Origin of the sequence: Nocardioides epinepheli, from assembly GCF_037936805.1 — a bacterium.
GTDB lineage: Bacteria > Actinomycetota > Actinomycetes > Propionibacteriales > Nocardioidaceae > Nocardioides.
The window spans coordinates 1-81,005 of sequence record NZ_JBBMMC010000019.1; the positions used below are offsets into that span (position 1 = coordinate 1).

Annotated in this window: 81 protein-coding genes and 2 tRNA genes; 33 read left to right on the forward strand and 50 right to left on the reverse strand. The window is 71.2% G+C overall.

Features of this window, described 5'->3' with window-relative positions; all coding sequences use genetic code 11:
• Positions 1-362 precede the first annotated feature (362 nt).
• The gene (locus tag WMR31_RS20070; protein ID WP_340540674.1) at positions 363-1,406 is read right to left on the reverse strand and encodes an alpha-hydroxy-acid oxidizing protein; all 1,044 of its coding nucleotides are present in this window, start codon (positions 1,404-1,406) and stop codon (positions 363-365) included.
• A 9-nt stretch (positions 1,407-1,415) separates the two neighbouring features.
• Entirely contained in the window at positions 1,416-2,687 is a 1,272-nt protein-coding gene (tyrS, locus tag WMR31_RS20075; protein WP_340540675.1) for a tyrosine--tRNA ligase, read from the reverse strand.
• A gap of 149 nt (positions 2,688-2,836) precedes the next feature.
• Here tyrS and WMR31_RS20080 point away from each other — a divergent pair, with 149 nt between their 5' ends.
• Both WMR31_RS20080 and WMR31_RS20085 read left to right on the forward strand, forming a co-directional pair.
• Positions 2,837-4,324 carry a serine/threonine-protein kinase gene (locus WMR31_RS20080; RefSeq protein ID WP_340540676.1) on the forward strand — a complete coding sequence of 496 codons (1,488 nt, stop codon included), beginning with the start codon at positions 2,837-2,839 and terminating at the stop codon, positions 4,322-4,324.
• Positions 4,325-4,631: 307 nt separating this feature from the next.
• The gene (locus tag WMR31_RS20085; protein ID WP_340540677.1) at positions 4,632-5,513 is read left to right on the forward strand and encodes a M28 family metallopeptidase; all 882 of its coding nucleotides are present in this window, start codon (positions 4,632-4,634) and stop codon (positions 5,511-5,513) included.
• Between the two features lie 165 nt (positions 5,514-5,678).
• Here the strand turns inward: WMR31_RS20085 and WMR31_RS20090 are convergent.
• From WMR31_RS20090 to WMR31_RS20100, 3 genes are all read right to left on the reverse strand, one after another.
• Positions 5,679-5,752, reverse strand: a tRNA-Ile gene (locus WMR31_RS20090).
• Between the two features lie 20 nt (positions 5,753-5,772).
• Positions 5,773-6,948: a tyrosine-type recombinase/integrase gene (locus WMR31_RS20095; protein WP_340540678.1), complete on the reverse strand. Its 1,176-nt coding sequence runs from the start codon at positions 6,946-6,948 to the stop codon at positions 5,773-5,775.
• Positions 6,949-6,979: 31 nt separating this feature from the next.
• Complete coding sequence (locus WMR31_RS20100) at positions 6,980-7,645, reverse strand: helix-turn-helix domain-containing protein (RefSeq protein ID WP_340540679.1); 666 nt, start codon at positions 7,643-7,645, stop codon at positions 6,980-6,982.
• A gap of 147 nt (positions 7,646-7,792) precedes the next feature.
• Here WMR31_RS20100 and WMR31_RS20105 point away from each other — a divergent pair, with 147 nt between their 5' ends.
• From WMR31_RS20105 to WMR31_RS20125, 5 genes are all read left to right on the forward strand, one after another.
• A complete protein-coding gene (locus WMR31_RS20105; protein ID WP_340540680.1) occupies positions 7,793-7,999 on the forward strand; it encodes a helix-turn-helix transcriptional regulator in 207 nt (68 codons plus the stop codon).
• A 152-nt stretch (positions 8,000-8,151) separates the two neighbouring features.
• Positions 8,152-8,985, forward strand: coding sequence for a hypothetical protein (locus WMR31_RS20110; RefSeq protein ID WP_340540681.1), 834 nt, complete (start codon positions 8,152-8,154; stop codon positions 8,983-8,985).
• Between the two features lie 157 nt (positions 8,986-9,142).
• The gene (locus WMR31_RS20115; protein ID WP_340540682.1) at positions 9,143-9,355 is read left to right on the forward strand and encodes a hypothetical protein; all 213 of its coding nucleotides are present in this window, start codon (positions 9,143-9,145) and stop codon (positions 9,353-9,355) included.
• On the forward strand, positions 9,352-10,506 hold the full coding sequence (locus tag WMR31_RS20120) for a hypothetical protein (protein WP_340540683.1): 1,155 nt from the start codon (positions 9,352-9,354) through the stop codon (positions 10,504-10,506). The genes WMR31_RS20115 and WMR31_RS20120 overlap by 4 nt, the downstream gene beginning before the upstream one ends.
• A 450-nt stretch (positions 10,507-10,956) precedes the next feature.
• Positions 10,957-11,274 carry a hypothetical protein gene (locus tag WMR31_RS20125; protein WP_340540684.1) on the forward strand — a complete coding sequence of 106 codons (318 nt, stop codon included), beginning with the start codon at positions 10,957-10,959 and terminating at the stop codon, positions 11,272-11,274.
• A 241-nt stretch (positions 11,275-11,515) separates the two neighbouring features.
• Here the strand turns inward: WMR31_RS20125 and WMR31_RS20130 are convergent, their stop codons facing one another.
• A complete protein-coding gene (locus tag WMR31_RS20130) occupies positions 11,516-13,045 on the reverse strand; it encodes an LCP family protein (RefSeq protein ID WP_340540685.1) in 1,530 nt (509 codons plus the stop codon).
• A gap of 126 nt (positions 13,046-13,171) precedes the next feature.
• On the opposite strand from WMR31_RS20130, the gene WMR31_RS20135 reads away from it, so the two are divergent.
• Positions 13,172-13,924, forward strand: a complete 753-nt coding sequence (locus WMR31_RS20135) for a PIG-L deacetylase family protein (protein ID WP_340540686.1) — start codon at positions 13,172-13,174, stop codon at positions 13,922-13,924.
• A gap of 4 nt (positions 13,925-13,928) precedes the next feature.
• On the opposite strand, the gene nhaA is transcribed toward WMR31_RS20135, so the two are convergent.
• From nhaA to WMR31_RS20180, 9 genes are all read right to left on the reverse strand, one after another.
• Positions 13,929-15,191, reverse strand: a complete 1,263-nt coding sequence (nhaA, locus tag WMR31_RS20140; protein ID WP_340540687.1) for a Na+/H+ antiporter NhaA — start codon at positions 15,189-15,191, stop codon at positions 13,929-13,931.
• Positions 15,192-15,401: 210 nt separating this feature from the next.
• Positions 15,402-16,352: an endonuclease/exonuclease/phosphatase family protein gene (locus WMR31_RS20145; RefSeq protein ID WP_340540688.1), complete on the reverse strand. Its 951-nt coding sequence runs from the start codon at positions 16,350-16,352 to the stop codon at positions 15,402-15,404.
• Between the two features lie 128 nt (positions 16,353-16,480).
• Positions 16,481-16,553, reverse strand: a tRNA-Asn gene (locus WMR31_RS20150).
• 75 nt (positions 16,554-16,628) lie between these two features.
• Positions 16,629-17,111 carry a hypothetical protein gene (locus WMR31_RS20155; protein ID WP_340540689.1) on the reverse strand — a complete coding sequence of 161 codons (483 nt, stop codon included), beginning with the start codon at positions 17,109-17,111 and terminating at the stop codon, positions 16,629-16,631.
• The gene (gene dnaG / locus WMR31_RS20160; protein WP_340540690.1) at positions 17,108-19,006 is read right to left on the reverse strand and encodes a DNA primase; all 1,899 of its coding nucleotides are present in this window, start codon (positions 19,004-19,006) and stop codon (positions 17,108-17,110) included. Before dnaG ends, WMR31_RS20155 begins: the two co-directional genes overlap by 4 nt.
• A gap of 71 nt (positions 19,007-19,077) precedes the next feature.
• The gene (locus WMR31_RS20165) at positions 19,078-20,319 is read right to left on the reverse strand and encodes a hypothetical protein (RefSeq protein ID WP_340540691.1); all 1,242 of its coding nucleotides are present in this window, start codon (positions 20,317-20,319) and stop codon (positions 19,078-19,080) included.
• A gap of 110 nt (positions 20,320-20,429) precedes the next feature.
• Positions 20,430-21,365, reverse strand: coding sequence for a 2-hydroxyacid dehydrogenase (locus tag WMR31_RS20170; RefSeq protein WP_340540692.1), 936 nt, complete (start codon positions 21,363-21,365; stop codon positions 20,430-20,432).
• A complete protein-coding gene (locus WMR31_RS20175; RefSeq protein WP_340540693.1) occupies positions 21,362-22,612 on the reverse strand; it encodes a deoxyguanosinetriphosphate triphosphohydrolase in 1,251 nt (416 codons plus the stop codon). Before WMR31_RS20175 ends, WMR31_RS20170 begins: the two co-directional genes overlap by 4 nt.
• Before the next feature lie 318 nt (positions 22,613-22,930).
• Positions 22,931-24,226, reverse strand: a complete 1,296-nt coding sequence (locus WMR31_RS20180; protein WP_340540694.1) for an ankyrin repeat domain-containing protein — start codon at positions 24,224-24,226, stop codon at positions 22,931-22,933.
• 100 nt (positions 24,227-24,326) lie between these two features.
• On the opposite strand from WMR31_RS20180, the gene WMR31_RS20185 reads away from it, so the two are divergent.
• Together WMR31_RS20185 and WMR31_RS20190 are read left to right on the forward strand one after the other, a co-directional pair.
• A complete protein-coding gene (locus tag WMR31_RS20185; protein WP_340540695.1) occupies positions 24,327-24,785 on the forward strand; it encodes a protein-tyrosine phosphatase family protein in 459 nt (152 codons plus the stop codon).
• A 169-nt stretch (positions 24,786-24,954) separates the two neighbouring features.
• The gene (locus WMR31_RS20190; RefSeq protein ID WP_340540696.1) at positions 24,955-25,212 is read left to right on the forward strand and encodes a type II toxin-antitoxin system VapC family toxin; all 258 of its coding nucleotides are present in this window, start codon (positions 24,955-24,957) and stop codon (positions 25,210-25,212) included.
• Between the two features lie 5 nt (positions 25,213-25,217).
• Here the strand turns inward: WMR31_RS20190 and WMR31_RS20195 are convergent, their stop codons facing one another.
• From WMR31_RS20195 to WMR31_RS20215, 5 genes are all read right to left on the reverse strand, one after another.
• The gene (locus tag WMR31_RS20195; RefSeq protein ID WP_340540697.1) at positions 25,218-26,180 is read right to left on the reverse strand and encodes a VldE C-terminal domain-containing protein; all 963 of its coding nucleotides are present in this window, start codon (positions 26,178-26,180) and stop codon (positions 25,218-25,220) included.
• Positions 26,181-26,374: 194 nt separating this feature from the next.
• Positions 26,375-27,445: a tRNA dihydrouridine synthase DusB gene (gene dusB / locus WMR31_RS20200; RefSeq protein WP_445321659.1), complete on the reverse strand. Its 1,071-nt coding sequence runs from the start codon at positions 27,443-27,445 to the stop codon at positions 26,375-26,377.
• A gap of 236 nt (positions 27,446-27,681) precedes the next feature.
• Positions 27,682-28,254 (reverse strand): protein-L-isoaspartate O-methyltransferase family protein, encoded by a 573-nt coding sequence (locus WMR31_RS20205; protein ID WP_340540699.1) that lies wholly within the window; start codon positions 28,252-28,254, stop codon positions 27,682-27,684.
• Positions 28,255-28,293: 39 nt separating this feature from the next.
• Positions 28,294-29,694, reverse strand: a complete 1,401-nt coding sequence (locus WMR31_RS20210) for a glycine--tRNA ligase (protein ID WP_340540700.1) — start codon at positions 29,692-29,694, stop codon at positions 28,294-28,296.
• A gap of 52 nt (positions 29,695-29,746) precedes the next feature.
• Positions 29,747-30,067, reverse strand: a complete 321-nt coding sequence (locus tag WMR31_RS20215) for an antibiotic biosynthesis monooxygenase family protein (protein WP_340540701.1) — start codon at positions 30,065-30,067, stop codon at positions 29,747-29,749.
• Between the two features lie 157 nt (positions 30,068-30,224).
• On the opposite strand from WMR31_RS20215, the gene WMR31_RS20220 reads away from it, so the two are divergent.
• Positions 30,225-30,626 carry an MmcQ/YjbR family DNA-binding protein gene (locus WMR31_RS20220; RefSeq protein ID WP_340540702.1) on the forward strand — a complete coding sequence of 134 codons (402 nt, stop codon included), beginning with the start codon at positions 30,225-30,227 and terminating at the stop codon, positions 30,624-30,626.
• On the opposite strand, the gene WMR31_RS20225 is transcribed toward WMR31_RS20220, so the two are convergent.
• A complete protein-coding gene (locus WMR31_RS20225; RefSeq protein WP_340540703.1) occupies positions 30,580-30,939 on the reverse strand; it encodes a DUF3054 domain-containing protein in 360 nt (119 codons plus the stop codon). The genes WMR31_RS20220 and WMR31_RS20225 overlap by 47 nt on opposite strands.
• 74 nt (positions 30,940-31,013) lie before the next feature.
• Between WMR31_RS20225 and WMR31_RS20230 the strand changes: the two genes are divergently transcribed.
• Complete coding sequence (locus WMR31_RS20230; RefSeq protein WP_340540704.1) at positions 31,014-32,492, forward strand: amidase; 1,479 nt, start codon at positions 31,014-31,016, stop codon at positions 32,490-32,492.
• 214 nt (positions 32,493-32,706) lie between these two features.
• Here the strand turns inward: WMR31_RS20230 and WMR31_RS20235 are convergent, their stop codons facing one another.
• Both WMR31_RS20235 and WMR31_RS20240 read right to left on the reverse strand, forming a co-directional pair.
• Entirely contained in the window at positions 32,707-33,414 is a 708-nt protein-coding gene (locus WMR31_RS20235) for an SDR family oxidoreductase (protein WP_340540705.1), read from the reverse strand.
• A 15-nt stretch (positions 33,415-33,429) separates the two neighbouring features.
• Positions 33,430-34,398 (reverse strand): zinc-binding dehydrogenase, encoded by a 969-nt coding sequence (locus WMR31_RS20240; RefSeq protein ID WP_340540706.1) that lies wholly within the window; start codon positions 34,396-34,398, stop codon positions 33,430-33,432.
• Between the two features lie 90 nt (positions 34,399-34,488).
• Here WMR31_RS20240 and zwf point away from each other — a divergent pair, with 90 nt between their 5' ends.
• Positions 34,489-35,940 (forward strand): glucose-6-phosphate dehydrogenase, encoded by a 1,452-nt coding sequence (gene zwf / locus WMR31_RS20245; RefSeq protein ID WP_340540707.1) that lies wholly within the window; start codon positions 34,489-34,491, stop codon positions 35,938-35,940.
• A gap of 114 nt (positions 35,941-36,054) precedes the next feature.
• Here the strand turns inward: zwf and WMR31_RS20250 are convergent, their stop codons facing one another.
• Both WMR31_RS20250 and WMR31_RS20255 read right to left on the reverse strand, forming a co-directional pair.
• Positions 36,055-37,257: an NAD(P)-dependent malic enzyme gene (locus WMR31_RS20250; RefSeq protein ID WP_445321657.1), complete on the reverse strand. Its 1,203-nt coding sequence runs from the start codon at positions 37,255-37,257 to the stop codon at positions 36,055-36,057.
• A gap of 58 nt (positions 37,258-37,315) precedes the next feature.
• Entirely contained in the window at positions 37,316-37,645 is a 330-nt protein-coding gene (locus WMR31_RS20255) for a S24/S26 family peptidase (RefSeq protein WP_340540708.1), read from the reverse strand.
• Between the two features lie 60 nt (positions 37,646-37,705).
• Between WMR31_RS20255 and sodN the strand changes: the two genes are divergently transcribed.
• From sodN to WMR31_RS20270, 3 genes are all read left to right on the forward strand, one after another.
• Positions 37,706-38,119 (forward strand): superoxide dismutase, Ni, encoded by a 414-nt coding sequence (gene sodN, locus WMR31_RS20260; RefSeq protein ID WP_445321658.1) that lies wholly within the window; start codon positions 37,706-37,708, stop codon positions 38,117-38,119.
• A 78-nt stretch (positions 38,120-38,197) separates the two neighbouring features.
• Positions 38,198-38,590: an ATP-binding protein gene (locus WMR31_RS20265; RefSeq protein ID WP_340540709.1), complete on the forward strand. Its 393-nt coding sequence runs from the start codon at positions 38,198-38,200 to the stop codon at positions 38,588-38,590.
• Position 38,591: 1 nt separating this feature from the next.
• Entirely contained in the window at positions 38,592-39,449 is an 858-nt protein-coding gene (locus WMR31_RS20270) for an RNA polymerase sigma factor SigF (RefSeq protein ID WP_340540710.1), read from the forward strand.
• A gap of 18 nt (positions 39,450-39,467) precedes the next feature.
• Here WMR31_RS20270 and WMR31_RS20275 read toward each other — a convergent pair whose 3' ends face one another.
• Positions 39,468-39,878: a hypothetical protein gene (locus tag WMR31_RS20275; RefSeq protein WP_340540711.1), complete on the reverse strand. Its 411-nt coding sequence runs from the start codon at positions 39,876-39,878 to the stop codon at positions 39,468-39,470.
• Between the two features lie 280 nt (positions 39,879-40,158).
• Here WMR31_RS20275 and WMR31_RS20280 point away from each other — a divergent pair, with 280 nt between their 5' ends.
• Complete coding sequence (locus WMR31_RS20280) at positions 40,159-40,410, forward strand: WhiB family transcriptional regulator (protein ID WP_027863177.1); 252 nt, start codon at positions 40,159-40,161, stop codon at positions 40,408-40,410.
• Between the two features lies 1 nt (position 40,411).
• Here the strand turns inward: WMR31_RS20280 and WMR31_RS20285 are convergent, their stop codons facing one another.
• A complete protein-coding gene (locus WMR31_RS20285; protein WP_340540712.1) occupies positions 40,412-41,890 on the reverse strand; it encodes a histidine kinase N-terminal domain-containing protein in 1,479 nt (492 codons plus the stop codon).
• A 101-nt stretch (positions 41,891-41,991) separates the two neighbouring features.
• On the opposite strand from WMR31_RS20285, the gene WMR31_RS20290 reads away from it, so the two are divergent.
• From WMR31_RS20290 to WMR31_RS22165, 4 genes are all read left to right on the forward strand, one after another.
• Positions 41,992-42,840 (forward strand): DUF2785 domain-containing protein, encoded by an 849-nt coding sequence (locus tag WMR31_RS20290; protein ID WP_340540713.1) that lies wholly within the window; start codon positions 41,992-41,994, stop codon positions 42,838-42,840.
• 29 nt (positions 42,841-42,869) lie between these two features.
• Positions 42,870-44,534: an acetolactate synthase gene (locus WMR31_RS20295; RefSeq protein ID WP_340540714.1), complete on the forward strand. Its 1,665-nt coding sequence runs from the start codon at positions 42,870-42,872 to the stop codon at positions 44,532-44,534.
• Between the two features lie 6 nt (positions 44,535-44,540).
• Positions 44,541-44,912: a thioesterase family protein gene (locus WMR31_RS20300; RefSeq protein ID WP_340540715.1), complete on the forward strand. Its 372-nt coding sequence runs from the start codon at positions 44,541-44,543 to the stop codon at positions 44,910-44,912.
• A gap of 172 nt (positions 44,913-45,084) precedes the next feature.
• Positions 45,085-45,159 carry a 50S ribosomal protein bL37 gene (locus WMR31_RS22165; RefSeq protein WP_370249596.1) on the forward strand — a complete coding sequence of 25 codons (75 nt, stop codon included), beginning with the start codon at positions 45,085-45,087 and terminating at the stop codon, positions 45,157-45,159.
• Between the two features lie 113 nt (positions 45,160-45,272).
• Here WMR31_RS22165 and rsrA read toward each other — a convergent pair whose 3' ends face one another.
• From rsrA to WMR31_RS20325, 4 genes are all read right to left on the reverse strand, one after another.
• Positions 45,273-45,542 carry a mycothiol system anti-sigma-R factor gene (gene rsrA / locus WMR31_RS20310; protein WP_340540717.1) on the reverse strand — a complete coding sequence of 90 codons (270 nt, stop codon included), beginning with the start codon at positions 45,540-45,542 and terminating at the stop codon, positions 45,273-45,275.
• Positions 45,542-46,180 carry a sigma-70 family RNA polymerase sigma factor gene (locus WMR31_RS20315; RefSeq protein ID WP_340540718.1) on the reverse strand — a complete coding sequence of 213 codons (639 nt, stop codon included), beginning with the start codon at positions 46,178-46,180 and terminating at the stop codon, positions 45,542-45,544. The genes rsrA and WMR31_RS20315 overlap by 1 nt, the downstream gene beginning before the upstream one ends.
• A 134-nt stretch (positions 46,181-46,314) precedes the next feature.
• A complete protein-coding gene (locus WMR31_RS20320; RefSeq protein ID WP_340540719.1) occupies positions 46,315-46,953 on the reverse strand; it encodes an alpha/beta hydrolase family protein in 639 nt (212 codons plus the stop codon).
• The gene (locus WMR31_RS20325; RefSeq protein ID WP_340540720.1) at positions 46,950-47,702 is read right to left on the reverse strand and encodes an SOS response-associated peptidase; all 753 of its coding nucleotides are present in this window, start codon (positions 47,700-47,702) and stop codon (positions 46,950-46,952) included. The genes WMR31_RS20320 and WMR31_RS20325 overlap by 4 nt, the downstream gene beginning before the upstream one ends.
• A 175-nt stretch (positions 47,703-47,877) precedes the next feature.
• On the opposite strand from WMR31_RS20325, the gene WMR31_RS20330 reads away from it, so the two are divergent.
• From WMR31_RS20330 to rsgA, 3 genes are all read left to right on the forward strand, one after another.
• Positions 47,878-48,402, forward strand: a complete 525-nt coding sequence (locus WMR31_RS20330) for a DoxX family protein (RefSeq protein ID WP_340540721.1) — start codon at positions 47,878-47,880, stop codon at positions 48,400-48,402.
• Between the two features lie 63 nt (positions 48,403-48,465).
• Positions 48,466-49,689, forward strand: a complete 1,224-nt coding sequence (gene aroA, locus WMR31_RS20335) for a 3-phosphoshikimate 1-carboxyvinyltransferase (RefSeq protein ID WP_340540722.1) — start codon at positions 48,466-48,468, stop codon at positions 49,687-49,689.
• A gap of 10 nt (positions 49,690-49,699) precedes the next feature.
• The gene (rsgA, locus tag WMR31_RS20340) at positions 49,700-50,713 is read left to right on the forward strand and encodes a ribosome small subunit-dependent GTPase A (RefSeq protein WP_340540723.1); all 1,014 of its coding nucleotides are present in this window, start codon (positions 49,700-49,702) and stop codon (positions 50,711-50,713) included.
• 76 nt (positions 50,714-50,789) lie between these two features.
• Here the strand turns inward: rsgA and WMR31_RS20345 are convergent, their stop codons facing one another.
• A complete protein-coding gene (locus tag WMR31_RS20345; protein ID WP_340540724.1) occupies positions 50,790-51,248 on the reverse strand; it encodes a DUF2231 domain-containing protein in 459 nt (152 codons plus the stop codon).
• 95 nt (positions 51,249-51,343) lie between these two features.
• Here WMR31_RS20345 and hisN point away from each other — a divergent pair, with 95 nt between their 5' ends.
• From hisN to WMR31_RS20360, 3 genes are all read left to right on the forward strand, one after another.
• Complete coding sequence (gene hisN, locus WMR31_RS20350; RefSeq protein ID WP_340540725.1) at positions 51,344-52,237, forward strand: histidinol-phosphatase; 894 nt, start codon at positions 51,344-51,346, stop codon at positions 52,235-52,237.
• Positions 52,238-52,275: 38 nt separating this feature from the next.
• Positions 52,276-52,707, forward strand: a complete 432-nt coding sequence (locus tag WMR31_RS20355) for a CBS domain-containing protein (RefSeq protein WP_340540726.1) — start codon at positions 52,276-52,278, stop codon at positions 52,705-52,707.
• A 355-nt stretch (positions 52,708-53,062) separates the two neighbouring features.
• A complete protein-coding gene (locus tag WMR31_RS20360) occupies positions 53,063-53,431 on the forward strand; it encodes an FKBP-type peptidyl-prolyl cis-trans isomerase (RefSeq protein WP_340540727.1) in 369 nt (122 codons plus the stop codon).
• A 30-nt stretch (positions 53,432-53,461) separates the two neighbouring features.
• On the opposite strand, the gene WMR31_RS20365 is transcribed toward WMR31_RS20360, so the two are convergent.
• Together WMR31_RS20365 and WMR31_RS20370 are read right to left on the reverse strand one after the other, a co-directional pair.
• Complete coding sequence (locus WMR31_RS20365) at positions 53,462-53,707, reverse strand: RNA-binding S4 domain-containing protein (protein WP_340540728.1); 246 nt, start codon at positions 53,705-53,707, stop codon at positions 53,462-53,464.
• A 4-nt stretch (positions 53,708-53,711) separates the two neighbouring features.
• Positions 53,712-55,004, reverse strand: coding sequence for a DUF445 domain-containing protein (locus WMR31_RS20370; protein ID WP_340540729.1), 1,293 nt, complete (start codon positions 55,002-55,004; stop codon positions 53,712-53,714).
• A 50-nt stretch (positions 55,005-55,054) separates the two neighbouring features.
• Here WMR31_RS20370 and WMR31_RS20375 point away from each other — a divergent pair, with 50 nt between their 5' ends.
• Both WMR31_RS20375 and WMR31_RS20380 read left to right on the forward strand, forming a co-directional pair.
• The gene (locus WMR31_RS20375) at positions 55,055-55,459 is read left to right on the forward strand and encodes an FAD synthase family protein (protein ID WP_340540730.1); all 405 of its coding nucleotides are present in this window, start codon (positions 55,055-55,057) and stop codon (positions 55,457-55,459) included.
• A 72-nt stretch (positions 55,460-55,531) separates the two neighbouring features.
• A complete protein-coding gene (locus tag WMR31_RS20380) occupies positions 55,532-57,076 on the forward strand; it encodes an MXAN_6640 family putative metalloprotease (protein WP_340540731.1) in 1,545 nt (514 codons plus the stop codon).
• Positions 57,077-57,182: 106 nt separating this feature from the next.
• Here the strand turns inward: WMR31_RS20380 and WMR31_RS20385 are convergent, their stop codons facing one another.
• Positions 57,183-59,012, reverse strand: a complete 1,830-nt coding sequence (locus tag WMR31_RS20385) for a flavin-containing monooxygenase (RefSeq protein ID WP_340540732.1) — start codon at positions 59,010-59,012, stop codon at positions 57,183-57,185.
• Positions 59,013-59,155: 143 nt separating this feature from the next.
• Here WMR31_RS20385 and WMR31_RS20390 point away from each other — a divergent pair, with 143 nt between their 5' ends.
• Positions 59,156-60,337, forward strand: a complete 1,182-nt coding sequence (locus WMR31_RS20390; RefSeq protein WP_340540733.1) for a sigma-54-dependent transcriptional regulator family protein — start codon at positions 59,156-59,158, stop codon at positions 60,335-60,337.
• 18 nt (positions 60,338-60,355) lie between these two features.
• Here the strand turns inward: WMR31_RS20390 and WMR31_RS20395 are convergent, their stop codons facing one another.
• The 5 genes from WMR31_RS20395 to WMR31_RS20415 form a co-directional block, all read right to left on the reverse strand.
• Positions 60,356-61,036 carry a nucleoside/nucleotide kinase family protein gene (locus tag WMR31_RS20395; protein ID WP_340540734.1) on the reverse strand — a complete coding sequence of 227 codons (681 nt, stop codon included), beginning with the start codon at positions 61,034-61,036 and terminating at the stop codon, positions 60,356-60,358.
• 1 nt (position 61,037) lies between these two features.
• A complete protein-coding gene (locus tag WMR31_RS20400) occupies positions 61,038-61,919 on the reverse strand; it encodes a sugar phosphate isomerase/epimerase family protein (RefSeq protein WP_340540735.1) in 882 nt (293 codons plus the stop codon).
• A gap of 90 nt (positions 61,920-62,009) precedes the next feature.
• Entirely contained in the window at positions 62,010-62,777 is a 768-nt protein-coding gene (locus WMR31_RS20405) for an ATP-binding cassette domain-containing protein (protein WP_340540736.1), read from the reverse strand.
• Positions 62,774-63,772: an ABC transporter permease gene (locus WMR31_RS20410; RefSeq protein WP_340540737.1), complete on the reverse strand. Its 999-nt coding sequence runs from the start codon at positions 63,770-63,772 to the stop codon at positions 62,774-62,776. The genes WMR31_RS20405 and WMR31_RS20410 overlap by 4 nt, the downstream gene beginning before the upstream one ends.
• A 37-nt stretch (positions 63,773-63,809) precedes the next feature.
• A complete protein-coding gene (locus tag WMR31_RS20415) occupies positions 63,810-64,835 on the reverse strand; it encodes a substrate-binding domain-containing protein (protein ID WP_340540738.1) in 1,026 nt (341 codons plus the stop codon).
• 134 nt (positions 64,836-64,969) lie between these two features.
• Here WMR31_RS20415 and WMR31_RS20420 point away from each other — a divergent pair, with 134 nt between their 5' ends.
• Positions 64,970-66,172, forward strand: coding sequence for an ROK family transcriptional regulator (locus tag WMR31_RS20420; RefSeq protein ID WP_340540739.1), 1,203 nt, complete (start codon positions 64,970-64,972; stop codon positions 66,170-66,172).
• Between the two features lie 20 nt (positions 66,173-66,192).
• Here the strand turns inward: WMR31_RS20420 and WMR31_RS20425 are convergent, their stop codons facing one another.
• Complete coding sequence (locus WMR31_RS20425; protein WP_340540740.1) at positions 66,193-66,981, reverse strand: DUF3152 domain-containing protein; 789 nt, start codon at positions 66,979-66,981, stop codon at positions 66,193-66,195.
• Positions 66,982-67,167: 186 nt separating this feature from the next.
• Here WMR31_RS20425 and WMR31_RS20430 point away from each other — a divergent pair, with 186 nt between their 5' ends.
• Positions 67,168-67,839, forward strand: a complete 672-nt coding sequence (locus WMR31_RS20430) for a TetR/AcrR family transcriptional regulator (RefSeq protein WP_340540741.1) — start codon at positions 67,168-67,170, stop codon at positions 67,837-67,839.
• Between the two features lie 18 nt (positions 67,840-67,857).
• Here the strand turns inward: WMR31_RS20430 and WMR31_RS20435 are convergent, their stop codons facing one another.
• Positions 67,858-68,382 carry an LppU/SCO3897 family protein gene (locus WMR31_RS20435; RefSeq protein ID WP_340540742.1) on the reverse strand — a complete coding sequence of 175 codons (525 nt, stop codon included), beginning with the start codon at positions 68,380-68,382 and terminating at the stop codon, positions 67,858-67,860.
• Between the two features lie 143 nt (positions 68,383-68,525).
• On the opposite strand from WMR31_RS20435, the gene WMR31_RS20440 reads away from it, so the two are divergent.
• The gene (locus tag WMR31_RS20440; protein ID WP_340540743.1) at positions 68,526-69,701 is read left to right on the forward strand and encodes an NAD(P)/FAD-dependent oxidoreductase; all 1,176 of its coding nucleotides are present in this window, start codon (positions 68,526-68,528) and stop codon (positions 69,699-69,701) included.
• A gap of 33 nt (positions 69,702-69,734) precedes the next feature.
• Here the strand turns inward: WMR31_RS20440 and WMR31_RS20445 are convergent, their stop codons facing one another.
• From WMR31_RS20445 to WMR31_RS20480, 8 genes are all read right to left on the reverse strand, one after another.
• Positions 69,735-70,691, reverse strand: coding sequence for a DUF5996 family protein (locus WMR31_RS20445; protein ID WP_340540744.1), 957 nt, complete (start codon positions 70,689-70,691; stop codon positions 69,735-69,737).
• Positions 70,692-70,970: 279 nt separating this feature from the next.
• On the reverse strand, positions 70,971-73,481 hold the full coding sequence (locus tag WMR31_RS20450) for a polynucleotide kinase-phosphatase (protein WP_340540745.1): 2,511 nt from the start codon (positions 73,479-73,481) through the stop codon (positions 70,971-70,973).
• Entirely contained in the window at positions 73,474-74,886 is a 1,413-nt protein-coding gene (locus WMR31_RS20455) for a 3' terminal RNA ribose 2'-O-methyltransferase Hen1 (protein ID WP_340540746.1), read from the reverse strand. Before WMR31_RS20455 ends, WMR31_RS20450 begins: the two co-directional genes overlap by 8 nt.
• Before the next feature lie 50 nt (positions 74,887-74,936).
• Positions 74,937-75,818: an ABC transporter substrate-binding protein gene (locus WMR31_RS20460; RefSeq protein ID WP_340540747.1), complete on the reverse strand. Its 882-nt coding sequence runs from the start codon at positions 75,816-75,818 to the stop codon at positions 74,937-74,939.
• Positions 75,819-75,884: 66 nt separating this feature from the next.
• Entirely contained in the window at positions 75,885-76,466 is a 582-nt protein-coding gene (locus WMR31_RS20465) for a hypothetical protein (protein WP_340540748.1), read from the reverse strand.
• A 170-nt stretch (positions 76,467-76,636) separates the two neighbouring features.
• A complete protein-coding gene (locus tag WMR31_RS20470; RefSeq protein ID WP_340540749.1) occupies positions 76,637-78,184 on the reverse strand; it encodes a hypothetical protein in 1,548 nt (515 codons plus the stop codon).
• A 723-nt stretch (positions 78,185-78,907) separates the two neighbouring features.
• Positions 78,908-79,198 (reverse strand): hypothetical protein, encoded by a 291-nt coding sequence (locus WMR31_RS20475; protein WP_340540750.1) that lies wholly within the window; start codon positions 79,196-79,198, stop codon positions 78,908-78,910.
• Between the two features lie 125 nt (positions 79,199-79,323).
• The gene (locus WMR31_RS20480) at positions 79,324-80,460 is read right to left on the reverse strand and encodes a hypothetical protein (protein ID WP_340540751.1); all 1,137 of its coding nucleotides are present in this window, start codon (positions 80,458-80,460) and stop codon (positions 79,324-79,326) included.
• Between the last annotated feature and the right edge of the window lie 545 nt (positions 80,461-81,005).

Here is an 81,005-nt window from a genome sequence, read left to right on the forward strand (position 1 = left end):
AAACCTCACGAAAAGATCAGGGCATACAAACTAATCCGTCGACTATGACACACTGTTGAGTTCTCAAACATCAGACGCACACCGTCCGCGCCCTGCTGGGTCTGGCTCGGTGGCCGATGCACCACGCGTTCTCGTGCCCCAGGATCGTGGGAGCCGGATCGTGCTGGCTCCGATCACCTGGCGGTGAGAGTGGTGGTCACCCCGGGGCCGGTGGCCCGACCTTCCGGCCTTGCCTCCCGCCGCTCCCTGGCGACTCGGAGAACATTAGAGGACTTCGGGCTCCGGCACAAATCGAAACGGCGTGACGCCCGACACATTTGCTTGCGCTCGACGTTTCCGCAGGTCAGAGGCGGTTTGATCGATCAAGATCGGTCGAGTCCGCGGGTTGCGGCGACGCTCACGGCGCCGGCCAGGCGCATCGACTCGACCGTCTGGGCGACCAGCTCGGCGAGCAGCCGGCTCACCCCGGACTCGCCCTCGTGGAGTGCGTAGAGCGCGGGTCTCCCCACGAAGGCGGCGTCCGCCCCGAGGGCGAGCGCGGTGAGGACGTCGAGGCCGCCGCGCACTCCCCCGTCGACGTAGACCTCGGCACGTCCCTGCACGGCCTGGACCACGCCCGGGAGCGCGGCCGCCGTGCTGGGGGCGCGATCGAACTGTCGGCCACCGTGGTTCGACACCCACACCGCGGCCGCCCCTGCCTCGGTCGCACGCGCCGCGTCCTCGGGGCGCAGGACACCCTTGACGACGACCGGGAGCCCGGTGACCGAGCGCAACCAGTCGATGTCCCGGGGCCCCAGGTCCAGGGCCTTCTCCGACCCGGGGGCGTCCTCGTAGCCCGTATCGAAGTTCACCCGGAGCAGGGCCGGATCGACGACGTCCCAGACGACGTCCCCCTGCTCGGTACGGGGGTACTTCGTGCCGACCACCGGGGTGTCGACGGTCAGGACGACGGCCGCCGCGCCGGCCGCGACCGCACGACGAAGCATCGGCTCGGCCAAGGAGCGCTCGGTCGGCAGGTAGGCCTGCACCCACCACCACACGCCGGTCGCACCGATGTCGGCGAACGGCGTCCCGGCGTTGCTCGAGACGACCAGGACGCCGTCGGCGGCCGCGACCGCCCGGGCCATCGCCCGCTCGCCCTCGGGGTGCACGGCACGCTGCAGGGTCGTGGGCGCCACCCCGATCGGCGCGGGGTGGCGCCTGCCGAGCAGCGTCACCGCGGGATCCACCTCGCGCACGTCGACGAGGGTCCGCGGGTAGAGCGCCACCTCGCGCCACGCGGTCAGGCTCCGGTCCAGGGTCACCTCGTCGCGGGCGCCTTGGCGCAGATAGTCGAACACCGCCGACGGCAGGGCGGCGCGAGCTCGTTCCTCGAGTCCGGCGACCCACTGCGCGTCGGTGGTCATCCCTACCGCTCAGCCGACCTCGACGCCGGCGAACCTCTTCTTGCCGCGCCTCAGCACCAGCCACGATCCACCCAGGAGGTCGGCTTCGCCGATCGGGGCCTCGACGTCGTCGACGCGGGCGTTGTTGAGGTAGGCCCCGCCCTCGGCCACGGTGCGCCGCGCCTCGCTGCGGCTGGAGACCAGCCCGGTCGCGACCAGCAGATCGCCGATGCTCGGCCAGCCCTCGCCGCGCTCGATCCGCGTCGTCCCGGCCTCGCGCAGCGCCGCGGCGAGGGTCGCCGGGCTCAACGCCGCGAGGTCGCCCCCGCCGAACAGCGCCCCGGCGGCCGCCTTGGCCTGCTCGGTCTCCTCCTGGCCGTGCACGAGGGTCGTGACGACGTCGGCGAGGGTCTTCTGCGCCTCACGGAGGAACGGCTTCTCGGCATGCCGTGCCTCCAGAGCCTCGATCTCCTCACGGGAGAGGAAGGTGAACACGCGCAGCAGCTCGCCGATCTTCTCGTCCTCGACGTTGAGCCAGAACTGGTGGAAGGCGTAGGGCGAGAGCATCTCGGGGTCGAGCCAGAGTGCTCCGCCTTCGGTCTTCCCGTACTTGGTGCCGTCGGCCTTGGTGAGCAGCGGGGTGGCGAAGGCGTGCACCTGACCGCCGTCCGCGCGGCGGATGAGCTCGGCGCCGGCGGTGAGGTTGCCCCACTGGTCGGAGCCGCCGAACTGCAAGGTGACGCCGTGGTCGCGGAAGAGGTTCAGGTAGTCCCAGGACTGGAGGAGTACGTAGGAGAACTCGGTGTAACTGATGCCCGACTCGAGGCGACGGCGCACGGTGTCGCGGGCGAGCATCCGGTTGACGGGGAAGTGCTTGCCCACGTCGCGCAGGAAGTCGATGGTGGAGAGCCCACCGGTCCAGTCGAGGTTGTTGACCATGGTGGCGGCGTTGGTGCCCTCGAACGACAAGAACGGTTCGATCTGGCCGCGCACGCGGTCGACCCAGTCGCGCACCGTCTCGGAGGAGTTGAGCGTCCTCTCACCGGAGTCGCGGGGATCGCCGATCATGCCGGTGGCGCCGCCGACGAGCGCGTACGGCGTGTGGCCGGCCTGCTGGAGTCGCCGCGCGGTCAGTACCTGGACGAGGTGGCCCATGTGGAGGCTCGCCGCCGTCGGGTCGAAGCCCACATAGAACCGCACGCTGCCCTCGCCGAGCGCCGCGCGCAGCGAGTCGCGGTCGGTGGAGTGGGCGATGAGTCCGCGCCACTCGAGGTCATCGAAGAGGGTGGGGTCGACGGGCACGACGGGCCTTTCACGATCGGGGCGTGGCGGTGTGACACACGGGCGGTGCCAAGACAAGCCTGCAGCATGGCGGCGATCACCCGACAGGAGGGAGCCTGCCAGGTCTCACCACCGGTCACAGTAGATTTCCTCGCCAGGAGGCTCCCTAGGTGATCGATGACAGGTACACGCTCGAGCGCGAGATCGGGCGTGGCGGTATGGGTGCGGTGTGGCTCGCCCGTGACGAGCTGCTCGGCCGGACGGTCGCGGTCAAGCGCGTCGGGGTGATGCCCGGCGGGTCGAGCCCCGACCTGGTGCGCGCCGAGCGCGAGGCGCGGATCGCCGCCAGCCTCAACCACCCGCACATCGTGGGGGTCTACGACCTCGTGCAGGACGGCGACCAGCAGTACCTGGTCATGGAGTACGTCGAGGGCAGCACGCTGGCCGAGCTGATCCGCTCCCAGGGCCGACTCGCGCCACGCGACGCGGCGCGGATCCTCGCCCAGGCGGCGACGGCCCTCGCCGCGGCGCACGGGAGCCTGATCGTGCACCGCGACGTGAAGCCGTCCAACATCCTGGTCGGCAACGACGGACAGGTGAAGCTCACCGACTTCGGGATCGCCCGGATGCAGGCCGATGCGGCCCTCACCCAGACCGGTCTGGTCACCGGATCGCCGGCCTATCTGGCACCGGAGGTCGCCTCCGGACGCCCCGCCACACCGGCCAGCGACGTGTGGTCGCTGGGCGCCTCGCTGTACCACGCGCTGGCCGGGGCGCCGCCGTACGACGTCGGCGACAACGTCCTCGGGACCCTCTACCAGATCGTCAACGAGCCGCCGCCGCGCCTGGCCGATCCGGGAGAGCTGGAGCCGGTGCTGCTGGCCACCATGGCGCACGACCCCGAGCATCGCTGGGCGATGGACGACGTCGCACGGGTCCTCGAGATGGTCGCGCAGTCCGAGCCGGTCCAGGCCACGGCACTCCCGGCAGCCACGACCGTCCTCTCCCCCGGTGACGCCGGACCACCCGACGAGCCCACCGACGAGGGTCTGCTCCCGTTCGCCGATCCCGAACCGGAGCCCGAACCCTCCGAGTCCCCGGCGCCACCGGCGAGCGCCGTCGCATCCGACGAGCCGACCACCCGCTACCGGCCCACCCGACGTCGCGCCGTGCTCCCGATCCTGATCGGGCTGCTCGTGCTCGCCCTGCTCGGCGTGATCCTCGCGCTGGCGCTCAGCGACGACCCGCAGGACGCCTCCCCTCCGCCGGGCGTGGAGACGACCTCGGAGACGCCGACGCCGCCGCCCAGCTCCGAGCCGAGCACCCCGACGTCCTCCGCGCCGGCGGAGCCTACGGAGAAGCAGATCAAGGACTTCGTCCGCAACTACATCCCGACCGCCGTCAGCAACCCCGAGGCGGGTTTCCAGCTGCTGACGCCCGCCTACCAGGCGGCCAGCAACGGCATCGACGGCTACGCCGGCTTCTGGGGCAACGTGGTCAACGCCAAGATCCTCTCCCTCGACGCCGATGCGGACGCCCTCACCGCCACCTACACCTACCGCCGCAACATGCGGGGCTCGGGGCCGGTCACCGAGACCGTCACCCTCCAGCTCGTCCAGACCGACGCCGGCGACCTGCTCATCGACGACGCCTCCTGAGAGCGGACCACCTCGACGGCTGCTCTCGGTTTCGCGCTGACCCGTCAGCCATAGCGGACGGGTCAGCGTCGTGGGGCGGTTGGCTCACCGTGCCGATCCGGACATAGTGACCTGCATGTCGCCGCGCCGCCTCGCCACGTCCGTCGCGATCGCATGCCTGGGGCTCGCCACGGCGTGTTCGGCCTCGACCGACAGGGACGCCGAGGGGACGAACCGTACGGGCGCATCGTCGGCGGGAGGTCCATCATCGAGCGCGTCGCAGCCGCCTGCCGACGTCCGATCGCTGGAGGAACGAGCGGCGCCGCTGGTGGCTGCGGTGCGACCCGACCGAGCCTTCGCCGACATCACGACCCTGGCTGCCTCGCCGAGGCACCCGCAGGAGAACCCTGAAGCGGTCCGCGAGGCGGCGGCCTACATCAGCTCTGAGCTGGACGAGGCGGGCCTGGAGGCGCACGAGATCCCGGTGACGAGCGAGGGGATCACACTGCCGGTGGTGTGGGCCGAGATCGCCGGAGAGAGCTGTGCCGACAAGGTGTTCGTCCTGACCGGCCACTACGACACGGTGGCCGGGTCGCCCGGCGCGGACGACGACGCCAGCGGTGTCGCGGCGATGCTCGAGACGGCGCGGGTGCTGGCGCGGGCCGAGCCGGATGCGTCGATCGTGGTGGCCGGTCTGCCGTTCGAGGAGCAGGGGCCGCCGTATCCGGCCTCCCGGGCGCTCGGCGAGGCGCTGCAGGGCGACGAGCGGACGATCGTGGGGATGGTGAGCGCCGAGATGCTCGGGTATGCGGCGCCGGAGGGTCAGGGAGACGACCCCGGCGACACCTTGCTGCTGCTTGGGTACGAGGGAGCAGAGGGCCTGGTCGAGACCTTCCGAGCCGCAGCGGCCACCTGGACGTCTACGTCGGAGGACTGGGGTGGCGTGGAGGCCGGCACCTACCCGCCGGAGACGAGCTTCATCTCGCGATCGGATCACCTTGCCTTCTACGAGCTGGGAGTGCCCGCGGCGTTCGCGACCGACGGGGCCGACTACCGAACCCCGCACTACCACCAGGCATCCGACACCCCGGACAACATCGTGAGGCCGTTCTTCGAGGGAGCGGTCACCACGATCGTGAGTGGCACCTTCGCGATGTCGTCACTCGACGCCGACGGGGACGGGACGGCTGATGCATGCGGTGGCGTCTAGGGCGTCTAGTGGCGCTTGGAGGCGCTTGGCCGAGCTCCGGTGGCGCGGCCGCCAGGGCTGAGTGCAGATCGCGTCGATCGGGTGGACTCGATCGGTCCTACCCGCACCACAGATGGTCGTGACGCCGCGTGAACCCGGTGACGCTCGGCGACGCGCGCCGTGCCGTAGGGCGGGTGGGGCTCGAACCCACGACCCAAGGATTATGAGTCCTCTGCTCTAACCGACTGAGCTACCGCCCCGTGAGTCGTGTTTCCGCAGGTCAGGAGCCACTTCCGACGCTCGCGAGCGGGACACTTCTCAGGGGCTCGACCCTACCGTGCCGCATCTGTGCCGCACGAGCCGCGACCGCGATCTCCCCGAGCCGGTCGACGTAGGTGTGCGCGTCGCCCGGATACAGGTGGCCGTAGCGGTCGAGCGTGATCGCCACCGACGCGTGGCCGAGCATCGACGAGAGCACCTTCGGCGGAGTGCCGTGCTTGATATGGAGCGACGCGCACGTGTGCCGTAGGTCGTGCGGGCGGAGCATGTCGCCGCGGGCCTGTGTCGCGAGCCCGGACCCACGCACGGCCGGGTCAAACACGCGGCCACGCCAGTTCCCGAGCCGCAGCGGGCCGCCCGCGGCCGCGGCGAACAGCCGATCGTCAGGGCCCTTTCCGTCCATGAGAGGCGCGAGCTCGTCGACGAGCCACGACGGGACAGGCACGGTCCGGACCGAGCCCTCTGTCTTCGGCGGACCCTCGACGAGCCGGCCGCCGAGCTCGGACAGGGTCGCGGTGACGCGGAGCTCGCGCCGGAGCATGTCGAGCGAGCGGACGCGGAGCGCGGCGAGCTCACCGAACCGGAGCCCGCACCACGCGAGCGTGAGGACGGTCAGCCTGTGGTCGCCCGCGGCGTCGGAGAGCGCCCACACCTGCCGCTCGTCGAGAGCCCGGATCTCGTCGCGCGTCGACCGGCTCGGCAGGCTCGGGAGCTCGACGCCGCGGGCCGGGTTGCTCGGGATGCGTCGAGCCTTCACCGCGAGCTCGAGCACCTGCGAGAACACGACCCACGCCTGCCGGGTGCGGGAGGCCGAGAGCCCGGACGAGTGGAGGCCAGTGACCCACGCCGCGACGTCCTCGTGACGCACCCCGGCGAGCGAGACACTTCCCCACGTCGGCAGGACGTGCGTGCGGAGGAGCGCGTCGTATGTCGCCCGGGTCGACTCGCGGAGCTTCACCTTCCCGCGGAGCCACTCCGCGGCGTAATCCTCGACCGTCGTCCGGCCGAGAGTCGGGTCGGTCCAGTCGCCACGGTCGACGCGCGCGACCTGCGCGCGGCCCCACCGATCGGCGTCAACCTTCCGGTCGAAGATCCTCGTTCGCTCGCGACGATCCGGACCCCGGTAGCGCGCACGCCACCGACCGTCCGAAATCTTCGCGACGTTGTACGTCGCCACGTTGTGTCCTCCTCTTGTCGTGCCGTCGCGGTCAGTCGCGACGGTCGTCTGATGTGTCCGCGCCGAGCGCGGCCGTGAGCCGCGCGACCTGCGCGGCCAACTCCTGGACCTGGCGCTCGAGCGGCCGGTCCCGGTCTCGCTCAACTCGTCGCTCGGTCTTACGTCGCTCCCGTCGCTCGGCAGGCGACGAGAGCGTGACGCCGATCTGCTCGAGGACGTCGAACAGCGCCGCGCGTCCCCTGATCTCGCGTAGCCGCTCACTCACGGCCGCGTATCCGCCGCTCGCGTCGACGACCCGTTCGGACTCGCGCCGGTCGTCGTCGACCGCCTCGTGACCCAGCCGCATCCGCGACCACGCCTCGAACCGCGATCCGGCCGGGTCGTCCGTCTCGTCGGCCGCGTCGTCCCACCACGGCTCGAGCTGTTCGCAGAACGTCCAGAGCGTGCCCGCCGCGACGCTCGTCGTCGGCGTGATCGGCGTCGGGGTGTCGTCGCGGGTCGGTGGAAGGAGGAGCCGGAGCGGGCTGACGTCGAGCGCGAGCGCCAGAGCGAGGAGCTCGTCGACCGAGACGCCTCGTCGGCCGGTCTCGATCCGGGCGACCGCAGACGTGTCGAGCTCGAGCCCTACACGCTCGCGTAGACGCTCGGACAGTCGAGCTTGTGACCCCGCGCCGGAGAGACGTCGCAGGTCAGCCACGTTGCGCCCGACTCGTGCAGACGTGAGCGCCGGACCGTGATCGCGTTTTAGTGTCATGCAAGCATTGTCCAATGTGATTCAAGACCTGTCTAGTTGGTTCGGCACGAGCACCGCTGACCGAGCACCGCTCTACAGGAGGGCACCGACATGGCAGACCGAGAGTTCCTGAGCACCGAGGACGTGGCCGAACTCCTCGGCATCCCCGCGGCGACGGTTCGCTACTGGCGGCACACCGGGCAGGGGCCGCGCGGCTTCCGCGTCGGCCGTGCCGTCCGTTACCGCCGGACCGACGTCGACCGGTGGATCGAGGAGCGCGAGCGCGAGGAGCGGCTGAACGCCTCGAGCGCGACGTGATGCGGCACGAGTGCGGCACGATGACGCCGCCGCTCGGGTGCCGCCGAGCCGGCCGGGTCGCTGACCTGCACCGATGCCGCTCGACGCTCGCGCCCGCGACGACCTGACCGCAGGACGACCGATCCCCTGACCTCGACCGACAGGACTCCACCGTGACGAACGATGCGCTACGCGTCGACGGCGACCGACCCGCCGTCGCCCGAGTCGCCGCGCTGCCCGCGAGCTGGACGACCGAGGCTGACCGGCTCGTGCTGCTCGCCCTCGCTTGCGACTCGTACGACGGCGAGACGTCCGCGCCTGGTGCGGACAACCTCGCGGCGTGGACGGGCCTGCACCGCGGCACCGTGTACGACGTCGTCCGTCGCCTCGGGCTACCGACGGCCGTACGGCCGGCGCTCGTCGCGATCGACGACACGCGCCGCGGCGGACGCCGCACGCGCTACCGGCTGACGCTGCCCGCCCCACTACCGTCCGGTGAAGCCGACGGTCGCCAACCGTCCGGTGAGGCCGACGGTTCGGTCGCGCGAACCGTCGGGCAACCGTCCGGCAACCGTCCGGCGAGCCCGACGGTCGAGACCCCTGAACCGTCGGGGAACCGTCCGGTGAGACCTGACACTCCCTCTCCCTCAAGCATCCCTATCCCTCCGCCGCCTGCGTCGACGGGAGTCTCGAGCTCGCTCGTCAGTTGGCTGGCGGGGAAGGAGGGGTGGACGGAGGAGACTGCGCGCGCCGTCGTCGGGCTGGCCGAGGTTGACCCGACTACCACGGCGAGCGCGAGCGCGCGTCTCCGCTCGTCGCCCGACTATCGCCGCTCGCTCGTCCGCAGGCTCGACGACGAGGCACGAGCCCGCCGCGCGGACGCTCGCCGCTGCGCGCACGGCCGCGTCGACGGAACGACGATCCGCGGCACAGGACACAACGCCTCGCGGGTATGTCCGGCATGTGAGGCCGAGTCGCCGGCCGAGGATGCGGAGACCGCGTCGTGACCCGCCGTTACCCCGTCGACAGCTCGGACGCGGCCGAGCTCCGCGAGCGCGCAACCGACGAGCAACCGACCCTGCACGCCGGGTGCGTTGACGGGTGGCTCGGAGAGGACGACGCCGGCCGCCCGATCCCACGCGGCCGAGACGCCCGGGACCGACCATGACGACCACCACCGGGAGCCCCGCACGCCGCGGGAACGCCGGACGCTGCGAGACCGAGCGGCTCCGCGTTATGCAGCACGTACTCGGCGTGAAGCTCGCCCTTGAGCTCGGAGACCGCGACGCCGGCCTCGAGTGCCTTGACGACCTCCTCGAAGCCCTCGCGGCCGCCGAGGACCGCCTGACCTCACTCCCCGAACGGAGACACCCGTGAGCGCACCCCTGTCCCCACGCACCGAGGCGATCCTCGACGCCGCGTACCGGCTCGGCGTCGCCAACGCCGCGGCCGTCGTCGAGCGGCTCGACCTCGACCCTCCCGACCCGCGGTGGACGACCCTCGCCCCGGGCGACCGGGCGAGCACCGTCCGGCGCTACCTCGGGCGGCTCGTCGACGCCGGCGAGCTCCGCCGGCTCGAAGACGGGACGTACCTCCCCGTTTGGACGACGCCGACAACAGTCGCGGCCGCAGACGACACCGCGAGACACAACGGATCCGAGCACGTCGACGACGACCTCGACGACCTCGACGACCTCGACGACAACAACGACGACAACGACGCACCCACGCACCGGACCAGGCACACCGAGGAGACACCAGCCATGACAGAGACCACCGACGCCGAGACCACCAAGCCACGCACGGCCCGCGCCCTGCTCGACGAGTGCCCACACGGCCCGTGGCCGGCCGACGCGTACGACCGCATGGACGTCGTCGTCCGGCTCGACGCCCGCCGCGTCGAGCTGACCAGCGACCGAGACGACGCGCTCGCCCTCGCGGCGACCGCCGAGGCGGCCGAGGCCGAGGCGATCGTCGACGGCGACGACGCGGCCGCGCACGCCGCGGAGGCAACCCGGCACCGCGACCACGCCGCGACTCTCGCTCGAGCCCTCGCGAGCCTCGACACCCGACGACGCTCGGCCGCGCTGCTCGTCCTCGACGCGCAGGAGGAGGAGCTTGTCGGGCGTGCACACGCTGCCCGCCGTGCCGTCCCGGAGCACATCGCGGGCGTTCAGCACCGGCTCGCGGAGCTCGCGGCGTACGACGGCGACCACTGGCGCGAGGCGACCCTCACCGCACCGCGTCTCGGACAGCTCGGACGGACCCGGTCCCTCGAGCGCGCCGCGGAGAGCGCCGCGGACCTCGTCGCGGCCGTGCGTGCCGTGCTCGACGACATGCCGCTCGGCTTCCCCGGCGCGGCCGGCATGGTGAACCGCGGACGGCTCGCCACCCTGACCGGCGTCGACGGTGTCCCGCCGCTCGTCGACGTCGAAGTCCTTCGCGGCGAGGACGCGCTCTCGATCGAGGGACACGGTCCCCTCATAAACGAGCTGTCCGCGGAGCTCGCAGAGACCCCGATCCGCTGACGTCGCCCGACCGGCGTTTGTCGTGATCCGCCGGTCGGGCACCAGACGGATCGGACGCCGCGGATCGGACGCCGCGGATGGAAGCCCGCGGCGAGAGAGGTCCCCGGCGCGTGCGTGCGGCACGTGCCGGGGACCTCGACACGTCTCGACCGGGGAACGTCACGCGGTTCTGTCTCGCCGCGCCGAACCGCCGATCTCCGGTCGCCGAGTGGTCGTTGTGGTCGACGACCCGACGGAGTGACACGCGTCCACCAGTCCCGGACGGATACGTTCCCACCTATGCAGACCGCCGCTCTCGTCGTGTCCGTCGTCGCGCTGTGCGTGGCTCTGACCTCTGTCGTGTTCACCGCTCGGGCGTCGCAGGCGGCGCGACGAAACGCGGCCGTAGCCGCCGCGAACAGACACGACGCGCTCGCCCCGAGGCTGACGCTCGAAGGTCGACAGGACCCGATGACCGGACCGACCGTCGACGTTCGGCTCGACTCCGACGACCTCGACTCACTCGTCGTCGAGCTGGCCGCCCGGAGCGACGAGAGCGGGCCGGCCGAGCGCGGCGTCGTCGGTCTCAACTACCACGGGCAGCACGGCAGGATCGAGCTCGGCCCGATCCGCTACGGCGAGACTCGGTGCCTCCCCGTCTCGCGAACCGGCCCGGTCGACGGGCACCCCGTGCGCGTCCGCGGCACGGCGCGCCGCGGCGAGGACGAGTGGCCCTTGTTCCTCGAGACCTCGATCCCTCGCGACCCTCGACGGTTCACCGTCCGGTGAGTCGATCTCGTGCCGCATCCGTGCCGCACGAGACTCGCAAACTGCCGTTTCTAATCAACAACGATCAACGAGACAGAACGCCCGCTGACCTGACGCATCTGCGCAGGTCAGCGGTCGTTTTTGCTGGTCGGAACGGGGATCGGACCGACGTCCCGATTGACCGCTTGAGGGATTATGAGTCCTCTGCTCTAACCGACTGAGCTACCGCCCCGAAACCAACGCACCGCAGCCTAGACGACGGTCACTCCGCTGCGGAGGCCTCGTCGACCGGGTTGTAGGCGCAGACGTCGACCGGGTTCTCCGCGCGGCGGACCTTGGGTGCGCCGGCGGGACGCGGCGGCGGGTTGAGGGCGTTGGCAACCGTCTCGCGCATGGCGTCGTAGTCGGGGTCGGAGGAGGAGAAGGTGTCGGAGGTGCGGAAGACGACCGAGCGGATCTTGCCCTCCTTCACCTTCAGCAGCAGCTCGACGAAGTCGGGGGCGATCCGGCGCGGGATGTCGGTGTAGACGATCTCCTTGCCGGCCTTCACCAGATCGATGTAGCGGGTGAGGAGGGTCATCGGGTCGGCGGCCTCGATGATCGCGTCGATCGTGCAGCGCTGGCGGTCCATCCGCGCGTAGTCGTCCGAGCCGTAGCGGCCGCGTGCGAACCACAGGGCGTGGAAGCCGTCGAGGTGCTGGTCCGGGCCGGGCTCGAGGTAGCCGGTCGGCGGGATGTTCAGGTCGGTGTTGCCGTTGATCGCGACCTTCTCGTTGATGTTGACCGTGATGCCGCCGAGCGCGTCGACGATGGTCTGGAAACCCTTGAGGTTGACCAGCAGGTAGTAGTCGACGGGGATGCCGAGGCTTCCTTCGACCGCCAGCTTGACGGCGTCCGCTCCCTCGTTGTCGCTCTCGCCGAGGATGCCGGGGTGCGCCTCGGGCACCTGGCTGTAGATGGCGTTGAGCATGTCGAAGCCGGGGTCGCCCAGCCCGGTCTGGTAGCCGTCGGGGTAGACGTCGTGCAGCGGCGAGTCCTCGGGGAACTGGGCGTACATCATGTTGCGCGGCAGGCTGAACATCACCGTGCGGCCGGTCTTGGTCTCGATGCTCACCAAGATGACGGTGTCGGTGCGGACGCCGGTGCGGTCCTCGCCGCCGTCGCCGCCGAGCAGCAGCACGTTGACGTACTCGTGGCCCGCCCAGGGGTCGTCCTCGGTGACGCCCTCAGGCGTGGTCTGGCTCTTGACGTTGTCGGGCAGCACGTCCTCCACGCCGTCGGCCGTCACCAGCGCGTACTGGACGGCGCGCACGACCGGCGCCGCACCGACGATGAGCAGCGCCACCACGACGACGTGGCCGATGATCGTGTGCGAGCGCGGCCGCTCGGTGGGGCGCACCGATCGATAGGACGTGTAGACGATCACCGCCCACACCGCGAGCACCAGGCCGAGCAGCACCGCGGCGACCCGGACCAGCGTCGGGTCGAAGGCGAGGTCGAGGGCCGGCCGGGTCCCCCGGCCGAAGTACCAGACGAGCGTGCCGATGGCCACCAGCCAACCCAGCAGGATCAAGGCTCCGATGCCGCGGCGTCCGGAGTACAGGAACCCGGACCCGGGGATGAACGCGCCCATCGTCGTGAGCCCCATCGTCCCCGGGAGACTCTCCGCACGCCGGCGGATCCGGAGGACGCGGGCACCTCCCTGACGGCGCCGCACGGGTCGCCGGGACGAGCGCGGAGCGCGGCGGCTGCCGCCGCGCGGCCGTTGCGGCTCGAGCACCTCGTCAGACATCGCATCCTCGTGCAAGGGGGCAGGGTTCGGTGCCGGACGGCCCGGGCGGCCAAAATAGCACCGCGACCTGAAGGGTCCACGATTCTCGCGCGCTCGGGTCGCCACACCGTCGGGCATGCTGGGGCCATGGAACCCGAACCGCTCGAACGACTCGATGAGAACTGGGACCGCGCGCTGTGCGTGGTCGCCCACCCTGACGACATGGAGTTCGGCGCCGCCGCCGCGGTGGCCCGCTGGACCGCTCAGGGCAAGACCGTCGCCTACTGCATGGTCACCAGCGGCGAGGCCGGCATCGACGGCCTGGCGCCGGACGAGTGCCGCGTCGTGCGCGAGGCCGAGCAGGTCGACTCCGCGCGCATCGTCGGCGTCGAGGAGGTCGACTTCCTTGGCCTGCCCGACGGCGTCCTCGAATACGGCGTGCCACTGCGTGCGGCGATCGCGGGCGCCGTGCGCCGATTCCGTCCGGAGATCGTCATCACCGGCAACTTCCACGAGACCTGGGGCGGACGCAACCTCAACCAGGCCGACCACATCGCGGTCGGCAAGGCCGTCCTCGACGCCGTCCGCGACGCCGGCAACCGCTGGATCTTCCCCGACCAGCTCGGCGATCCCGCCACCGGCGACCTCGAGCCGTGGGGCGGCGTGCGGGAGGTGTGGGTCTTCGGCTCGCCGCGGGCGGCCCACGCCGTCGACACCACCGACACCTTCGACGCAGGCGTCGCCTCGCTCGAGGCACACAAGGCCTACATCGACGGTCTCGGCTGGGAGCACTTCGACTCCCGCGAGTTCCTCGAGGGGATGGCCCGCCAGACCGGACAGCGCCTCGGCGTCACCTTCGCCGCGCCGTTCGAGGTGTTCCCGATGGGCTGGGGCGAGTAGCCGGTCAGTCGGTACGAGCGCGGCCGGGTCGCAGCGCCCGGCTGCGCAACCCGAGCACCAGCGCGCCGAGCACCGAGGCGACGAGGGATCCGACCAGCACGCCGATCTTCACGTCGTCGTCGAGGGCGCTGCCGGTGCCGAACGCGAGGTCTCCCACCAGCAGCGACACGGTGAACCCGATGCCGCCCAGGATGGCGACACCGAGCAGGTCGGGCCACTTCAGGCCCTTGTCGAACCCGATGCCGGGGATCCGGGTGAGAAGGAACGTCGTGCCCGCGATCCCTACCGTCTTGCCGACCACGAGCGCCACCGCGATCCCGATGGTGACCGGGCGGGTCAGGGAGTCCGCGAAGCCGGAGAGACCACCGACGGTCACCCCCGCGGCGAAGAACGCGAAGATCGGCACCGCGACGCACGACGACCACGGCTCCAGCAGATGGACCAGGCGAGCCGCGGGACCCGACGCGGCCGCCTCGCGGCGTCCGCTCGCGGCGGCCGGGCGTGCCTTGGTCTTGACGTCGAAGACCGGGACCACCAGGCCCAGGAGCACTCCCGCGATCGTCGCGTGGACGCCGGAGGCGTGCATGAGCGCCCAGGTGGCCAGCGCGATCGGGACCAGCAGCCACCACACCGGACGCCGGCGCACCACGACGGCGAACACCGCGACGCCGAGGGCGGCGAGGCCGAGCAGCAGCAGGTCGACGCCGTCGGAGTAGCCCACCGCGATGATCGTGATCGCGATGAGGTCGTCGACCACCGCGAGCGTGAGCAGGAACGTGCGCAGCGCAGCGGGCAGCCGGCGCGAGACGAGCGCCAGGACGGCGACGGCGAAGGCGATGTCGGTAGCCGCCGGCACCGCCCAGCCGCGCAGCTCCTCGCCGCCCCCGCCTGCCGCGGACACCACGGCCAGGTAGATGACCACTGGCACGACGACGCCGCCGACGGCCGCCACGACGGGCACGATCGCGCGCCGTGGGTCGCTCAGCGACCCCGCCACGAACTCCTGTTTGAGCTCGAGCCCGACGACGAAGAAGAAGAGCGCCAGCAGGCCGTCGGCCGTCCACTGGCCCACGCTCAGGTGCAGATGGAGGCTGTGCGGCCCGAAGGCGGCGTCCCGCAGGCCGACGTAGGCGTCGGCGGCGCCGGTGTTGGCCCACACGAGCGCGAGCAGGGTGGCCAGCCCGAGCAGGATGCCGCCGGAGGGCTCGCGACGAGCCCAGGAGCCGATACGGGAGAGGGTTGAGGGAGCAGAGGACGATGCAGACATGGGTCGGTGATCCGTAGGTCGATCGGAGGTGTCGCGCCCGGTTCGGTCGCGACGCGGACGGTCAGCGACCGGTGCCGGGGAACCCGGACTGCCACGCTCCCCACGCCGAGATGTAGCCATTGGTACCGAGCGCACTAGACGGCGTCTGATCGGTCCAAGGCACCCATTGATTCTATCGCGGAACGGTGCCCGGCGCCGACTCCCCGCGAGCTATGCGGCGGGCGCCACCGTGGTCACCAGACCACGGTGGTCGGTCCCACCGACCTCGAACGTGGAGTGGTCCACGACCGCCACCTCGTCGGTCACCAGCACGTGGTCGATCGCGACCACCGGCAGCGGCAGGTCGCGGTCGACGGGCCAGGTAGGCGCCCAACCGGCGTTGGTCAGTTCCGCGGCGTCGCGGTAGCCGTCGTCGAGGAGACGCCGGACCGGCTCGTGGTCGACGGTGGCATTGAGGTCGCCGGCGATGAGGGTGACGCCGTGCTCACGGGCCGCGACGCGCAACGCCTCGTGGTCGGTGTGCCAACCGTCGATGTCGCGCGGGGTGCGCGGATGCGCGGCGATCATCGTCTGCCCCTGGGTGCGAAGCACGTAGGTGCCGAACGGCATCTCGACCCGCTCGATCGTCTCGACCGGGTCGGTGCTGAACACGACCGTGCCGCCCGCGCCGTCCGCGGCCGCACCGCCGAACATCGGAAGGCGGTCGCTGATGCCGGCGGCGGTGAGCGCCTCCACGAACGCCGGCGTCGCCTCGCTGACGACCAGGATCCCGGCCTCCTCGTCCCGGACCCGTTCGGCCACGGCCACGGCGTCAGCGCGCCCGAACCTGGCGTTGATCACGACCACCGTGATCGCCTCGGCCTCGGGATCGGCCCGAGGCGCACCACCGACCCACTGCGGGGCGAGCCAGGTCAGGTGCAGCGCGAGCAGACCGACCAGGACGGCCGCCACGGCGATCGTGGTGCGGTCGGACCGCTTCGGCCACCACAGGATCGCCAGCGCCACCGCGCCGACCACGAGCAGCGGCACCGCCCACGGCACGAACGACGTCAGCTGCACCCACAGGGCCGCGCTCGGTGTGGCGAGGCGAAGCGCGGCGAGGACCGCTGACGGGATGAGGATCGCCACGACCACCACCGCCAGTGCGACTCGACGCACCATGGTTCGGCTCCCTCCGTGGATGGCGACCCAGCGTCGCGTTCACCCCGGTCAAGGTGCCTGGTCAGACCAAACGAGGCGGAAAAGGCGAGGTCCCGGCGCCGTCTCCGACGCCGGGACCTCCTACCCAGCTCCCCCGGTTGGACTCGAACCAACAACCCTCCGGTTAACAGCCGAATGCTCTGCCAGTTGAGCTACAGGGGATCGTGCGCGCATACGTTAGCAAGGCGACGCCCAGTCGCGGAATCGGGATGCCTACGGCGACCGCGGAGCGCGGGTTCAGTCGAGTCCGACGTCGATGCGGGCGGCCTCGAGTGCCTCGGCGGCGGCGAGCCGGACGGCGGGGTCATCGGGGTCGACGCCCTCGTCGTACTCATAGATCCAGTGCAGATCTCCCCCGCCGCCCGGTGCGCGGCGGGCGATCACGCGCAGGCCCCGGCGGCCCGTGAGCGGCACGTGGCGTTGCAGGACGACCGAGGCCGTGACCCGCTCGCGGATCAGCTCCAGGAGGCGTCCTGGCTGCTCGACGACGTAGGAGTGCTCGGGGCGGGTGTGCCCCCAGGAGCCGACCTCGCTGACCCGGAGGGTGGAGCTGTCGCTGTCCCACCCGGCGGCCTCCACCTGCTCCCAAGGCACCCGCTGCGGCCCGTAGAAGGCGTCCCGGGTGCCGCCGATGGCACGGCCGTCCTCGTCGACCGCCCAGGCCAGGAGTCTCTCCCCCTTGGCGACGTCGAGCCTGGGACGACGTTCGCGGGCTCTCACACGACACCTCCGACGATCCGGTCGCGCAGGTTGCGACGGTACTGCTCCAGGGCGGCGAGCTCGCCGAACATCTGACGGTAGGCGTCGACCTGCTCGGGGTTGGTGCGCTGCATCCGTCCCTTGACCGCCGCGATCCGGCGCAGCGCGGTGAGCTCGAGCAGCCGGACGACGTAGAGGGTGACGTAGGCGGCGTCGGGCTCCTTCATCAGCGGCTCGACGGCGAGCGCGCTGATCACCGAGGAGACGGCCGGGTCGGTGGCGGCGTCACGGAGCTTGGGGATCCAGCCCGGATCCGCCGTGCCCGCGGCGGTGCCGCCCGCGGCCGCGACCAGCTCCCACACGCCGCGATAGGTGGGGTGGGTGAAGTCGTTGGGCCCGATGTCGGCGGTGGTGCGGCCGATCGCCAACGGGTGCTGGAGCACCAGCTTGAGAGTCTCGCGCTCCACCTCGAAGCGGGGGTCGCGCAGGTCCGGGACGGCCGGACGGCGTGGGGCCTGCTCGGGAGGGGCCGGTGCTGCCCCGCCACGGTCGTGCCCCCGCGAGCCCTGCCCGCCGGGACCGCGCCGAGCGGCCCGCTGCACCTCGGCCAGCACGACGTTGGTGTCGATCTCCGCGCCGATCATCTTGCTGATCTCCTGCGCGAACGCCGTCACCTTCGACTGGTCGCGCACCGAGGCCACCAGCCGGGCGCTCTCACGCATCGCGTCGACGCGGCCGTCGGCGCGGTCGAGGTCGTACTTGCCGATGATGTTGCCGAGCACGAACCGGTACAGGGGCTGGCGCCGCGCCACGAGATCGCGGACGGCGGCGTCGCCGTCGCGGACTCGCAGGTCACAGGGGTCGAGGCCCTCGGGCTGGACGGCCACGTAGGTCTGGGAGACGAACCGCTGGTCGCCGTCGAACGCCTTCAACGCGGCGTTCTGGCCGGCGGCGTCGCCGTCGAAGGTGAAGATGACCTCGCCGCGGAACTCGTCGTGGTCGAGCATGAAGCGGCGCAGGACGCGGGCGTGGTCGTCGCCGAAGGCGGTGCCGCAGCTGGCGACGGCGGTGGTGATCCCGGCCAGGTGGCAGGCCATCACGTCGGTGTAGCCCTCCACGACGACGGCCTGGGAGGCCTTGCCGATCGAGGTCCGCGCCAGGTCGATGCCGTAGAGCACCTGGCTCTTCTTGTACAGCGTCGTCTCGGGGGTGTTGAGGTACTTCGCCTCGATCTTGTCGTCCTCGAAGATCCGGCGGGCACCGAAGCCGATGGTGGCCCCGCTGGGGTCGCGGATCGGCCACAGCAGCCGCCCCCGGAAGCGGTCGTAGGCCGAGCGGCCGATCGCGACGGCGCCGGCAGCCACCGCCTCGTCCTGGCTGAAGCCGCGCCCGCGCAGGTGCCTCCACAGCGCCTCGCCCTCGCGCGGTGCGAAACCGAGCCCGAACTGCTCGGCGGCCGCCTGGTCGAAGCCGCGCTCCTGGAGAAAGGTGCGGGCGGCCTGGGCGTCAGGACCGCTCAGCTGCTCGGCGTAGAACTCCTGCGCGACCCGGTTGGCCTCGACGAGCCGCTGCCGGGGCGGTCCCTTGGGGCGCTGGTCGAACGCGTCGCCGTCCTCGCGACGCAGCTGGATGCCGACCTTGTCGGCGAGCCGCTCGATGGCCTCGGTGAACGACAGGCCGTCGATGTCCATCAAGAACGTGAGGACGTCGCCGCCCTTCTGGCAGCCGAAGCAGTGGAAGAAGCCGCGCGCCGGATTGACGTTGAACGACGGCGACTTCTCGTCGTGGAAGGGGCACAGCCCCTTCAGCGATCCGCCGCCGGCGTTCCGCAGGGTGACGTAGTCGCCGATCACCTCGTCGATGCGGACCTTCTCCCGCACCGCCGCGATGTCTTCCTCACGGATCCGGCCGGCCACCCCACGATCCTACGGGCCGACGATCGGACCGGGCGGGTGAGCATCCACCCGCCCGGTCCGATCGAGGTTCGCTATCGCTTGCGGACGCCGTCGACCGCGCCGCTGAGGGAGCAGTAGTTCGGTCCGGAGTAGCGCATCGTCCCGTTGACGACCTTGGAGCCCTTGAACTGCATCCGGAGGTAGACCGTGTAGAGCTCGCCCTTCTCGACGTCATCGACGATGCCATTGCGCGGCACCTTGGTGGTCTTGAACGAGTACCACCCCGAGGTCGGGTAGCGGCTGTCGAGGATGCCGCAGTAGCCACTCAGGTAGGCACGGAAGCCGCGCACCTTGCCGGACCGGTCGATCTGGAAGGTCGTGGAGGTCTTCTTCCCCTCGTACTTGCCCGGCTTGGGCCGCGGCGGCGGGTCGATGCGCACGACCCGCACGGTGGTGGTGGTCCGCGATCCGGCCGTGGTGGCGACGAGCTTGATCTTGGTGCGCTTCGGGACCTTGTTCTTGGCCTTCAAGGTGATCGGCACGCTCACGGTGCTGGAGTAGGTGCTCTCGGCGAGGAGCGGATAGCTCACCTTGGTGGTGCGCACCTTGAGCCCCTTGCCCTTGCCGGAGATCGTGACGTGCTCGGCGTCGGAGAGCCCGATGTTGCGGATCGGCACGTCGATGCGCGTGGTCGCCTTGTGGACCAGTCGCTGCGTGCGCACCTTCCCGAACTGCAGGCGCGGCGGGGCGTAGGTGGGCTTGAGCGCACCGATCAGGACGTCGTAGATCGCCGAGCCGTCCGCGTTGGACAGGTAGACGAAGGCGCAGTCGTAGGCATAGCCGGCCTCGTAACTGGACGCGGAGAAGTTGACCTGCGTGCCCGAGCGGGTGAAGCCGTTGCCCGCAGCGAGCGTCGTGGTCGTATAGCTCTTGTAGCCGTAGCAGGTGTTGTCGTCGAAGTAGCCGTACTCCGCGGTCATCCACCCGTCGGTGCTCGACGTCGGGACGGCGCCGAGCACGAACGACGCGGTGAACCGTTCGGCCAGCACCTCGTCGACCGCACTCGCCCGCACCAGACGGCGGGCCGGGGTCGTCGTGGTCGGCATCCCGGTGGGGCGGCTGGTCAGCGCGCCACTGGTGCGCACGGTGGTCTGGCCGCGCTGCGCGGGCTCGCGGTGCTGCGGCGCATCGGGCCGGCTCTTCGCAGGCACGAAGTCGAGTCCGCCCGGCTCCGCGACCGCCGGCGGGCTCATCGCCGCGAGTCCTGCCACCAGCACCATGGTCGCCAGCGCGGCCACCGATCGCGGCCATCTGATGGCCGATGCCTTGCCCATTCTCATCCCCCAGTCTGGAGTTCCGGTCGTCTGCACGTGGGGGTAGACGGGCACCGGCCCGGTCGGGTTCCCCCCGGCTCCCGACGAGCGGGACGGTACTACGCGAGGGCTCAGCGTGGATCCAGGCTGTAGCCGTTCGCGGCCATCACGTGTTCGAGCGGCTCGCCGGCGGCGTACCTGCGCAACTGCTCGCCCACCACGCGGTAGGCGCGCGGCCACATCGCCGCGCTGAGGCCGCCCACGTGCGGGGTGATGAGGACCCCCGGCGCCTCCCACAGCGGACTGTCCGAGGGCAGCGGCTCGGGATCGACGACGTCGAGCGCCGCCCGGACCCTCCGGGCCTGAAGTGCGGCGACCAGGTCGTCGGTGACGACGACCGGCCCTCGGGCGACGTTGACCAACAGGGCTCCCTCGCGCATCCGGTCGAGGAAGGCGGCGTCGACCAGACCGCGGGTCTCCTCGGTGAGCGGCACGATCAGGATCACCACATCGGCCTCGGGCAGCAGGTCCGGCAGCTCGGCGAAGGAGTGGACGCCGTCACGCGCGGTCCGCGCGACCCGGGTGATCGTGGTCTCGAACGGCTGGAGTCGCGCCTCGATCGCTCGTCCGATCGCGCCGTGGCCGATCAGGAGCACTCGCGAGTCGGCCAGCGAGCGGTGCCACTGCCCGGCCCAGGCATGGCGCTGCTGGGCTCGGACGAAGTCGGGGATGTCGCGCTGGGCGGCGAGGACCAGCGCGAGGGTGAGCTCGGCGGTGGAGGTGTCGTGGATGCCGGCCCCGCGGCACAGCGTCACGCCGTCGGGCACCTGGCCTGCGAAGTTGTCGACGCCTGCGGTGAGGGTCTGGATCACCTCGAGCGAGGCCATCCGCGGGAGGACGGCGGTGAGCTCGGGGCCGACGCGGTAGGGCGGCACGTAGAACGCGACGTCGGCCACGGAGTCCGGCACGTCGCCGTCGACCGGGTCGACGACCTCGTAGCGCAGGCCGGCGGGCACCTCGCCGAGCTCGGAGGGATCGAACGGCAGCCAGACGAGTGGATCGCTCACGGCGTCGAGGCTACGGCTCCGTCGACGAGCCGGGCGTGCCGGGCGACCGCGCTGGCGTCGGTGAGCGAGGCGACCTGGTCGATGACCACGCGGAGCCGGGCGGCGTCGTCAGCGGCGGCGTGCCAGTCGTCGGCGAAGGGCCGGTCCAGCGCGTCGGGGCCGCGGTCGATAAGCGCCTCCACCAGCTCGGCCAGCAGCTCGCGCTGGCGGCCGAGGAGGGCGACCCGGTCGGCGGCCTGCATCACGTAGTGCGCCGCGATGCCCTTGAGGACGGCGATCTCGAGCGCGGTCTGCTCGGGGATGACCAGGTCGGCCCGGAACCGCACGAACGGCCCGGGGGCGGCCGCGAAGGTCGCCTGCTGGACCGCGCCACAGAACCGGCCGATCACGTCGCTGGTGAGGTTCTTCAGCGCCGCCAGGTGACGCCGGCTGCCGTCGTACGGCGTCGAGGGCCAGATGTCGATGCGGGCGAGGTCGTCGAGGACCTCCGCCACGGTCTCGTCAGCGACGTCGGGGAGGTACCACGCGCGGGTCGCCTCCGCGACGGCGGCGCGGTCGAGCCTGGTCAGGTCGAGGCGTCCGGCGACGACTCCGTCCTCGACGTCGTGGACGGAGTAGGCGACGTCGTCGGCCAGGTCCATCACCTGCGCCTCCAGGCACCGGCGCTGCCCGGGCTGCGTGGCGCGCATCCAGTCGAAGACCGGCCGGTCGTCGGCGTACACCCCGAACTTGCCGGGAAAGGGGCCCTCGCCGATGCCCCAGGGGTACTTGGTGCAGGCGTCGAGCGTCGCGCGGGTGAGGTTCAGCCCGACCGAGCGGTCGCCGTCGAAGGTCTTGGCCTCCAGGCGGGTGAGCAGCCGCAGCGTCTGGGCATTGCCCTCGAAGCCGCCGCACTCCGCGCTGATCGCGGCCAGGGCCCGCTCGCCGTTGTGCCCGAACGGCGGATGGCCCAGGTCGTGGGCGAGCGCGGCGGTCTCGGCGATGTCGGGCTGGCTGCCCAGCGCCCGCGACAGGTCCCGCGCCACCTGGGCGACCTCGAGGGAGTGGGTGAGCCGGTTGCGCACGAAGTCGTCGGACTGCGGACCCACCACCTGCGTCTTGGCGGCCAGCCGCCGCGAGGACGCCGCGTGCACGACCCGGGCGCGGTCACGCTCGAACGGGGTGCGGATCGGGGCGTCCACCCGCTTCGGCGGCTCCTCCACGAGCCGCTCGCGTGCGGCGTCGTCGTAGAGGTCGCTGGCATCCATCGGGCGTGAGCCTAGTGGCGGACCGCGACGGCAGGCGTGCGAGGCCCTTCGGGGGTTGAACGACCGGGACGGGCAAGACGACCCCCGGAGGTTGAGCAAGCGGGACGAGCGAGGAACGAGCGAGCCCCGCGCCGACGAAACCTCGCAACCGACCTCGGGAACCCTGGCAGCGACGGTTGCCGGGGTTTCGTCGTCGCTCGCTTGCGCTCGCTTGCTCAACCTCCGGCCTCAGGAACGCTGGGCGCACGAGGGGCCGGGTTCGATCAATCAACGAGCGCTCGCTTGCGGCGCTTGCTCAACCTCCGGCGGCGGGGCGGCTCAACCCCGCAGCAGCCGGACGATCTCGGTGTAGCCGCGTTGCTCGGCGTGCTGGAGGGCGGTGACGCCGTCGCGGTCGGCGATGTCTCGGTCGACGCCGGCGTCGAGGAGGAGCCGCGCGATCTCCTGGTGGTCTCGTCCCCCGTCGCCGAGGATCACCGCCTCGAGCAACGCGGTCCAGCCGAGATCGTTGACGTGATCGAGGTCGACGTCGGTGCGAACGACACGTCGAATGTAGTCGGCGTGCCCCCGCTCGGCGGCCGGGATCGGCGACAGGCCGCCGAACCGGTTGCGGATCGTGAGGTCGGGGTTCGCGGGCAGGAGCGCCTCGAGCATCGCGACGCTGCCGGTGACTCCGGTGACCAGCCAGGGGGTGTCGTGGCGGTCGTCGAGCGCGTCGGGGTCGGCTCCCATGGCGACCAGCACCTGGGCGGCCGCGACCCGGTCGAAGGTGGCGGCCAACAGCAGCGCGGTGCGCTCGTTGCTGTCGCGGGCCTCGATGTCGGCACCCGCGCGGAGAGCGAGCGCCACCGCGTCGGCGTCGCCGTCCTCGGCGGCGCGCAGCAGGGCGCGATCGGGATCGCTGGGACGCTCTGCGGTGGTCACGGTCTCCATGATGTCGGCCAGCCGGGAGTACCCGCGTTCGCGGGCCATCTCCGACGGCGTCAGCCCGGCCGAGGGCGAGCGACGGTCGAGCTCGACGCCGCCGGCGACCAGCACCCGCACCGTCGTTGCGTACGCAGGGGTGTCCTCGCCGAGCCAGATCGCCTCGTGGATGGCCTGGTAGCCGATCCGGTTGACGTGGTCACGGTCGATACCCGCCCCGAGGAGCTCACCGACCACGAGGCCGTGACCGCGCTCGGCGGCCCGGATCAGCCCGGTGCCGTTCCAGCTGTCCTTGTCGTCGATCCGCGCGCCGTGGCGCAGGGTGAGGCGCAGCAGGTCGAGGTAGCCCTCACTGGTGGCGATCAGGTAGGCCGACTGCTCGGTGTCGTCCTTGGCGTTGACGTCGGCGCCCTGGCGGATCAGCCGCCGCGCGCGCGGCACGTCGTCGGCCCAGGCCGCGGCGCGCAGCCGCCGGTCGAGGGTCGCCTGCTCGGCGGCCGACGGCGGCCGCGCCGATGGCCGCTCGGTGCCGGCCGGCCCCGGCTGCGGCGTCGGGGTTCCCGTGCCCGCAGCGGATGAGTCGGCGGGGGTGCTCGGCGTCGGGCGTTCGTTCGAGCCGCCGCCGCAGGCGCTCGCGATCATCGCGATGGCGACCGCGAGGGCAGCCAGAGCTCGGGGGCGGGCGGACATGCGCGGATCCCTCGTTCGTGGACGGACGGACTGATCGGCTAACCCGCCACGACCCCACAGGATTCCGAGAGGACCATCACCCCCCTGGAAGACTCAGCCGATGAGGATCTCGAGCTGGGCCGACGAGCCGGGCGTGGTCGTGCTCCCCGACGGCCGGCGGGTGCGCGGCACCGGCGTGCGCCGTCCACGAGCCCAGGTTGGAGCGCCGGACTTCGCCGTGTACCTGCTGGCCCGCGCACCGGCACCGACGCCGTGGCCGAGTCGATGGGTGGCGTGGCGCGACTTCGGGCTGCCCCGCTGCACCGCCGACGCCGTGGCTGCGTTGCGCGAGGCGTTCGAACGCGCGGCGACCGAACGGGTCGAGATCGCCTGCGCTGGCGGCGTCGGCCGCACCGGCACCGCCCTCGCCCTCCTCGCCACGATGGGCGGCGCACGGGACCGTCTCGCCCCGGACGACGCCGTCGCGTGGGTGCGCGAGCATTACCACCGCCGGGCGGTCGAGACCCGTCGGCAACGCAGCTGGCTCCGGTCGGTCGCGGCGAGCATCGGTCCCACATGACGGCATGTGCCGCACCTGCGACCCAGCCTGGAAGCGTGACCATGATCCAGATCTCGCAACGTGCCCGAGGACGTTCTCCGACGCCTCAAGGCGCGCGCCGCGTTGGAAGGCGTGTCGCTGTCGGATCTCGCACTCACCGAACTGCGCCGGTCCTTGGAGCGATCCCGAGGTGTCCGTGCACGCGCCGTCGCTTCTCGGCGTCGAGGTCACCGCCGCTCTACGAGGCCTCGCGCTGGGTGGCCACGCCACGCCGGAGCGGGCCGAGCTGGCGTTGCGGGATCTGGACGCCGCGGCGATCGCGCGGCACGATCCGACACCGCTCCTCCCCCGAGTCTGGGAGCTGCGCGCCGACCTGACGCCGTACGACGCGGCCTATGTCGCCCTCGCCGATCCGCCGGATCACGCACGTGCGCGACCCCGGGCCTGAAGAGGTCAGTACGTCGTGACGTGCACGTGGTCGTAGTGGTTGGCCGTGACCGAGCCCCGGTCCTCCATGCCGCGCCAGCCCTCGCCGGAGCGCTCTACCGACCAGATGTGCTGGGCGTAGATGACGTAGCTGACGCCGAGCTCGGCGTAGTACTTGCGCACGAAGTCGGCCACGGCCTGACCCTCGGCGCCGGAGACCATGATGTCGACCGCGATGCCCTGCGCGTGCTCGCCGTCGCCGCGGAAGGTGCCGTAGACGGTGATGTCGGGGAACTCGGCGCACACGGCCTCGTGGACCTTGACGATGTTGGGGCTCACGCCCGGAGACACCGAGGTGCCGTTGGTGCACTCCCCGCCGAGGGTGAACGGCTCGTCCTCGGTGAGGTACCCGGCGGTCACCCAGCGCGTCTCGTCCTTCTCCCAGACGATCTCGACGCGGTCGAGCATCTCGCGGCCGGTGACGACGACCTGCTCGCCGGCGTCGACCTCGCCGGTGTTGTCGGCGTCCTCACCGGGGGTCGTCCACAGGTTCAGCGACTCGGTGGTCCACAGCTCGGTGTCGGCCTTGGCGATCGCCCGGGTCACCGCGGCGGGCGCGAGCATCTCGCGGATCTGGCGCTCCTCGGCGCTGAGCTTCGGGGCCTTGTCCTTCTTCGTCTTCTTCTTCGCAGCGGGCTCGACCGTGGTGGTCGCGTCGTCGCCCGCGCGGCGGGTGCCGCCTCGCGAGAGGCTGTCACGGGTGCCGACGGCCTCGCCGGCAGCGGTGGCCGCGGTGTCTCCGACGACGGGAGTGGGCGCCGCCATGACCGGCGCCACCGGTACGTCGGCTCCGAGCACGCCGATGGAGACGGCGCCGGCTGTGGCGATCACGGCGAGCGGTGCGGCGAGGAGGCCGGCACGGGGGCGGGGAAGTCGCGCTCCGAAGAGTCGGCGGGCATTGGTGTCCCGCTTGTGGCGATGTTGAGCCACAGCGCTGATCCTTTGCGGTCGAGGTCAGGTCACGGTCGTGCAAGTCGGGGAAGGTGCCCTGCCACGACGTTGTGGCCCACAGCGCGGTGGTTCGAGCGGCACGAAGACACGAGTGAAGCACACCCGCGGTCGATCGGGTCAATCTCAACCAAATCTGTGGACGGTGTCGATCGTCACGACGGGTCCGGCTCAAGTCACCCGCCGGTGGTCTCCCCGGCGTCCTCGCGCAGCACGCAGCCGGTGCCGTCGGTGTCGTCGAGCCAGCCCTCGGGGAGCACGACCCGCTCCCTCGGCGAGCCCTGCCGGCCACGTGGGGCACCGAGCTCGGAGACCGGGAACGGCTCGGCGGCGTTCAGCTGCGAGAGCAGCGCGTCGAGGGAGGCAAGGGAGTCGACCAGGCCGAGCGACTGGCGCATCGGGCCACCGGCGGCGAACCCCTTGAGGTACCACGTGACGTGCTTGCGGAACTCCTTGCAGCCGCGCTCCTCCCCCATGTGCTCGCACAGCAGCTCGGCGTGGCGCCGCATCATCACCACCACCTCGCCGAGGGTCGGCAGGGTCTTCACGTCGTCACCGGCGAACGCCGCGGCGAGATCGCGGAACAGCCACGGCCGGCCCAGGCAGCCGCGCCCGACGACGACGCCCGCGACGCCGGTCTCCTCGACCATCCGCAGCGCGTCGGCGGCCTCCCAGATGTCCCCGTTGCCCAGCACCGGGATGTCGGCATGCTCGACGAGCGCGGCGATCGCGTCCCAGTCGGCGGCTCCGCTGTAGGCCTGGGAGACCGTGCGCCCGTGCAGGGCGATCGCCGCGCAGCCGGACTCGCCGGCGATCCGGCCGGCGTCGAGATAGGTGAGGTGGTCGGCGTCGAGGCCCTTGCGGGTCTTCATCGTCACCGGGACGCCGTAGGGCTCGGCCGCCGCGACGGCGTGCTGGAGGATCTGGCCGAGCAGGTTGCGCTTCCAGGGGAGCGCCCCGCCGCCGCCCTTGCGGGTGACCTTCGGCACCGGGCAGCCGAAGTTCAGGTCGACGTGGGCGACGCCGTACTCGCCGCACAGGATCTCGGTGGCCTTGCCGACGTAGACCGGGTCGGTGCCGTAGAGCTGCACCGACCGGGTGGTCTCGAGGTCGTCGAAGACCAGCATCCGCTTGGTCGTCTCATCACCCTCGACCAGGCCGCGGGAGGTGATCATCTCGCACACGTACAGGCCGGCGCCCTGCTCGGCGCACAGGCGGCGGTAGGCGGCGTTGGTGATGCCGGCCATCGGGGCCAGGACCACCGGCGTCTGGACCGTCAGCGAGCCGAGGCGCAGTGGCGAATACGGAGCGGTGGTCACATCTCCATGATGCGGCACCCAGGGCGTGTCTCCCTATTGCTGGTGGAGGCCGGCGTCGTCTGGGTCGTGCGAAGACGGTGCCGCAGGTGCGTCGGCATACCGGGCGTATTCAGAGCAGCTGCGGTGTCCGTCAGCGTGCGGTCTGGGCGGCGTCCGGCGCCGCCCTAGCGCAGGGGGACGAAACGGTAGGTCCCGTGCCGGGTGATGCGCGGGCCGGGGAGAGAGGCGCGCAGAAGGGTCGAGCGGACCGGAACGACCAGGACTCCGGTGGGGGTCAGCTGCTCGAGGAGGGTGTCAGGCAGCGCGGTGGCAGCGGCCGAGACCAGGATCCGGTCGTAGGCGACGACGTCGCCGCCGTCGGCCGGGTCCGGCTGCGCCGGCCGTCCGAGGGTGTCGGAGGCGGGCTCGATGCGGGCCCACGGCCGGTGCGTGCGGGCGAGGCTGTCGCGACCGAAGCGCACGAGGTCGGGCTCGAGCTCCAGCCCCAGGACCCGGCCGGTCGGGCCGACCAGCCAGGCGAGCAGCGCGGTGGTCCACCCCGACCCGGATCCGACGTCGAGGACCGACTGTCCGGGCTGCACGTCGAGCAGGCCCAGCATGGCCGCCACGGTGCGCGGCTGGGAGTTCGTCGCTCCGTGGCCGATCGGGATCGGACCGTCGTGGTCGGCCCGGTCCCGCTCCCCCGGCGGGAGGAACCACTCCCGCGGGGTCGCCTCGAACGCCGCGTCGACGGACATGGCCCCATCCTGCCTCGCCAGCGAGGTGGGACGGGAGGGTCAGCAGCCGAGGAGGCGCTCGGCGAAGTAGGGCGTGATCTGGTCGAGGGAGACCCGCTCCTGGGCCATCGAGTCCCGCTCGCGGACGGTGACGGCGTGGTCGTCGAGGGTCTCGAAGTCGACCGTGACGCAGTACGGCGTGCCGATCTCGTCCTGGCGCCGGTAGCGCTTGCCGATCGCGCCGGCGTCGTCGAAGTCGACGTTCCAGCCCTGCCGCAGCTCGGCGGCCAGGTCGCGGGCCTTGGGTGAGAGGTCGGCGTTGCGGCTGAGCGGGAGGACGGCGACCTTGACCGGCGCGAGCCGGGGGTCGAGCCGCAGCACGGTGCGCTTGTCGACCCCGCCCTTGGTGTTGGGCGCCTCGTCCTCGGTGTAGGCGTCGACGAGGAAGGTCATCAGGCTGCGGGACAGTCCGGCCGCCGGCTCGATGACGTAGGGCACGTAGCGCTCGTTGTTGGCCTGGTCGAAGTAGCTGAGGTCCTTGCCGGAGGCCTCGCTGTGGGTCTTGAGGTCGAAGTCGGTGCGATTGGCGATGCCCTCGAGCTCGCCCCACTCGGAGCCGGCGAAGTTGAACCGGTACTCGATGTCGACGGTGCGCTTGGAGTAGTGGCTCAGCTTCTCCTGGGCGTGCTCGTAGTGCCGCAGGTTCTCCTTGGCGACGCCGAGGTCGACGTACCAGCGGGTGCGCTCGTCGATCCAGTACTGGTGCCACTCCTCGTCCTCGCCGGGCTTGACGAAGAACTCCATCTCCATCTGCTCGAACTCGCGGGTGCGGAAGATGAAGTTGCCCGGCGTGATCTCGTTGCGGAAGCTCTTGCCCACCTGGGCGATGCCGAAGGGCGGCTTGGAGCGGGTGCTGGTGACCACGTTGGCGAAGTTCAAGAAGATGCCCTGCGCGGTCTCGGGGCGCAGGTAGTGCAGGCCCGACTCGTCGTCGACGACACCGAGGTAGGTCTTGAGCAGCCCGGAGAACGCGCGCGGCTCGGTCCAGGCGCCGCGGGTGCCACAGTGCGGGCAGGCGAGCGTGGCGAGGTCGATGTCGTCGGGGTTGACGTCGCCGCCCTGCTTCTCGGCCGCGGCCTCCTGCAGGTGGTCGGCACGGAACCGCCGGTGGCAGCTCTGGCACTCGGTGAGCGGGTCGGCGAAGGTCGCGACGTGGCCGCTGGCCTCCCAGGTCTGGCGCGGCAGGATGACGCTGGAGTCGAGCCCCACGACGTCGTCGCGCATCTGCACCATGGACTTCCACCACTGGCGCTTGATGTTCTCCTTCAGCTCCGCGCCGAGCGGGCCGTAGTCCCACGCCGAGCGGGTGCCTCCGTAGATCTCACCGCTGGGGAAGACGAAGCCTCGGCGCTTGGCGAGCGAGACGACCTGGTCGACGGCGGACGGCGGCGGCTTGGCCACGGGGTTCTCCTGGATGGCTGGGGTTCGGTCGACTGGCTGTCGATCGTTCCAATCAGCCTAACGAGCGCGTCTGCTGGATATTCAGGTCGGTCCCCGGGCCCGCCACCTCGTAGGCGCTCGGCTCCTCGATCGCGCGACCGAGCGTCGCCACGGCGTGCAGCTTGACGTCGTAGGAGGACAGCGCCCGCCGGTAGGCGCCGACGTGCTCCCAGGTGGTGGTGAGCACCCACAGCTCGGGGTCGTCGACGTTGCGGCCCAGGGTGCCGGTGAGGAAGCCGGGGCGTGCGGCGAGAGCGTCGTGGGCGCGTTGGAGGTCCTCGCGGAACGCCGGCCCGTCGGCCTCGGGCACGCGGAACCGGTTCACGACGATCACGGTCTTGACCCTACGAGGCGACCTCGGAGGTTGAGCAAGCCGGACGGGCGAGGAACGAGCTCGTCCAGCGCCGACGAAACCTCCTCACCGATCTCCGGGGCCGGCGCCGGGACGTCGTCAGGGCGGAATGTCGGTGGCTGCCCGTAGCGTGCGATCCATGGTCTCCGGCCGCCCCGAACCCGATCTCGTTCTCGTCGAGCGGGTGGGCCGGATCGCGACCGCGCTGCCGGATGCCTACGAGGAGGAGGCGTGGACCGGCGTGCGCTGGCGGGTCCGCAAGCACACCTTCGCCCACGTGCTGATGCTCAGCCCGGAGACCACCAGCACCCGCTCCGGGCACGAGCACCTTCCCGGGCTGATCTTCCGCTCCACCGGCGAGGAGCTCCTCGCGCTCAGCCACGCCGGGCCGCCGTTCTTCACGCTGTCGTGGGGCGACGACGTCGTCGCGCTGCTGCTCGACGACTCCACCGACTGGGAGGAGGTGGCCGAGCTGGTCACCGAGAGCTACCGGATCAGGGCGCCGCGGATGCTCGTGCGCCGTCTCGACGGGTCGTCGTGATGCTCACGAGTCGCCAGCCGAGCAGGAACAACGCCAGGGTGAGGGTGGCCACGATCACGAACGGCGTCGCGGTGCCGGCGTCGGTGAGGTGGCGCAGCACCATGCCGACCACGAGGGTGCCGAGCCAGACGACCGCACCGCTGCCGAGCGAGCGAGGACGCGCCTCGCGCCAGACCAGCAGCGTCCACGCGAGGGCGAGCCCCACGAGGAACGGCCACGCGGTCTCGAGCACGCCGCCGAGGGTGACGCCCTCCTCGTGACTGAACCGCCCGATCGTGGCGAACACGATCACCAGCACCGCGTCCACCGTCATCGCCACGAGCATCCCAAGCCATCGCACCCGCACAAGTCTGCCCGGAGCCCTGGCGGACGCCCTAGGGTGCCGCCATGGAGCACGAGGAGTACGCCCGGTACGACGCCGTCGGGCTCGCCGAGCTCGTCGGTTCCGGCGAGGTGTCGCCGGGCGAGCTGCTGAACACGGCGCGGGCGCGGGCCGCCGAGGTCAACGGGCGGATCAACGCGATCGTCGCCGACGTCGAGCCTCCACAGGCCAGGGCCGGCGGCGGCGCGTTCGCCGGGGTCCCGTTCCTGATCAAGGACCTCGGCCAGGACCTCGCCGGCTACCCGACGACCGGTGGCTCCCGGGCGCTGGCGAGGGTTCCTGCACCCGAGAACGCCACCGTGGTCCAGCGCTGGCTCGATGCTGGCCTGTCGATCTTCGGCAAGACCAACACCCCGGAGTTCGGCGCCAAGGGCATCACCGAGTCGCACCTGCTCGGTCCGGCCCGCAATCCGTGGGACACCGACCGGACGCCGGGAGGTTCCTCGGGCGGCTCCGCCGCTGCCGTGGCGGCCGGGATCGTGCCGTGCGCGGGCGCCAGTGACGGCGGCGGATCGATCCGGATCCCCGCCTCGGCCTGTGGCCTGTTCGGCCTGAAGGTCTCCCGCGGCCTGATCCCCTCCGGACCGGCAAGCGGCGAGCCGCTGGGCGGCACGGCCACCCACGGGGTGGTCTCGCGCACCGTCCGCGACACCGCAGCGATGCTCGACGTGCTGTGCGGCCCCGATCCGACCTCGCCGTACCTGCCCGCGATGCCCGCCCAGAGCTTCGCGAGTGCGGTCGGACGCGAGCCGGGCCGGCTGCGGATCGCGGTCTGCACCGCCAGCTCGATCAACCCCACCCCCGATTCCGAGGCGCTCGCGGCGGCGGCGTCGGCGGCCGAGCTGCTCAGCGACCTCGGCCACGACGTCGTCCAGCTCGACACCCAGCCCTACGACGACGCAGCCCTGGCGAGGGACTTCCTCACCAGCTGGTTCGCCTACTGCGCCTACTCCGTGGATGAGGCCAAGCGCATCAGCGGCAGCGGCGACGAGGGCTTCGAGCCCGACACCCTCCTCATGGCGGCGCTGGGCCGCGCGACCAGGCCCGTCGACCTGATCCGCTCCATCGAGAACCGCCACCAGCACGTGCGACGCCTGGCCGAGTTCCACGAGCACCACGACCTGCTGCTCACGCCCACGACCGCCACCGCTCCCCCGCGCATCGGCGCCTTCGACGTCGCGCCCCGACTGCTCCAGGCCCAGAAGGCGCTGCTCAAGGCGAGGTCGGCCGGCCTGCTGCGCTTCACCCCGATCGTGGAACAGATGATCTCCGACAACCTCGGCTGGGTGCCCTACACCCAGCTCGCCAATCTCACCGGTCGCCCGGCGATGACCGTGCCGCTGCACTGGACACCCGACGGGCTGCCCCTCGGCGTCCAGTTCGTCGGCCGGCTCGGCGCCGACTCCGACCTCCTCACCCTGGCCGCCCAGCTCGAGGCGGCACGCCCCTGGGCCGATCGACGTCCCACCGCGCTCGGAGGCTGAGCAGGCCGGACGCTCCGAATCGATCCGATCCGTCCCGCACGCCGCCCCCTCGCCGGCCTGTGGACAAGCTCCCCGCCCGGGATACTTTGAGGCGTAATCAACCTCCGGGGCCCTCCAAAAGGTTGATAACGCCTCAAAGTATCCCGGACGTATCCACAGGCGCCCGGTCGCGAGCGGCTCGGGCCGGCCGGTCCCCGGGCGCGGTCGCGGTCGCTCAGGTGCCGGGACGGGGCACCAGCGGGCGCACGACCACCTCGGGGATCGTGGCGGACGCCGGGAGGTCGAGCACGTGCAGGATCGTGTCGACGACCGTGTCGGCCGTCAGCCAGTGCGAGGGGTCGTAGACCCGGCCCTCCTGCTCGTGCACCTTCTCCTGCATCGCGGTGGCGGTGCGGCTCGGGAACACCGTGGTCACGCGGACCCCGTGCTCGAGCTCCTCGGCCCGTAGCGAGTCGGCCAGGGCGCGCAGTCCGAACTTCGAGGCCGCGTAGGCGGCCCAGTCGGCGCTCGCGTTGAGGCCGGCCGAGGAGTTCACGAACAGCACGAGGCCCCGGGCGCGGCGGACGGCCGGCAGCACCATCCGGGTGAGGATCGCGGGCGAGACCAGGTTGACGTCGATCTGCTCGCGGAGCTCGGCTGTCGCGATGGAGGCCACCGGAGCGAGATCGACGACGCCGGCGACGTGCTGGACCGAGTCGAGCCGGTCGACGTCGGCGAGCGCCGGCTCGACCGTGCGCTCCAGCGAGGCCGGATCGGCGAGGTCGGCCACGACGACGCGGGCACCGGGGAACGAGTCGGCCAGCGACTCGGCCCGCTCCCGGTTGCGGGCGGTGAGGACGAGCTGGTCGCCGCGCTCGTGCAGGCGACGGGCCAGCGCTGCGCCGATCCCGGCGCCCGCTCCGGTGACGAGGTGGGTGGCCATCGGTGGACCCGCGGCTCAGACGGTGAAGACGATCTTGCCGAAAACGTCGCCCGCGGCCATGGCGGCGAAGCCGTCGCGCGCCTCGGCGAGCGGGAGCTCGCGGTCGATGAGGGGGCGAGCGCCGGTGGCGTCGAGCAGGCTCACCAGGGAGGCGAGCTCGTCGCGGGTGCCCATCGTCGACCCGACCACGCTGAGCTGGAGGAAGAAGATCCGGGTGAGCTCGGCGTCGTCGAGGTCGGGCCCGGAGGTGGTGCCGCTGGTGACGATCGTCCCGCCGGGTCGCAGCGAGCGGATCGAGTGGGACCAGGTGGCCTTGCCGACGGTCTCCATGACGGCGTCGACCTTCACCGGCAGGCGGACACCGGACTCGAAGGCCTCGTGCGCGCCGATCTCGACCGCCCGGGCCCGCTTGGTCTCATCCCGGCTGGTCGCGAACACGCGCAGCCCCGCCGCGCGCGCCAGGATGATGCACGCGGTGGCCACTCCGCCGCCGGCGCCCTGCACGAGCACGGTGTCTCCGGCCTTCAGGCCGCCGCGGGTGAACAGCATCCGGTAGGCGGTCAGCCATGCGGTGGGCAGGCAGGCGGCCTCGGTGAACGACAGCGACGCCGGCTTCGGCACCAGGTTGCGCCGCGGCACCGCCACGCGCTCCGCCATCGTGCCCTGGTAGCGCTCGGAGAGCAGCGAGCGGCGCGGGTCGAGGGTCTGGTCGCCGATCCAGGACGGGTCGCTGATCACGGCGTGGACGACGACCTCGTTGCCGTCCTCGTCGAGGCCGGCGGCGTCGCAGCCGAGGATCATCGGCAGCTGGTCCTGCTTGAGGCCGACGCCGCGCAGCGACCAGACGTCGTGGTGGTTGAGGGAGGCGGCCTTCACCTCCACGGTGGTCCACCCGTCCGGAACCTCGGGCTCGGGACGCTCGCCGAGGACGAGACCGTCCAAGGGCGACTCGGCGGAGAAGGACTCTGCGTAGGCGGCGAACATAGAGCGACAGTAGCGACCCGGTCCGGTGGCTCCGGGTGCGGCTCTCACGCCGCGGGTCCCCGGGCTGCTTCCGGGGTCTACGGTGTCGCCATGGAGAAGCCGTACGTCATCGTCCTGTTCGGCGCGACCGGGGACCTGGCCAAGCGCAAGCTGCTGCCGGGCATCCTCCGGCTGGTCGAGTCGGACCTGATGCCCGACTACCGGGTCATCGGCACGTCGTTGGAGGACATCACGCCCGAGCAGTTCGACGCGCTGGCACGCGAGGCCTGCGAGGAGTACGGGAAGGGCGACATCACCGACGAGCGCTGGGCGCCGTTCTCCTCACGGCTGCGCTACGTCCCCACCAGTGCCGGCCCCGCGGCGCTGGCGGGACTCGTCAAGGAGTGCGAGGTCGAGCTGACCGCCGACCTGGGCACCACCGACGTCGATCGTCTCTACTACCTCAGCGTGCCGCCCAAGGCGGCGCTCGACGTCATCCACGAGCTCAAGGAGGCCGACCTCGTCGACGGCGCACGGGTGATCATGGAGAAGCCGTTCGGCACCGACCTGGCCTCCGCGAAACGCCTCAACGAGGAGGTACACAAGGTCTTCAGCGAGGACCAGGTGTTCCGCATCGACCACTTCCTCGGCAAGGAGGCGGCGCAGAACATCCTCGCCTTCCGGTTCGCGAACGGTCTGTTCGAGCCGATCTGGAACCGCAACTTCATCGACCACGTCCAGATCGACGTGCCGGAGACCCTCGGCCTGGAGGGTCGCACGGCGTTCTACGAGACCACCGGCGCCTATCGCGACATGGTGGTCACCCACCTGATGCAGGTGCTGGCGTTCATGGCGATGGAGCCGCCGACGTCGCTGGCCCCGGGACCGATCGGCGCGGAGAAGCTCAAGGTGTTCCAGTCGATGCGACCCATCGAGCCCCACAACGTCGTGCGCGGCCAGTACGCCGGCTATCGCGGAAAGGAGCAGGTGGCCGACGACTCAGACACCGAGACGTTCGTGGCGCTGAAGGTGGAGATCGACAACTGGCGCTGGGCCGGCGTCCCGTTCTACCTGCGCACCGGCAAGAAGCTCGCCGAGGGGGCGCGGATCATCTCCATCGCCTTCAAGGAGCCACCGCTGTCGATGTTCCCGGCGGGCTCGAACGCCGGCACCCAGGGCCCGGACCACCTCACCTTCGACCTGGCCGACCAGTCGCGGATGTCGCTGTCGTTCTACGGCAAGCGCCCCGGGCCCGGGATGAAGCTGGAGAAGGTCTCGATGCAGTTCGCGACGGTCGAGACCACCGGCTCCGGCGCGGTGCTCGAGGCCTACGAGCGGCTGATCTACGACGCGATGCGCGGCGACCACACGCTGTTCACCTCCGCCGACGGCATCGAGACGCTGTGGGACAAGTCCTCCCAGCTCCTCGAAAACCCGCCGCCGGTGCGCGGTTACGCGCCCGGCTCCTGGGGCCCCAACGCCATCCACCAGCTCATCGCCCCGCACGCCTGGCGGCTGCCATTCGAGCGCGTCTGGCGCGACCCGAACGCGTCCGGGGGCTGATCGTCGCGGCGCTTGTTACTGACCGTTCTTACCTCTGACCTGCGCTTGCAAGCGCAGGTCAGAGGTCACGACGGTCAGTAACAAGTCAGAACGGTCAGTAACAAGCCGCCCTGCTCAAGCCCGGGCGACGCCGTCGGCGCGAGCGGCCTCGGCCACGGCGGAGGAGACGGCCGGCCCGACCCGCGGGTCGAAGGGCGAGGGGACGACGTAGTCGGCGCTGAGCTCCTCGCCGACCAGGTCGGCCAGGGCGGTGGCGGCGGCGAGCTTCATGCCCTCGGTGATCGCGCTGGCTCGCACGTCGAAGGCCCCGCGGAAGATGCCCGGGAAGGCCAGCACGTTGTTGATCTGGTTCGGGAAGTCCGAACGGCCCGTGGCCACCACGGCGGCGTACTTGTGCGCGATGTCGGGGTGCACCTCGGGGGTCGGGTTCGCCATGGCGAAGATGATCGCCTCCGGCGCCATCCGGGCGACGTCCTCCTCGGGGATCGTGCCGCCGGAGACGCCGAGGTAGACGTCGGCCCCGTCGAGCGCGTCGGCGAGGGTGCCGCTGCGCCCGGTGCGGTCGGCGGTCAGCTCGGCCAGCGCCCGCTTGACCGGGGTGAGGTCACCGCGACCGGAGTGCACCACTCCCTTGCGGTCGGTGACCACCAGGTCCTCGATGCCGGCCTCGATGAGGATCTTGGCGATCGCGACGCCGGCCGCGCCGGCGCCGGAGATGACCACTCGCGTCCGGGCGGGCTCGCGGCCGGTGAGCCGCAGTGCGTTCTTCAGCGCTGCCAGCGCCACCACGGCGGTGCCGTGCTGGTCGTCGTGGAAGACCGGGATGTCCAGGCGCTCCTTGAGGCGGTCCTCGATCTCGAAGCAGCGCGGGGCCGAGATGTCCTCGAGGTTCACCCCGCCGAAGCTCGGGGCCATCCGAGCGACGGTCTCGATGATCTCCTCGGTGTCGGTCGTGTCGAGGCAGATCGGGACGGCGTCGACCCCACCGAACTGCTTGAAGAGCACCGCCTTGCCCTCCATCACCGGCATCGCCGCAGCCGGACCGATGTCGCCGAGTCCGAGGACGGCGGTGCCGTCGGTGACCACGGCGACGACGTTCGGGACCCAGGTGTACTGCTGGGTCAGCGAGGGATCCTCGGCGATCGCCTCGCAGACCAGGGCCACGCCGGGCGTGTAGGCCAGCGACAGGTCGTCGCGGCCGTCGAGGGCGACGGTCGAGACGGTCTGCATCTTCCCGCCGACGTGCAGGTCGAAGACGGGGTCCCCGGCGCGCGGGTGGGAAGCGGGTCCGGCCTGCCTAGCCTCATTGTCAGCCACGATTCGGGATACTCCCACAACCACGCGACGTCGTCCGGGCCGTCCATTGAGAGCCGGGTCACACCCGTCGGCGCACTCGTCCCGGTCGCGGCCACAGCCGCGCGACCACCACGCCCAGCACGGCGTCCTCGGGGACGGCGCCGCGAGATCGCGAGTCGAGGAGCCCCTCGGCCGCGTTGTCGCTGAGCAGCCACCAGCCGGCGGCGCGCCGCTCGGCGATCCGCTTCACCACCGCGGTGTCGTCTGCGAATCGCGCCACCACGACGTCGCCGACTCGCGGCTCGACCCGGCCCCGCACCAGCAGGCGGTCGCCCGGACGCAGCGTCGGCAGCATCGACCGGCCCCGCACGACCACCACCCGCAGGGGTGCGGAGTCACGACCGGTCATGCGGAGTAGTGTCCCAATCGACCGTTCCATCACTCGCACCACTCGAACGAGAGGATTCGCATGCTCTCCCGCCTGCTGCCCCGCATCTTCGCCCCCTCGCTGGAGGTCCAGGCGCACTGCGACCTGCCGTGCGGCGTCTACGACCCGGCCCAGGCCCGCATCGAGGCCGAGTCGATCAAGGCCATCATCGAGAAGGCCGACGCCAGTGACGACCCCGACTTCCGCACCCGCGCCATCTTGATTAAGGAGCAGCGCTCCGAGCTGGTCAAGCACCACCTCTGGGTGCTGTGGACCGACTACTTCAAGCCTCCGCACTTCGAGAAGTACCCCCAGCTGAACACGCTGGTCAACGAGGCCACCAAGCTGGCCGGTGCCTCGGGCACCAAGGGCTCGCTCGACCCCGCCGTCGCCGACGAGCTGCTGGCCAAGATCGACGAGATCGCCACGATCTTCTGGGAGACCAAGAAGGCCTGATCGCCTTACTCCACACACTGCCGAGTCGGCGTTCGTGTTCAACACGAGCGCCGACTCGGCGCATATAGGGTCTGTGCCATGTCAGACACGAGCACCCGCCCCGACGTCGAACTGCGGCTGCCGGCCGACAGCGCCTTCGCCTCGGTGCTGCGGACCACCACCGCCGGGCTGGCGGCCCGCCTCGACTTCACCATCGACGACATCGAGGACCTGCGGATCGCGGTCGGCGAGGCGAACGCGATGGTGCTCGAGCATGCCGATGCGGGCAGCGACCTCACCTGCGGCTTCCACCTCTCTCCCGGTCAGATGACGGTGACCATCCGTGCTGACGCGGCCGGCAACCCGGTGCCCGACCTCGACAGCTTCGCCTGGCAGGTCCTCGACACCCTTGCCTCCTCCGCTGACATCGAGTCGGCCGACGGTCACATCTCGATCACCATGACGATGACCTCCTCGGCCCTCGGGGGCTGACGTGACCTCCTCCAACCTGTCCGGCCCGCCCAGCTCCCCCGACGGCGACGCCGCTGCACGGTCGGACGCCGACGCCCGAGCCAGCCGTGTCGAGGCGACCCGGCAACGCAGCGCCGAGCTGTTCGTCGAGTTCCGCGACGAGCAGGCCTCCGAGGCGAGCCGAGCCCACGCGCGCGATGGGCTCGTCCACCTCCACCTGCCCCTGGTCGAGCACTGTGCCCGCCGGTTCCGCAACCGCGGCGAGCCGTTCGAGGACCTCGTCCAGGTCGGGACCATCGGCCTGATCAAGTCGATCGACCGCTTCGACACCGAGCGCGGCGTGGAGTTCTCGACGTACGCGACCCCCACGATCATCGGCGAGATCAAGCGCTACTTCCGCGACAAGGGGTGGGCGATCCGGGTACCGCGGCGGCTGCAGGAGCTGCGGATGCAGATCAGCACCGCCACCGCCGAGCTCACCCAGACCCTCGGCCGCTCCCCCACGGCCCGCGAGCTGGCGGAGACGATCGGCTGCTCGGTCGAGGAGATCGTCGAGGGCATCGAGTCGAGCAACGCCTACTCGACCCTGTCGCTCGACGCCAGCGACGACTCCGAGGACGGCGCCGGCTCGAGCATGCTCGACGCGATCGGCATCGAGGACGAGGGGCTGGAGCATGTGGAGATCCGCGAGTCCATCAAGCCGCTGCTGGAGCGCCTGGAGCCTCGGGAGAAGAAGATCCTGCTGCTGCGGTTCTTCAAGAACATGACCCAGTCCCAGATCGCGGAGGAGATCGGCGTCTCCCAGATGCACGTCTCCCGGCTGCTCAACCGGACCTTGGAGCAGTTGCGCACCTCCTTGGAGGCACCCGATCCGGACTAGGCCGAGGACCCGCTCGGGTCACACCGAGTCGGGATCCTCCGGCCGTCCCTCGCGCTCCAGCGCGAGCCGGCTCGACGGCACGAGCACCAGGGCCAGGGTGGCGACCGCCACGACGGTCAGCCCGAGGGCCAAGAGGGGCATGTCGCGCAGGTTCCACGCGATCCCCAGCTGGACCAGCTGGGTGATCAGGATCGGGCCCCGGGCCCAGCCGTTGACCTGCCACAGTCCCCACGCGGCCGCCAGCAGCCCGAGCCCGTAGGCCCCGAGGAAGATTCCCACCGCCGACGCGGCACCGGATCCGCTGGAGTCGTCGCCTCCGACGCCCGCGAAGGCGAGGCCGGCCAGCACGACCAGGGTGACCCCTTGCACTGCGACCAGGATCGCTGAGAGGGTCAGGGGTAGCGGCCGCGACCGGCGGGGGGCATCCACGACAGGAGCCTAAGGCTCTCCCGGCGGGCAGCGGCTCTCGGGACATGGGTTCGACGACCGGGTCGACGATCCCAATGCAGTGATGGGCCTCTGGCCAGATGACCAGTTTGTGACGGACGAGACTGATATCGGCGGCGAGAAACACTTGATCCCGGGGCCGATAGTTGCCATTGTTGACCGTCGCTCGTGAAATCGTTCACACACATTAACGCCACGCGCGCCCGCAGGCCTGACAACCTCCCCTGCCTGCACGTACGAGAGATCAAGGATCCACCCACCCATGGATTGGCGTCACCGTTCTGCGTGCCTCGACGAGGACCCGGAACTGTTCTTCCCGATCGGCAACACCGGTCCGGCCATCCTCCAGATCGAGGAGGCCAAGCAGGTGTGCCGACGCTGCGACGTGCGCGAGCAGTGTCTCGCGTGGGCGTTGGAGGCGGGACAGGACCACGGTGTCTGGGGTGGCCTCAGCGAGGATGAGCGGCGCGCGCTCAAGCGCCGCAACGCCCGCGCCCGCGTCCGCACCGCCTGAGTCAGGTCCCCGCCTGAGGCACGTCGATCTCGACCCGGGTCCCCCCGCCGGAGCCCGGTCCGATCGCGAGATGGCCTCCGAGCTCGGTCTCGACCAGCGTGCGCACGATGGAGAGGCCGAGGTTCGTCGAACCCTCCAGGCTGAATCCCTGCGGCAGCCCCCGCCCGTCGTCATCGACGACGACGAGACTGCGCCCCCCGCGCCGCTCCACCGCCACCCGGATCTCGCCGGTCTCGTCGGCACCGAGGCCCTCGTAGCCGTGCTCGACGGCGTTCTGCAGCAGCTCGGTCAGCACCATCGCCAAGGTGTTGGCGCCCTCGCTCGGCAGTGCCCCGAACGTGCCCTCGCGGCGCACCCGCACCCGCCCGGTCAGCGCGCTCACCTCGGTCACCATCACGCCGAGCCGGTCGGCGATGTCGTCGAACTCGACCGTCTCCTCGACCGCCTGGCTCAGCGTCTCGTGGACGATCGCGATCGACCCGACCCGACGCACCGCCTCCTCCAGGGCCAGCTTCGCGGTGTCGTTGTCGATCCGCCGGGCCTGCAGGCGGAGCAAGGCGGCGACGGTCTGCAGGTTGTTCTTCACCCGGTGGTGGATCTCGCGGATCGTCGCGTCCTTGGTCACCAGCTCGCGGTCCCGGCGCCGTAGATCGGACACATCTCGCACCAGGATCAGCGCCCCGATGTGCTCGCCGTGGGAGCGAAGCGGGATCGAGCGCACGATCAGCGACACCTCGTCGGTGCCGATCTCGACGTCGCGATGGGCGCGCCCGCCGAGCACCGCGCTCAGCGTCTCCTCGTCGGGGCGGCGCCGGGGCGGCACCAGCTCGCGCACCAGGTCGGCCAGCACCAGCCCCGCGAGGTCGCCGGAGAGACCCAGGCGGCGGTAGACCGACTGCGCGTTCGGGCTCGCGTAGGCGACGTGGCCACCGCCGTCGACCCTCAAGAAGCCGTCTCCGACGCGCGGGGAGTCCGCGTGATCGCTGCGCTGCCCGGTCGCCGGGAAGTGGCCGTTGGCGATCATCTGGGTCAGGTCGGCAGCGGTCTGGAGGTAGGAGAGCTCGAGTCGCGACGGCGTCCGCACCCCGAGCAGGTTGGTGTGCCGCCCGATCACGCCCAGTACCCGTCCGGCACGAACCACCGGGATCGCCTCGACCCGCACCGGCACCTCGTCGCGCCACTCCGGATCGCCCTCCCGCGCGGTGCGCGCCTGCTCGAACGCCTGGTCCAGCAGTACCCGGCGACCGCGCGGCACGTAGGAGCCGACGATGTCGTCGACATAGGCCGTCGGGCCGGTCGTGGGCCGGATCTGCGCGGCCGCCCAGAACCCGGACCGCTCCCGATCGGGCAGCCACAGCACCAGGTCGGCGAAGGACAGGTCGGCGATGATCTGCCAGTCGGCCTGGAGCAGTTGGAGCCACGCGACGTCGTCGGGCCGGAGATCGGTGTGGGTGCGGACGATCTCGGCGAAGGACGGCACCGCTGCAGCCTAGGGCGACCCACCGTTCACCCCCTCACCACCCGCACCAGAATCCGATCCCGAATGGGCCTTACGTCCCACCCTTTGGCAGGATGTGCGCCGTGGTGGAGGTGGACTGGAAGCGGGTGCAGGACGACGACTTCCGGGTCCCCGCAGACGCCTCGATCGCCGACCTGACCGAAGAGCTCACCGTCATGCTCGGCGACCCGGATCCCGAGCGCCGCGACGCCCTGGCCTACCCCACGCTGGCCACCTGGATCGAGCGTGGCGTCTACGACGACCTGCTCGCCGGCCTCGGCGACGGGATGGTCGCCGGGCTCCAGATCGGCCTGGGCGGCACCGACGACGACACGGTCTTCCGGCGCAGCTTCTCCGCGCTGATCCTGGCCGAGTGCGTGACACGCGACAACGGCCGTCCCCTCGTCCTCGGCGGCAAGATCCTCCAGTGGGGCGATGCCCTGGTCACCTGGATGCTGCGCGAGCGCGACCTGCGCGGCTACGTGCCCGGCAAGGGCTGGGCCCACGCCATCGCGCACGGGGCCGACGGGATCGGCGTCTTCGCCCAGTCCCCGCACTTCGGCCCACCGGAGCTGACCGTGCTGCTCGACGTCGTCGCCGACGTGCTCTGCACCCCGGTCCCCCAGCCGCTCAGCCATGGCGAGGAGGACCGGCTGGCCGCGGCCACGATGGCCGTGCTGCGCCGCAACCAGGTCCCGGTCACCGTCGTCGAGCCGTGGATCAACCGGATCGCGGAGCACGCTCAGCAGCAGCCCGACGACGGGACCGACCCGTTCCTGGTCACCGGGCACGCCCAGGCCTTCCTGCGTGCGCTGTACCTGCAGCTGGCGCTCGGCGGCCGTCCGCCCTCCACCCGTGCGGACCTCATGCTGGTGCTGGTCGGTGCACTGCGCGTCACGAACTCGCACTACTTCGATCCACCGAACGCCTGATCGATCGATCCGACCTCTAGTGTCGGAGCATGACTTCGACCGAGGACCCCAACGCCGAGCTCACCGGACACGCGGGCGAGCTGGCGGTCGCGGTGGCCCGCGCCCACGGCGTCGAGACGATGTTCACGCTCTCGGGCGCCCACGTGTTCCCGATGTACGACGGCGCGGTGAAGGCCGATCCGCCGATGCGGCTCCTCGACGTCCGGCATGAGCAGACAGCCGCGTTCGCCGCGGAGGCGACCGGGAAGCTCACCCGGGTGCCCGGCCTGGCCGTCCTCACCGCCGGCCCCGGCGTCACCAACGGGGTCAGCGCCATCGCGCAGGCGCAGTTCGCTGGCTCCCCCATGGTCGTCGTGGGCGGCCGGGCGCCGCAGAACCGCTGGGGTACCGGCAGCCTGCAGGAGCTGGACCAGCCGCCGATCGTCGCCTCGATCTCCAAGCTCGCCACCACGATCCCCACCGCCGCGCAGATCCTCGACGGCATGGACCGTGCCTTCGACGTCGCCGGCTCCTCACACCGCGGGCCGGTGTTCGTCGACGTCCCGATGGACGAGTTCTTCAACACCGCCTCGGGCCCCGCGCCACGCACGCCGGACGCCGCCCCCGTCGAGCCCGACGGCGACGCGCTGGGCCGGATCGCCGGGCTGCTGGCCGGTGCCCGGCGTCCGGTGATCATCGTGGGCACCGACGTGTGGGCCGACGGCGCCGAGGAGGCCGCGCTCCGGCTGGTCGAGGACGCCGGGCTGCCTGCCGTCACCAATGGCATGGGCCGCGGCGTGATCCCGGGCGGCCACCCGCTGCTGGTCACCAAGGCGCGCGGGAAGGCCCTCAAGGAGGCAGACCTGGTCGTGGTCGTCGGCACGCCGCTGGACTTCCGGCTGGGCTACGGCGTCTTCGGTGACCCCGAGGACCCCACACCCGTCGTCCACATCGCCGACTCCCCCGGCCAGGTCGCGTCCCACGCCACGCTCGCGGCGTCGGCCGCCGGTGACCTCACCACGGCGCTCGACGGCGTCCTGGCCGCGCTCCAGCGAGGCGAGCGTCCCGACTGGGGCGCCTGGGTCGAGGACCTCCAGGGCGCGGTCGCGGCGGCCGTCGAGCGGGACTCCGCGCTGCTCAGCGCCGAGGCCGACCCGATCCACCCGGCCCGCATCTACGGCGAACTGGCCCCGCGCCTGGCCGAGGACGCCGTGGTGATCGGCGACGGCGGCGACTTCGTGAGCTTCGCGGGCAAGTTCATCGAGCCGCGCCGTCCTGGCGGCTGGCTCGACCCAGGCCCCTACGGATGCCTCGGCGCCGGGCTGGGCGCCGCGATCGCGGCACGGATCGCGCGACCGTCGTCGCAGATCGTGCTGCTGCTCGGCGACGGCGCCGCCGGCTTCTCCCTGATGGACGTCGACACCCTGGTCCGGCACAACCTGCCGGTGGTGATGGTGATGGGCAACAACTCCGCGTGGGGCCTGGAGAAGGGGCCGATGCAGATGCTCTACGGCTACGACGTCGCCGCGGACCTGGGCACCCACACCCGCTACGACGAGGTGGTCAAGGCGCTCGGTGGGGCGGGCGAGACCGTCACCGACCCACGCCAGATCGGGCCGGCCCTCGACCGGGCGTTCGCCTCCGGCGTCCCGTACCTGGTCAACGTGATCACCGACGTCGAGGCGGCTTATCCGCGCGCCACGTTCGGGATCTGAGGCTCGATGAGCATCGAGGCGACCCTGCGGTTCACCGTGACCGACGCCGACACCGCCGCCGCCGTCGGCAGCGGCACCCTGCCGGTGCTCGGAACTCCCCGGCTGCTCGCGTGGTGCGAGGCGGCGACCTGCGCGGCGCTGGAGCCGACGCTCGCCGACGGCTCCACCAGCGTCGGCACCCGCGTCACCCTGGAGCACCTGGCGGCCTCCCCCGTCGGCCGGGAGGTCGAGGTCGTCGCCACCGAGGTCTACGCCGACGGGCGCCTGCACCGGTTCAGCGTCGCCGCCCGCCACCACGGCAGCGACGCCAAGCTCATCGCCTCCGGCGAGATCACCCGCGTCGTCGTCGACGCCGACCGCTTCCTCTCCCGCCTCTGACTCCCCCATTCACGCTGACCCGTCCGCTATAGCTGACGGGTCAGCGCACGATCGAGGGTGACCCGTCTGCTATGGCTGACGGGTCAGCGTGGATGGGAGGGTCGTGGCGGCCGATTTCGTGGGGCGCGGCGGGCCTGAGAGACTGGAGCGTTACCGAACCCAGGAGGTCACCATGGGCAAGACCGGCCGCAAGCGCCGCGCGCGTCGCAAGAAGGGCGCGAACCACGGCAAGCGCCCCAACAGCTGACTTGGCTGAAGTGCTATCCCGGTAGCACCGCGAAGACCCCCGGACCGCAGTCGCGGTGCCGGGGGTCTCTGCTGTCTGATCGACGCTCGGATCGGGCCGACCGGTGCGGCCGGTCAGCCCTCGCTGATCTGGACCTGGATCTGGCGGATCTGGATGCGGACCCGGTCACGCAGGTCCGAGGGCGCCTGCTCGGAGCAGGAGCGGGCGACCACCGCCTTCACGGTGCGCTGCAGGTCGTACTTCTGCAGGCACGGGTTGCACGTGTCGAGGTGACGGCGCACGACCACGCAGTCGGCGTCTCCGAGCTCGTTGTCGAGGAGGAAGACGATCTGCTCGAGGAAGTCGGCGCAGTCGACGTCGTCGTGCCGCTCTGGGGTGCCCATCAGCTCTTCGCCTCCACAGTGCCGGCGGGGAGCAGGTCGTTGGCCCGCACGTAGTCCGACAGCATGTCGCGCAGCTGACGTCGACCCCGGTGCAGCCGCGACATGACCGTCCCGATCGGGGTGTCCATGATCTCGGCGATCTCCTTGTAGGCGAAGCCCTCGACGTCGGCGAGGTAGACGGCGAGCCGGAACTCCTCGGGGAGCCGCTGAAGGGCGTCCTTGACCTGACTGTCGGGCAGGTGCTCGAGGGCCTCGGTCTCCGCCGAGCGCAGGCCCGTGGAGGTGTGCGACTCCGCGCGCGCCAGCTGCCAGTCCTCGACGTCCTCGGACATCGACTGCTGAGGCTGGCGCTGCTTCTTGCGGTAGTTGTTGATGAAGGTGTTGGTGAGGATCCGGTACAACCAGGCCTTCAGGTTGGTGCCCGGCTTGAACTGGTGGAAGGCCGAGAACGCCTTCGCGAAGGTCTCCTGCACCAGGTCCTCGGCGTCGGCCGGGTTGCGGGTCATCCGCATGGCGGCGGAGTACAGCTGGTCGAGGAAGGGCAGCGCGTCGCGCTCGAACCGCAGCGAGCGCTCGGCCTCGGTCTCGGTGGCGAGGTCGACGACGTCGTCGGCCACGGGGGTTTCGATCTCACTCATCAGGTCCCAGCCTAGCCCCCGGCCGCCAGCGACCACGCCGGTCGCCGGGCCGCGCACAGCGGCGGCGGGACGTTCCATCGTTGCCATCACATAGGACCGAACGCGGACGGCGGCGCGGTCATTCCCGGTGCGGGTCAGTTGCCGGCGACCTCGCGCACGATCCACTCGAGCGTCGACTCGACGACGATGTCGAGCGCACCCTCCTGCGAGATCGGGCCGCGCGCCGGCACCTTGAAGCCGTGATCGGCGCCCGGGACGACCGCCATGTCGACGGCGCTGGGGAACTCCTCGGGGCGCCCCATCGAGTCACGCTCGCCTTGGACGACGAGGGTGCGCACGCCGGCGCGGCGCAGCTCCTCGAGCCGGGACTTCTCCGGGTGTCCGGGCGGGTGCAGGGGGAACGCCAGGGCCAGCGCGCCCGAGGCGCCTAGCTGTCTGGCGGTCCGCACCGCCGAGCGGGCACCGGCCGAGCGTCCTCCGACCACGAGCGGGGTCCGGGTGCGGAGCTTGTCGGCGCCGGCGATGAACGCGGCGTCGAGGGTGGCGGGCGCACCGGCGACCTTGCGCCCCGCCCGCACCCACGGCTGCTCGAACCGGACGACGGACACGTTGTTGCGGGGCAGCGCCTCGGCCAGCGCCTCGAGGTCACGACTGTCGATCCCGGCGCCCGCGCCGTGCCCGAGCAGCAGGGTGGCGATCGGCTTGCGGGCCCGCTCGATGACCAGGCGGCCCTCGCCGTGCGGGGTCTCGACGAGCAGTTCGACGTGGGTCACGACGGGACATCCTCCAGGGGCAGCGGCTCGATCAGCTCGGGGCCGTTGTTGCGGACGTTGCCGACCGCCGTGGAGACCGGATAGGCCTCCAGGCGCCCCGGAGCGGCGGGCACCAGGAGGTCGATCAGGTCGTCGGCCGGGGTGCCCGGGTCGAGCCATCGCTCCCACCGGTCGGGCTCGACCATCAGCGGCATCCGGTCGTGGATGCGCCCGAGGTCGTCCTCGGCGTCGGTGGTGATGATCGTGCAGGTCCAGCGGAACCGGGCCGGATCGTCGTCGTCGCGGGTGGGGTCGCGCCAGATCTCGTAGAGACCGGCCATCGCCATGGTGCCGTGGTCGTCGGGCCGGATGAAGTAGGGCTGCTTGCGCGGCTTGCCGGACTTGGTCGTCTCCTCGGTCTGGTACCACTCGTAGTAGCCGTCGGCCGGCAGCAGGCAGCGCCTCTTGGCGAACGCCCGGCGGAACGACGGCTTCTGCGCGACCGTCTCCATCCGCGCGTTGATGAGCCGGGAGCCGATGGCGGGGTCCTTGGCCCACGACGGCACCAGGCCCCATCGCACCACGCGCAACTGCCGCTCGGGCGGCTCCTCGCTCTCGCGCGAGGGCGGCCGTTCCATGACCGCGTAGACGTCCTTGGTGGGGGCCACGTTGTAGTCGGGCTCGAGGGGCTCCTCGACCCGGGTCTCGGCGACGTCGAACTCCTCCACGAGGTCGTCGGTGGTCCGACTCGACGCGTACCTCCCGCACATGGGTCCGATCCTAGGGGCCGCCGGGGACCGGCGATGCCTCGCGCGGGCATCGCGTGCGAGTCGCGACGGCGATCCGGCGCCCGCTCCGGACGCGACCGGGCCGAGCCCTGGCGACTCCAGCGCTCCACTCCGGCAGGTGGAGCGCCGGATCGGTGGATCGCATAGGTTGGTGTCCATGAGTCTCAGCCGTCTGATCGCCCGCCCGCTCCTGGCCTCCGGTTTCATCGTCGGTGCCATCAGCGCGCTGCGGAACACCCCCGCCGTGGCCGCCAAGGCCAAGCCCTTCACCGAGAAGGTCGTCCCGCTCGCCCAGAGCAAGGGCGTGCCGCTGCCCAACGACCCCGCCCTGCTGGTGCGGATCAACGCCGGAGTGCAGATCGCCGGCGCCCTCGCGCTGGCCACCGGCAAGGCACCCCGGCTCGGCGCGACCGCGCTGGCCGCGTCGCTGGTGCCCACCACCATCGCGGGGCACGCGTTCTGGGCCGAGACCACCGAGCAGGGCAAGAACGCCCAGCGGCTCCAGTTCTTCAAGAACGCCTCGCTGCTCGGCGGCGCGATCATCGCCGCCGGCGACACCGACGGGAAGCCCGGTGTCGCCTGGCGTGCACGGCGCGCCGCGAAGGACGCCCGCCGCGAGGCCAAGACGCTGGCCGCCACCGCCAAGCGGGAGGCCAAGATCGCCAAGGCGAAGGTCTCCTAACCCTTGGCATCGGCACCCGAGGATCCGTGGCCGTCTCCTCGGGTCCACGATCCTGTCGAGGCGGTGGTCTCGCTCCCGGGCAGCAAGTCGCTGGCCAACCGGGCGCTCGTGCTCGCCGCGATCGCCGATGGTCCGTCGGTGGTCCGTCGCGCGCTGCGCTCGCGCGACACCCTGCTGATGGCCGGCGGCCTCACCGCGCTCGGCGCGGACGTCGACACCACAGGCGAGGACTGGATCGTCTCGCCTGGACCGTTCGACCGGGACGCCGCGATCGACTGCGGACTGGCCGGCACCGTGATGCGCTTCGTGCCGCCAGTGGCGGCGCTGTCGTCCGCCACGGTGTCCTTCGACGGCGATCCGCACATGCGCAGCCGCCCGATCGGCGAGGTGCTGCTGGCGCTGCGGTCGATCGGCGTCACGGTCGACGACGACGGGCGCGGGGCGCTGCCGTTCGCGATCCGCGGCGCCGGGTCGGTGCGCGGCGGCACCGTGGTGATCGACGCCTCGGCGTCCTCGCAGTTCGTCTCCGCCCTGCTGCTCGCCGGTGCGCGCTACGAGGAGGGCATCGACGTCCGACATGACGGAAAGCCGGTGCCCTCGCTCCCCCACATCGACATGACGGTGGCGGTGCTGCGTGAGCACGGCGTCGAGGTCGACGACTCCGAGGCCAACCGTTGGGCGGTGGCGCCCGGTCCGATCAGGGCGGTCGACCGGGTCATCGAGCCCGACCTGTCGAATGCCGCGCCCTTCCTGGCCCTGGCGGCGCTCAGCGGCGGCACGGTCACCGTGCGCGACTGGCCGGAGACCACCACCCAGCCCGGCGACGAGCTGCGCTCGATCCTGAGCCTGATGGGCTGCGCGGTCACCCGCACCGCGGACGGACTGCAGGTCACCGGGCCCGAGCGCCTCGCCGGCGTCGACCTCGACCTTCACGACGTCGGCGAGCTGACGCCCGCGATCGCCGCGTTGTGCGCACTGGCCGACGGCCCCTCGCACCTGCGCGGCATCGCGCACATCCGCGGCCACGAGACCGACCGCATCGCGGCCCTCGCCGCCGAGCTCGGCGCCCTCGGCGCGGAGGTCACCGAGCATCCCGACGGCCTCTCGATCCGGCCCGCACCCCTGCACGGCGGCGTCTTCCACACCTACGCCGACCACCGGATGGCGCACGCCGGCGTGATCATCGGTGCCGCCGTCGACGGCGTCCTGGTCGAGAACATCGCCACCACCGGCAAGACCTTCCCCGACTTCGCCGGGTTCTGGACCCGCACCGTCTCGGGCGCGTGAGCAGGACCCGATGAGCGGGCGCTACTCCGAGCACGACGTCGAGCACTACGAGCGCCCGCGCCGCCGGACCAGGCCACGCACCAAGGAACGACCTACATACGACGACGCGGTCGAGGGCGTCGTCGTCACCGTCGACCGGGGGCGATTCACCCTCCTCGTCGACGACGCGACCGTGCTCGCGGTCAAGGCGCGCCCGCTGGGCCGCAAGGGCGTCGTCGTCGGCGACCGCGTGCGGGTGGTCGGCGACACCTCGGGTGCCGAGGGCAGCCTGGCTCGCATCGTCGAGGTCGTGGAGCGGACCACCACGCTGCGGCGCACCGCCGACGACGACGATCCGGTCGAGCGGGTCATCGTCTCCAACGCCGCACAGCTCGTGGTCGTGACGGCACTCGCCGACCCGGACCCGCAGCCGCGGCTGATCGACCGCGCGCTGGTGGCCGCCTTCGACGCCGGCATGCAGCCGTTGCTGTGTCTGACCAAGGCCGACCTGCGCGATCCGGAGTCCCTGCTCTCGACCTACCGCTCGCTCGGCGTGCCGTGGGTGGTCACCCGCCGCGGCGGCGACCTCACCGAGGTGCGCGAGCACCTCGCCGGCAAGACCAGCGTGCTGGTGGGCTCCAGCGGCGTCGGGAAGTCGACGCTGGTCAATGCGCTCGTGCCCGATGCCGACCGCGAGGTCGGCCTGGTCAACGCGGTCACCGGCCGCGGTCGGCACACCTCGACCTCGGCCTACCTGCTTCGCCTCCCGCCGCTGCCCGACGGCGCCTCCTCCGTGGACGGCGGCTGGATCATCGACACCCCCGGCATCCGCTCGTTCGGGCTCGCCCACGTGCAGCCCGAGGACCTGATCGGCGCCTTCCCCGACCTCGACGAGATGACCGAGGACTGCCCCCGCGGCTGCACTCACGGCGAGGACGAGCCCGAGTGCGGACTCGACGAGGCGATGGCCGCCGGCCTCGCCGACCCCGACCGGGTGGCCTCGTTCCGGCGGCTGCTCGCCGCGCGCAGCGTCAGCGAGTACTGACGCACCTGAGCGCAGCGAAGGTGCGTGGACGGTGATCGAGCGAGCCGTCAGGTGCTCAGCCTGCGACTGCGGCGTCTCAGCTCTGGTAGCCGGCCCACTTCAGCTGCGCACCGGCGTCGCCGGTGAGGATCGTGTAGACGAAGGTGAGGGCTGCCGTGGCGACCAGCAGCACAGAGAGGACGACGCGGGTCGGGCCGGAGCGGGTGTGGAACCATGCGGCCACGAACGCGACGACCGCGAACCCGGTGACCGAGAGCCTCAGGATCCCGGCGCGCGACTGGTGCGTCTCGAGCATCTCGTGCCGCGTCGGGTCGGTGTAGAAGGTCGGGTTGGCCTCCTCCACCTCCTCGCCGGAGAGGTAGGACACCCAGATCGCCACGAGGGCTACGGCGGCCAGGCCTGCCAGTGGCCAGCGCAGCCAGTCGCGCCATCGGGGCACGAGGGCGTACAGCAGACCCGCAAGGGCCGCAAGCGGCGCGAACACCACCGCCGCGTGCACGACGAATGCGTGGAGCGGCAGCCCGTTGATCTCCATAGATGATGATTCAACCACCTGGGACCAACAGCGACCGGGACCCACAGCAGCCAGCGCTCTGCTCTGTCGCGCTGCGACACCATAGGGTGAGCCTCGTGGCGCACCCCGACTACACCGACGACCTCCGCCTCGCCCACGTGCTGGCCGACGACGCCGACTCGCTCACCAATGCCCGATTCAAGGCCCTCGACCTCCACGTGATGAGCAAGCCGGACCTCACGCCGGTCACCGACGCCGACCAGGCGGTCGAGGAGGGCATCCGCCGGACCCTCTCGCGGGTGCGCTCACGCGATGCGATCACCGGCGAGGAGCAGGGCTCCAGCGGCCACTCGCAACGACGCTGGATCATCGACCCCATCGACGGCACCAAGAACTTCGTGCGCGGCGTCCCGGTGTGGGCCACGCTCATCGCGCTGGCCGTCGACGACGAGGTGGTGCTCGGCGTCGTCTCGGCCCCGCAGTTGCAGCGCCGGTGGTGGGCGTCCAAGGGTGGCGGCGCCTACACCGGGCGGTCGCTGCTCAAGGCGACCCCGATCCAGGTCTCCGACGTCCGGCGCCTCGAGGACGCCTCGATGTCCTACTCCTCCTTCCACGGCTGGGAGGAGCGCGGCCGACTCGACGACTTCATGTCCCTGGCGCGCCGCTGCTGGCGCACCCGGGCCTACGGCGACTTCTGGTCCTACATGCTGCTCGCCGAGGGCGCCGTCGACCTCGCCGCGGAGCCGGAGCTCCAGGTCTACGACATGGCCGCCCTCGACGTCATCGTGCGCGAAGCGGGCGGTCGCTTCACCTCCCTCGACGGCTCGGACGGCCCGTGGGGCGGCAACGTGGTGGCCTCCAACGGCCACCTCCACGACGCCGCCCTCTCCTTCCTCGGCGGACTGCCCGACGACCACGCCGCCGACGCCGACTGGCCCGCCCCCGGCATCGGCTCGGTCAGCGACCTGCGTGCCCGCAGACCGAGACCGACCGAGGATTCCGACCTTTGACCCTGGTCACCGGATGAGGTTGGCGTTACCTTCTGCCCATGCGCATCGGTGAGATCCTGGCGGCCAAGCCCAGTCACGAGATCGTGACCATCACGCCGGACGCCGGCGTCCGCGAGCTGATCGCGAGACTCGCCGAGCACAACATCGGCGCCCTGATCGTCAGCGCCGACGGCACCTCGCTCGACGGGATCGTCAGCGAGCGCGACGTCGTGCGCCACCTGCACCACGACGGCACCGTCATCAACAACACCGTCGACGCGATCATGACCTCCGAGGTCCAGACCGCCGCCCCCGACGACGACCTCGACGACGTCATGGCCACCATGACCGAGCGCCGCTTCCGCCACATCCCGGTGGTCGAGGACGGCTCCCTGGTGGGCATCGTCTCGATCGGCGACGTCGTCAAGCACAAGATCGGGCAGCTGGAGTTCGAGCGCGATCAGCTCGACTCCTACGTGCACCAGTCCTGACCGCGTCCCCCATCGCCCGCGTCTGCTCTCGGCTCTCGGGATTTCCCCGGTCGACCGGGGAAGTATGAACTTGGGGGCCGGGATCCCGGCCTCCAGGTTCAGGTTTCGGCCGTCCAGTCCTCGCCGGGCCGGCGACTCAGGGTGGCTGACGCCCAGGCGGTAGCCGCCGCGATCGGCCCTCGGAGTCCGCGAGGGCGGCGCCGTCTCCCCCACCGGGCACAGCGCCAGCCCCCGACTGGGCGGCCAAAGCCTGAACTTGTCGGGCGATATATCGGCCCCCAAGTTCAGAGATCCCCGGTCGACCGGGGAAATCCCGCCACCGGAGCAGCAACCCAGGCTCGCTAGGCTACGGATCATGGAGAAGCCCGAGATCGACTTTCCCGACTTCGACCCGCCCGCCGACCTGGTGGTCACCGAGCTCGTCGAGGGCGATGGCCCGGAGGCCGCCGCCGGCCAGACCGTGAAGGTGCACTACGTCGGCGTCGCCCACTCCACCGGCGAGGAGTTCGACGCCTCCTACAACCGGGGCGAGCCGTTGCAGTTCCGCCTCGGGGTGGGCCAGGTGATCTCCGGATGGGACCAGGGTGTGCAGGGGATGAAGGTCGGCGGACGCCGGCAGCTGGTGATCCCGCCCCACCTGGGCTACGGCGACCGCGGCGCCGGCGGCGTGATCAAGCCCGGCGAGACGCTGATCTTCGTGGTCGACCTGCTCGAGGTGCGCTGAGCCGGCTCGCGCAAAGCCCTACCGGGGCCCCTACCAGGGGAAGTCGTCGGGAGTGCTGCCGTCGCTCACCCGCGCCGACTGCGCCGCGACCGAGACCAGGTCGCCGTTGACCAGCTGACGGCCGCGGCGGGTCTCCGGCTCGCCGTTGACCCGCACCATGCCGGCGGTGAGGAGCTGCTTGGCGTCCGAGCCGGACTCGACCAGGTTCGCGAGCTTGAGGAACTGGCCGAGCTTGATCGAGGAGTCCTCGATGGGGACGTTCACGGGATCTGCCATGGGATCAGTGAATCACCACCGCGATCGTGTGGATCAGAACCCCCACGAGTCCGCCCACGATGGTGCCGTTGATCCGGATGAACTGCAGGTCTCGGCCCACGTGCAGCTCGATCTTGCCCGCCGCCTCACGACCGTCCCACTGCTGGATCGTGTGGGTGATGACGGCGGTGAGGTCGCGGCCGTAGCGCTCGACGACGAACACCGCGGCGTCGGCGGCCAGGCCGTCGAGTCGCAGTCGTAGCGCGGCGTCGGTGCGCAGCCGCTCGGCGAACTGGGAGACCTCGCTCAGCAGGCGGGTGCGCACGGCGCCATTGGGGTCCTCCAACGAGGTGCGCAGCGCCCGTTGGAGGGCCTGCCACAGCGAGATGCCCGACGTGACGACGGCAGGGTGCTCCAGCAGCCGCGACTTGAGCCGCTCGGTGCGCTCCTGGGTCGCGGGGTCCTCGAGCAGGTCCTGGGCGAGCTGGGCGAGCATCGAGTCGAGCGCCAGCCGCGCCCGGTGCTGCGGGTCCTCGCGGATGTCGCCCACCCACCGCACCATCTCCCGGTGCACCCGCGCCGAGACCCGCTCGTTGAGGGTGTCGGGCGCCCACCAGGGGGCCCGCTCGACCAGCACCGCCTGGACGGTGTCGGGGTTCTGCTGCAGCCACTCGTGCAGCTCGGCGAAGAGCAGGTCCACCAGCCCGTGGTGGACGTCGTCGCGTACCGCCTCGGCGAGCAGACTGCCCAGCAGCGGCGCGATCGGCTCGTCACGGAAGCGCGGCACGAGCGCCTCGGTGACCAGCGCCTCGATGTGCTCGGGGCGGACCTTGTCGAGGAAGATCGTGGCCAGGTCGGCGGCCTCGTCGACCACCCGCTGGGCGTTGGCCTCCTCCCCCAGCCAGGCGCCGAGCCGCGCCGAGATCGACGCCGCCGCGATCCGGTCCCGGATGATCTCCTCTTGGAGGAAGTTCTCCCCCACGAAGTCCTCCAGGCCGCGCCCGAGGTCGTCCTTGCGCTTCGGGATCAGGGCGGTATGCGGGATCGGCAGTCCGAGCGGGTGGCGGAACAGCGCGGTGACGGCGAACCAGTCGGCGATCGCGCCGACCATGGAGGCTTCCGCGCCGGCGTTGACGAAGCCCCAGAAGCCGTCGCGGTCGAGGGTGGCGACGAACACGACGGCGGCGAGGACGAGCAGGCCGAGCGCGACGGTCCGCATCCGTCGCAGGGCACGTCGACGGCGGGCGTCGGCCTCGGGGTCTCCGGCGAGCATGGGGATCCTCGGCGCCTGGAGCTCGGAAGACACAGTGGTCGGCATCGCACCATCCTTGCGCAGTTTGGCGCTCTTCCCGTGGAACACTGGCCCCCATGCCCGAGCGCCGTACCGTCATCACCTTCGGGACGTTCGACGTCTTCCACGTCGGTCACCTCAGGGTGATCGAGCGGGCCGCCGCACTCGGCGACCGGCTGGTCGTCGGGGTCTCGGCCGACGAGCTGAACCAGCGCAAGAAGGGCCGCGCGCCCGTGTTCAGCCAGGACGAGCGGCTCGCGATCGTGGCCGCGCTCAAGCCGGTCGACGCCGTCTTCGTCGAGGAGAGCCTCGAGCTCAAGCGCGACTACATCCTCGAGCACGGCGCCAACGTCTTGGTGATGGGCGATGACTGGGCCGGTCGCTTCGACGAGTTCGAGGACATCTGCGAGGTCGTCTACCTGCCGCGCACGCCGGCGATCTCCACCACCGCGCTGATCGAGAAGATCGCCTCTGGCCCCTAGCCCACCCGCGGCACCTGCTCGACCCGCTCCCCCGAACCGGCAACTTCCCCACCGACTCGGAGTCTTCCCCACATGCGCCATCGCTCCTTCCTGCTCGCGCTCGCCCTGGCGATCGCCACCGTCCTCGCCCTCCCCGCGGCCGCGCCCGCAGCACCCGATCCGGCCGCGCCGGGACCAGCCACGCTCTCGCGTGACGGCGACGGCGCCGCGGTCCTCTCGCGCGCCACGGAGGCGCTGTACGGCACCGGCACACCCGACCGGCGGCCCGAGGCGACCCTCGCGCTGCGCGACCTGTTCGCCGCCAAGTCCCGGCTCGGGATGCTCGGCAACCAGTTCGCCGGCGGTCTGCTGGCCCGCCCCACCGAGGGCGTCCGCGATCCGTTCGCCGATGGCTACTCCGCCCGCTCGAAGCGGATGTGCGGCGCCAACATCTGCGTGCACTGGGTCGAGCGCACCGACGACGCCGCCACCCGCGAATGGGCACGCACAACGCTGCGGGCGATGCGCCAGGTCTGGCGTCACCACATCGGGACCCTCGGCTACCGGCGTCCGGCGACCGACGGGCTACGTGGCGGCAACGCGAAGTTCGACGTCTACCTCAAGGAGCTGGGCAGCAAGGGCGTCTACGGCTACTGCGCCCCCGAACGTCGCGTCGCAGGCGAGCCGCTCCAGGCCAGCGGCTTCTGCGTCCTGGACAACGACTTCGCGCGCAGCCAGTTCGGCCGGGCCCCCAAGCAGACGCTCAAGGTGACCGCGGCCCACGAGTTCTTCCACGCGATCCAGTTCGCCTACGACTTCGGCGAGGACCCGTGGCTGCTGGAGTCGACCGCCACCTGGATGGAGGAGCGCTTCGCCCCGGCCGTCGACGACAACCGCGCCTACCTGCGCTACGGCCAGCTCGGACGTCCGAGGGTGCCGCTGGACCTGTTCGAGACCAGCGGGTACGCCCACTACGGCAACTGGACCTTCTGGGAGTTCGTCGCCGACCGGCTCGGCGCCGACGTGGTGCGTCAGGTGTGGGAGCGGGCAGGGACCGGAGGCGGGCTGCCGAACGACTACTCCACCCAGGCGCTGCGCCGGGTGCTCGCCGACCACGGCGGACTCCCCCGGATCTTCGCCGCCTACTCCGCCGGCAACACGATTCCCGGCGCGACCTACCCGGAAGGGCTCGCCTATCCCAAGGCGCCGGTCGCCTCCCGGCTGCTGTCGACGACCCAACCGCGCACCCGGTTCAAGGCCCGCATCGACCACCTCAGCTCGCGCTCGGTGCGGCTGCGCCCGGACCGCTCGCTGCGCGACGCCGGCTGGCGCCTCCAGGTGCACATCGACGCTCCAGCGACGCACCGCGGCTCGGCGGCCTACCTGACGGTCAAGCGGGCCGACGGCCGCCTGCACCGGCGCCTGATCCGTCTGGACCCCACCGGCGCCGGACAGGCCCGCGTGCGGTTCTCCGCGCGAGCCACCAAGGTCGTCACGATCACCTTCGCCAACGCCTCGACCCGCACCGTCTGCGACGACGGCACCACCTACGCCTGCCAGGGCACCTCCCGCGACGACGACCGCCGCTTCCGGCTCTCGGCCCACGTCGTCCGCCGCTCACTCCCCCCACGACGCTGACCCGTCAGCTATAGCGGACGGGTCACCGCCCATCTTGCGCTGACCCGTCAGCTATAGCGGACGGGTCAGCGCAAATGGGAGACCGGCACGGGTTGGTGGTCGAGGATCAGGCCAGGTGGTGGACCTCCTGCGGCTCGCTGACCGGGGTGTCGAGGCCGGCGTGGCGGGCCTTGAGCTGGAGGGCGAGGTAGAGGGAGTAGTGGCGCGACTGGTGCAGGTTGCCGCCGTGGAACCACAGGCCGTCCTGCTGGGTCGGCTTCCACATGTTGCGCTGCTCGCCCTCCCACGGCCCGGGGTCCTTGGTGGTCTCCGAGCCGAGGCCCCAGCACTTGCCCACCTTGTCGGCGACCTCCTGGCTGATCAGGTCGGCGGCCCAGCCGTTCATCGAGCCGTAGCCGGTGGCGTAGACGACGAGGTCGGCGGGCAGCTCGGTGCCGTCCTCGAGGACGACGGCGTCCTCGGTCAGGTGGGACACCTGGCCCTGGGCGAGCCTCACCTCGCCGTCGGCGACCAGCTCGGCGGCGCCGACGTCGATGTAGTAGCCCGAACCGCGGCGCAGGTACTTCATGAACAGGCCGGAGCCGTCGTCGCCCCAGTCGTGCCGGAAGCCGGCCGCCTCCAGCCGTGAGTAGAAGTCGGCGTCCTTCTCGGCCATCTTCTCGTAGGCCGGGATCTGGAACTCGTGCATGATCCGGTACGGCAGGGAGGCGAAGATCAGGTCGGCCTTCTCGGTGGTCACCCCCGCCTCCAGTGCTCGCTCGGAGTAGAGGTCGCCGAGGCCGTACTCCATCAGGGAGTCGCTCTTGACGATGTGGGTGGAGGAGCGCTGCACCATCGTGACGTCGGCGTCGTGCTCCCACAGGGCACCGCAGATGTCGAAGGCGCTGTTGTTGCTGCCGATCACCACGCAGCGCTTGCCGCGGTAGGCGTCCGGGCCGGGGTGGGCCGAGGAGTGATGCTGCTCGCCGCGGAACACGTCCTGCCCCGGAACGACGGGCTGGTTCGGCTTGCCGGACATGCCGGTGGCCAGCACCAGCTGCTTGGGGCGCAGCGTCATCGGGGTGCCGTCGCGCTCGATCTGGACGGTCCACTCCTGGTCCTCCTCCGACCAGGTCGCCGAGGTCGCGACCGTGGAGGACCAGTACGGGACCTCCATGATCTTCACGTACGACTCCAGCCAGTCGCCCACCTTGTCCTTGGGGGCGAAGACCGGCCAGTTGTCGGGAAACTTGAGGTAGGGCAGGTGGTCGTACCAGACCGGGTCGTGCAGGCACAGGCTCTTGTAGCGGTTGCGCCACTGGTCGCCGGGGCGCGGGTGCTTGTCGATGACGAGGCTCGGGACGCCGAGCTGACGCAGCCGGGCGCCGAGCGCGATGCCGCCCTGGCCGCCGCCGAGGACGAGGACGTAGGGCTGCTCGGTGACGCCGAGGGCCTCGTCCTCGGCGGTACGGCGCTCGAGCCACGTCGTCCGGTCGCGCGAGGCGCCGTGCTCGGCGCCGGCGGGACGGCGGACTCCGCGCGGCTCCTCATGTCCCTTGAGCTCGTACAGCGTGGTGAGGAAGGTCCAGGCGCGGTCGCGACCGTCCTCCTCGCGAAGCCGCACCAACCCGCGACCGCGCCCGACGGCGGTCTCGAACTCGAACCACGCGGTCACGACGCCGTCGTCCTCGGTGGGCGGCTCGGACACCGTGAATCCGGTGGGGTCGACCCGGTCGAGGGTCTCGGTGAGACGGGCGGCGACGCCGTCGCGATTCTCCACCGTCGAGATGTTCCAGGTGAAGGCGATCAGGTCACGCCAGAAGCTGGCGGTCGCGAAGTGGTCGGCGGCGGCAGCCACGTCGCGCTCGGCGAGGGCCGCCTCGAACGAGGCGAACCAGATGGCGGCCCGCTCCTGGGGCGAGAGGGTCGAGACGGGAGCATCGATCGTCTGGGTCATGTGAGCCAGGACACATCGTCGACGGCGTCCGGCGGAAGCGTTGCACGAGATTGCACCAACGTGCCCGCAACCTTCGATCACCGACGATGGAGTAGCACAATGTGATCGGCGCCACGTGGCGCCCGAGTCGGTGAGGAGAGCCGATGTCGTCCTACGGCGCGGTCGAGCCGGGCACCGACCTGTCGGTGCGCGCCCGCGAGCTGCGCCGGGTCCGCGACGCCGTCCTCGGCGGACTGCGTCCAGACGCGCGTCCACGGCCCGTGGTCGCCCGATCGTGGTCGCGGGTGATGGCGATCGGACTGGCGCCCGACGGCGTCAACGCACGCGACCCGCTGCCAACCGAGGAGATCGAGCGCCGCCGTCACGTCTCGGCCCTCTCGCTGGTCGTCGATGAGCTGCGCCGGGTCCTCACCACCGTCGCCGACGCCTCGCTGTTCCTCATGGTGGTGTGCGACGCCGACGGCATCATCTTGTGGCGTGAGGGCGCCGCCCGGGTGCGCGCCCAGGCCGACCGACTGGGCTTCGTCGAGGGCGCCACCTGGACCGAGCAGTGCGTCGGCACGAACGCGATCGGCACCGCGCTGGCCGAGGCCGCTCCGGTGCAGCTGTTCTCGGCCGAGCACTACGAGCAGCAACAGCATCCCTGGTACTGCACCGCCTACCCCTTGCACGACCCCCGCACCGGCGACCTGCTCGGCGTGGTCGACATCAGCGGACCCGCGTTCACCCTGCACCCGGCCCTCGGCTCGCTCGTCGAGAGTGCGGTCCGGCTCGCCGAGGCGTCGCTGTGGCGTCACCATCAAGACGGCCTCGAGAGGCTGCGCCGGGAGGCGGCGCCGCTGGAGGGAAGCGGACCGCTGCTCGTGGTCGACGAGCACGGCTGGGTCGCCCATCACGTCGGGCTCGCCGCCCGCGACCGGATCGAGGTGCCCAGCGCCGACCGGCCGATCGCGGTGCCCGGACTCGGCCTGTGCGTGCCGGAGCGGATCGCGCACGGGTGGCTGATCCGCCCGAGCACCAGCCCGGTCTCGGTGACCGCCCGCCTCGCACCCGACGGCGTCCTCGACGTCACCGGCGGCGAGCGATCCTGGCGCACCACGCTGACCCGTCGGCACGTGCAGATCCTCACCCATCTGGCCGCCGCGGGACCCGCCGGCGCGGACGCCGCCGCGCTGAGCGTGCTCATGCACGGCGACACCGACCACGTCGTCACCGCCCGCGCCGAGGTCTCCCGCCTGCGGCGCGCGGTCGGTGCGCTGGTCGTCACCGGTCCGTACCGGCTCGCCGACGGCGTCCGGCTCGAGGTGGTCGGCGAGGGGTCCTGAGGGTTCCCTCGTCTCCGCTCAGCCCAACCGGACCACCAGGTCGGCGCGAGCCCGGGCGGCCTCGACCAGCCGGGCATTGGCCTCGTCGCTGCGGTGGACCCACTCGTGGGCGGCCTCGGGGCTCTTGCCGAACCGGACGTGGCGGGCGATCAGGCGCGCGATGCGCAGCTCCTGGTCGACGTCGACGAACCAGATCTCGTCCAGAGCGCCGCGGACGTGCTCCCACCCCCCGTCGTCGAGGAGCAGGTAGTTGCCCTCGGTGACGACGAGGTCGGCCTCGGGCGGCACGACCAGGGCGGCGGCGATCGGCTGCTCGAGCTCGCGCTCGAAGCCCGGCACGTAGACCGGACGGGACGCCCCCGACCGGAGCCGCTGCAGCGTGGCGACGTACCCGTCGACGTCGAACGTCTCGGGCGCGCCCTTGCGGTCGAGCAGTCCGAGGCGGGCCAGCTGCTCGTCGGCGAGGTGGTAGCCGTCCATCGGCAGGTGCGCGACCCAGTCCGCGCCGCGTCCCACCGGGGGGACGCCGCGCAGCCCGGCGAGCAGGGCGTCGGTGAGAGTCGACTTGCCCGAGCCCGGCGCACCGGCGATCCCGAGCACTCGGCGCTCCCGAGAGGCGCCGAGTGCCCGGGCTCGGTCGAGGAGCGCCGCCAGCTCGCCGTCGGCGAGGGCGGGCGCGACCACCGGTGCGTCGGTCATGTCAGGAGGGCCGGCCGGGGAGTCGCTCGGCCATGAAGCGGCGGGCGTGGGTGGCCAGGTCCATCCCGTCGTCCCACAGGTTGCGCCAGATCGCCAGGTCGTTGGACAGGGTCGGCGACACCACGGCCGAGGAGAACGACTCGAAGGTGATCGGGCCCGTGTAGCCGATCTCGGCGAGCGCGGCGAAGAAGCCGTCGAAGTCGATGTGCCCCTGGCCGAGGTAGCCGCGGTGGTTCTCGCCGATGTGCACGTAGCCCAGGCGGTCGCCGACGAGCCGCACCGGCGCATCGAGGGAGTCCTCCTCGATGTTCATGTGGTAGGTGTCGAGGTGGATGGTCACGTTGTCGGCGCCGATGTCGTCGGCCAGTCGCAGCGCGTCGGCCGCGGTGTTGATGACATTGGTCTCGTAGCGGTTGCAGATCTCCAGCCCGAGGGTCATGTCGCGGGTGGCCGCCTCCGCGGCGAGGTCGCCGAGCACCCGGACGACGTTGGCCCGGCCCTGGTCGGTGAGCGGGGCGCCGTACTTGCCGAGCGCGCTGTAGAGCGCGCCGGTGAAGTGCTTGCCGCCGAGCTCGTCGGTGATCGCGAGCGAGTCGTGCAGGAGCTTCTCGCCCCGCTCGACCGTGGCGGCGTCGGTGCTGGACACGTCGGCGTCGAAGGCCAGGCCGCGCGAGCAGGCGACCGCGAGGTCGGCCTCCTCGAGGGCCGCCCGGGCCGCGGCGGTGTCGAGGTTGACGGCGTCGTGGAGGGAGAGCTCGAGCAGGTCGTAGCCGGCTGCCTTGGTCTTCTCGACCGCGGTGCGGACGTCGTCGGGGCCGGTGCCCCCGACCCAGACGAGGGCGTGGACGCCCAACGGGTTGGTGCGGGTGGACGGGTCGGTCATGGGGGGTCCCTTCGGGAACGAGTCGGGGCGCGCGGAGGTTGCGCGGGGTCAGTCCTGGCCGGTCGGTACTGGCCGGTCGGTACTGGCCGGTCAGTCCTGGATGGCGCCGGTGATGAGGCCGACGATCTCCTGACCGGTCGTGGCGTCGGTGCGACGTCCGGCGACGCAGCGGCCGGCCCGCATCACCCACACCTGCTGGCTCAGCCGCATCACCTGGTCGAAGTTGTGGCTGATGAGAAGCACCGCGTGCCCCTCGTCCTTGAGGCGGACGATCAGCTCCTCGACCCGCGCGGTCTCCTGGACGCCGAGGGCGGCCGTCGGCTCGTCCATGATCACCAGCTGGGAGGAGAAGCCCGCGGCCCGGCAGATCGCGACGGCCTGCCGCTGCCCACCGGAGAGACGGCGGACCTTGGAGGTCACCTGAGGCACGTTCACGGCGAGCTCGGAGACCATCTTCTGGGCCTCGCGCCGCATCCGGCGCCGGTCCAGGAAGCCGAACCGGGTGTGCTCGCGGTTGAGGAACAGGTTCTGCCACACCGTGAGGTCCTCGACCAGGGCGAGGTTCTGGTGGACGGTCTCGATTCCGGCCTCGCGAGCAGACTCCGGGCTGGGGAAGCGAACCGGATTGCCGTCGAAGAGGATCTCGCCGGAGTCGGGCGCGTGGACGCCGGAGAAGCAGCGCACCAGCGTCGACTTCCCGGCGCCGTTGTCGCCCACGAGCGCGGTGACCTCGCCAGGGGCGACGGTGACGTCGACGTCGACGAGGGCGCGCACGTTGCCGAAGGAGAGGGAGACTCCGCGGGCCTCGAGCAGGGGCGTCGTCGTCTGGGTCTGGCTGGGAGCCTTCTCGAGTTTCACTTCTGGAACCTCATCAGGTAGGCGGCCGCCACGACGACGACACCGACGGACAACGGCTGGTAGTACTCGGAGACACTGAGCGTGGTGAGCCCGTTGACCAGCACGGTGAGCAGCAGCGCACCGCACACCGGGCCGAAGATGCTCGCCTTCCCGCCGAACAGGCTGACCCCGCCGAGCACGACGGCGGCCACGGAGTTGAGCAGGTACGAGGTGTTGGGTGCCGGCGGCGTCGAGCCGAGCCGGGAGACCACGATGATCGCGGCGACGCCGGCGAGCGAGCCGGCGATCGCATAGACCGCGATCTTGACCCGCGCGGTGCTGATGCCGGTGGCGGTGGCGGCCTCGGGCGATCCGCCGGTGGCCAGCACGTGGGTGCCGAACCGGGTACGGAAGAGGACCAGGTAGGCGATCACCGCGATCACCAGGGCCACCACGACGATCCAGCTGACGATCCAGATCCCGTCGAGGGAGATGGTGAACAAGAACCGCTCGGTGACCTGGACGGGCTGGCCGTCGGAGAGGATCAGGGCGAGCCCGGACGCCGCCGACAGCATGCCGAGGGTCACCACGAAGTCGGTGATCTTGAAGAAGGCGACCAGGATCCCGTTCACCAGTCCGGCCAGCAGCCCGACGACGATCGCGCCGAGCATCGCGACCGCCAGCGGCAACTCGGCCTTGTAGAGCTGGCCGAGGACGACGATGCCGAGCGTCATCACCGACGCGATCGACAGGTCGATGCCGGCCGTGGCGACGACGAAGGTCTGGGCGACCGCGAGCACGATGAGCGCGGCGGAGGCGGTCAGGATGCCCTCGATGTTGTCGATGCTGAAGAAGCTCGGCTTCAACACGGTGAAGACGACCAGCACGACGACCAGGCCGATCGGCGCCGCCCAGTCGGCCAGGACGCCGATCTCGAAGGGGGCGCGCTGCGTGCGCCGATCGGTGTCGGGCCCGCCGGTCGAGCCGCGTGCGGGTGATGCGGTTGCCTCGGACATCACGAGACCTCTCTGCTGGTGGTGGTCGCGGGGATGGTCACTCGACCAGGTCCGCGAACGGGTCGTCGTACTCCTCGAACGGCGCCGGCGCGGCCTTCAGGGCGTCGGCCACGTTGTCGGCGGTGACCAGCGCGACCGGGGCGGTGACGTCGTCGGGGAGGTCCTTGCCGGCGATGGCGGCACGGCAGGCGTTCACGCCCATCTCACCGATCGCGTAGGGGTACTGCGCCACGACGGCCGACAGCTCGCCGCTCTCGACGCCCTTGAGGCCGTCCTCGACGCCGTCGACGCTGATGATGTCGACCTCGCCGGTGCGGCCGGCGTCGGACACGGCGCGGGCGACGCCGAGGGCCATGTCGTCATTGGCGACGAAGAAGCCCTTCAGGTCGGGGTTGGCGCGCAGGATGGTGGCGGCCTGGGTGAGCGCCTCGTCGCGGGCCCAGTTGGCCGCAACGGTCGGGAGCACCTCGATGCCGTCGCCGGCGCCGGTGGTGAAGCCCTCGATCCGGTCGTTGCTCGTGACGTCGCCGGCGATGCCGCCGATCACCGCGACCTTGCCGCCGTCGGGAAGCAGGCTGGCCATGTGCTCGCCGGCCATGGTGCCGGCGTCGACGTTGTTGGTGCCGATGTAGGTGTCGGGCTCGGCGTCGGCCTCGTCTGCGGCCTTGGCGTCGACCGGGGAGTCGATGTTGACGATCGGGATGTCCTTGGCCGCGAGCTGGGCCATGCCCTGCACCAGGTTGGTGCCGTCGATCGGGTTGACGATCACGCAGCCGGGGTTCTGGGTGGCGACGTTGTTGAGCTTGTCGAGCTGGCCGGTGGTGTCGGTGATGTTGCTCGCAGCCTGGACGTTCACCTTCAGGTCGCCGGCGCCGTCCTTGATGCCGGCCTCCATCTGCTGGAAGAAGGGGTTGTCGAGACCCTTGATGACCGCGGCGATCGACTCGGCGTCGCCGCTCGTGCCGCCCGACTCGCCGTCGTCGCTGCCACAGGCGGCGAGGCCGAGCCCGGCGACCGCGATCACGGCGGTGACGGCGAGACGAGAACGGTGGGTGTGGCGCATGGGATCCTCCGGCGGCTGAGCGGTGCGTGGGCTGCCCGTGTGGGCTGGGTCTCATTCCACTCCCGATTAATGTTGGTTGTCAAGCATTATTTAGGCCTATTCCGTTTGTGGCCGTCGTTAATTAGGATGACGCCATGACGCAGACCGCCGGGGGCTTCCTCGGCGCCGGCCCCGGTGAGGTGCTCGGGCTCTTCCGTGCCCAGGGCGCCCTGACCCGCGCCGCGGTGATGGACCTCACCGGGCTCTCGCGCTCTACGGTCAACCAGCGCATCGACCTCCTGCTCGACGCCCGTCTGCTCGTCGGCCGCGACCCGCGCGTCGTGCCCGGCCGAGGCCGCGGCAGGCCGGCCGGCTCCTTCAACTTCCATGCCGCGCGCGGCGTGCTCCTCGTGTGCGACATCGGAGCCACCGCCATGCGGGCAGCGGTGTGCGACCTCGCCGGACGCATCGAGCTCGACGAGCAGCTGCCGAGCGCGGTCACCGACGGCCCCGAGCTCGTGCTCGAGCGGGTCAACTCCCTGTTCGACCGGCTGCTCGACGCGGTCGGTCGCACCCGCGCCGACGTCGAGGGCCTCGCGCTGTCGGTGCCGGGGCCGGTGGACCACGAGCAGGCCACCGTGGTGAGCCCGCCGATCATGACCGGCTGGGACCGCTTCGACATCCGCGGCTGGTTCGGCCGGTTCTACTCCTGCCCGCTGCTCCTGGAGAAGGACGCCACGGCGATGGCCTGGGGCGAGTACCGCACCCACTACCCGGACGCCGACACGATGGTCATGCTCAAGCTCGGCACCGGCGTCGGATCCGGGATCATCGCGGGCGGGCGCATCCACCGCGGCGCCGATGGCGCGGCAGGCGACATCGGGCACACCCAGATGCTCGGCGAGCCCTCCGACGACGGTCCGCTGTGCCGGTGCGGCAATCGCGGCTGCGTGGAGGCACACGCGGGCGGCTGGGCGATGATCCGCGACCTCGCGGCGGCCGGTCGCGACGTGGCCACCGTCGACGACGTGGTCGAGCGGATCCGGACCGCGGACCCGGTCGCGGTCGCCCTGGCCCGGGCCTCGGGGCGCACCCTGGGGATGGCCGTCGCCGAGACGGTCAACATCCTCAACCCGCGGGTGGTCGTGGTCGGCGGCCAGCTCGCTGCGGCCGAGGAGCAGATCTTCGCCGGCCTACGCGAGATGGTCTACTCCCGCTCACTCCCCCTCGCGACGCGCCGCCTCGAGCTGCGCCGCAGCCGGCTCGACCAGCGAGCGGGGACGATCGGCCTCGCGCTGCTGCTCTCCGACCACATCTTCGAGCCCGCCCGCATCGACGCCGACCTGCTCACGGGCTGAGCGCGCCCGACGTCACCGGCTCAGTCGTCGGCCGGCCAGCTGTTGCGCGTGCACTCGCCCAGGCCGTAGGTCTGCTGCATCATCACCGGCGCCGGCTCGCCCGCGCCGGGGCACTCCACGTGCGAGTAGCCGAGCGCGTGCCCGACCTCGTGGTTGATCAGGTACGTGCGGTAGCCCGCGAGGTCACCGCGGTAGTCGGGGATCCCGTGTGCCCAGCGCAGGGCGTTGAGCACGACGAGGTCGCCGTTGCGGCACGAGACCCGGCCGCGGGTCTCCAGCGGCGCACACAGCTCGTCGGTCGTGTCGGGCGTGGCCACCAGGATGCGCAGGTCGGCGTCGTCGGCGACCTGTGCGAGCTCGACGTCGGAGATGCCGGTCCAGCTGCGCGGATCGCTCAGGGTCTCGCCGACGACGTCGGCCACCTCGTCGGCGTCGAAGGGCAGCGTGCGCTCGATCTCGACGGTGTAGGTCGTGGCGCCGTAGGTGTCCTCGGCCGAGCGCGCCGAGACAGCGGCCCGGTCGAAGATGCCCGGCCCACCGGTGGGGATCTGCCGGCGCGCCGGCCTGCGCTCGGAACGCCGGGCTCGTTCGCCCGGCTCGGCCCGGTCACGCGGCTCGGCCCGGTCACGCGGCTCGGCCCCGTCACGCGGTTCGGGCAGGTCGCGCGAGAGTGTCAGCGCACGCTCGTTCGGGGACGGCGTCGCACCCTCGGGCGCGGTCAGGCGGGCCGCCGTGGTGGCCGGTCGGGGATCGCCGACCAGGCCGGCGAGGACGACGACCGCGGTCGTCGCGACGGCGAGGAGGAGCACGCCGGCAGCGTGCCGACGTCGCGCTCGGACCGATGGATCGCGGCGGGAGTGGGCACCCCGGCGCCGAGAATGGCGCCCTGCTTGCCCCCGTGTCACGTACCCGAAGCATGCCAGAGCGCCTGCTCGCACGGGCACGCGGGATCGGCTGCGCTCCTTGGCTGACGGGTCAGTGAATACGATGGAGCCATGTCTCCCCGCTCCGCCTCGCTCAATGCCGAGATGCGCGAGCGTTCGCGCGCGGAGATCCTCGCAGCCGCACTCCGGGTCTTCGCGCAGCGAGGGTACGAAGCCTCTTCGCTCACCGCGATCACGACCGAGGCAGGGGTGTCGCACGGCCTGGCCCACTACTACTTCGCCACCAAGCGCGACCTGCTCACCGAGGTGCTGCGCGGCCGGCTGGGCGCCGTCATCGAGCTGGTCGCCCAGCTGCCCGACGACCCGGACAAGGCGCTGGCGATCCTGATCGACGCCTTCTTGGGCTCGGCGGCAGCCGAGCCCGACGAGCAGTCGCTGACCCTCGCGCTGATGATCCAGCCGGGCGTGCGTGAGGTCTATGCGACCCTCGAGGCGCACAACGACGGGATCATGCAGGCCACCGAGGACCGGCTGCGCGCGATCTTCGCGGCGCGGGGCGCGGAGGATCCCGCGCTCGAGGAGATCGTGTTCCGCACCATCCTCGAGGGCGTCATCTTCAAGTACTGCGTCTACCGCGGCAGCTATCCCCTCGCCGCGGTGCGCCGGCGGCTGTACGCGATGTGGGACCTCTCCGAGCCACCACCCGACGACCTCGCCGATCCGGCACGTGGGAGCGAGGACGAATGGCGGCTGCGAGCCTGGCCCGGCGATGGGCAGCCCTGACCCGCGATCGCGGCGGGGTCAGACCTCGCCGAAGCAGATGAGCGAGTTGCGCGTCTTGTTGGGCAGTCGCTGCACGGTCTGGCCGGGGCACTTCGTGCTGGCGCTCTTCGCGTCGACCAGGGTCACCTTGAGGACCGTGGTGCTGCCCTTCTTCCCCTTGCACGCCACCTTCTGGGCCGGCTGGGTCGCCGCGATCGGGAAGTCGACGCAGTCGCCCTTGGCGACGTTGTAGGTCAGGCACAGCTCGACGGCGGGGTCGGTCGAGCCGGTGCTCCCGGTGACGGTCATCGTGTAGTTGACCTCGTTCTTGTCGCACTTGGCACCCTCGGCCGTCACCTTGTAGGTGGCGGTCGGCTCGGCGCAGTCGGTCTCCTTCAGGTCGACCTGCGTCGTCGGGCCCTCGGCCGAGACGCACGAGCCGACCGCCGGGGCGTCGTCCTTGGCCTCCTTGACCGGATCGGCCTTGAAGAAGAGCAGGTACACGCCGGCTCCGATGGCGAGGGTGACGAGCATGCCGATGCCCTTGAACAGGAGTTGAGACACGATGGGACTTCCTTCACGGACACTGGCGAAAGAGATTGGCTGACTAGCCAGCCAATATAGGGGCGGGCTCCTGGAGACAGCAATACGAAGCCGGGCCCTCGAGAGCGGAACCTTCCGCCGGGTCGACGTGCCACCATGGGGCGATGGATCGAGTCGTCATCGTCGGAGGCGGCCTGGCCGCCGCACATGCAGCCGAGACCCTGCGCGGGGAGGGCCACCGCGGGCAGATCGTCATCGTCGCGGGCGAGCCGCTGCTCCCCTACGAGCGCCCCCAGCTGTCCAAGGACTTCCTCCAGGGCAGCGACTTCAAGGAGCTGCACGACCGCGACTGGTACGCCGAGCACGACATCGAGGTGCGCAACGGCACCTGGGCCGAGCGGATCGATACCGAAGCTCGACGGGTGGAGGTCAGCGACGGCGACCCGCTCGAGTACGACGCCCTACTGCTCACCACCGGAGCCACTCCGCGACGCCTCGACCTGCCGGGCATCGACGGCGCGGTCACGCTGCGCACGCTGGCCGATGCCGAGCAGATCCGCGACGCGTTCGGTGAGGGACGCCGGATCGTGACGATCGGCGGCGGTTGGATCGGCCTGGAGGTCGCGGCCTCCGCGCGTACCGCGGGCTGCGACGTCACGGTGCTGAACGCCGCCACCGCACCGCTGGTGCACGTGCTCGGTCCGGAGCTGGCCGAGTACGTCCGGCGGGTGCACGAGCGGCACGGGGTCGATCTGCGCAGCGACGTCGAGGTCACCGGCATCGACGACGGCGCGGTGACCGTCGCGTCCGGCGAGCGGTTCCCCGCAGATCTGATCGTGCTCGCTGTCGGCGCCACGCCCGACGTCGGACTCGCCGCCGCCCTCGGCCTGCCGGTCGACGACGGCGACGCCGGCACCGGCGTGCTCGCCGACACTCGCCTGCGCACCAGTGATCCGGCGATCTGGGCCGCCGGCGACGTCGCCCTGGCCACCCATACCCGCTACGGACCGCTGCGCGTCGAGCACTGGGACAACGCGATCCGCCAGGGCAAGCTCGCCGGGCGCTCCATCCTCGACCTGGACGGCTCCTACGACTGGGAGCCCTACTTCTACACCGACCAGTTCGAGTTCTCCATGGAGTACGTCGGGCGCTCGGGCCCCGAGGACTCCGTGGTGATCCGCGGCGACCTCGACGAGAGCACCTTCATCGCCTACTGGATCGCACCCGACGGCCACACCGTCACCGCCGGGATGAACGTGGGCATCTGGGACGTCAACGACACGCTGCGCGAGATGATCGGCACCACCGTCGACCCGGCTCAGCTCACCGACCTGCGCTGAGCTGAGCCCGGATCCACGCCGAGCCGGAGCCGTTCACGGCCGCAGGCGCGGCTCCTCGTTGCGGTGGTAGATGCGCGAGTCGAGCCGATGCGGGTCGACCTCGAGCATGGTGCGATCCCACTTGCCCAGGTCGGCGGCGAGGGCGTAGGTGCCCTCGAGGAACGACATCAGCGTGGTGTCGGGGTCGGAGGCCTTGCGCACCTCCTCGTACGGCAGCACCCACTCCCCCAGGTCGGTGTCGAAGCGCCCCACGGGCAGCGAGGCCTCGCGGTAGCCGTCGGGCTCGGGGTACACGTAGGCGTAGAACGTGCCCTCGCTCGAGCCGCCCGGCCAGAAGCCGGCAGCTGAGTTCTCGCGCGACTCCGCCTCGCCCATCACCCACGGCGGGCACGACGGCGGGTTGGCCTGGTGCGGCGGCGCGTCGCGCCCGGAGAAGCGGGCACAGGAGAGGTCGAAGGACCCCCAGAACACCTGCACGGGGCTGTCCTTGCCGGCGAACCCGGCACGCCACTCGGAGAACACGTGCTCGGCGCTGAGCAGCTGGCCGAAGAACGTCTCGACGGCGGCGGCGTCGTAGGACTTGTGCTCGGTGTCCTCGGAGAACGGGATCGACGGCGAGACCTCGTTCGGACTGGCCCAGATCGCGCGATCGATGCCCATCTCGTCGAAGGCGGTCTGCACCTCCGACCAGAACTGGGCGACCGTCTTCGGCTCCAGCGCCACGGTGCGGTGCCCGCCCGGCCTGGCGCGCAGGACCAGGACGTGGTCGACGAAGTCGAACTCCGCGTCGAAGGCCGAGTTGTTGCCGCGCATCAGCCGGGTGCGCAGGCCGCGGGCACTCAGCTCGTAGGACACGTTCCACCAGTGGTTGACCAGCGAGGTCGAGACCATCTCGATCTTCCCGATGATCTGCAGCCACATGTGCAGGGTGTCGCGGGTGTCGGCCCAGTCGTCCACCTTCAGTGCCGGCCAGGGTCCTGTTCGATCCATGCTCGTCTCCGATCTCACGCTCGGCTGCTCGTAGGCCCACCTTATGGAGGAACCGATGACTGTCCAGCCGCCCGGCCCGGCCGCGGGGTCGGTCTGTTGGGTGGGGGCACCGGGCGTTCCGGGATTTCCCCGGTCGACCGGGGAAATCTGAACTTGGCGGCCGATATCCCGGCCCCCAAGTTCAGGGATGGGCCGCCCAGTCGGCGAATCGGCACCTTCGCCTCGATCGACCCCAAGCAGCCCGGATCCGAATGCGTCGCGGTCGGGCGTGCTCCGCGCTCACAGCCGCGGGTCGACCGGCTCCGACTCCAGCGCGAGCACGGCGAAGACGGACTGGTGCACCTTCCACAGCGGCTCCCGCCCGACGAACGCCGTCAGCGCCTCCAGGCCCAGGCCGTGCTCGCGCAGCGCGAGCTGGCGCTTGCGGCCCAGGTGCCGCTGGCGCAGGACGTCGAGGGAGTCGGTGTAGTCGGCGCCGTAGATGATCCGCAGGTACTCCCGGCCGCGCACCTTGATCCCGGGCTGCACCCGACCCTCGGTCGGGCCCGCCGGCTTGACGACCATGCCCTCTCCCCCACCGGCGGTCAGGTCTAGCCACCACTGCACCGCCGCCTCCCGCTCGGCCGGCGCCGACAGGTCCACGAGACGATGCCGGGTCGGGGTGATCAGCTCGTGCTCCAGCCTCGCGAGCTGCGCGAGGTGCCACTCGTGCGACTCCGTGAGCGCCGGCACGCTGCCCTCGACGGCCAGGATCTGGAACGGCGCGAGCGTGATGCCGTCGAGTCCGTCGGTGGGACGCACGTAGGCGGCGTAGGCGTCGCGGAAGGCCTCGGCGTTCTGGAGGCGCCGCCCGGACCGGTCGCGCAGCGCGTCGACGTCGAGACCGCGGGACGCAGCCCGATCCAGCACGGCGACGACCTCCGGCAGCACCGAGCGCGCCGCCGCGCCTACCGAGGCGTACTGCTCCCGGATCAAGGGTCCGGCCTTCGCCGACCACGGCAGCAGCTCGCAGTCGAGGGCGAGCCAGTCGGTGTCGAGCGACTCGAACAGCGGCGCGACGGCGTCTCGTAGCCGGTCGACCAGCGCCGCGGTGTCGGCGAAGAACGGTCGCCCGGTGCGGGTGTAGACGGCGCCGGTGCTGCCGTCGGCGATGCCGAAGCGGCGCTCGGCGGCGTCGCCGTCCGCGGCGATCACCGCGATCGCCCGCGATCCCATGTGCTTCTCCTCGCACACGACACGCTCGACGCCCCATCCGGCGAACTCCTCGAAGGCCTCCTCGGGACGCTCGAGGTAGCCCTCGACCGAGGACGTCGCCACCGGCGACATGGTCGGGGGCAGATAGATCAGCCAGCGCGGGTCGACCGCGAACCGGCTCATGATCTCCAGCGCCGCCGCGGCGTTCTCCTCGGGGATCTTCACCTTGCCGGCGTGCGTGGTCTCCAGCCAACGGGTGCCCGCGACGTCGTCGATGCGCAGCACCGAGCTCTCGCGGTCGGTCGCCTCCTCGGCCATCGGGCGCACCGGCTTGTACCACTGCTGCTCGGCGGGCACGGAGACCAGCTCGCGCTCGGGGTAGCGCAGCGCGGTGAGCTCTCCGCCGAAGACCACACCGGTGTCGAGGCAGATGGTGTTGTTGACCCACTCCGCCTTCGGGACCGGGGTGTGGCCGTAGACCACCGTCGCGTTGCCGCGATACTCCTGCGCCCACGGATAGCGCACCGGGAGTCCGTACTCGTCGGTCTCGCCGGTCGTGTCGCCGTACAGGGCGAAGGAGCGCACCCTCCCCGAGGACCGTCCGTGGTAGGCCTCCTTGAGGCCGGCGTGGGCGACGACGAGGCGCCCCTCGTCGAGGACGTAGTGGCTGATGAGCCCGTCCATGAAGCGCAGGGCGTCGGCCTGGAACTCGTCCGGCTCGGCCTCGAGCTGGGCCAGCGACTCGGCCAGTCCGTGGGAGACGGTCACCTTGGCGCCCTTGAGCGCGCGCACGAGCTTGGCCTCGTGGTTGCCGGACACGCACAGCGCAGCACCGGAGGCGACCATGCCCATCACCAGGCGCAGCACGCCGGGGGTGTCCGGTCCACGATCCACCAGGTCGCCGACGAACACCGCCTGTCGGCCATCGGGGTGGCTCGCGTCGATCGCCAGGTCGCCGTCGTACCGGATCTGCCAGCCGAGTTCAGTGAGCAGTGCTCGCAGCTCGGAGGCGCAGCCGTGGACGTCGCCGATGAGGTCGAAGGGACCGGTCACATCACGGCGGTCGTTCCACGAGCGCTCCCGGACGATCTCGACCGCCGCGACGTCGTCCTCGCCACGGAGCATGTGGACCCGCCGGAAGCCCTCCTTGCTCAGCCGCCGCATCGACCGCTTGAGGTCGCGATGCTGGCGGGTGATCACGTGTCCGGGGAAGTCGCGGTCGGGACGCTCCCGGTTCCGGGCGATCGCGGTGGCCTCCGGCACGTCGATCACGATCGCGTCGACCAGCACGTCGTGGCTCTTGGCGAGCTTGACGAGCGAGGCCCGCGCTCCCTGCTGGACGTTGGTGGCGTCGACGACGGTGAGCAGGCCGCGGCGCAGGCGGGTTCCGACGATGTAGTGCAGGACGTCGAAGGCGTCGGGCGTGGCGGACTGGTCGTTCTCGTCGTCGGCCACCAGGCCCCGGCAGAAGTCGCTGGAGATCACCTCGGTGGGCTTGAAGTGGGTGCGGGCGAAGGTGGACTTGCCGCTGCCCGACACACCCACCAGGACGACGAGCCCCATGGCGGGCACGGTGATCCGGCGGGTCTCAGTCATCGGTCGCCTCCGTTCGCGTGAAGATCGCCAGCTGCGTCGGCGTGCCATGCTCCTCGTCGAGGTCGCCGACGCCGCGACGCTCGACGGTGTAGCCGTAGACGTCGGCGACCCGGTCACTCCAGGCGGCGAACTCGGCCCGGCTCCACTCGAAGCGGTGGTCGGGATGACGCATGCCGGAGAGCCCCTCGTAGAGCGGGTTGTACTCCGCGTTGGGCGTGGTCACCACGACCGCGCCGGGAGCCGCGACTCCGAACACGACGCGCTCGAGAGCCCCGAGGCGCGGTGGATCGACGTGCTCGATCACCTCCATCAGCACCGCCGCGTCGAAGCCGGCGTAGCGCTCGTCCTCGTAGGTCAGCGCCCCCTGGAAGAGCTGCACCCGCTCGGCCTGCCGCTCGCTCATCCGGTCCAGGTGGAGGCGTCGCGCGGCCTGCTGGAGCGATCGTGTCGACACGTCGGCGCCGGCGACGCGGCTGAACGCCGGCGTCCTCACCAGCCGGGCGAGGAACTGCCCCGGCCCGCAGCCGAGGTCGATGACCGATCGTGCTCCGAGGTCCAGCAGCGCCTGGTGCACCGCATCGTGCCGCTGCGCCTTGAGCGGCGCCCGCCGCTCGTCGGGCTGGCGGGTCTCCTCCTCGGCGGCGGGCTCGACGGCGTCCTCGACGTCGTCGCCCAGCTCGGCGAGTCGGGTCAGCGCCGCGCGGGTGAGCGCGCCGCGCCGCCCGAGGTAGCGGCGCGTGATCAGCTCGGCGTCGGGATGGCCGGCAAGCCAGCCCTCCCCCGACCGCAGCAGCTTGTCGACCTCGTCGGGCCCCTGCCAGTAGTGCTTGGACTCGTCGAGCACCGGCAGCAACACGTGCAGCTGGTTGAGGGCGTCGGCGAGTCGCACGACGCCGGTGAGGGTGAGCCGCAGGTAGCGGGAGTCGCCCCACTCTGGGAAGCCGTCGTCGAGTGCGATCGGCTCGGCCACCACGCTCCACCCGAGCGGCTCGAACAGGCGGCGCGCGATCTCGGCGCCGCCACGGCACGGCAGCACCGGGATCGCGATCTCCAGCGGGATCGCGGAGTCCGCGAGCTCCTGGCGGGACCGGCAGCGACCGCTCCGCGCGGTGCTGAACACGTCCGCCATCGCGACGCCGAGCAGCGAGGAGGCGGCGTAGGGGCGGTCGTTGACGTACTGCGCCAGGCTGAAGTCGGGTGCGTTCCTGCCGCGCGAACGGGCCAACCGCACCGGGTCGACGTCGAGCATCAGCGCGACGGTGCACCGCTCGTCGTTCGCCTCGGGGTAGAGCACGGTCGCGGTGCCGAACGACGGCGCGAACTCCTGCACGCGGTCGGGGTGCTTGTGCAGGAGGTAGCCGAGGTCGGTCGCGGGCCGGTGGGTGGTGGAGACGGTCAGGAGCACATCGGCCAGTCTCCCTGTGCCGACAACCCATTATCGGCCGTTATCGCCCGCTATCGGACGCGGATCGCGCTCTTGGGCTCGACCTGCGGCGATCGTTCGGGATGGAGGATCGCTGCGAGGGTCTCGACGCCGTCGACCAGGCGCGGGCCGGGTCGGGCGAACGAGGCGTTGGCGTCCACCGCCCACACGGGCGTGTCGGGGAAGCGGCGCGCGACGTCCGCGGCCAGCTCGACGGAGCCTGGGAGGTCGTAGCCGCACGGTGCACACACGATCACGTCGGGCTCCGTCGCGGCCGCCTGCTCCCAGGTGATCCGCACCGACTTGTCTCCTGTCACGCCGATCACGGGCGTGCCCCCGGCCACCTCGACCATCTCCGGGATCCAGTGCCCGGGCGCGAACGGAGGATCGGTCCACTCCAACAGGAGCACGCGCGGACGCGGGCGTCCCTCGACGGCGGTGCGCACGGCGTCGAGGCGGGCGTGCAGTCCTTCGACCACCTGCTCGGCGCGCTCGCGGCGTCCGGTGCGCGCACCGAGCATCAGCACCGAGTCGAGCACCTCGGCGAGCGTGTGTGGGTCCACCGTCACGACCTCGGTCCGGCACCCGAGATAGTCGAGCGCCCGGTCGACCACCGAGACGTCGACGGCGCAGACCGCGCAGAGGTCCTGGGTCACGACGAGGTCGGCGTCCAGGTCGGCCAGGGCGTCGGCCTCGAGGCGGTAGAGATCCTCGCCGCGGCGCACCGCGGCGGTGACGAACTCGTCGATCTCGCGGGGCGTCAGGCCGTGCGGCATCGAGGAGGTGGACACGATGCGCCGCTCTCGCGCCTGCGGCGGGAAGTCGCACTCGAAGGTGACCCCCACGACGTCGTCTCCCGCGCCGAGGCCGAACAGGATCTCGGTCGTCGACGGCAGCAGGGAGACGATGCGCACGATCACGACTCTAGGCGACGCGCCAGCGCCCCCCGGGCTGAGCCCGCGGGGCGTCGGCGGCGCGCGTCACTTGCGGTGGAACAGGTCCTTCACCTTCGTGGAGAACTCCTCGCGGCGCTCCTCGCGCCGCTCCTTGCGAGCCGCCTTGGCAGCCTCGTCGGCCGCCTTGCGGGCGTTGGCGACCTCGGCCTCGACCTCCTCAGAGGGGAACACCGCGGTGCTTCCGTCCTTGGCCGCGACGAGGCTGTCGACGGTGGAGACGGCCGAGGGGTCGGCGTCGACGATCAGCACGTGGGTCCCCGGCGCGATCCCCTGCGCGAGCACGGCGATCCCGTCGGTGTCGTCGGCAGCCTCGCTGACGGCGTCCGAGGCGTCGAAGGAGGACCCCAACAGGGCTCCCGCCGACCAGCCGAGCAGCACGCCGAGCGGGCCACCCAGCACGCCTACCAGAGCCCCGACGAGGCTACCGGTCCAGAATCCCGAGCTGTCGCCGCCGGCGGAGGCGTACTCCGGCACATGGATCGTGCCGTTCTCGTCACGGGTCACCACCGCGGCCGACTGCACGCCCGCCACGTTCTTGACCTCACTCATCACCTGGAACGCATCAGCGTCCTGGGCGAAACGGCACACCATCACTTGCGTCGACATAGTCGGCTCCCTCCACGTCCGAGTCAGCGGTCCACTCGGTCTACCAACGCGATCGCAGGGCGGTCAATGGGCGGCCGACAATGGCTCAGGTGATGGGACTGCGCCCGTCGCACGCACCTAAGTTCAGCATCGATGACCCGCTCAACCCACGTGCCGGGTCGCGAGTGACGTCACACGGGACACTCTCCGCCGATCCTGCTCAAGAGCGCATGCCCGTACTCGACCGCGGCCGCCGCGTAGCTGTGGCTCGGGTCGATGCTGTTGATCCGGTTCGCGAGCGCGCCACCCGCCGTCGCCAGTCCCCCTTGCTCGATACAGGCCTGCTCGATCGCTCGGGCCTCCCCACGAGACAGTCCCGTGGCTCCGGCGATCGGTTCCAACGTGAACGAACGACCCGCTCTCGCGTGCTCAGCGGCTCGTCGCGCGAAGTCGTCGGTGATCCCGACGTAGTTCTCGCCCCGGTAGACGATGTAGTTCTGGGGACCGCCGGCGAGCTCGACCGGCAGGCGCCCAGCGCTGCCGGGCAGTTCGGCAAGGATCTTCCGCTTCACCGATTCCGACAGCGGCAGGCGTGTCGTCACGTCGCGGACCGCCTGCTCGGCACGGTCCCCGCGGCGCGCGAAGTCCACGAGCAGCGATGCTGCCTTGGCCCCGTCCCCGAGCGCGGGGACGAAACCGATCGCGGCCAGCCCCGCGTCGAGGAACTTCTTCTTCCACAGGTTGACCGCGAGATCCCGGAAGTCGCCATACCCAGAGAGTCCACTCACGACATGGCCGGCCAGATACTCGGCGGACTCGATCTGCTCGATCCGCAGCCCGGCGTCCTCGGCGCACTCCTCACAGTCGCCGTACTTCATCCCGGCCTGGGTCGCCGCGAGCTTCTCCGACGCAGTCAGGTCGTAGGACAGCGGGTCCGATCCCCGCTCGTACTCCTCCGCGTCGTCGTAGTGGTCCTCGTCGGCGTTACGGAGTGTGGGGTCGGAGCCGAACCTCAACTCCGCGACATCGCTCAGACCGTCGTCGTCGGTATCGGACGCAGTGGGGTCCAAGTCGAGGAAGAGCTCGTCGCCGTCACCGACGCCGTCCTCGTCCGTGTCAGGCAACAGCGGATCGGCGATCGCCCAGAACACGCCATCGCCGGGCTCCACCGCTGCCCGCTCCCCCGTCTCGAGAGCGTCGGGGAGACCGTCATCGTCACCATCAGCGCTAGTGGGATCCGACCGTCCTGTGAACGTCGCGCCGTCGCCGATCACAGGACCAGCCTCCTCACCGTCGAGCAGACCATCACCGTCACTGTCGGGGCTTCGGGGGTCGGTCTGATACTCGATCCCCGTCCGGGTCTGCCAACCAGCCAGCTCCATGCGGTCGGTGATCCCGTCGCCGTCGGTATCGAGGGCGATGCTTCGACTCCGACCGGCGCCCGGCCCCACATGCGCGGCGGCGAACTGGACCACGACGATGCCGATCAGGATGAGAACCACGGCAGCCGCGACCGGCACGACCCAAGCCGGGCGACGTCGGCGACTCCTCGGACGTTGAAAGATCATGGTCGTCCGCAACGCGCCTCTGCTTCGCGCGACCAGTTCCCAACCCCGGCTCTGCCGCCTGGCCAGCAGGCGCTCAGCACGCCAGCGCATCGTCCTGTCCGACCGCGTCCTGAACGCCGACGACGAGTCGCCGTGTTCGCCGGGCACCGGCTCACCCGTCTCATCGACCACGATCGCGCAGCTTTCTCATGCGTGTTCCCTTTGCCACCTCATCGCCTCGGCGGCGAGCCGACTCGTCGGCTGCTGCAGTCTAGGAAGGTCCGACATCCCGAGGAGTCCGAACGAGGAGATTCGTCGCGTCCCGGCTGGAGCAGTCGGCGCGACCTTCGATACCTGCCGGGCACGCCGTGCCCGCGAACGCCATCGAGGGCACCGACGACCTCGACGAGATCGGCGAGATCGGCGAGATCGGTGTCAACTATGAGCCGCCCGCTCGAGCACTCAGCATGGAGCGGCACCGCGAGCACGACATCTCGCAACGCGGGTCAAAGGGCGGGAGCACTGAGGCTTTAGCGTCGACGGTTCGCACGCCGATGGCTCTGTGGTCTCGATCGCGCGGCGTGGCCCGGGCGAAGGGATCTAGTGGAGAGGCGCTCGCCCGCCGAGGACTGACCGGGAGGGCTGAGGTGCAGGGAACCGGCCAAAGTCAGTTGGATGCGGCATCACGTGACGCTTCCAGGTCCGCTCTCGGTGACCGCGCGGCGGGAGCACGGCGCTTAGATCAACGTCGCTGTCGGTACCAACGTCAGGGAGTCCCGAGTGCGGTCGCCCAGACCATTGAGGTCGTTCGCGATGACGCTGGCGCGGCACACCGACGTGCGCACTGGAGCAGCGAACCTGCCGAGTTGGAACGGTGCGGCTGTATCCGCTCGACATCGATCGAGGGCGGCCCGGCTATGAGCGTTTGCCTAGCCCGGGGGCTCCGCCCGGCACGACCGCGCGGATGCCGTGTCGGAAGCCCGGCGCGTTGCGCGCGATCTTCTGGGCCCCCTGGTTTTCGAGGCGTCGTTGCAGACGGTCGAGCTTGAGCAGGTGGCCGGTTCGCCGGCGGCGCAACGCCTCGCGCTTCCGCGTGACGTCGGGAGGCTCGGCCGATGAGCCCTCGGGGGCCAGCTTTTGCAGTGAGCGTTCAACACGACGCAGCGCCACCTCTTCTGCCGCGATCCGCGTCTTCAGGTCCGCCAACTCCCCGCTGCCCTTCGGCTTGCGGCCCTTGACGCGTCCGGTTATTGCGCTGCCGGCTGGCGGAGCTGTCTTCTTCGCAGACGCTTCGCCTGCCGGTGGCACGGTTCGGTCTCTGCGGCCGGCGGTCACTGGCAGTCTCGGCTGACGTCCAACAGGGCGGAAGCCTCGCGGCGAGCGAGCTTCGCGGCCTCGGCTGAGGCTCGATAGAGCGCGGCCACCCGGCGGAGCTCTGCCGACGGCGCCTGCGCCAGTCGCTCGGGCTCGGCATCGGCGAGGGTCTCGGCGACAGAGCCTCCCCCGAAGACCCGCAGACCGGCGCTGCGCGCGTGGCTCAGTGCGTCGAGCAGGTCGGCCACCGGGTCCTCGATTGCGATGTCACCGGCTCCGTGGCCCGGTTCATCGCGGGTGGAAGTGCCGCTGGTGAGCGCCACGAAGTCCTCGACCGGGAACCAGTTCCGGTTGCCTGGGTCGGTGACCGCGACCTGGTAGGCGGTCCGGCGCCACACGCCGGTCTCGACATCGGCGCGCAGCGGCGCGCCGGATAACCCGAGGGAGCGACCCATGGCCGCGTAGGGCATGGTGCCGTTGCGGAAGCGGACGACGATGTCCTCGCCGGTCATTCGGGCGTCGTCGTTGGCGACTGTGCGGGTGACGAGGTCGTCGTAGCGGTCGAGTGCCTCGTTGAGTATCTGCAGCCAATAGGAGGGTGCGATGTCGGCGTAGGCGTCTCGGACCTGCCGCCAGGTGATGGCCTGGTGTGGGTCGAGCCAGAGTCCGTGCTGGGCCTCCGGTAGCAGTGCCCGATGCGCGACTGGGACTTCGTCAACGCCGAGCCAGCTGGCGAGCTGGATGGCGAGCGGGTCGAGGAGCTCACGTTGCAGGTCCAACTGCTGGCGTAGTTCTCCGCCGCCGGGCCGGTCGTACATCTTCGCCTCTAGAGCGAACAGGACCGGCGAGGGGCGCAGCGTCAGGAAGACGACGTCGGGGGTGTCCCTCGCGGTCGGCAGCTCCGCGAAACGGCCCGTTGCCGGTCCGTAGGCAGACTCCGCGATGCCGTACTCGGTGAAGAACAACACCCCGCAGTTCGCCGGGTCACCCGAGGCTTCGACGTCGGGATACCCCATCAGCGCGGTGAGTCGGTTGAGGTGGCGGAAGTCGGCGCACACGATGCCAGGGAGGACGGTGCCGGTGTAGTACCGCTCCTTGCGGTTCAGAGGAAGCGTGTGGTCGAGCAACCACGTCAGCGACGACTGTGCAGTCATTCGCCATGTCTACCAGCGCACGGCGACAACCGCCGACCATTCGTGCTATTCGGCGTGCTGCCGGAGGACTGGGGAGAGGCGCCGGCTCGGCGGCGGGTTCGGGCTACCGCAGCCAGGGCCGCGTGGCGCCGAGTCCGGGCTCGGCTACCGGATCGTGGTCCGCGAGGTTGGTGAGGGAGCAGGAAACGCCGCAACCCGTGAGGCGAGGCATCGGCAGAGGATGTGCCGACCGGTGACATGCCGGCAGATGTCACGCGTGCGCCGGCGCTGCCACACCCGGGCAGGCCCGGTGCGCTGGCAGAGGGCGCACGTGTCCGCGTGGCGGCGGGGATGGAGCCCGGCGTGCTGGGCAGTCGCCGCGTCAGCGGGCGGCCGGCGACGCCCCGGGAAGCACGAAAGCCCTCCAGGCTCACCTGGAGGGCTGACGCTCAACGCCGCAGCTGCAACGTTGGGTTGTAGCGGGGGCAGTGTGCTGGTTCAGGACATAGGAAACCCATGTCTCAGGACATAGGAAACTCGATGCTGGCCGGTGTCGAAGGCAAGGC

Coding starts and splice junctions, on each gene's coding strand:
- WMR31_RS20070 (WP_340540674.1), bottom strand. CDS start 1,406: ATGACCACCGACGCGCAGTGGGTCGCCGGACTCGAGGAACGAGCTCGC.
- WMR31_RS20105 (WP_340540680.1), top strand. CDS start 7,793: ATGGCAGACCGAGAGTTCCTGAGCACCGAGGACGTGGCCGAACTCCTC.
- WMR31_RS20115 (WP_340540682.1), top strand. CDS start 9,143: ATGACGACCACCACCGGGAGCCCCGCACGCCGCGGGAACGCCGGACGC.
- WMR31_RS20125 (WP_340540684.1), top strand. CDS start 10,957: ATGACCGGACCGACCGTCGACGTTCGGCTCGACTCCGACGACCTCGAC.
- WMR31_RS20130 (WP_340540685.1), bottom strand. CDS start 13,045: ATGTCTGACGAGGTGCTCGAGCCGCAACGGCCGCGCGGCGGCAGCCGC.
- WMR31_RS20135 (WP_340540686.1), top strand. CDS start 13,172: ATGGAACCCGAACCGCTCGAACGACTCGATGAGAACTGGGACCGCGCG.
- nhaA (WP_340540687.1), bottom strand. CDS start 15,191: ATGTCTGCATCGTCCTCTGCTCCCTCAACCCTCTCCCGTATCGGCTCC.
- WMR31_RS20145 (WP_340540688.1), bottom strand. CDS start 16,352: ATGGTGCGTCGAGTCGCACTGGCGGTGGTGGTCGTGGCGATCCTCATC.
- WMR31_RS20165 (WP_340540691.1), bottom strand. CDS start 20,319: ATGGGCAAGGCATCGGCCATCAGATGGCCGCGATCGGTGGCCGCGCTG.
- WMR31_RS20175 (WP_340540693.1), bottom strand. CDS start 22,612: ATGGATGCCAGCGACCTCTACGACGACGCCGCACGCGAGCGGCTCGTG.
- WMR31_RS20180 (WP_340540694.1), bottom strand. CDS start 24,226: ATGTCCGCCCGCCCCCGAGCTCTGGCTGCCCTCGCGGTCGCCATCGCG.
- WMR31_RS20185 (WP_340540695.1), top strand. CDS start 24,327: ATGAGGATCTCGAGCTGGGCCGACGAGCCGGGCGTGGTCGTGCTCCCC.
- dusB (WP_445321659.1), bottom strand. CDS start 27,445: ATGGCCGGCATCACCAACGCCGCCTACCGCCGCCTGTGCGCCGAGCAG.
- WMR31_RS20205 (WP_340540699.1), bottom strand. CDS start 28,254: ATGTCCGTCGACGCGGCGTTCGAGGCGACCCCGCGGGAGTGGTTCCTC.
- WMR31_RS20220 (WP_340540702.1), top strand. CDS start 30,225: ATGGTCTCCGGCCGCCCCGAACCCGATCTCGTTCTCGTCGAGCGGGTG.
- WMR31_RS20225 (WP_340540703.1), bottom strand. CDS start 30,939: ATGACGGTGGACGCGGTGCTGGTGATCGTGTTCGCCACGATCGGGCGG.
- WMR31_RS20230 (WP_340540704.1), top strand. CDS start 31,014: ATGGAGCACGAGGAGTACGCCCGGTACGACGCCGTCGGGCTCGCCGAG.
- WMR31_RS20235 (WP_340540705.1), bottom strand. CDS start 33,414: ATGGCCACCCACCTCGTCACCGGAGCGGGCGCCGGGATCGGCGCAGCG.
- WMR31_RS20240 (WP_340540706.1), bottom strand. CDS start 34,398: ATGTTCGCCGCCTACGCAGAGTCCTTCTCCGCCGAGTCGCCCTTGGAC.
- zwf (WP_340540707.1), top strand. CDS start 34,489: ATGGAGAAGCCGTACGTCATCGTCCTGTTCGGCGCGACCGGGGACCTG.
- WMR31_RS20255 (WP_340540708.1), bottom strand. CDS start 37,645: ATGACCGGTCGTGACTCCGCACCCCTGCGGGTGGTGGTCGTGCGGGGC.
- sodN (WP_445321658.1), top strand. CDS start 37,706: ATGCTCTCCCGCCTGCTGCCCCGCATCTTCGCCCCCTCGCTGGAGGTC.
- WMR31_RS20265 (WP_340540709.1), top strand. CDS start 38,198: ATGTCAGACACGAGCACCCGCCCCGACGTCGAACTGCGGCTGCCGGCC.
- WMR31_RS20280 (WP_027863177.1), top strand. CDS start 40,159: ATGGATTGGCGTCACCGTTCTGCGTGCCTCGACGAGGACCCGGAACTG.
- WMR31_RS20295 (WP_340540714.1), top strand. CDS start 42,870: ATGACTTCGACCGAGGACCCCAACGCCGAGCTCACCGGACACGCGGGC.
- WMR31_RS20300 (WP_340540715.1), top strand. CDS start 44,541: ATGAGCATCGAGGCGACCCTGCGGTTCACCGTGACCGACGCCGACACC.
- rsrA (WP_340540717.1), bottom strand. CDS start 45,542: ATGGGCACCCCAGAGCGGCACGACGACGTCGACTGCGCCGACTTCCTC.
- WMR31_RS20315 (WP_340540718.1), bottom strand. CDS start 46,180: ATGAGTGAGATCGAAACCCCCGTGGCCGACGACGTCGTCGACCTCGCC.
- WMR31_RS20325 (WP_340540720.1), bottom strand. CDS start 47,702: ATGTGCGGGAGGTACGCGTCGAGTCGGACCACCGACGACCTCGTGGAG.
- WMR31_RS20330 (WP_340540721.1), top strand. CDS start 47,878: ATGAGTCTCAGCCGTCTGATCGCCCGCCCGCTCCTGGCCTCCGGTTTC.
- rsgA (WP_340540723.1), top strand. CDS start 49,700: ATGAGCGGGCGCTACTCCGAGCACGACGTCGAGCACTACGAGCGCCCG.
- WMR31_RS20345 (WP_340540724.1), bottom strand. CDS start 51,248: ATGGAGATCAACGGGCTGCCGCTCCACGCATTCGTCGTGCACGCGGCG.
- WMR31_RS20355 (WP_340540726.1), top strand. CDS start 52,276: ATGCGCATCGGTGAGATCCTGGCGGCCAAGCCCAGTCACGAGATCGTG.
- WMR31_RS20360 (WP_340540727.1), top strand. CDS start 53,063: ATGGAGAAGCCCGAGATCGACTTTCCCGACTTCGACCCGCCCGCCGAC.
- WMR31_RS20365 (WP_340540728.1), bottom strand. CDS start 53,707: ATGGCAGATCCCGTGAACGTCCCCATCGAGGACTCCTCGATCAAGCTC.
- WMR31_RS20370 (WP_340540729.1), bottom strand. CDS start 55,004: ATGCCGACCACTGTGTCTTCCGAGCTCCAGGCGCCGAGGATCCCCATG.
- WMR31_RS20375 (WP_340540730.1), top strand. CDS start 55,055: ATGCCCGAGCGCCGTACCGTCATCACCTTCGGGACGTTCGACGTCTTC.
- WMR31_RS20380 (WP_340540731.1), top strand. CDS start 55,532: ATGCGCCATCGCTCCTTCCTGCTCGCGCTCGCCCTGGCGATCGCCACC.
- WMR31_RS20385 (WP_340540732.1), bottom strand. CDS start 59,012: ATGACCCAGACGATCGATGCTCCCGTCTCGACCCTCTCGCCCCAGGAG.
- WMR31_RS20390 (WP_340540733.1), top strand. CDS start 59,156: ATGTCGTCCTACGGCGCGGTCGAGCCGGGCACCGACCTGTCGGTGCGC.
- WMR31_RS20395 (WP_340540734.1), bottom strand. CDS start 61,036: ATGACCGACGCACCGGTGGTCGCGCCCGCCCTCGCCGACGGCGAGCTG.
- WMR31_RS20400 (WP_340540735.1), bottom strand. CDS start 61,919: ATGACCGACCCGTCCACCCGCACCAACCCGTTGGGCGTCCACGCCCTC.
- WMR31_RS20410 (WP_340540737.1), bottom strand. CDS start 63,772: ATGTCCGAGGCAACCGCATCACCCGCACGCGGCTCGACCGGCGGGCCC.
- WMR31_RS20415 (WP_340540738.1), bottom strand. CDS start 64,835: ATGCGCCACACCCACCGTTCTCGTCTCGCCGTCACCGCCGTGATCGCG.
- WMR31_RS20420 (WP_340540739.1), top strand. CDS start 64,970: ATGACGCAGACCGCCGGGGGCTTCCTCGGCGCCGGCCCCGGTGAGGTG.
- WMR31_RS20430 (WP_340540741.1), top strand. CDS start 67,168: ATGTCTCCCCGCTCCGCCTCGCTCAATGCCGAGATGCGCGAGCGTTCG.
- WMR31_RS20440 (WP_340540743.1), top strand. CDS start 68,526: ATGGATCGAGTCGTCATCGTCGGAGGCGGCCTGGCCGCCGCACATGCA.
- WMR31_RS20445 (WP_340540744.1), bottom strand. CDS start 70,691: ATGGATCGAACAGGACCCTGGCCGGCACTGAAGGTGGACGACTGGGCC.
- WMR31_RS20450 (WP_340540745.1), bottom strand. CDS start 73,481: ATGACTGAGACCCGCCGGATCACCGTGCCCGCCATGGGGCTCGTCGTC.
- WMR31_RS20465 (WP_340540748.1), bottom strand. CDS start 76,466: ATGTCGACGCAAGTGATGGTGTGCCGTTTCGCCCAGGACGCTGATGCG.
- WMR31_RS20480 (WP_340540751.1), bottom strand. CDS start 80,460: ATGACTGCACAGTCGTCGCTGACGTGGTTGCTCGACCACACGCTTCCT.